Raw genomic sequence first — 115,343 nt, 5'->3', positions numbered from 1 at the left:
CACCTCCGGCAGGAGCACCACCGAGGTGGCGTACCCGGCGGCCCGCGCGGCCTGCTCCACGCCCAGCAGCGCGCTCGTGGGGCCGAACTCGGCGCTGCTGGCGCTGACCAGGCCGATGGTGCGCGTGGAGCGGGTCACCAGGGCCCTGGCGGCGGTGTTGACGCGGTAGTCGAGGTCGGCGATGGCCCGCTCCACGCGGCGCCGGGTCGCCTCGCGCACGCTCGGGTGCCCGTTGACCACGCGCGAGACCGTCTGCAGCGACACCCCGGCGCGCGCGGCGACGTCGGCCATCACCGGGGCTCGACCGGCGGGCCCGCCACCGCCCGGCGCGTCGACCACCACGACCTCCACCCCGCCGGGGCGCTGCTGCCCGCGGCCGCGGCACGTCCGGCGGCCGCCACCGCACCGGGCGCTGCGCCGGGCGCTGCGATGGTAGGGCGTGGGGGCTGGCGCGCAGCAGCGGTGCAGAGCACAGTGACGGCCATGAGCAGCACGCACGCCGAGACGCGCCGCCCGGGCCCCCCGGGCCGCGGCGCGATCCGCAAGCCCCTCTTCTCCCCGGCCTCCGTGGCCCTGTTCCTGCTGTTCCTCGGCGGCACCGTGCTGGCCACCGTCGTGCCGGCGGGCATCGCCTCGCCCAGCGACCTGGAGGGCACCACCCTCGCGCAGGCCTGGCGCGCCTTCACCGTCTCCGTGGTCGGGCTGCTCGTCATGGCGGTCGCCTCGGGCTTCCTGTACGCCCGCACCCGCGAGATCGCCATGCTCGTCCTGGCGGTCGCGCCGACCACGGCGGGCTTCGTGGGCGCCGTCGTCCTGCTGGCCATGCACGGCTTCGCCTCCGCCTACCCGAACGCCTACTGACCCGCCGCTCCACCGGCGCGGCGTCCTCGCTGCTCACGTCGGGTGTCGCAGGCACCGCCTAGCGTCACCGGCGTGAGCACCCGCACCGCCCGCACCCCCCGCACCGAGCACCGCTGCGCGGAGTGCGGCTGGACCACGCCGCGCTGGGTCGGCCGGTGCGGGCAGTGCCAGGCGTGGGGCTCCCTGGTCGAGGCCTCGCCGCTGCTCGCCGCCGCGCCCCGGGGGGCCGGGGCGCCCGCCCCGGCCAGCCCCGTGCGCGCGGCGCGGCGCGCCAGCGAGGTGGTCACCGGCGGGCGCCTGGAGCGCCTGGCCACCGGCCTGGCCGAGGTCGACCGCGTGGTCGGCGGCGGGCTGGTGCCCGGGCAGGTGCTGCTGCTGGCCGGTGAGCCGGGGGCCGGCAAGAGCACGCTGCTGCTGGCGGTGGCCGACGCCGTCGCCGCGGCCGCCGGCCCCGGCGCGGTGGTGCTCTACGTCTCGGCCGAGGAGTCCGTGGAGCAGATCGCCGTCCGCGCGCGCCGCACCGGGGCCCGCTCCGAGCAGCTGCTGCTCGCCGACGACACCGACCTCGGGGCCGTGCTCGGGCACGTCGAGCAGCTGGCGGCCTCCTCCGAGCGGCTGGCCCTGCTCGTGGTCGACTCCGTGCAGACCGTCTCCTCCTCGGAGGTCGAGGGGCGCCCCGGCGGGGTGTCCCAGGTCATGGCGGTGGCCGGGGCGCTGACCCGGCTGGCCAAGGAGCGAGGTCTTCCGGTGTGCCTGGTCGGGCAGGTCACCAAGGAGACCACCGTCGCCGGGCCCCGGTCCCTGGAGCACCTGGTCGACACGACCCTCACGCTGGAGGGGGACCGCCACACCGCGCTGCGCCTGCTGCGCGCCGTCAAGAACCGCTACGGACCGGCCGACGAGGTCGCCTGCTTCGAGCAGACCGACACCGGCCTGCGCGAGGTGCCCGACCCCAGCGCCCTGTTCCGCGGCACCCGCGACGCCCCCGTCCCGGGCACCTGCACCACGGTCGTGGTGGAGGGCCGCCGCGCCCTGCTCGCGGAGGTCCAGGCGCTGGTGGCCACCACGCAGGCCCCCGTCCCGCGCCGTGCGGTCTCCGGCCTGGACACCGCGCGCACCGCGATGCTGACGGCGGTCACGGAGAAGCACACCGGCGTGCGGCTGCACGCCTCCGAGCTGTACGTGGCCTCCGCGGCGGGCATGCGCCTGTCGGACCCGGGCGCGGACCTGGCGGTGTGCCTGGCCATCGCCTCCGCCGCGCGCGACCGCGCCCTGCCCGCCGACGTCGCCGCCCTCGGGGAGGTGGCCCTGTCCGGTGACGTGCGGGCGGTCCCGCTCCTGCAGGCGCGCGCCGCCGAGGCGGTGCGGCTGGGCCACACACGCCTGCTGGTCCCCCCCGGGGCGGCCGACCTCGTGGACGGGCGCACGCGCCGCGCCGCCCGCCTGGAGGTGGTCGCCTCCCTGGGCGAGGCCGTGCGGGCCGTGCTGGACGGCTGAGCCGCGCTGCGGGCGCCCCGCCACCGGCTGCGGCGGCCGGGCGACCCCGTCGCCTCCGGGCCGAGCCGTCCGGGCGCCTCCCCCTAGACTCCCCGCGTGGACGAGCGCGAGGAGGAAGCCCTCCTGCGGGCCACGCTGGCCGTCGTGGCCCCCGGCACGGCGCTGCGCGACGGCCTGGAGCGCATCCTGCGCGGTCGCACGGGCGCGCTGGTCGTCCTCGGGCACGACGAGACGGTCGAGCAGCTGTGCACCGGCGGCTTCAACCTCGACGTCGACTTCTCCGCCACCCGCCTGCGCGAGCTGGCCAAGATGGACGGCGCCATCGTGTGCGACCGGGCCGTCACGCGGATCGTGCGCGCGGCCGTCCAGCTGGTGCCCGACCCCTCCATCGAGACCAGCGAGTCCGGCACGCGGCACCGCACCGCCGAGCGCACCGCCAAGCAGACCGGCCTGCCGGTGGTCTCCGTGAGCGCCTCGATGAACATCGTGGCGCTCTACGTCGGCTCGCGGCGGCACGTGGTGGAGGGCTCGGACTCCATCCTGGCCCGCGCCAACCAGGCGCTGGCCACCCTGGAGCGCTACAGGTCCCGCCTGGACGAGGTCACCGGCACCCTGTCGGCCCTGGAGATCGAAGACCTGGTCACCCTGCGCGACGTCGCCAGCGTGCTGCAGCGCCTGGAGATGGTGCGGCGCATCTCCGCGGAGATCTCCGGCTACGTGGTGGAGCTGGGCGCCGACGGCCGCCTGCTGTCCCTGCAGCTGGACGAGCTGGTCAGCGGCATCGGCGGCGACCGCGAGCTGGTGGTGCGCGACTACCTGACGGGTCCCGCGGGCAGCGTGACCGCCGTGCGCACCGGCCGCAGCGTCCAGGGCGTCCTGGAGGACCTCTCGGCCCTCACCGACACCCGCCTGGTCGACCTGGAGGCGCTCTCGCGGGTGCTCGGGCTCCTGGCCGACGGCGACACGCTGGACTCCCCCGCCTCCCCGCGCGGCTACCGCCTGCTCTCCAAGGTGCCGCGCCTGCCCGCCGTCGTCGTCGAGCGGCTGGTGACCCACTACGACGGGCTCCAGAAGCTGCTGGCCGCCAGCACCGACGACCTCATGGGCGTCGGCGGGGTCGGGGAGCACCGCGCCCGCGCCGTGCGCGAGGGCCTCTCGCGCCTGGCCGAGTCCAGCATCCTCGAGCGCTACGTCTAGGCCGGGTGCCCCGGCGCCGCGCGGGGCATGATCGTGGCGTGACTGCTGACGGTCGTGCTGGTGGCCCGAGCGGCGCAGGGGCTCCCGAGCTGGTGCTCGGGCCCCTGCTGCGCCACGTCGACGCGACGAGCGCCACCGTGTGGGTGGAGACCAGCGGGCCCGCCACCGTCTGCGTGGAGGTGGGTGGGGGCGCGCTCGCCGCGCCCGTGACCGCCGAGGGGCGCACCTGGGGCGTGCACGGCCACCACTACGCCATCCTCGTGGTGCGCGGGCTGCCCGAGGCCAGCGAGCTGCCCTACCGGGTGCACCTCGCCGAGCCCGCCGGCGAGGGAGCCCTCGCCGGAGCGGGCCGGCAGGTGTGGCCCCCGCCGGAGCCGAGCGCCGAGCTGGCGGCCTTCCCCCCCAGCACCATCCGCACGGCCCGCTCCGACGGGCGCCTGCGCCTGGCGTTCGGCTCCTGCCGCCGCTCGGAGCCGCTCGACGCCGCCGGCGTCGCCGCGGTGGGCCCCGACGCCCTGGTGGAGCTGGCGCACCGCACGGCGGCCGCCGCCCGCGGGCAGGACGGCTTCGAGCGCCCCGACGTGCTGCTCATGCTGGGGGACCAGCTCTACGCCGACGAGCCGTCGGCCCCGGTGCGCGAGCGCCTGGAGCGGGCGCGCCGCGACCCCGACGTCGCCGACCACCCCGAGGTCGCGCACGAGATCTGCACGTTCGAGGAGTACACGTGGCTGTACACCGAGAGCTGGAGCGTGCCCCCGGTGCGCTGGCTGCTCTCCACGCTGCCGACGTGCATGCTGCTGGACGACCACGACCTGCGCGACGACTGGAACACCTCCCAGGCGTGGCGGGAGCAGGTGCGGCGCCAGCCCTGGTTCGACGACAGGGTCCGCGGGGCGCTGGGCAGCTACTGGGTCTACCAGCACCTGGGCAACCTCAGCCCCGCCGAGCTCGAGGGCGAGCAGCTGCTGGCGGCCCTGGTGGCGGCCGAGGACGACGACGCGCGCAGCGCCCTGCTCGACGACTACGCCGAGCGCGCCGACGCCGACCCCGACACGGCGCGCTGGAGCTACGTGCGCGACTTCGGGCGCGCCGGCACCCGTGGCGCCGGGGGCGGTGCTGACGGGCAGGGCGGCGGCGTGCGCGTGGTGGCCGTGGACTGCCGGTGCTCGCGGCGCCTGGACCCCGCCGACCGCGCGATCCTGGACGACGCCGAGTGGGAGTGGGTGACCCGCCAGGCCCAGCCGGACGTCGCGGTGGACCACCTGCTGCTGGCCAGCACCCTGCCGGCCCTCATGGTCCCCGCCTTCTCCGACGTGGAGGCCTGGAACGAGGCGCTGGTGGCGGGGCGGTGGGGCCGCTGGCTGCAGCGCCCCGCGGAGGTCCTGCGGCAGGCCGTCGACCTGGAGCACTGGCCCGCGTTCGGCACGTCGCTGCACGACCTGCTGGGCCTGCTGGCGCGCGTGGCCGGCGGCCCGCGCCCGCCGGCGAGCATCCTGCTGCTCTCCGGCGACGTGCACTGCAGCTACACCGCCCGTGCGCAGCTGGACGGGGTGGTGGGCAGCCCCACCGCCGTCCACCAGCTGGTGATGTCCCCGTTCCGCAACCCCCTCAAGCCGGCGCTGCGGGTGGCCAACCGCCTGGCGGACCGGGCGCCCGTGCGCGCGGCGGCGGCGCTGCTGGCGCGCGCCGCGCGGGTGCGCCGGCCACCGGCCACGTGGGAGGTGGAGGAGGGTCCCTGGTTCGAGAACGGGGTGATGACCGTGGTGCTCGACGGGCGCAGCGCCCGCCTCGAGGTCGACCACGTGCGCGTGGACCGCTCCGGCGCCTGGCAGCGCCGCACGCACCACCGCGCGCTCACCTGAGGCGACCCGCTCCGGCCAGCGGCCCCCCGCTCCCGCCGGGAGCGGGGACGCAGCAGGGCCCCGGCGGTCGCCGGGGCCCTGCTGCGCGCGTCGCGGGTGTCAGCGGGTGCCGGAGCGCCGCTTGTTGTAGACGTCGAAGGCCACCGCCAGCAGCAGCACCAGGCCGCGGATGACCTGCTGGAGCGACTGCTCCAGGCCGAGCAGCTGCATGCCGTTGGAGATGACGCCGACGAGCAGGCCGCCGACCATCGCGCCGGCCACCGTGCCGATGCCGCCGGTCACGGCGGCCCCGCCGATGAACGACGCGGCGATGGCGTCGAGCTCGAAGGCGTTGCCGGCGCCGGGCTGCGCGGTGTTGGAGCGGGCCGAGAAGATGATGCCCGCGATGGCGGCGAGGAAGCCCATGTTGACGAAGATCCAGAAGTTGACCTTCCGGACGTTGACGCCGGAGAGCATCGCCGCGGACAGGTTGCCGCCGATGGCGTAGACCTGCCGGCCGAAGACCGTCGACTTGGTGATGACGGTGTAGGCGAGGATCAGCACCGCCAGGATGATCAGCACGATCGGCAGGCCGCGGGCGTGCGCCAGCTGCCAGGCGAACGCCATGACCACGAGGCCGACCAGGACGATCTTGCCGATGAACAGCGGCAGCGCCTCGACGACCTGCTGGTAGGCGATGCGCGCCCGCCGCGTCCGCCACTGCTGGAACGCGTAGCCCGCCACGGCCAGGGCGCCGATGAGGAGGGTGAAGGCGTCGTAGCCGTTGCCGCCGAGCAGGCCGTTGAGGAAGCCGCTGGCGATCTCGGTGTAGGGGGCGCCGTAGGGCGACAGGGAGACGTTGTCGAGCACGTAGAAGGTCAGGCCGCGGAACAGCAGCATGCCGGCGAGGGTGACGATGAAGGCCGGGATGCCGACGAAGGCGACCCAGAAGCCCTGCCAGACGCCCACCACGAGGCCCACGGCGATGCCGGCGAGGATGCCGACCCACCACGGCTGCCCGGCGGTGATGACCACCCGGGCGCTGACGGCGCCGACGAGGGCCACCACCGACCCCACGGACAGGTCGATGTGCCCGGCGATGATCACGATGACCATGCCGATCGCCAGGACCAGCACGTAGGAGTACTGCAGGACGATGTTGGTGATGTTGAGCGCGCTCAGCGAGCGGCCGTCCGTGGCCACGGCGAACAGGGCCACGACCACCACGAAGGCGATGTAGATGCCGCTCTGGCGCAGGTTGGCCGTCAGGGCGACCAGGGGGTTGGCGCTGCCGGTCTTCGGCTGGGGCGCGCTGGGGGCGGGCGCGGTGGCCTGCGTGCTCATGCGAGGTCCTCGGGGTTCTGGCTGGCCTGGGGTGAGCGGGACTGCTCGGACTGCTGCGGGGCACCGGGCGCGACCGGGGCCTCACCGGAGGTGGGTGCGGTGGCTCCCCCGGTGGCGGCGCCGGAGGCCCCGGCGCGCGCCGGGACGCGCTCCTGGGTCATCAGCTCCATGAGCCGCTCCTGGCTGGCCTCCCGGATCGGGACGTCACCGGTGATGCGCCCCTGCGACAGCGTGTAGATGCGGTCGCAGGTGCCGAGCAGCTCGGGCAGCTCGGAGGAGATGACGATCACGGCCTTGCCCGCCGCGACGAGCTTGTTGATGATCACGTAGATCTCGTACTTGGCGCCGACGTCGATGCCGCGGGTGGGCTCGTCCAGGATCAGCACGTCCGGGTCCGCGTAGATCCACTTGGACAGGACGACCTTCTGCTGGTTGCCGCCGGAGAGCTTCCCGGTCAGCGCCATGACGGTCGGCGCCTTGATGTTCATGCTCTTGCGGCTGGCCTCGGCGACCTTGATCTCCTCGTGGGCGTTCACGAGGCCGATGCCGGAGCTCAGCTTGTCCAGCGCCGCGGCGGAGACGTTGCGCTTGATGTCGTCGATGAGGTTGAGGCCGTACTTCTTGCGGTCCTCGGTGGCGTAGGCGATGCCGTGCTTGATCGCCTCACTGACGGTGCGCGCCTGGATCTCCTGGCCGCGCTTGTACAGCCGGCCCCCCAGGAAGCGGCCGTAGGAGCGCCCGAAGATGCTCATGGCCAGCTCGGTGCGGCCGGCGCCCATGAGCCCGGCGATGCCGATGACCTCACCGGCGCGCACGGACAGGCTGGCGCCGTCGACGACGAGCCGGTCCTGCACGGGGTGGCCGACGGTCCAGTCCTCCACGCGCAGCACCTCCTCGCCGGGGTGGCTCTCGCGCTCGGGGAAGCGGCTGTCGAGGTCGCGGCCCACCATCCCGCGGATGATGCGCTCCTGCGTCACCTCGCCGGCGGCGATGTCCAGCGTCTCGATCGAGCGGCCGTCGCGGATGATCGTCGTCGACTGGGCGATCGAGATGATCTCGTTGAGCTTGTGGCTGATGATGATGCAGGTGATGCCCTCGGCCTGCAGCTGGCGCAGCAGCCCGAGCAGGTGCTCGGAGTCGTTGTCGTTCAGCGCCGCGGTCGGCTCGTCGAGGATGAGCAGCTTGACGTCCTTGGTGAGCGCCTTGGCGATCTCCACGAGCTGCTGCTTGCCGACGCCCAGCTGGCCGACCGGGGTGGTGGGGTTCTCGCGCAGGCCGACGCGCGCGAGCAGCTTGGCCGCCTCGCCGTTGGCGCGGTTCCAGTCGATGAGGCCGCCGCGGCCCTTGACCTCGTTGCCCAGGAAGATGTTCTCGGCGATCGAGAGGTAGGGCACCAGGGCGAGCTCCTGGTGGATGATGACGATGCCCGCGTGCTCGGAGTCGGTGATGCCGCCGAAGCGCGCCGTCTGGCCCTCGAAGACGATGTCGCCCTCGTAGGTGCCGTGGGGGTAGACCCCGGAGAGCACCTTCATCAGCGTCGACTTGCCGGCGCCGTTCTCACCGCAGATGGCGTGCACCTCACCGCGGCGCACGGACAGCGACACCTCCGAGAGCGCCTTGACGCCCGGGAAGGTCTTGGTGATGGAGCGCATCTCGAGGATGGTGTCGGCGCCGCCGGCGCTCCCCCGGTGCGCAGGAGTGGTGGTCATGGTTCTCCCCGCTCGTTCTGCCTGCTCGTGGCCGGCGTGCCCGACCGCTGGACGCGCGAGCACCCCGCGGCCGGTGGGAGGGTCCCACCGGCCGCGGGGTGCCGCGAGGTGTCAGCTGGTCTGGCCCGCGTCGACCTCGGCCTGGGTGTAGTAGCCGGAGTCGACCAGTGCGGCGGTGATGTTGTCCTTGTAGACGATCGTGGAGTCGAGCAGGTAGGACGGGACCACCTTGACGCCGTTGTCGTACGTCTCGGTGTCGTTCGCCTCGGGCTCCTGGCCCTGCAGGAAGGACTGGGCCGCCGTGACGGCCTGCTCGGCCAGGAGGCGCGTGTCCTTGAAGATCGTCGCGTACTGCACGCCGTCGTTGATGAGCTTGACGGAGGCGATCTCGGCGTCCTGGCCGGAGATGATCGGGTAGGGCTTGCTGCCCGAGCCGTAGCCGTTGTTCTGCAGCGCGGTGATGATGCCGCGGCTGATGCCGTCGTACGGGCTCAGGACGGCGTTGACCGTGCTGCCGTCGTTGTAGGTGCCCGTGAGGAGGTTCTCCATGCGCCGCTGCGCCTCCTCCTGGGACCAGCGCAGCGTGGCGACCTGGGCGATCTCGGTCTGGCCGGACTTGACCACGAGCGTGCCGTTGTCGATGAACGGCTTGAGCGTGTCCACCGCGCCGTTGAAGAAGAACCCGGCGTTGTTGTCGTCCAGCGAGCCGGCGAACAGCTCGATGTTGAACGGCCCGGCGGGGGCGCTGGGGTTCTCCGAGCCGTCGGCGTTGAGCAGGCCCAGGCCCACCAGCACCGAGGTGGCCTGCTGCACGCCGACCTTGTAGTTGTCGAACGAGACGTAGAAGTTGACGTTCTCGCTGTCGCGGATCAGGCGGTCGTAGGAGATGACCGGGATGTTCTGGCTGGCGGCGCTCTCCAGCTGGGTGCCCAGCGCGGTGCCGTCGATCGCGGCGACGATGAGCACGTCGGCCCCGCCGCTGATCATCTGGTCGAGCTGCTGCTGCTGCGTGGGGATGTCGTCGTTCGCGAACTGGAGGTCGACCTGGTAGCCGGCCTCCTCGAGCTGCGACTTGACGTTGTCACCGTCGGCGATCCACCGCTCGGAGGTCTGCGTCGGCATGGCCACGCCGATCGTCAGGTCCTCCGGGGCCGCCGAGTTGGCCGACGGGGTGGCGGCGCCGCCGCCACCGGCTCCCTCGCCGCCGCAGGCCGACAGGCCCAGGGCCAGGGCTGCTCCCACGGCCACGAGTGCGAAACGCTTGTTCACGCGGTACCTCTCTGTGCCTCGAGACCCGGCCGTGCTCCAGCGCCCGGACGTGGCCTTCTCACCGCCTCCGACGGAGGCGGTGGGCGCTGGGCCGCCGGGCGGGGCGCCTGTGCGGCCCCGCGCCGGAGGAGCTCCGCGCAGAGTCGATTGTGAACGCTCACAGCCCCAGCCGGTCAAGGGCGCAGGGCCGCTCGTGTGGTCACGATCCGGTCACACGCGTCGCAGGCGACCCACGGCGTGCTGGCGCGGCCCGCGGCCGGGCCGGTGACGACGGCTGACGACGGCTGACGACGGCTGACGACGGGGGCTGCGGGGCCCGCGGCGGGCTGCCGGGGGCCCCGGCGGGCCCCGGGCGAGGATGGGGCGTGCCCTCCGCCCCGCTGCCCTCACCCGCCCCGCGCGGGCCCGGCGGCCCGGCGACGGACCCCGCGCCCGGCGGCCAGCGCCCCGAGCTGGTCGCGGCGGTGCTGCGCTGGTACGCCGAGAACGCCCGCGACCTGCCCTGGCGGCGGCCCGGTCCGCCCGAGGAGGTGGCCTGGCCGGTCCTCGTCAGCGAGGTGATGCTGCAGCAGACGCCCGTGGCGCGCGTGGAGCCCGTCTGGCGCGCCTGGGTGCAGCGCTGGCCGACGCCGGCGGCGCTGGCCGCCGACCCGGCCGGCGAGGCGGTGCGGGCGTGGGGCCGACTGGGCTACCCGCGCCGGGCCCTGCGGCTGCACGCCGCCGCCCGCGCCGTCGTCGAGGGCCACGGCGGGCGCGTGCCCTCCGACCCCGCCCAGCTGCGCGCGCTGCCCGGTGTCGGGGCGTACACCGCGGCGGCGGTGGGAGCGTTCGCCTTCGGGCAGCGGGTGGCCGTGGTGGACACCAACGTGCGGCGCGTCCTGGCCCGCGCGGTGAGCGGCAGCGCGCAGCCGGCGCCCGCCCTGACGGCCGCCGAGACGGCCCTGGCGGCCTCGGTGCTGCCGCAGGCCCCCGCCGGCGACCCGCGGCTGCCGGCGCGGTGGTCCGTGGCCGTGATGGAGCTCGGGGCCCTGGTGTGCACGGCGCGGGCGCCGCGCTGCGGCGCGTGCCCGGTGCTGGACCTGTGCGCCTGGCAGCGCGCGGGCGCGCCCGCGCACGACGGCTCCGCACGGCGCGGGCAGGCCTGGCACGGCACGGACCGGCAGGTCCGCGGGAGGCTGCTGGCGCTGCTGCGGGACGCCCCAGGCCCGCTGGACGGCCCGGCCCTGGCGGCCGCCTGGGAGGACGACGCCCAGCGCGAGCGCTGCCTGGCCTCCCTCGTGGCCGACGGCCTGGTGGTCCCCTCCGGCGGCGGCTGGTCGCTCCCCCTCTGAGGCCGCCCCCCTAGCCGCACGTGCCGCGGGATGTGCGGGAAGGACGGGCCCCCTAGCCGCACGTGCCGCGGAAAGTGCGGGAAGGACGGGCCCCCTCGCCGCACTCGCCGCGGAGGGTGCGGGGAGGGGCGGGGGGAGACGACGGGACGGGAGGACGACGACGCAGCCCGTCAGCGCAGGCGCAGGAGCATCCGCGTGTTGCCGAGGGTGTTCGGCTTGACCCGCGCCAGGTCGAGGAACTCCGCGACCCCGTCGTCGTGGGAGCGCAGCAGCTCGGCGTAGACCTCCGGGGCCACCGGGGTGCCCTCGATGACCTCGAAGCCGAGGCGGGCGAAGAACGGCACCTCGAAGGTCAGGCAGAAGACCCGGGTGACGCCGCTCTCGCGGGCGTCGGCCAGCAGGGCCTGGACGAGCGCGGACCCCACTCCCAGGCCGCGCGCGGAGGAGGCCACCGCCAGCGTGCGGACCTCGGCGAGGTCCTCCCACATGACGTGCAGCGCGCCGCAGCCGACCACGGCGCCGTCCAGCTCGGCCACGCGCGTCTCCGGCACGCTCTCGTAGCTGGCCACCGGGTGCTTGGCCACCAGGACGCCCTTCTCGGCGAGCGGCTCGGTGAGGGCGCGCACGGCCCGCACGTCGGTGGCCCGGGCCCGGCGCACGAGCACCCTCGAGGGCGCCGCCGCCTCGGCGCCGGGGTGGGGGGCTGGCACCGCCCCATCGTGCCCGATGGGTCCTCGGGCCCGGCAGCCACCGGTCCCGCACGACGAGCAGGAGCCCCCGGCCCTGTCGGGCCAGGGGCTCCTGCTCAGCAGCGGCGCTCCGTCAGGAGGCCTCCTCCGCCGAGGCGGTGCCGGTGGTCGGAGCGGAGCTCGCGCCGACGGCGGCCACCTCGGGGATGGGCGACTTGCGGGTGCCCTTGAAGGTGAAGCGCGCTCCCGCGCCCTCCCCCTCGACGTCGACCAGGACGATCTCGCCGGCGGTCAGCTCGCCGTAGAGGATCTTCTCGGACAGCGCGTCCTCGATCTCGCGCTGGATGGTGCGGCGCAGGGGGCGCGCACCGAGCACGGGGTCGTAGCCGCGGGTCGCGAGCAGGTCCTTGGCGGGCTGGGTCAGCTCCAGGCCCATGTCGCGGTCCTTCATGCGCTGGTCGACCTTGGCGATCATCAGGTCGACGATCTGGATGATCTCGTCCTGCGTGAGCTGCGGGAAGACCACCACGTCGTCGACGCGGTTGAGGAACTCCGGGCGGAAGTGGGTCTTGAGCTCCTCGTTGACCTTGATCTTCATGCGGTCGTAGGAGGTGCTCAGGTCACCGCCGGCCTGGAAGCCCATCTGCAGGCCCTTGGCGATGTCCCGGGTGCCCAGGTTCGTCGTCATGATGATCACGGTGTTCTTGAAGTCGACCGTGCGGCCCTGGGAGTCGGTGAGCCGGCCGTCCTCGAGGATCTGCAGCAGCGAGTTGAAGATGTCGGCGTGGGCCTTCTCCACCTCGTCGAACAGGACCACCGAGAACGGGCGCCGCCGCACCTTCTCCGTGAGCTGGCCGCCCTCCTCGTACCCGACGTAGCCGGGGGGCGAGCCGAACAGCCGCGAGACGGTGTGCTTCTCGGAGAACTCGCTCATGTCCAGCTGGATGAGCGCGTCCTCCTCGCCGAAGAGGAACTCCGCCAGGGCCTTGGCCAGCTCGGTCTTCCCGACGCCGGTGGGGCCGGCGAAGATGAACGAGCCGCCGGGGCGCTTGGGGTCCTTGAGCCCGGCGCGGGTGCGCCGGATGGCCTGGGACAGCGCCTTGATGGCGTCGTTCTGGCCGATGACGCGCTTGTGGAGCTCGGCCTCCATGTTGAGCAGGCGGCTGGACTCCTCCTCGGTCAGGCGGACCAGCGGGATGCCGGTGGCCGTGGCGAGGACCTCGGCGATCAGCTCCTCGTCGACCTCGGCGACCACGTCCATGTCGCCGGCCTTCCACTGCTTCTCGCGCTCGGCCTTGGCCGCCAGCAGCTTCTTCTCGGAGTCGCGCAGGGAGGCGGCCTTCTCGAAGTCCTGCGCGTCGATCGCGCTCTCCTTCTCGCGCCGCACCTCGGCGATCTTCTCGTCGAACTCGCGCAGGTCCGGCGGAGCCGTCATGCGGCGGATGCGCAGGCGCGCGCCCGCCTCGTCGATGAGGTCGATCGCCTTGTCCGGCAGGTACCTGTCGTTGACGTACCGGTCGGCCAGGGTGGCGGCGGCCACGAGGGCGCCGTCGGTGATGGAGACGCGGTGGTGCGCCTCGTAGCGGTCGCGCAGGCCCTTGAGGATCTCGATGGCGTGGGCCAGGTTCGGCTCGGCCACGAGGATCGGCTGGAAGCGGCGCTCGAGCGCCGGGTCCTTCTCGATGTGCTTGCGGTACTCGTCCAGCGTGGTCGCGCCGATGGTCTGCAGCTCACCGCGGGCGAGCATCGGCTTGAGGATGCTGGCGGCGTCGATCGCGCCCTCGGCGGCACCCGCACCCACGAGGGTGTGGATCTCGTCGATGAACAGGATGATGTCGCCGCGGGTGCGGATCTCCTTGAGCACCTTCTTGAGGCGCTCCTCGAAGTCGCCGCGGTAGCGGCTGCCGGCCACCAGGGCGCCGAGGTCGAGGGTGTAGAGCTGCTTGTCCTTCAGCGTCTCGGGCACCTCGCCGCGCACGACGGACTGCGCCAGGCCCTCGACGACGGCGGTCTTGCCGACGCCGGGCTCGCCGATGAGGACGGGGTTGTTCTTGGTGCGGCGGGAGAGCACCTGCATGACGCGCTCCACCTCCTTGCCGCGACCGATCACCGGGTCGAGCTTGCCCTCGCGGGCGGCCTGGGTGAGGTTGCGGCCGAACTGGTCGAGCACGAGGGAGCCCGACGGGGTGCCCTCCTGGGGACCGCCGGCGGTGGCGGGCTCCTTGCCCTGGTAGCCGCTCAGCAGCTGCAGCACCTGCTGGCGGACGCGGTTGAGGTCGGCGCCCAGCTTGACGAGGACCTGGGCTGCGACGCCCTCGCCCTCGCGGATGAGGCCGAGCAGGATGTGCTCGGTGCCGATGTAGTTGTGGCCGAGCTGCAGCGCTTCGCGCAGCGACAGCTCGAGCACCTTCTTGGCGCGCGGGGTGAAGGGGATGTGGCCCGAGGGCGCCTGCTGGCCCTGGCCGATGATCTCCTGGACCTGCTCGCGCACGGAGTCGAGGGAGATGCCCAGGGACTCCATCGCCTTGGCGGCGACGCCCTCACCCTCGTGGATCAGCCCGAGCAGGATGTGCTCGGTGCCGATGTAGTTGTGGTTGAGCATCCTGGCCTCTTCCTGAGCCAGGACGACGACGCGGCGGGCGCGGTCGGTGAACCTCTCGAACATGGTGCGCTCCTCGCGAGCGTGGGCGGTGCGGAGCCCCGTCCACCGGCTGCCACCGGATGGGCCGGACGACCTCACTGACCCTGACGATGCTATCCCCGGGGTGCGACGGCGGTGGGGGCTCGCGCCCACCACCGGGCCGCTCCGGGTGGGGAGGACCGGGTCGGCCTCCCGTCACCGTGGGCAACGCTGCCAGGTCAGGGCCCTGTTCCGGTGCAGGGCGCTCCGGCTGTTCGCTGGTGGCGGACGGCCTCAGCCGCCGGTGGCCGCCCGGTAGGCGTCGAGCACCGCGGCCGGCACGCGGCCGCGCTCGTTGACGGTGTGGCCGTTCTCACGCGCCCACGCGCGCACGGCCGCCAGGTCGGTCCCGGCCGCCGCGTCGCCCGCCCGGCCGCCGGAGGCGCGGGAGCGCCGCCCCGCCGGGGCGCGGCGGGCGTGCCCCACCCACACGGCGAGGTCGTCCCGCAGGCGCGCCGCGTTCTGGGCGGAGAGGTCGATCTCGTAGTCGACGCCGTCCAGGGAGAAGGAGACCGTCTGGTCGGCCGTGCCGCCGTCGAGGTCGTCGACCAGCACCACCTGCAGGGTCTGCGCCACCTCAGCGCACCTCGCCCTGCGCCGCGGACGACGACGGCGGCCGCTCCCCCGCGGCGCGCGCCCGCTCCGCCTCGGCCCTGTCCAGGGCCGCCATCGCCTCGCGCTCGCTGCGGTCGGCGCGCAGCACCGCGCGCATGACGAACCAGAACAGCAGCGCCACCCCGACGGGCGGCGTCAGCGCGGCGATCGCAGCCATCACGACGGGAACGGTACCCGCTGGTCAGGCCTCCGGCTTGACCAGCGGGAAGAGGATGGTCTCGCGGATCCCCAGGCCCGTGAGCGCCATGAGCAGCCTGTCGATCCCCATCCCCACCCCGCCGGCGGGCGGCATGCCGACCTCCATGGCCCGCAGGAAGTCCTCGTCGACGGGCATGGCCTCGTCGTCCCCGGCGGCCCCCAGGCGCGCCTGGGCCTCCAGGCGCTCGCGCTGGACCACCGGGTCGTTGAGCTCGGAGTAGCCGGTGGCCAGCTCGAAGCCGCGCACGTACAGGTCCCACTTCTCCACCACGCCGGCCACCGAGCGGTGGGACTTGGTGAGCGGGGAGGTCTCCAGGGGGAAGTCGCGCACGAAGGTCGGGGCCACGAGGTGGTCGCCCACGAGGTGCTCCCACAGCTCCTCCACCAGCTTGCCCGCGGAGGCGGTGGGCGCCACGCCGACGCCGAGGCGCTCGGCGCGCTCCACCAGCACGGCCCGCGGCGTCTCCGGGGTGACGGGCTCCCCGAGCGCCTCCGACAGGGACGGGTACATGGACAGCTGCGCCCAGGTGCCGCCGAGGTCGTACTCGGTGCCGTCGGCCAGCACCGCGGTGGTGGAGCCGAGCGCGTCGCGCGCGGCGGCCTGGACCAGCTCGCGGGTGCGCTCCGCCATGAGGTCGTAGTCGGCGTAGGCCTCGTAGAACTCCAGCATCGCGAACTCGGGGGAGTGCGAGGAGTCCGCGCCCTCGTTGCGGAAGTTGCGGTTGATCTCGAAGGCGCGGTCCAGGCCGCCGACCACGGCGCGCTTGAGGAACAGCTCGGGGGCGATGCGCAGGTACAGGTCGATGTCGAAGGCGTTGGAGTGCGTGACGAACGGCCGCGCGGCCGCGCCCCCGTGCAGCGTCTGCAGCATCGGGGTCTCGAGTTCGAGGTAGCCCAGGGCGTCGAAGGTGGACCGCAGGGACCTCACGACGGCGGCGCGCGTGCGCACCACCGCCCTGGCCTCCGGCCTGACGATGAGGTCGACGTAGCGCTGGCGCACCCGGACCTCCTCGCTGGTGTCCTTGTGGAGCACCGGCAGCGGCCGCAGCGCCTTGGTGGCCAGGGTCCACGAGGAGGCGAGCACGCTGAGCTCGTCGCGCCGGGACTGCACCACCCGTCCGGTGGCCGACACGACGTCGCCGAGGTCGACGTCGGCCTTCCACGCCGCGAGCGCCTCGGCGCCGACCTCGGCCAGGCTGAGCATCACCTGCAGGCGCGTGCCGTCGCCGTCCTGCAGGGTGGCGAAGGCGAGCTTGCCGGTGACCCGCTGGAAGACCACGCGCCCGGCGACGGAGACGACGGCGTCGGTCTCCTGCCCCGCGGCCAGGCCGGCGTGCGCGGCGCGGACCTGCGCCAGCGACGCGGTGCGCGGCACCGAGACCGGGTAGGGCTGCACCCCGGCGTCCAGCAGCCGCTGCCGCTTCTCCCGGCGCACGCGCAGCTGCTCGGGCAGCTGCGCGTCCTCGTCGGCGAGGGGGCTGGCGGGGGCGGGCGGGTCCTCGGACACGGTGGCCGAGCGTATCGGGAGGCGCCGGGGGCTCCCGCTGCGGCGGCGGGTCTGCTGGGATCGGCGGGTGGAACCCCCCGAGGACAGGCCCGAGGCCGACGACGAGGCGCGCCGCACCTCCTTCGGCACCCTGGTCGACGCCGAGCGCTACGACCGCCTGCGCCCCGACCACCCCGACGAGGCCGTCGACTGGCTCACCGGGGAGCCGGACGGGCCGCTCGACGTCCTCGACCTGGCCGCCGGCACCGGCAAGGTCTCCCGCGCCCTGGCCCGCCGGGGCCACCGCGTGGTGGCGGTCGACCCCAGCGACGGGATGCTCGCGGTGCTTCGGCACTGGCTGGTGGAGTCCCCCCGGGCGCAGGTGCGGGCGGTGGCGGGCACGGCCGAGCAGGTGCCCCTGCCGGACTCCTCCGTGGACGCCGTGGTGGTCGGCCAGGCCTGGCACTGGCTGCGGCCCGCCGCTGCCGCCGCGGAGGTCGCGCGGGTGCTGCGCCCCGGCGGGGTGCTGGGGCTGTCGTGGGTGGTGCGGGACCTGCGCGTGGGGTGGGCCGCGGAGCTGGAGGCGCTCTTCGGCGGGGAGGGCCTGGGCGGGGCCACCGGCGCCGACGAGGCGGCGCAGGGCGCCAGCGCCCGCGACCTGGCCGACGCGCAGTGGTGGCCGCGGGTGCCGCTGCGCGGGGCGGTGCGCGAGCGCGCCGCCTTCCCCGCGGCGCAGCGCCTGGCCTCGGTCGACGACGTCGTCGCCCTGGCCTCGACCTACTCGGGCCTGGCGGTCAGCCGGCGCCGGGAGGGCCTGCTGCAGCGGGTGCGGGAGCTGGCGGCCTCCGCGGCGCGCCCCGACGGCTCGGTGCTGCTGCCGCAGGTGTGCCACTGCTTCCGCTACCGCCTGCCCTGAGGCCCGGGGCCTCAGGGCAGGCGGCAGCGCGCTCAGCGGGCCGCGCCCACCACCAGCGGGACGTTGTCGATCAGGCGGGTCGGCCCGACCCGGGCGGCCACGGCCAGCAGCGCCGGGCCCCGGAAGTGCTCCGGGACGTCGGCCAGGGTGTCGGGGTCGACCAGCGCCAGGTAGTCCACCCGGGCCAGGGGCTCGCCCACCAGCACGTCGCGGGCGGCGCGGCGCACCGCGCTGGGCCCCTCGGGGGCCGCGCCCTGCCCGGCGCGCAGCGAGCGGCCCAGCACGAGGGCGACCTCGCGGTCCAGCGGGGACAGGTGGGCGTTGCGGCTGGACAGCGCCAGGCCGTCCTCGTCGCGCACCGTCGGCACGGCCACCACCTCCACGCCCAGGTCCAGGTCGCGGACCATGCGGCGGACCAGGAGCAGCTGCTGGGCGTCCTTCTGGCCGAACAGGGCGACGTCGGGGCGCACGAGGTGCAGCAGCTTGGCCACCACCGTGAGCACGCCGTCGAAGTGGCCCGGGCGCGAGGCGCCCTCCAGGACGGTGCCCAGCCGCCCCGAGGACACCCGCACCGCCGGGTCGCCGTCGGGGTAGACGACGTCGGGGGAGGGCGCGAAGACGACGTCGGCCCCCACCCGGCCCAGCAGCTCCAGGTCGGCGTCCAGGGTGCGGGGGTAGCGCGCCAGGTCGGCGCCCGCCTCGAACTGCAGCGGGTTGAGGAAGATCGTCACGACGACGCTGGTGGCGCGCTCGCGGGCCGCCGCCACGAGCGCCGCGTGGCCGGCGTGCAGGGCGCCCATCGTCATGACGACGGCGACCGGGCCCCGCAGGCCGGCCCGCGCCCGCGCCAGCTCCTCCCGCGTGCGGACCAGCACCGGCCCGCTCGCGGGCGCGCCGGTGGGGACCCCGCCGCCGGTGGGGGTGCTGGTGCTCACGAGGGGTCTCCGCTCTGGGCTTCGGGGGTGTCGTCCTGGAGGGCGGCCGCGACGTCGTCGCCCGCCCGGGCGCCCAGGCGGCCGCTGGCGCGCGCCCTGGCGGCGGTGGCGCGGGCCAGGGCCAGGTGGGTGTCGGGCAGGTCGGGCCCCACGGCGCCGGAGGCGGCCGCGGCGGCCAGCACGGCGCGGTGGCTGCGCAGGGTGCCGGCGTCGCCGCGGGCCACCGGGCCCGTCAGGGCGTCGTCGCCGGCGCGCAGGGCGCCGTCGAGGGCGGCGTGCAGCAGCGGGCCCAGCACGCGGTCGGTGCGCTCCAGCCCCGCGGCGCGCAGCGCCTCGGCGGCCTGGGCGACCAGGGTGACCAGGTGGTTGCTGCCGTGGGAGAGGGCCGCGTGGTACAGCGCCCGGTCGGCCTCCTCGACCACCACCGGCTCGGCGCCCACCTCGACCACCAGCGCCTGGGCCACCGGCAGCACCGGCGCCGCCGCCGTGACGCCGACGACGGCGTCGGTGAGGCGGACGAGGTCCAGGCTCGTGCCGGTGAAGGTCATCGCCGGGTGCAGCGCCAGCGGGATGGCGCCCGCGGCCCGGGCGGGCTCCAGCACGGCGGTGCCGTGGCGCCCGCTGGTGTGCACCACCAGCTGCCCGGCCTGCCAGCTGCCGGTGGCCGCGAGCCCGGCGACGAGGTCGGCCAGGGCGTCGTCGGGGACGGCGAGCAGCACCAGCTCGGCGCGCTCGACCACCTGTGGCACGGGCAGCACCGGCACACCGGGCAGGAGCGCCTCCACCCGCTCGCGGCTGGCCTCGGAGACCGCCGAGGCGCCCACGACGGCGTGCCCGGCGGCGCGCAGGGCGGCGCCCAGCACCGCCCCCACGCGCCCGGCGCCGACCACGCCCACCCCGAGGCGCCCGGGCGGGGGGCGGCGGCGGGCGCGGGGGTCCGCGGCGTCGTCGTCCTGGAGCACCCGCGGGAGCCTACGGGCGCAGCCGCGGGCGGGCGCCGCCACCTGCGGCCGTCCGGGTCCGGCACCCGCCGGCGGCTAGGGTCGCGGGGGTGGGACGGCACGAGCGGGTGGCCGAGCTGGCGCGCCTGGACGTCGAGGGCCTGGTGGTGGCCGACGTCGGCTGCGGCAGCGGGCGGACGGTGAGGGCGCTGCTGGACCCGCCGCCCGGTGCGTGCGCCCCGCGGCTGGTCCACGCCCTGGACCACGTCTCCGCCCTCGACGACGACCTGCTCGCCGACGCGCGGGTGCGCAGCCGGATCACCGACCTCGACGGCCGGCTGCCGTGGCGCGACGGTGAGCTGGACCGGGTGGTCTCCCTGAACACCGCCGAGCACCTGGGCGACCCGGTGGCCCACCTGGCGGAGGTGCACCGCGTGCTGCGCCCGGGCGGCCTGTGCGTGCTCGCGCACTCCGACTGGGACACGGCGCTGTTCACCAGCACCGACGACCAGCTCACCCGGACCCTGGTCGACAGGTTCACGGCGGCCGCGCACGGCCCGGGCCGCTCCGACGGGTTCATGGGCCGCAAGCTGCTGGCGCTCGCGGCCACCGCCAGCCGGCGCGGTGCGGGCTGGAGCGTGGAGGCCGCGACGTCGTGGGCGGACCCCCACCGCCGCTTCGACGACGGCTCGCTCGCGTGGAAGGTGGCCACCGGGGTGCTCGCCGCCGCCCAGGACGACCCCGTGCTGTCGGCGCGGGCGGCGGGGTGGATGGAGGAGCTGCGCGCCCTGGCGGCGGCCGGGCAGTTCCTCTTCGCGGTGACCGACGTGGCGGTGGTGCTGCGGCGCGGCTGAGCCGCCTCAGGGCTGGCCGGCGGGCTGCTCCATCCACCGCTCGGGCCCCGCGGAGGCGCGGGCCGTGCGCGCGCGGGCGGCCTGCTCGTCGAGCAGGGCGAGCGCCTGCGCGCCGGACAGGTGCTCCGCGCGCGGCCTGACCGGCCCGGGGGTGGAGTGCAGCGCCAGCGTGGCCAGGCCGAGGCGGCGCTGCAGCGGTCCCTGCTCCACCGCCAGGGACTGGGTGCGCTCGTGGGGGACGACGTCGAGCTCGCGGCGCAGGCGCCCGCGGCGCAGCAGCAGGGCGTGGTCGGCCACCAGCGCGCCCCGCCGGCGCCAGGACACCGGGTCCACCCAGCGCGCGGCGCGCGGGGCCACCAGCCAGCCGCCGGCGTCCGAGCTGCCGGCCAGGCCCTCGCGCAGCCCGGACGGCCCGAGGTCCTCGTGCAGGGCCGGCAGCACCAGGGAGAGCACGACGCCCACCTCCGCGGCGGTGGCCACCGGCAGCAGGGTGCTCGCGGCCTGGCTCTGCTCCCCCTCCCCCGCGAAGCCCGCGACGTTGACCTGCACCCGCCACCACCCCAGGGCCCGCCACAGCAGCGGCTGCGTGAGGCGCACCGCCTGCACCCGGCCCGGCGGCACGGTCTGGGTGCGGCTCTCGAGCAGCCCCGAGCGCAGCCTCAGCCCGTCCGGGGACGTGGCGATGCGCCAGTTGGCCCCCCTGGACAGCGCCGTCCACAGGCTGCCGGCCAGGCCCAGCAGCGGGGCGGCCGCGCCGAAGAGCACCCCCACCTCGCGCGTGGTCACCGCGCCGACGACGACCCCGGCGAGCACCACCAGCAGCGCCACGGCCGCACCGGACAGGGCCACCGAGGCGGCCACCCGGCCGAAGGGCACCTCCACCAGCTGCTGCTCGGGCGCCTCCGGCGCCGCGTCGCCCTCGAAGACCAGGCCCGCCGACCGGGCCAGCAGCAGGTTGCGCAGCCGCTGGGCGTCGGCCTCGCGCAGGTAGGCCAGCTTGACCTGCGACCCCGCGCCGCCGGCCACCTCCACCCGCAGCTCGGCGAAGCCGAGCAGCCGCGCCACGAGGGGCTGCACGACGTCGACGGCCTGCAGCCGGTCCAGGCGCGCCACCCGCTGGCGCTTGGCGATGACCCCGCTGTGCAGGCGGACGGCCTCGTCGTCCACCGTGAAGCGCGTCGCCCGCCACGACAGCGCCGAGGCGGCCACCGCCACGACCACGCAGCCCGCCAGCGCCGCCACGGCGATGAGCAGCTCGACGTGGCCGGGCAGCTCCTGGCCGCCCGCGGCGCTGCGGCCGCGCTCCTGGGCGTAGAGGAACAGCAGGACCACCAGCACCCGCCAGCTGCGCAGCACGGGGGTGACCGGGTGCAGGCGCTCCCAGCGCTGCTCGGCGCCCGGCGGTGGCGCCGGCGGCGCGGCGGGGGTGCTCACAGCCCCGCCAGCCGCGCCTCGCCGCGGCGGGAGAGCCTGTCGCGCAGCCGGGCGGCCTCCTGCGGGGGCAGGCCGGGGATGGTGGCGTCGCTGCTGGCCGAGGCGGTGTGGAGCTGGACCGTGGCGATCCCGAGCCAGCGCTCCAGCGGGCCGGCGGAGACGTCCACGTACTGCATCCGCCCGTAGGGCACCACCACCAGGGAGCGGAAGAGGATGCCGCGGCGCACCAGCAGGTCGTCCTCGCGCTCGGCGTAGCCGATGGCCCGCACCTGCCGGCCCGCCAGCCACCACTGCCACGCCCCCAGCGCCAGCCACGCACCCGCCGCGGCCAGCCACCAGGGGGACCACCACAGGCGGGCGAGCACCGCGAGCGCGGCCAGGCCGGCGGCGGTGCCGGCCGCGCTCACCAGGCGCCGGGCCAGCACCAGCCGGCCGGACACCGGCGTCCACTCCACGCCGGGGAGGTCGAAGGGGGTGCCCACGCCCACAGCGTCCCCCCGCTGCTGCGGCCGGCGCCAGGTGGGTGCCGCGCAGGTCCGGCGACCCGCTCAGGCCGCCGGGGCCGCGGCGCGCAGCGACCCGGTGTCCGGGCCGGTGCCCGCGGCCCACAGGCGCTTCAGCTGGGCGATCTCCAGGGCCCGCTGCTCGGGCGCCACCAGCGACGCCGGTGCCTCCACGTCGACGACCAGCTCGCCGGCCACCGCGCCCACGTGGACGACGACCTCGCCGCGGGCGGCCTCGGGCGCCGGGACCGGCGTCGCGCGGTCGGCGTCGCGCTCGAGGGCCGGCTCGGTGCGCTGGGAGGGGATGACCTGCGGCAGGAGGAGCACCACGGCCTCCGGCCGCTCGGCGGCGCGGGCCACCTCGACGACGTCGACGGCGTCCGCGCCGGCCTGCTCGGCGACGTCGCGCCCGTCCTCGAGGTGGAGGCCGGCGACGCCGCCGGCGGGCGCCACCGGGGCGAGGGCCAGGGCGCGGAAGGCGGCCGGGGAGGGGGCTGCCGCGTCCACGGCCGGGTCGAGGGGGTGCTGCTGGGCGCCGGCGACGTGGCGCCCGCGGACGCGCCCGCGGCGAGCGCGGTGGCGGGCGCGCAGGCCGGACAGGGTGAGCGGCACGCCGGCGGCGGCGAGGCCCGCGGCGCCGAGCGCGGGGTGGGCGGCGGTCGTGGCGACGGCGGCGACGAGGCAGCCGGCGAGGGCGCCCACGGGGACCGTGGTGGCGGTGACGAGGCTGCGCGCGGCCCAGGTCAGCGGGGCGGTGGTGGCGCGGTGGCGGGCGGTGGAGGCCATGTGAAGAACATAGGTCTCCTGCGCCCCTGAAGGCTCACGACACGCCACACGTCACGCAAGAAACATCAGTCACATCCGCCACGCGCCCGGGCGCGTCCCCTCCGGACGCGGCACGCCCCCTCCCGGCGCGCGGGCTGGCGCGGGAGGGGGCGTGCGCGGGGGCGGCGGGGCTCAGCCCTCGATGAGGCCCTTGTCCTGCAGGTAGGTGCGCGCGACGTCCTCGGGCAGCAGCCGCTCGCCGTCGACCTGGGCGTTGAGCGCTGCCAGGTCCTCGGTGGTGAGGACGGAGGCCAGGCCGTTCAGCGCGTCGGCCAGCTCGGCGTTCCCGGCGAGCTCGCTGTTGACCGCGGGCACGAGGTTGTCCGCCAGCTGCAGCTGCTTGTCGTCCTGGAGCACCACGAGGCCGAACTGGTCCAGCGTGCCGTCCGTGGTGGCGACCAGGCCCAGCTGGCTCTCACCGGACTGCACCGACTGCTTCACCGCGGGGGTGCCGAAGCCGAGGGGCAGCACCGAGGAGACCTGGATGCCGTAGGTGCTCTCCAGGCCCGGCTGGCAGAACGGGCGCTGGGGGCACTCCTCGGTGGCCGCCAGGACCACCGGCTGGCCCAGGGCGCCCAGGTCGGACAGCGTGGTCAGGTCGTTGTCCGTGGCGTACTGCTGGGTCACCGCGAAGGCGTTCTGGTCGGCCGCCTCCGCCGGCTCCAGCAGGGTGACGCCCTGCTCCTCGGCCAGCGGCTGGGCCGCGGCCACGGTGGCCGCCGCGTCGGAGGTGGCGATGAGGGCCGCGCCGGCGCCGTTGGCCTGCTGGTTGAGGTACTCGGCCAGGGTCGCGGCGTACTCGGGGACGACGTCGATCTCGCCCGAGGCGAGCTGGCCGAAGTAGACCTCGCGGTTGCTCGCGGTCACGGTCTCGGTCTGGAAGCCGGCGTCCTGCAGGAGCAGCACGTACATCTGCTGCATGACCTGCATCTCGGTGAAGTCCGCGCCGCCGACGACCACCGTCTCCCCCGAGCCGCCGCCGGCGGCCGAGGAGGCGTCGGAGCTGGCGCCCGAGCCTCCGGACTGGACGCTGTCGGCGGCGCACGAGCTGAGGGCGAGCACGGCGCCGGCGAGGCCGGCGACGAGCAGGGATGCGCGGGTGCGCCTGGGGAACGAGGTCACGCCTGACCGCCTTCTGTGTCCCGCGGCCCCGTCCGGACCGCGCGTGTCGGGCGGAAGCCTGTGTGCGACAGGGCGGGGCCGGTGGCGCCGGCCCGGGCACCGGTCGGCCCCCGCAGCCCGTGCAGCGCTGCGCGCACGGTCCGCTCGGCATGCAACCCCATGCCGGCGCGCTGCGCGCCGCCGGGGGCGGTCACGATGTCGTAACGGCTCCCCGTTCCACCCGTCCGGCCCGCTGCTGCGCGGCCCGGCGCGCCCTGTCGACCGGGTCGCTGCGGCGCGTGGCCCACGCGAGCCCGAACTCCACGGCCAGCGCGAAGGCGGCGATGAGCAGGGTGCCCGCCAGCGCCGCCGACAGGTCGATGCCGGCGCTGCCCGTGGCCCGGGTGATGATCCGCCCCAGGCCCCCGAAGGCGAACAGGGCGGCGATCGAGGTGGTGGCGACCACCTGCACGGCGGCCTGGCGCACGCCGTTCATCAGCAGGGGCGTGGCCAGGGGAAGCTCCACCCGGCGCAGCACCTCCCCCTCGGACATCCCCATGCCGCGGGCCGCCTCGACCACGCCCCGGTCCACCTCGCGCATCCCGGTGTAGGCGTTGGTGAGCACGGGCGGGACGGCGAACAGGGTGAAGCAGAGCACCAGCGTCCACCAGGTGCGCCCGAAGCCCGGCACCAGCAGCAGGATGCCCAGCAGCGCCAGCACCGGCACGGCGCGCCCGGCGTTGCCGACCTGCTGCGCGAGCACGCCGCCGCGGCCGGTGTGGCCCAGCCACACGCCCACCGGCAGCGCGACCAGGCACGCCAGGCCGAGGGCCGCCGCGGAGTAGCCCAGGTGCTGGACGAACAGCGTCGGGACGCCGGCCTCCCCGCGCCAGTTGGCGGGGTCGGCGAACCAGGCAGGGATCCCGGTGAGCCAGTCCATCAGCACCTCCCCCTCATCAGCGCACTCCCCGGCGCCAGGGCGTCACCGCGCGCTGGGCCGCGAGCAGCAGCAGGTCGAAGACCACGGCCAGCACGACGCACAGCAGGGAGGCGGTGAGCACCTGCGCGTTGAAGTTGGAGGAGTACCCGGTGGTGATGAGGTTGCCGAGCCCGCCGAAGCCGATCACGGCGCCCACGGTGGCCAGGGCGACGGTGGACACCGCCGCCACCCGCAGCCCGGCCATGGCCGACGGCAGCGCCAGCGGCGCCTCCACGCGCCACAGCGTGCGCCACGAGGACAGGCCCATCCCGGCGGCGGCGTCGCGCACCTCCGGGTCGACGCCGTCCAGGCCCACCAGGATGTTGCGCACGAGGATGGTCAGCGAGTACAGCGCCAGCGCCACCACCACGGTGGTCGAGGTCAGCCCCGTCATGGGCAGCAGGAGGATGAACAGCGCCAGCGAGGGGATCGTGTAGATCACCGTCGTCACGCCGAGGGTCAGGCCCCGCGCCCGCCGCACCCGGTGCGCCAGCACCGCCAGGGGCACCGCGAGGACCGCTCCGGCCACCAGCGAGACCAGCACCAGGTACAGGTGCTGCCCGAGGGCGTCGAGCAGCAGGCCCGAACGGGTCTGGACGTACAGCGGGCAGACCCAGTCGTTGCGCACGAGGCAGTTGTCGGGGAGGGTCGCGGAGTGGAGACCTCCCGCGACGGGTCCGGCACCGCCGGCGAGCACCTCCAGCGGCGCCGAGAGCAGGGGCGCGCTCAGGGACACGGCGGGGACGCTACCCCGGGCAGCACCATCCGGCTCGACGGCGTGGAGAAGCGCTACCCGGACGGCACCCTGGCCGTGGGGCACCTCGACCTGGACGTCCGGGCCGGGGAGATGGTGGCGCTCGTGGGCCCCAGCGGGTGCGGCAAGTCCACCACGCTGCGCATGGTCAACCGGCTCATCGAGCCGACCGCCGGCCGCATCGAGATCGGCGGCCGCGACGTCACCCGCGTCGACCCGGTCGGGCTGCGCCGCGAGATCGGCTACGTCATCCAGCGCGTCGGGCTCTTCCCCCACCTGACCGTGGCGGCCAACGTCGCCACCGTCCCGCAGCTGCTCGGGTGGGACCGGCGGCGCACCGCCGCGCGGGTGGAGGAGATGCTCGAGCTGGTCGGCCTGCCCGCCGGCCAGTACGCCGACCGCTACCCCCACGAGCTCTCCGGCGGCCAGCAGCAGCGCGTCGGGGTGGCCCGCGGCCTGGCCGCCGACCCGCCGGTGCTGCTCATGGACGAGCCGTTCGGCGCCGTCGACCCCATCGCCCGCGACCGCCTCCAGGGGGAGTTCCGGCGCATCCAGGCCGAGCTGCACAAGACGGTGCTCATCGTCACCCACGACATCGACGAGGCCGTCCGCCTCGCGGACCGGATCGCGGTGTTCAGCCAGGGCGGGAAGCTGGAGCAGATCGCCGACCCGGCGACCGTGCTCGGCGCGCCGGCCAACGACTTCGTGGCCGACTTCGCCGGCTCCGACCGGGGGCTGCGGCGCCTCGCGGTCACGCCCGTGGAGGCCCAGGACCTGTCCCACCCCGCCACGGTGCTCGTCGACGACGACCTGGCCTCCGCCCGCGCCGCCCTGGACGGCGCGCCCGGGCCCTACGCGGTGGTGCTGGACAGGTCCGGGGCGCTGCGCGGCTGGGTGTCGCTGCGCCACCTGGCCCACGACGCCCCCGGCGCCACCGTCGGGCAGGTCGCCCGCCGCTTCGACGAGACCATCAGCGTGGGCGACTCCCTGCGCAAGGGCCTGTCGGAGATCGTCCAGCACGACGCCGGGTGGCTGCCCGTGCTCGACGGCGACCGCTACGTGGGGGTGCTGACCCCCGACGGCGTCTACTCGGCGCTGCGCCGCACGTCGCCGTCGCGGGCCTCCGAGGACGGCGCCCTGCCGGTCTGACCGCGGCGCGGGCCGCTGGAGCGACCCGTGCCACCGGGGGCGCCCCGGCGCCCGGGGGTCCCGCCGCGCCCCGGACCGGCACCGCCGGGCGCGTCGTCGTCGGGGGGCAGGCGGCACCAGCGCTCCACCACCACGCCCGCCACCAGCAGCAGCAGCGAGGCCGCCAGGGCGGCGAGCGCGAGCAGCACCCGGTCGCGGCGGACCTCGATGTCGAGCATCGGCAGCAGCAGCGCCACGAAGCCGCCGTAGGCGCCGGCCAGGGCGGCGCCGGTCACGCCCGCGGCCTGCGCGACCACCACCGTGCGCGCGGCCCGCAGCGCGTCGAGGGGCCGGTCGCGGTGCCCCAGGTTCCACCGGCGCACCGGCCTGCCGACGGAGAGCACCGCCAGGGCCAGCACCACCAGCAGCACCGGGACGGTCCACGGCAGCGGCACCGAGGCCCCGGTGCCGTCGACGACGTCCAGGACGACCCAGGTCAGCACGCCCGCGACGACGGCGACCGACAGCAGCACCCGGGTGCGCAGCGGGCTCACGCGCCACCGCCCGCCGCCAGGGGGCCCGGCCGCAGCGCCGCGCCGAGCACGACCCCGGGGCGGCTGCGCACGTCGGCCACCGCGGCGGGGTCCGCCGCGGCGAGGTCCGCGAGGGCGTCCGCGACCCGGCCGGCGCCGGGCAGGAGGTCGTCGGGTGCCAGGCGCGCCCAGGGCACCAGCACGAAGGCCCGCTCCCGGGCGCGCGGGTGGGGCACCGCCAGCGCGGGCTCGGCGGCGTCGTCCGCGGCGACCAGGGCGCCGCAGGTGACCACGTCGACGTCGAGGGTCCGAGCGCCCCAGCGCTGCTCGGCGGCCCGCACCGCGGCGTCGCGGCCGTGGGCGGCCTCCACCGCCCGGCAGGCCCGCAGCAGGTCGCGCGGGGACAGCGCGCAGCGCAGCCTCACCACGGCGTTGAGGTAGTCCGGCTGCGGGTCGGCGCCGGGCAGGCCGACGGCGGTGGTCTCCACCACCCCCGAGGCGCCCAGCACCTCCAGCCCGTCGGTGGCCGCCAGGTCGCGCACCGCGGCGTCCAGCACGGCGGCGCGGTCGCCGAGGTTGGTCCCCAGCGCCACGACCGCGCCGAAGGGGCTGGCCGGCACCGCGTCGAGGAGGTCCCCGCGGCGGCGCACGACGGTGACCACGACGTCGTCGAAGGGCACCTGCACCGGGGCCTGCGGCTTGTGGACGGCGACGGCGACGGCGCGCACGCCCGGGTGCGCCAGGCAGGCGCTGGCCACCCGGCCCGCGAGCACCTCCACCAGGCGCACCGGCTCCCCCGCGAGCACCGCGACGACGTCCGCGGCGACCACGGAGTAGTCGACGGCGTCGGCCAGCTCGTCGGTGACCGACGCCGTGCGCGTGTCGACCTGCAGGTCGACGTCGGCGGTGAAGACCTGGCCGAGCTGGCGCTCGGCGTCCAGGACCCCGTGGCGCCCGCGGGCGCGCAGGCCGCGCAGGGAGACCACGTCGCCGGTCAGCTGCGGGCTCAGCAGGCCGGCCCCGCCGCTCACGCGGCGCCTCCCGCCCAGCGCGCGGCCACGCGCACCGCGTCGGCGCTGGCCCGCACGGCGTGCACGCGCACGCCCCAGGCGCCGGCCGCGGCGGCCAGCGCGCTGACGGCCGCGGTGGCGTCGTCGCGGCCGGCGGGCGGGCGGGCCTCGCCGCCCTCGGCCAGCAGCGCGCCGAGGAAGCGCTTGCGGGAGGCGCCGACCAGCACGCGTCCCCACGCCCCGACCAGCTCCGGCAGCGCGGCCAGCAGGGCCCAGTCGTGCTCGGCGCGCTTGGCGAAGCCCAGCCCGGGGTCGGCCACGAGCTGGTCGCGGCGGGCGCCGGCGGCCTCGAAGGCCGCCAGGCGGGCGCCCAGCTCGGCGCGGACCTCGGCGACGACGTCGTCGTAGACGGCGAGCTCGCCCATCCCCGCGGAGTGCCCGCGCCAGTGGCCGAGGACGCAGGTGGCTCCCGAGGAGGCGACCAGCGCGGGCATCGCCGGGTCGGCCAGGCCGCCGGAGACGTCGTTGACGATGCGCGCCCCGGCCTCCAGGGCGGCGCCGGCCACCCCGGCGCGCATGGTGTCGACGCTCACCACGACCCCCTCGGCGGCCAGCGCGCGGACCACCGGCAGCACCCGGGAGACCTCCTCGGCCTCGCTGACCCGGGCCGCGCCCGGGCGGGTCGACTCCCCCCCGACGTCGACGACGTCGGCGCCCTGCGCCACCAGCGCCAGGCCGTGCTGCACCGCGGCCGGCGCCTGCAGGTGCAGGCCGCCGTCGCTGAACGAGTCCGGGGTGGTGTTCACCACGCCCCAGACCAGGGTCCTGCCCGCGTCCACCGGCACCGCCCCGGGCCCGTCAGCGGCCCATGACCAGGGACAGCGCCTCGGCCCTCGTGGTGGCGTCGCGCATGCCGCCGCGCACCGCGGAGGTGGTGGTGCGCGCCCCGGGGGCCCGCACGCCGCGCACCGACATGCACAGGTGCTCGCAGTCGACGACGACGAGCACCCCGCGCGCGTGGAGGTGCTCCACCAGCGCGTCGGCGACCTGGGTGGTCAGGCGCTCCTGGACCTGCGGCCGGCGCGCGTAGACGTCGACCAGCCGCGCCAGCTTGGACAGGCCCGTGATCCGGCCGTCCGCGCTGGGCACGTAGGCCACGTGCGCCACGCCGGTGAAGGGCAGCAGGTGGTGCTCGCAGACCGAGGAGACCGGGATCCCGCGCACGGCCACGATCTCGTCGTGGCCGATGTCGAAGGAGGTCGCCAGCACCGACGCCGGGTCCTGGCGCAGGCCGGCGAAGAGCTCGACGCAGGCGCGCGCCACCCTGTCGGGGGTGGCGCGCAGGCCCTCGCGGTCGGGGTCCTCGCCGACGGCGAGCAGCAGCTCGCGCACCGCCGCGCGGGCGCGCTCGAGGTCCACCGGCCCGGCGGGCGAGCCGGCCGGACCGGGTCCCGCGACCGCGCCGGTGGCCGCGCTCGTGGGCCCCGCGGCGGCGCCGGGGTCGGGCGCCGCCACGCTCAGGCCTGGGGGCCGGGCTCGGAGCGGAAGCCCTCCGGGCCCCGCACGCCCCCGGCGAGGTGCTCCTCGCCGGCGGCCGCGGCCTCGTCCTGGGGCGCCATCGGGTGCGCGTGCCCGTTCTGGGCGGCCGCCACCTCCTTGGGCGACAGCACCGGCGGGCGCTGGTCGACGTGGCGGCGCTCGCTGGACAGCCACACCGGGCGCAGCGGGCGCTTCTGCACCGGGGCGAAGACCTCGGCCAGCTGCTCGGCGTTGAGGGTCTCCTCCTCGAGGAGGCGCACCACCAGGGTGTCGAGCACCTGGCGGTGCTCCATGAGGATCTCCCACGCCTCGTCGTGCGCGTTCTCGATGAGGCGGCGGACCTCCTCGTCGACCACGGAGGCGACGCCCTCGGAGTAGTCCCGCTCGTGGCCCATGTCGCGGCCGAGGAAGACCTCGCCGCTGCCGCTGCCGAGCTTGATGGCGCCCACGCGCTCGCTCATGCCGTACTGCGTGACCATCTTGCGGGCCATGTCGGTGGCCTTCTCGATGTCGTTGCTGGCCCCGGTGGTGGGGTCGTGGAAGACCAGCTCCTCGGCCACGCGCCCGCCCAGGGCGTACGCCAGCTGGTCGAGGATCTCGTTGCGGGTGGTGGAGTACTTGTCGTCCACCGGCAGCACCATCGTGTAGCCCAGCGCCCGGCCGCGCGGGAGGATCGTCACCTTGGTCACCGGGTCGGTGTGCCGCAGCGCCGCCGCCACCAGGGCGTGCCCGCCCTCGTGGTAGGCGGTAATCTTCTTCTCCTTCTCGTTCATCAGCCGGGTCCGCTTCTGCGGGCCGGCGATGACCCTGTCGATCGCCTCGTCGAGCTCGCGGTCGCCGATGACCTGGCCGTTGCTGCGCGCGGTGAGCAGGGCCGCCTCGTTGAGCACGTTGGCCAGGTCGGCGCCGGAGAACCCCGGGGTGCGCCGGGCCACGGCGAGCAGGTCGACGCCGGGGGCGACGGGCTTGCCCTTGGCGTGCACCTGGAGGATCTGGTGGCGCCCGTTCATGTCGGGCGCCTCGACGGCGATCTGCCGGTCGAAGCGGCCCGGGCGCAGCAGCGCCGGGTCGAGGATGTCGGGCCGGTTGGTGGCCGCGATGAGGATGACGTTGGTCTTGACGTCGAAGCCGTCCATCTCCACCAGGAGCTGGTTCAGCGTCTGCTCGCGCTCGTCGTGGCCGCCGCCCATGCCGGCGCCGCGGTGGCGGCCGACGGCGTCGATCTCGTCGACGAAGATGATCGCGGGGGCGTTGTTCTTGGCCTGCTCGAACAGGTCGCGCACCCGGCTCGCGCCCACGCCGACGAACATCTCCACGAAGTCCGAGCCGGAGATCGAGTAGAACGGCACGCCCGCCTCGCCCGCGACGGCGCGGGCCAGCAGGGTCTTGCCGGTGCCCGGCTGGCCGTACAGCAGCACGCCCTTGGGGATCTTGGCGCCGACGGCCTGGAACTTGGCGGGCTCGGCCAGGAACTCCTTGATCTCGTGGAGCTCCTCGACGGCCTCCTCGGCGCCGGCCACGTCGGCGAAGGTGACCTTGGGGGCCTCCTTGGAGACGAGCTTGGCGCGCGACTTGCCGAACTGCATGACCCGGCTGCCGCCGCCCTGCATGTTGGCGAAGAGGAACCAGAACAGCAGCAGGAAGAGCAGGATCGGCAGGATCGTGATGAGGATCGACCCCAGCACCGACCCCTGGGGCACCTCGTCGGTCCAGCTCGGCACGTCGTTCGCCACCGCCGTGGCGACCTCGCCGGCGCGGGCGCTGACGTAGTCGAACTGCACGTCGGTGGCGCCGCCGGCGGACTCCAGCGGCTCGCGCAGCGTGAGCTCGACCCGCTGGTCGCCGTCGATGACCTTGGCCTGGGTGACGTTGCCCTGGGCGAGCTGCTGGAGCCCGACCTGGGTGTCGATGGTGGCCGTCCGGTTGCCGGTGAAGAGCTGGCTGGCGAGGACGAGGAGCAGCAGGGCCCCGACGATCCAGACCGTCGGGCCGCGGAAGAAGCGCCTGGCGTTCATGCGTGGATGAGGGCCGTGGCCCGTCCTCTCTCCTCTGGCTGGACCGGCGCCCGACCGTACACCGGCGGCACCTGGGGCCCGGCACCGAGCGCGGGCACTCACCAGCCCAACGGACGAGGACGCCCGCGGTGTTCCACCCGTTCGCCCTCAGCGGACGCCGAGCGCGCCGCCCCGCGGGCGCGGGCGCCCGCCTCAGGAGCTGTACACGTGTTCCGCGAGCGTGCCGACCACGCGCAGGTTGCGGTAGCGCTCGGCGAAGTCGAGGCCGTAGCCGACGACGAAGGCGTTGGGGATGTCGAAGCCGACGTACTTGACGTCCACGGAGACCTTGGCGGCGTCGGGCTTGCGCAGCAGCGCCATGACCTCCACCGAGGCGGCGCCGCGCGAGCGCAGGTTGGCGACCAGCCAGGACAGCGTCAGCCCGGAGTCGATGATGTCCTCGACGATGAGCACGTGCCGGCCGGTGACGTCGCGGTCGAGGTCCTTGAGGATCCGCACCACGCCGGAGGACTTGGTGCCCGAGCCGTAGCTGGAGACGGCCATCCAGTCCATCTCCGCGGGGCCGTGCAGCGCGCGGGCGAAGTCGGCCATGACCATGACCGCGCCCTTGAGGACGCCCACGAGCAGCAGGTCCCTGCCGGCGTAGTCGGCGTCGACCTGCGCGGCGACCTCCCCCAGGCGGGCGCGGATGTCGTCCTCGCCGATGAGGACGTCCGCGAGGTCGCGGCCCATGTCCTGGGCGTCCATCAGTGTCCTCCTGGAGGGGGTGGTGCCGGGGCGAGGCGCAGCCTGCCACAGGTCCTGCGGGCCTCCACGAGGCCGGGCAGCTGCACCGGCCCCTGGCCGCGCCAGCCGACCACGAGCGCGTCGAGCGCCAGCACGTGCTCGCGGGTGAGGTCCGGGCGCGCCGCGCCGGCCTCGAGGGCGGCCGCGCGCAGGGCGCGGCGGCGCAGCGCGGCGGGCGCCGCCGCCAGCGCCGCCGCGTCGAGGCCGTCCGTCGGCCGCGCGCCGCGGCAGCGGGCCAGCAGGTCCGCGGCGAGCGCCTCGAGCACCTCCGCGTCCTCGCGCAGCTGGTCGGCGGTGCGGGCGAGGGCCTCGGCCACCCCCGGCCCGAGCTGGCCCTCCAGCACCGGCAGCGCCGCCGCGCGCACCCGGGAGCGCGCGAAGGCGGGGTCGGTGTTGGCCGGGTCCTCCCAGGGCCGCAGGCCGAGCGCCGCGCAGGCCGCGCGCGTCGTCGTCCGCGGCAGGCCCAGCAGGGGGCGGCGCAGCGCGCCGCGCCGCGCGGGCATGCCGGCCAGGGACCGGGCGCCGGAGCCGCGGGCCAGCCCCAGCAGCACCTGCTCGGCCTGGTCGTCGCGGGTGTGCCCGAGCAGCACGGCGGCGGCGCCGGTGCGCTGGGCGGCGCGCTCCAGGGCGTCCAGGCGGGCCCGGCGCGCCGAGGCCTCGGGGCCGCCCGGGCCGCCGGCCGCGTCGACGGCCTCGAGCAGCACGGGGTCCAGGCCGAGGTCGCGGCAGGCGGCGGCGGCCCGCTCCGCGGCCTGCGCCGACCCCGGCTGCAGCCCGTGGTCGACGACGACGGCGCCGGCGCGCCAGGCGGCCCTGCCGCGCCCGCCGGGCGCCGCGAGCCAGCCGGCGGCGGCGGCCAGCGCGAGGGAGTCGGCGCCGCCGCTGCAGGCGACGAGCACCAGCGCACCGGCCGGCAGGTCCGCGCAGGCCCCCCGCACGGCGCGGCGGACCGCGGCCACGGCGGGGGCGGGTCCCGTCACGGCGGGCCGGCGTCAGCCGTGGACGCGGCGCACCCAGGCGGCCGGGTCGGCCACCTCCTCCGGGCGCGGCAGCGCGGCCGGGGAGCTCCACACCGCGTTGAGGCCGCCGGTGCCGACCTCGCGCACCACGGCGCGCACGAAGCGGGCGCCGTCGGCGTACTGGCGCAGCTTGGCCTCCAGCCCCAGCCCGTGCCGCAGCAGGGCGTCCAGCAGGCCGCGGCTCGAGCTGCGGCGGGCGGTGAAGCGACGGCGGATGGTCGCCGCGGTGGGCACGACGGAGGGGCCCACCTCGTCCATGACGACGTCGGCGTGCCCCTCCAGCAGGGCCATCACGGCCGTCACCTCCGCCAGGGCGCGGCGCTGGTCGGCGGTGGTGGCCAGGTCGAGCAGGCCGAGCCCGGAGCCCGCCGGGCCGCCGGGGCCGCCGCGGGCGCCCTCCACGGCGCCGCGCAGGCCCCGCAGCGCCTGGGCGAGGCGGTCCGCACCGGCGCCCGGGCCGCGCAGCACGTCACCGGACAGCGCCCGGGCGCGCTCGCGCAGGTGGCCGGCCAGCCACGGGGCGGCGGCGAACTGCACCCGGTGGGTCTCCTCGTGCAGGCAGACCCACAGCGCGAAGTCGCGCAGGTCCAGGCCCAGCTCGCGCTGGACGGCGAGCACGTTGGGCGCCACCACGAGCAGGTCGCCGGTGCCGGGGCCCTCGCCGAGGGCGTCGTACTGGCCCAGGACCCTCGAGCTGAGCAGCGCGAGCAGCGAGCCCAGCTGCACCCCGGTGACGCGGCGGGCCACCCCGAGCCCGCGCAGCCGGCCCGCCGGGGTGCGGGCGCGGCGCTCGTCCAGGGCCTCGCCGACCACCGGTGACAGCAGCCCGGCGAAGGAGGCGACGTTGGCGCGCGCCCACGCGCCGCGCTCCACCACCCGGGCCGGCGGCCCGGCCGGCACGAGGAGCTGGCTGACGCGCGCGACGTGCGGGGGGCTGGCGGCGGCGGCGGCGCGCACCACCTCGACCACCCGGCGGGCCTCGGCCGCGCTGACCAGCGGGCCGGGGCGCACCAGGCGGGTGGCCGTCCTGGCGGCGAGGTCCCAGTCGACCAGCTGGTCGCCGGGCCGCTCGTCGTGCTGCTCCGGACCCGCCACCCCCACACCGTAGGCGCTCACCCGCCGGCGGCCCGCCGGAGCGCGCCCGCGGCGACGAGGGATGGCCGGCTCAGCCGCTGCGGCAGCCGCAGCCGGCGAGGGCGGCGACCACCGCGTCGAGGGCCCGCCGGGCCGGGACGGTGGGCCCGGTGGCGTCGGCCAGCACCGCGAAGACCAGCAGCCGGCCGTCGGCGTCGACCACCGCCCCCACCAGGCTGCTCGTTCCGGTGAGCGACCCGGTCTTGGCGCGCACCAGCCCGGCCGCGGCGGCGGCCTCGGGGGCGGCGAAGCGCTCGGAGAGGGTGCCGGACAGCCCGCCCACGGGCAGCACCTCCAGCAGCGGCTGCAGCGACGGCTCGCGCCCCGCCGCGCCCAGCAGGGAGGTGAACACCGCTGCCGGCACCAGCGACCCCGCGGCCAGGCCGCTGCCGTCGGCCAGCACGGCGCCGGTGGTGTCGACCCCGGCCGCGCGCACCTGCTCCAGCACCGCCTGCGCCGACGCGGCGAAGCCGGCCCCGCTGCCGGCCGAGGCGCCCACCAGGCGCGCCAGCGCCTCGGCGACCGTGTTGTCGCTCTCGGCCAGCGCCTCGGCCACGACGTCGGCCAGCGGCGCGGACCGCACCTCCCCCAGCACCGCGCCACCGGCGGGGGCGGGCGCGCCGCGCACGACGCCGGGGGCGACCTGCAGCCCGCGCTCGGCGAGCAGGGCCGCGAAGGCGGCGGCGGCGTCCAGCGCCGGGTCCGGGGAGCGCGCGGCGTAGCGCTCGGGGGTGCGGCGCCCGGCGTCCACGGCCAGCGAGGTCAGCGGCGCGACGTAGCCGGCGGCGACGTCGCCGGTGCCCCAGCCGGCGCTCACCTGCGGCGAGCCCCCGGTGAGGGAGTCGTCCAGGACCACCGAGACCGCCGTGGTGCCGCGCTGGCGCAGCGAGGCGGCCGCGGCGTCGGCGAGGTCGGCCAGGCCGGCCCTGCCGACCACGGCCGAGGGGTCCCCGGCGCCCGCCGACAGCAGCTGGTCACCACCCCCCACGAGGACCACCTGGCCGGGGTCGGGCCCGGCGACGGCGCGGGTGGGCAGCTGCGCGTCCGGGCCGAGGGCGCGCAGCACCGCGGCCGCGGTGAGCAGCTTGGCCACCGAGGCCGGCTCGGCGGGCTCCGCGGCGCCGGAGTCGAGCAGCACCTCGCCGCTAGCGGCGTCGACCACGCTGGCGGTGGCGCTGCCCGCGAGCGCCGGAGCGGCCAGCAGCGGCCCGACGGCGGCCGCCAGCACCGCGGGGTCCGGCCGCGGCGCCGCGGGGTCGAGGGGCTTCAGCGCCACCGGCGCCCGCGGGTCGGCGGCCGCCCCGGGGGCCGTGGGCGGGGCCGGGGCGACCGGGACGGGCGCCAGGGTCAGCACCCCGGGAGCCGCGTCGGCGGCGTCGGCGACGGCGTAGCCCGCGAGCAGCACCACCGCGGCGGCGGCGGCCCCCGCGGCCAGGGCGCCGCGGCGCAGGGCGCCCCGCCCGGGGGTGCGCTCGGGTGGACCTGCCACGGGCTCCTCGTCTCGCCTCGGCTGCGTGCGGGAGACTACGGGCCAGCGGGCCGCCCCGGGCGGCAGATCCGCGCGCGGCACCGGGCCGTGCCGGGGGGCAGGACTGACCTGGAGGTCGCCGTGGAGTTCGACGTCACGATCGAGATCCCGCGCGGGTCGCGCAACAAGTACGAGGTCGACCACACCACGGGGCGCATCAAGCTGGACCGGATGCTGTTCACCGCCACGCGCTACCCGGCCGACTACGGCTTCATCGAGGGGACGCTCGGGGAGGACGGCGACCCGCTCGACGCGCTCGTGCTCCTGGAGGAGCCCACCTTCCCGGGCTGCGTGGTGCGCTGCCGGGCCATCGGCATGTTCCACATGCGCGACGAGGCCGGCGGTGACGACAAGGTCATGTGCATCCCCGCGGGCGACCCGCGCATGGACCACCTGCAGGACCTGGACGACATCGGCGAGTTCCACCGCCTGGAGATCCAGCACTTCTTCGAGACGTACAAGGACCTGGAGCCCGGCAAGTCCGTCGAGGGCGCCCACTGGGTGGGCCGGGTGGAGGCGGAGGCGGAGATCCGCGCCTCGGTGCAGCGCCTGGCCGACCACGACGGCCACCTGACGTCCGGCTCGGACGCGGGCCAGCGCCCCGACGTGCGCACCCAGCTCGGCCACGGGCCCTGGGCGGACGCCCCGCAGCTCGTCCAGCCGCCCGCGCCCGGGACCAGGTGAGCGCCGCGCGCGCCGCCCGGCTCGCGGGCGGCGCGCGTCAGACCCTGCCGGCCCAGGTCATCGAGCTGGCGTAGCGCACGCCGGTCTCGCGCACGTCCAGGCCGGTGCGCGGCGCCTCGACCATCTGGCCGCCGCCGGCGTAGATCGCCACGTGGTAGACCGTGGACCAGTCGTCGGGGTCCGACCCGTAGAAGATCAGGTCGCCGGGGCGCAGGTCGTCGTAGGAGACCTTCTGCACGGCGCGGTACTGCTGCGCGGAGGTGCGGGGCAGCGAGACGCCCGCGGCGCGGTAGGCGCCGGAGGTGAGGCCGGAGCAGTCCCAGCTGTCGGGGCCGGTGGCCCCCCACTGGTAGGGGTCGCCGATCTGCGTGCGCGCCCACGCCAGCGCGGAGGCCGCCTGCGAGGAGCTCGCCGAGGAGCTGCCCGCGGGCACCGGTGAGGCGCTCCCCGAGGAGTCGCGGCCCGACGACCCCGACGACGACACCGCCGGCCCCGACGCCGTCCCCGAGCCGGAGGAGGGCCTCGAGGGGGGCGCGGCGCCGGAGGACGCCGCCTGGCGGCGGGCGCGGTCGGCGCGGGCGGCGGCGTCGGCGCGGGCCGCGGCCTCGGCGGCCAGCCCGGCCTGGCGCTGGGCGGCCAGGGCGGTGCTGGTCCCCTGCAGCTGGGCCAGCTGCGCCACCAGCTCGGTGCTGCGCTGCTCGGTGGTGGCCACCATCGCCGTGGCGGCGTCGGCGGCGGCTCGCGCCGCGTCGCGGGCGCTGGTGGCGGCGTCCGCAGCCTCCTGCTGCTGCTGCAGCGCCTGGTCGGCCTGGGCGTCCAGGAGGCCGGCGACGGCCTCGGCGGCGCGCAGCTGCTCGTAGGCCCTGTCGGTGCGGGCGCCGACGACGTCGAGCAGCGCGGCCCTGTCGAGCAGGTCCTGCGGGCCGTCGGCGGACATGAACGCCGAGACGCGGTCGAGGCCGCCGCCGCTGCGGTAGCTGCCGGCCGCCAGGCGGCCGACGGCCGCGCGGGCGGCGTCGGCGCGGCCGCGGGCCTGCTCGGCGGCCGCGGCGGCGCCCTGGGCGGCCGCGGTGCGGGCGGTGAGCTCGGCCTGGGCGGCGTCGTAGGTCTCGGCCGCCACGGCCGCCGCGACCTGGGCGGCGTCCAGCGCGGCGGCGGCCGCGGCCAGCTGGGCCTGGACCGCGGCGACCTGGGAGGCCTTGTCGCCGACGGCGGCGCGCGCGGCGTCGACCTCCGCCTGGCTGGGGGTGCGCGGCGCGGCGAGCGCGGCGCCGGCGGGCGCGGTGCCGGCCGGCCCGGCGGCGGGCGCCAGCACCAGGCCGGCGGTGAGCAGGGCGCCGGCGACCCCGGCGGCCAGGCGGCGGCCAGCGCCCGGCGAGGGCGGGCGTCCGCGGTCCCAGCTGCATCCGTGCACGCCAGGGCATCGGCGCGCGCGCCGCTGCCCTTGAGCGGGCGGGCCTCAGCGGGGAGCGGCCTCGCCGCCCCCTTCGCCCTCGGGGGCGCCGCCGGAGGTGGTCAGGTCGTTGAGGCGGCCCAGCAGGCCCGCGAGCAGCTCGACGTCGTCGTCGCTCCACCCCGCGAGGCGCTCGTGGAAGTGGGCGCGGCGGACCTCCTGGACCCGCTCGACCTGCTCGCGGCCGGAGTCGGTCAGGCGCACCACCTGGGCGCGCGCGTCCTCGGCGTCCCGGGTGCGCTCGATGAGGCCGAGCCGCTCGAGGGTGGCGAGCTGGCGCGAGACGGTGGGCTTGCCGATGCCGAGGTAGCTGGCCAGGTCGGTGGCGCGGGAGCCGCCCTCGGCCATGACGCGCAGCAGCAGGCCGTACGCCCCGGGCTCGAGGTCGGGGTGCAGGTCGCGCGCGAGCTGGCCCGAGAACCCGCGGGCGCGCCGCAGCAGCACGGCCAGCTCGCGCTCGAGGTGGTCAGCGGCTCCGGGACTCACCATGGGCAGATCATGGCAGGACGCGCTGGGAGGACGCTGCACCGGCGTCCCGCGCAGCCCCTGGCCGCCGGGCCGCCGGTGAGGTTAGCCTGCCCTTCATGGAAGCCCCGGCGTACCGGACCTTCGCGGTGGAGGTCAGCCGCGTGCAGCGGCTGTGCCCGAGCTTCGTGCGCATCACCTTCAGCGGTGACGACCTGGTCGGCTTCGGCGCCTGCGGGGCCGACCAGCGCATCAAGGTCGTGCTCCCGGCCCCCGGCACGACCGCCGGGCAGCTCCTCGAGACGTGCCGCAGCTGGGGGCAGGACTGGTACCCGCGGTGGCTGGCGGCCCCGGAGCCGGCCCGGCCGCTGCTGCGCACCTACACCGTGCGCGCCGCGCGCCCCTCGCGCGGGGAGGTCGACGTCGACTTCGTGCTCCACGGCACCTCCGGCTCCCACGCCGGCGCCAGCGGGCCCGCCTCGCGGTGGGCCGCCGCGGCCGTCGCCGGGGACCGGCTCGTGGTGGTCGGGCCGGACCGCCCCGGCCAGGGCCGCGCCTGGGGCCGCGAGTGGGCGCCGCCGCCCGGGGGGCGGCTGCTGCTCGTGGGCGACGAGACGGCGGTGCCCGCCGTGTGCGCCGTCCTGGAGGCGCTGGAGCCCGAGGCCGCCCAGCGCACGGTGGCGCTGCTGGAGGTGCCGTGCGAGCAGGACGCGCTCCAGCCGGTGGCCTCCGGCGGGGCGCAGCTGCGCTGGCTGCCCCGGCGCGGACCGCGCGGCGAGGCCCAGCACGGCGCGCTGCTGGTGGGCGCGGTGCGCTCGCTGCTGGCCGGGCAGCACCCCGCGCCGTCCCTCGACCCCGGCGCCGAGGACGACGTCGACCTGGACCTGCTGTGGGACGTCCCGGAGGCCGTGAGCAGCGGGGACCTGTACGCGTGGGTGGCCGGCGAGGCGGGCGTCGTGCGCGACGTGCGGCGCCTGGTGAAGGCGGCCGGGCTGCCGCGCGCGTCGCTGGCCGCCATGGGCTACTGGCGGGCGGGGCGCACCGAGGCCGCCTGAGCGCACCCAGCGCTCCGGCTCACCACATGGCCGGCTCGGCCGCGGGCCCGGACTCCTCCAGCGGGGCGACCGGGGCGCGGAAGGGCTCCCCGGCGTAGGTCAGGGTGCGCCAGCCCGCCCGCGGGTCGCCCTCGACCACCACCACCCCGGTGTTCAGCAGCGGGGTGGAGGCCGCGAAGGCGCCGCCCACCCCGGCCCGGGCGGCCACCCAGGCGCGGATGGCGCCGCCGTGGCTGACCACCACGGCAGCGCCGTCGGCCGGCACCGAGGCCGCCGCGGCGGCGGTGCCGGCGTCGAGGCGGGCCAGCACCTCCCGGCCCGTGGGGCCGCCCGGCACGTGGGCGCCCAGGTCGCCGTCGGCCCAGGCGAAGGCGACGCGCAGGTACTCGCGCACCGACGGCTCGTCGGTGCGGCCCTCGAGGTCCCCCGCGTCGAGCTCGCGCAGCCCGTCGTGGACCTGCACCGCGAGGCCGCGCTCCTGCGCCAGCGGCGTGGCGGTCAGCTGGGCCCGGGCGGCGCTGGAGGCCCACAGGGCGTCGACCCGCTCCGGGCGCAGGGTCTCCACCAGCGCGCGCGCCTGCTCCTCGCCCAGCGGGGTCAGGCCCGGACCCGGAACCTTGGTGTCCAGCCTGTGGACGAGGTTGGACGGGGTCTGGCCGTGGCGGACGAGGATCAGCCTCACGCGCCGACCCTCCCACGCGCGCCGTCGGGCGCACCCGCCCGGGCCCCGTGGGCGGCACGGGCCTCGAGAACCTCGGGGACGGCCTCCTCCAGCACCTCCACCAGGGCCCGCAGGCGCTCGGCGACGCGCTCGCCCAGCGGCGTCAGGGTGTACTCCACGCGCGGCGGGATGGTGGTCACCACCTCGCGCACCAGCAGGCCGTCGCGCTCGAGGGCCTGCAGCGTCTGGGAGAGCATCTTCTCGCTCACGCCGTCCACGCGGCGCCGCAGCGCGCCGAAGCGCGCGGTGCCGTCGGCCAGCGCGAGCACCGCGAGGGTGCCCCACCGGCCCGTGACGTCGGCGAGCAGCGAGCGCGAGGGGCAGGTCCTGGCGAAGACGTCGACCACGAGCCGCTGGTCGTCGTCCCCGGGGTCCTGGCTCACCCCCGGATGCTACCGCGCGGCGGTACCGCTAGCACTAACTCTTGGTTAGTGCTGCATGATGGGTCGCGTCGCGGCCGCACCGGCGGCCCCGGCCCCGCACCCGAGGAGGACCCGTGCCCACGTACGCCGTCACCGGAGCCACCGGACCGTTCGGACGCCACGCCGTCGAGGAGCTCCTGCGCCGCGGCACGGCACCGGGCGACGTCGTCGCCCTCGTCCGCGACCCCGCGCGGGCCGCCGACCTCGCAGCCCGCGGCGTGGTGGTCAGGGAGGCCGACTACGACCGCCCGGAGACCCTCGAGCCCGCCCTGGACGGCGTCGACGCCCTGCTGTTCGTCTCCGGCAGCGCCGTCGGCCAGCGCGAGCGCCAGCACGGCGCCGTCGTCGAGGCCGCACGGGCCGCCGGGGTCGCCCGCGTCGCCTACACCTCGGTGCTGCGCGCCGACAGCACCGACCTGCCGGTCGCCCCCGAGCACGTGGCCACCGAGCGCCTGCTGGCCGCCTCCGGCATCCCCGCCACCCTGCTGCGCAACGGCTGGTACACCGAGAACTACGCCGGCCTGCTCGGCCAGGCCGAGGCCACGGGCTCGGTCAGCAGCGCCACGCGCGGCGCCCGCGTGAGCCCGGCGACCCGCGCCGACCTCGCCGCGGCGGCCGTCTCGGCGCTGCTCGACGAGGGCACCACCGGGCGCACCTTCGAGCTGGGCGGGCCGGCCTTCACGATGGACGAGCTCGCCGCGGCCTTCTCGCAGGTGCTGGGCCGCGAGGTGGTCCACCACGACCTCACCCCGGCCGAGCTGGGCGCCGCGCTGACCGGCGCGGGCCTGGACGAGGGCACCGCCGGGTTCCTCGTGGCCGTCGACGTCGCCGCCGCCGGCGGGGCGCTCGAGGTCAGCACCGCCGACCTGGAGGAGCTGCTCGGCCGCCCGGCCACCCCGCTGGCCGACGCCCTGCGCGCCGCCCGCGCCTGACCGCCGCTGGTCCCCGGCGGCGCGCCGCCGGGCATCAGGCGCCGGTGGCCCTCAGGTAGGTCACCGCCGCCAGCACCCGGCGGTGGTCGGCCGTGGAGGGCGGCAGGCCCAGCTTGGTGAAGATGCTCGCCACGTGCTTCTCCACGGCGCCCTCGGAGACCACCAGGGCGTCGCGGATGGCGGCGTTGGAGCGCCCCTCGGCCACCAGCGCCAGCACCTCCCGCTCGCGCGGGGTGAGCGCCGCGAGGGGGTCGTCGGCGCGCCGTCGGGCCAGCAGCTGCGCGACCACTTCTGGGTCGAGGGCCGTCCCGCCTGCGGCGACGGCGTCCAGCGCCCCCGTCAGGGCGTCGAGGTCGGCCACCCGGTCCTTGAGCAGGTAGGCCACCCCGCCGCGGCCGTCGCCCAGCAGGTCGGCGGCGTACGCGGCCTCGACGTACTGGGAGAGCACCACCACCGCCAGGCCCGGCTGGCGGCGGCGGGCCTGCACCGCGGCGCGCAGGCCGTCGTCGGTGTGGTCCGGCGGCATCCGCACGTCGACCACCGCGGCGTCGGGGTGGTGGCGGGCGACGGCGTCCAGCAGGGAGGGGGCGTCCCCCACGGCCTCGACCACCTCGTGGCCCGCCTCGGCGAGCAGGCGCACCAGGCCCTCGCGCAGCAGCACCGAGTCCTCCGCGACGACCACCCTCACGCCGCCGATGCTCCCAGACCCCCGGAGCGCCAGACCCCCGGAGGCACCGGCGTGATCATGGGCGGTCGGCCACCGGGAAGTGGCCGACCGCCCGTGATCACGGGGGTGGGACGGGTCAGGGCAGGGGCAGGCGGGCCTCCACGACCGTCGGGCCGCCCGCCGGGCTGGCCACGACCAGCGCGCCGTCCACGGCCTGCGCCCGGGCGGCCAGGCCCCGCAGCCCGGTGCCCGTGGGGCTGGCCGGGTCGGCGCCGCCGGTGCCGTCGTCCTCCACGCGCACCACGAGCCAGCGTCCCTCGGCCTCGGCGCGCACCGCCAGGTCCACCACGGCGGCGCGGGCGCCGCTGTGCTTGGCGGCGTTGGTCAGCGCCTCGGCGACCACGAAGTAGGCGGCGCGCTCCACCCCGCCCGGCAGCGGGCCGAGCGCCCCGGCGCGCACCGTTGCCGGCACGGCGCTGCGCGAGGCCAGGGACTCCACCGCGGCGACCAGGCCCCGGTCGGCCAGCACCGGCGGCGCGATGCCGCGCGAGAGGGCCCGCAGCTCGGCCAGGGCCTCCTGCGCCTGCCCCCGGGCCTCGGCGAGGGCGGCGGCGGTCGCCTCGGCGTCACCGGCGGCCAGGCGGCGCTGCGTGGCCGCGAGGTCCATCTCCAGGCGCACCAGCCGCTGCTGGGGACCGTCGTGCAGGTCGCGCTCCAGGGAGCGCAGGGCGGCGGCCTCGGCGTCGGAGGCGGCGGCGCGGCTGGCGGTGAGCACCTCCACCCGCTGGGCCAGGGCCCGCACCGAGGAGTTGCCGATGGTGCCGCGGGCGACCGCGGCGTGCACGTAGCTCAGGCCGCGCGCCAGCGGGACCAGGGTGAGCAGCAGGCCCACGCCCACGACCACCTGCCACACCACGGGCAGACCCGTGATGCCGGCGACCTCCAGCTGCCCGCCGGCCGCGGCCTCGGCGCGCTCGCCCCAGGCCCAGTAGGTGACGCCGGCCAGGCCGGTGGCCAGCCACGCGACGGTGAGGCTCCAGGTGAACAGGGCCAGGAAGACGGCGATGGCGCCGTGCAGCAGGTCCAGCCACAGCTGGCCGTCGCGCAGCCAGTCCCACCAGCGCCACCAGCGGCCGGTGCGCTCGGGGGCCGGCGGCGTCAGCGGTGAGCCGGCGGGGGCTGGCGCGGGGATGCGCTCGCCCGTCCACGCGAGGCGGAACCGCTCCACGTGGGCGAAGCCGCGCGCGCAGGCCAGCAGGGCCAGCAGCCCCAGCAGGGCCACCGGCAGCAGGACCACCGTGCCGGCCACGCTGGTGACGAAGCTGGCCAGGGACCACAGGACCACCATCGAGGCGACGGCGACCGGCAGGCCGGTGAGCAGGTACAGGAGGTCGCCGGGAGTCCGCCGCAGCCACGAGGCGAGCGTGGCCGCGGCCGGGCGCGAGCCCTGTCCGGAGGCGGGGCGGGAGGCGGCCGGGGCGCTGGCCGGGAGCGGCGCCGTGGCGGCGCTGGTGCTGTTCGTCATGGGGAAGAGCCTGGTCGCGGGCGCGGTGGCGGACCATGGTGCGGCCCGGCGTCTGCGGGGTGGGGACAGCCCCACCCCGCCCCTGGGGCCGACCCCCCGGCCCTCGGGGCCGGCCTCCGGGCGGTCAGGGCCGTCCCGCCGCGGACGCGCCGACCGCGCGGTCGTCGCCCCGGTCGTCGCCCTCGTCGCCGCCCCGGTCGGGCGGCCGGTGCCCGAGCCGCTCGGCCGCGAGCCGGCGCACCAGCTCCATCGCCTGCGCCGCCGACAGGTCGCGCCCGGTGGCGGCGGCGGCCGCGTAGGCGTCGGGGGGCGTGCCGGCGACCAGCTCAGCGGCGTAGCGGTCCATGTCGGCGTCCATCGCCGCCGGGGAGTACCCGATCCGGCCCGCCTGCCACGCCACCGCCCCGGCGAGCCGGGCCGCCTGGTCGGTGCGCCCGTCCAGGTGCAGCAGGTGGCTCGCCGTCGCCAGGCCCACCAGCCACGACGTCTTCTCCCCGGCCGCCCACCCCCGCTCGAGGCTGTCCAGCAGCGCCCGCCAGGCCTCCTCCAGGCGGCCCCGCGCCGCCTCCACCTTGGTCTGGGTCCAGCGCGAGCTCAGGGCCACCCAGGAGTAGCCGCAGGCGTCGGCCTGGGCGACGGCGGCCTCCAAGCGCTCGACGGCGGCGTCGGGGTGGCCGTCGTGGCGCTCGACCTCCCCCAGGATCATCAGCGACTCGGCCCTCGTGGCGCCGTGGCCGAGGGCGTCGCTGGTGGCCAGGGCGGCCTCGGCGTGCTCGCGGGCCGCCTGCACCTGGCCGCTGCCGGCCTCGAAGTAGGCGAGCAGCGCCAGCGACTGCGCCTGCACGAGCGGGGCGTCGCAGCGCGCGGCGTGCTCGCCGACCTGGACCAGCGCGCGCCCGACCCCGGCGAGGTCACCGGCGAGGTAGCTCAGCAGCGTGACGCCGGTCCAGGCGCGGGCGCGGGTGGCGGCGTCGGGCTCGCCGTCCGGGTCCGCCGCGACGGCCTCCAGCGCGGGCAGCAGGTGGCCGAGCCCCTCGGCCACCAGGCCCTCCCGGTACCAGAACCAGAAGAAGCCGCTGGCGATGGTGAGGACGACGGCGGGGTCGCCGTCGGAGAGCGCGGCGCGGATGTTGCCCGCCTCGTCGTGCAGGCGCTCGGTCTCCAGGGCGGCCAGCCGTCCCCGCATCGAGGGGTCGGAGTGGGCCGCCAGGTCGGCGACCCACTGCACGCGCCGCGCGGCGAGCACCGCGCGGCGCGCCGGGTCGAGGTGCGCGGCGGCGTGCTGGCGCAGCGGCTCGAGCAGGTGGAAGCGGCGCTGGGCGCCGGGGCGGGAGGCCACCACGAGGCTGCGCCCGACCAGGTCGGCGACCACGGGCACGACGTCGGGGCGGTCCAGCACCCGCCGCGCCGCGTCGAGGGTGAAGCCGCCGGAGAAGACCGACAGGTCGCAGAAGACCTCGCGCTCCGCCGGCGTCAGCCTGTCGAAGGACCACGCCACGGCGGCCTGCATGGTGGCGTGGCGGGAGGTGGTGCGCCGCCCCCCGCGCAGCAGCGTGCCCAGGCTGGACCCGTCGTCGGCGAGCGCCGCGACGTCGGCGAGGTCGAGCACCCGGATCTGCGCCGCGGCGAGCTCCACCGCCAGCGGCAGCCCGTCGAGGGCGGCGCAGACCTCCGCGACGCGCTCGAGGTCCTCGCGGGTCGGCTCCCACGCCGGCGCGGCCGCGCGGGCCCTGTCCACGAAGAGCGCGACGGCCTCGCCGTCGGGCCCGCCCGTCAGCACCGGGACCTCGTGGGTGCGCTCGCCGTCCACCAGCAGCGGCTCGCGGCTTGTCGCCAGCACCCGCACCCCCGGGCAGGAGGCCAGGAGCACCTCGACCAGGGCGGCGGCGTCCTCGACGACGTGCTCGCAGTTGTCCAGGACGAGCAGCAGCTCGCGCGTGCGCAGCACGCCGGCCAGGGCAGCGGCGGCGCTGGCGCCCACGGGCGGGACCAGGCCCAGCGCGGTGGCGACCACCTCGGGCAGCAGCCGGCCGTCGGCCACCGGCGCCAGCTCCACCAGCCACGGCCCGTCGGCGTCGTCGCGGCGGCGGGCCACCTCCAGCGAGAGCCGGGTCTTGCCGGCGCCTCCGGTGCCGGTGAGCGTGACCAGGCGGTGCTGCTGCAGCAGGTCCCTGACCGCGGCGACCTCCGCCTCACGGCCGACCAGGGCCGAGGTGGGCGCCGGCAGGTTGGAGGTGGCCGCGATGGGCCTGCGGCCGCCCGCGCCGTCGCGGCGCGGGGCGGGGTGGGCGGGGGCGCGCTGCAGGCGGGGGTCGTCGGCCTCGACCGCCGCGCGCAGCGCGGTGGCCGACGGGCCGGGGTCAGCCCCGAGCTCGTCGGCGAGGCGCTCGGCGAGCTCGTCCAGGGCCGCCAGGGCCTCGCCGCGGCGGCCCTGGCGGTGCAGCGCCAGGGCGAGCAGCTCCCAGCCCCGCTCGCGCAGCGGCTGGGCGGCCACCAGCGCGGCAGCCCCGGCCGAGGCGGCGGCGTCCTGCCCGCGCTCCAGGTCCGCGGCCACCCGGTCCTCGCGGGCGGCGGCCAGCAGGTGCTCCAGGCGCCGCACCTCCGGGGCCGCCCAGCCGCGGTCGGCGACCTCGGCGAGGGCCGGCCCGCGCCACAGCGCCAGCGCCTGCTCCAGCGCCTCCGCCGCCGCAGCGGGGTCGATGGCCAGCAGGGTGCGGCCGCGCGCGGCGAGGCGCTCGAAGTCCGCGGCGTCGGAGCCGGTGGTCACCAGCGCGTACCCGGGGCCGCGGCGCACCAGCACGGTCGCCTCGCGCGCGGCGCGACCCGGCTCCAGCGCGCGGCGCAGGCGGGCCACGTGGGCCTGCAGCGTGGTGGCCGCCGAGGCGGGCTGGTCCTCTCCCCACAGGTCGTCCTGCAGGGCGGCGTCGGTGACCATGGCGCCGTCGGCGAGCGCGAGGCGGTGGACCAGCGCGCGCGGCAGCGGCCCTCCGAGGGCGGCCTCCCGTCCGTCCACGAGGACCCTCAGCGGGCCGAGGACCTCCACCCGCGCTCCGGAGCCGACACCCTGCTCAGCCACCCGTCAGCTCCCCCGGTCACCGGCGCACCGCCGCCCTCGGCCCGGCCCTGGACCCTCGTGGAGGCACAGGTAGCACGGCAGTGGCCCCGGGCACCAGCCCCTGGGCGCACCGGCCTCCTCCCTCACCGGCCCCGCGCTCCCCCACCGGCTGGCGGCGCCGGGGGTCGCCCGGGACGTCAGCTGGGCTGCAGGACGCCGTCCTCGGCGGCCAGGGCCCGCACCAGGCCCAGGTGGTCCTCCGGGGGCAGGGAGGCGCCCCGCGCGGCGGCGGCCGCGGCGACCTCCGGGTCGAGCGCAGCGGCCACCTCCTGCGCGCACCGCACGACGTCGGGGTCGAACAGCCGCGGGGAGGCGCCCGTGCGGGCGCCCTGGGCCTCCGCGGCCGCCAGCACCACCGCGGCCTCCTCGGCCCGCCCGCGCCGCACCAGCACCGCCGCCACCTGGCACATCGCCGAGATCCACGCCAGCGCCTCCCCGAGCGCCCAGGCGCGCTCGCCGAAGTCGGCGGCGGCGCTCCAGGCCGGGCCGGTGCGGCCCAGCGCCAGCTCCGCCTTGGCCTGCATCTGCCGCGCCGCGAGCGCCACCGACGGGGTCCCGGACAGGTCGGCTGCCAGCACGCACCGCTCGAAGTGCTCCACGGCCTGGCCCACGGCGCCCCGGTGCAGGTCGGCGACGCCGAGGGAGAGCAGCGCGTCGGCCTCGACGACCCCCGAGCCGGCGCTCTCGGCGATGGCCAGGGCCGCCAGGGAGTCGCGCCGGGCGCCCTCGCCGTCGCCGTCGGCCACCGCCCGCCAGAAGGCGCGGTTGGTGAGCACCCGGGCGCGGGTGCGCGGGTCGTCGGTCTGCCGGGCGAGCGCCTCGGCGCGCGCCAGCGCCGCGGTGGAGCCGGCGGGGTCGCCCAGGAGGCGGGCGAAGAGGCTGACGCAGGTCCAGCCGTAGGAGCGCAGCGTGGGCCCGACCCCGGGGTCGAGCCCGGGGTCGGCGTCGAGGGCCTCCAGGCCCGCGCGCAGGAGGGCGGCGCTGGGTGCGGTGCGGGCCGGGTGGGCGTACAGCGACCAGTGGGCGCCGGTGCCGATGCGCACGGCGTCCCCGGGCGAGGCGGCCGCGAGCGCCGCGTCGACGTCGGCGGCGGCGGCCTCCAGGCGCGCCATCGCCTCGGTGCCCGCCAGGCCGCGCAGCTCCGGGGGGGCGGCCTCCGCCATGCGGACCACCCACGCGGTGCGGCGCGCGACCAGCTCGGCGCGCCGCTGCGGGTCGAGCTGGGCGGCCGCGAAGCTGCGGACCACCCCGAGCATCCAGAAGCGGCGCGGGGACCCCGGAGGGGAGACCGAGACCAGGCTGCGGGCCACCAGGTCGGAGACGGCGGTGACGACGTCGGGGCGGCCCAGCACCTCCCGCGCGGCCTCCAGGTCGAAGCCGCCGGCGAAGACCGACAGGGAGGCGAGCACCTCGGCCTCCTGGGGCGCCAGCCTGTCGTAGGACCAGGCGATGGTGCCCTGCATGGTGCGGTGGCGGGTGTCGCCGCGGCGGCCGCCGCGCAGCAGCGCCTCGTGGTCGTCCAGCAGGCCGAGCAGGTCCTCCAGGGTGAGGGCGCGCAGCTGGGCGGCGGACAGCTCCAGCGCGAGCGGGAGCCCGTCCAGGGCGGCGCACAGGCGGTCCACCCCGTGCAGCTCCTCGGGGGTGGGTCGCCACCCGGGCGCGGAGGCCTCCGCGCGCGCCAGGAAGAGGCGCACCGCGTCGCCCTCGACGCCGCCGGACAGCTGGGGCACCTCGTGGGTGCGCTCGCCCTCGGCGCGCAGCGCCTCCCGGCTGGTCACCAGCAGCCGGACGCCGGGGCAGCGGTGCAGGAGGTCCTCGGCCAGGGCCGCGACGTCGTCCAGGAGGTGCTCGCAGTCGTCCAGGACCACCAGCGCCTCCCGCTCGCGCAGCACGGAGACGACGGCGGCCGTGTCGGCGGCGCGGTCCCCGGTGAGCGGCACGGCCAGGCCGAGCGCCGCCGCCAGCGCCCGCAGCGCGGGGCTCCCGCCGTCCCCCGCGGCGGCGGGCACGGGTCCGAGGGCGACCAGCCAGGGGCCGTCGGCGTCCGCGCGGCGCCGGGCCACCTCCAGCGCGAGCCGGGTCTTGCCCGTCCCCCCCGGACCGGTCAGGGTCACCAGGCGGTGCTCGCGCACGAGCCGGCCGACCTCCTCCAGCTCCGCCGAGCGCCCCACCAGCCGGGTCGCGGGCAGCGGCAGGTTGCTGGAGCGCACCGGGGGTCCGGTGCGCGCCGCCGGGACCTGCGGCACCGCCGCCCTCGCCGCGGCGGGCGGGAGCGCGCCGGGGCCGGTGGCGCCGACGGCCGCGGCCGGAGAGGCGGGGGCCGCGGCCCGGGAGGCGGGGGCCGCAGGCCGGAAGGCGGGGGCCGCAGGCCGGGAGGCGGGGGCCGGGCCACCGCCGGTGGGGGGCAGGAGGGCGGGGTCGTGCTCCAGCAGGCGGCGGAACAGGTCCTGCGCCCGCGGGCCGGGCTCGGCGCCCAGCTCGGCCTGCAGGAGGGCGCGCAGCTCGGCCAGGCGCGCCAGGGCGTCGGCCTGGCGCCCCTGGCGGTACAGCGCGAGGGCCAGCAGCTCCCACCCCCGCTCGCGCAGCGGGTGCTCCGCGGTGAGGGAGGCGGCGGCCGCCGCCGCGGCGGCGGCGTCGCCGAGGGACAGCTGGGCCTGGACGGCGTCCTCGCGGACCTGCAGCAGCAGCTGCTGCAGGCGCTCGGCCTCGGGGGCCGCCCACGTGCGGTGGGCCACGTCGGCGAGCGCGGGGCCGCGCCACAGCCGCAGCGACTCCTCCAGCAGCGCCGCCGCGCGGGCGGGGTCGGCCTCCAGCGCGGTGCGCGCCTCGCCGGCGAGCGTCTCGAAGCGCTCGGCGTCCACGGCCCCGGCGGGCAGGACGAGGGCGTACCCCGGGCCGCGGCGGACCAGCGGCTGGGCCGGTGGCGCCTGCCCCGCCCGAGGCGCCGGGTCCGGCGGGTCCGCCGGCAGCAGTGCCCGGCGCAGGCGCGAGACGTGCGCCTGGGTGGTGCCCGCGGCACTGGGTGGCGGCGCGCCGTCCCAGAGGTCCTCGTGCAGGGCGGTGTCGAGGACCGCGGCCCCCCGGGCCAGCACCAGGCGCAGGAGCAGGGCGCGCGGCACGCTGCCGCCCACCGGCACCGGGCGGCCGTCGAGGGTCACCTCCAGGTCACCCAGGACGCCGATGCGGAGCCCCTGGTGCACCGGCCCAGGGAACACCACACGGCCTGGTCAGCGCCAGGGCCGGTGCGCGCCCCAGGAGGCGGGAGGGCCCGAGGGGGGCGCCGGCCGGTGCCCGCCGGGCCCCCGACGGCGGGGGCGGGGTGGAGCCGCCTGTGGGAATCGAACCCACGACCTATTCATTACGAGTGAATCGCTCTGCCGACTGAGCTAAGGCGGCGTGCACGGCGGTCGGGGCCGTGCAGCGGGCCCACCATACCCGGCGCGCCCGTGCGGACACGCCGGACCGCTCAAGCACGCGGCGCGGCGCGCCGTTGGTCCAGCATGCGCGACGACGACGGCACCACCCCCCGGCTGCGCGGGCTGCTGCCCGCCGGTCCCCGCTCCGCGGGCCTGGCCGTGGTGCTGCCGCCGCCGGCGGCTCCCGTGGTCGACCTCGGGGCGCGGCGCGCCCGGGCGGCCGTCGTCGACCTCGCCGCCGCCGAGCGCGGCGGGAGCGCCACCGCTCCCGCCCCGGCGGTGGCCGCCGTCGCAGCGGCGCGCGGGCCCGCGCAGGGCGTGGACGAGTCCTCGCTGAGCATCCAGGACCGGGTGCGCCTGCGCGCCCTCGAGGCCTCCCGCGCCTGAGCCGGCCCCGCCGGGCGGGCGGGCCCTGCCGCGCCCGGCGCGGTCAGCTCGTGCAGGTGGCGTCCTGTCCCGGCAGGACGCCGTCGAGCAGGTAGCCGTCCACGGCGCCGTCCACGCAGGACGAGCCGCGCCGGTAGGCGGTGTGCCCCTGCCCGTTCCACGTCAGCAGCCGCCCCGAGGACAGCTGCGCGGCCAGCGACTGGGCCCACACGTAGGGCGTGACGGGGTCGTTGGTGCCGCCGACCACGAGGACCGGGGCGGCGCCCTCCGCGCTCACCGGCGCGGGCGTCCGGGTGGGCGGCACCGGCCACACCCCGCACTGCAGCGCCCCGTAGCTCAGGGACCGCCCGAAGGTCGGTGAGCGCTGCTCGAGCTGCACCGCCTCCGCGGCCATGGCCTCCGGGCTGGCGTCGACCGGCCGGTCCAGGCAGGTGATGGCCGTGTACGCCTGCAGGATGTTGGAGCTGTAGGTGCCGTCCGGCTGGCGGCCGGCGTAGGCGTCGGCGAGCCGGAGCAGCCCGGAGCCGTCACCGGCCCGCGCGTCGCTGACCGCGCTGTCGAGCAGGGGCCAGGTCCGGGGGTCGTACAGGGTGGCCAGCACGCCCTGGTGGGCCAGCGGCGCGGTGAGGGGCCGCTCCGGGTCGGCGGTGGCCACCGGCCGGCGGCGCGCGCCCTCGACGACCTCGCGGACCTCCTCCACCACCGCGTCCGCGGTGTCGCCGAGCCGGCAGCCGGAGCGCTGCGGGCACGCCTGGGCGTAGGCGCGCAGCGACTGCTCCAGGCCCGCGGCCTGCACCAGCACGACGTCGCTGGCGCTGGAGGAGGGGTCGAGCGCCCCGTCCAGCACCATCCGCCCCACCCGCTGCGGGAAGCGGCCGGCGTACTCCGCCCCGAGCAGCGTGCCGTAGCTCTTGCCCAGGAAGTCGAGGGTGTCGGAACCGACGGCGGCGCGCAGCACGTCGAGGTCGCGCACGGCGTCCACGGTGCCCAGGTGGCCCAGCAGCAGCCCGGCGTCGACCTCGCAGCCCTGCGCGAACTCCTCCGCCTCGGCGGTCTCCTCCGCCAGGCCCGCGGGGGTGGTGGGGTCGGCGGGGTCGGCGCGGAAGGCGTCGAAGTCGCCCGCGGGCAGGCACTCCACGGGCTCGGAGCCGCCGGTGCCGCGCGGGTCGAAGGCCACCACGTCCCAGCGCTGCTCCACCGCCTCGCTGACCACGGCCTGGGTGCCGCCGCGCAGCCAGGCGACGCCGGAGGCGCCCGGCCCGCCGGGGTTGACCAGCAGGGACCCGGCGCGGCGGTCGGGGTCGGTCGCCTGGTGCCGGGCCACGGCCAGGCCCACCTCGTCGCGGTCCGGCTGGGACCAGTCGACCGGCACCTGCACGGTGGCGCACTGCAGCCCGCCGCCGCAGTCGGACCACTCGGGGCGCTGGGCGTAGTAGCGGGCGTAGGCGGGGTCGCTGGCCTGCTCCCCCGGCACGGACGTCGCCGGGGTGCTGGGCGGGAGGGTGGTGGGGTCACCCCCGGTGGGCTGCACCGGGCCGCTGCAGGCCGAGGCCACCAGGACGAGCGCGCCCAGCAGGGCCCCGGCGCCGGTCAGGCGGGCGAGGCGCGCGGCGCGGGGGCGGTGGGCGCTCACGGCCGCAGCGAGAGGGCCATCGCCTCGACGGCGAGCAGCGGGCTGACGCTGGCGGCGATGCGGCGGCGCGCGGTCGAGATGGCGTCCAGGCGGACCAGGGTCTGCTCCGGGCCGCCCCGGCGCGCCAGCGCGGCGACCTCGCGCGCCAGCTCGGCGTTCACCAGGTCCACGCCCGCCCCGAGCTGCACCACGAGGACGTCGCGGTACAGCGAGGCCAGGTCGACCAGGGCGCGGTCGAGCACGTCGCGGCGGGCGCGCGTGGCGCGCTTCTTCTGGTCCTCCTCCAGGGCGCGCACCTGCGAGCGCAGGGCCGGGGGCAGCGAGCCCGCGGCCTCCGCGCCCAGCGCGCGCAGCAGCTCGGCGCGCTCCGCGGCGTCGCGCTCCGCCGTCGAGGCAGCGGCCTCCTCGGAGGCGACGTCCACCAGCTCCCCAGCCCGCACCACGGCCTCCCCCACGCCGGTCACCTCGAAGGCGAGCTGCAGCACCTGCCGCCGCCGGGTCCGCGCCCCCTCGTCGCGCGCGAGGCGGCGGGCCAGGCCCACGTGGCTCTGCGCCGCGCGCGCGGCGTACGCCGCCATCGTCGGGTCGATCCCGTCGCGGCGCACCAGCAGGGCGGCGACGTCGGCGGCCGAGGGCACCCGCAGCCGCACCGGGCGGCAGCGGGACTGGACGGTGGTGACCATGTCCTCCGGGCTCGGGGCGCACAGCAGCCACACGGTGCGCGGCGGCGGCTCCTCGATCGCCTTGAGCAGCACGTTGGCGCTGGTCTCGGTGAACCTGTCGGCGTCCTCGACGAGGATGACCCGCCAGCGCCCGGTCGCCGGCGCCCGCGCCGCCGAGAGCACCAGCGGCCGCACGTCCTTGGCCTGCAGGCTCAGCGCCTCCGTGGCCACCACCTGCACGTCGGCGTGGGTGCCGGCGAGCACCGTGCGGCACGCGTGGCAGAGCCCGCAGCCCCGCTGGGCCGGGTCCTCCACCTCGCACTGCAGGGCCGCCGCGAAGGCGCGGGCGGCCGTGGAGCGGCCCGACCCGGGCGGGCCCGTGAAGAGCCACGCGTGGGTCATCGCCGCGGGGCTGCTCACGGCGGCGCGCAGCTGCGCCACGACGTCGGGCTGGCCCGCGACGTCCTCCCAGGCGCTCACCGCCCCGCGTCCCAGGCGTCCGCGGGGTCGACGTCGGAGGCCCGGGCGCCGCCGCCCGGGGCGGCACCGGCCGGGGCGGTGTCCCGCTCCGCCGGATGCGCGCCGGGCTGCACCGCCGTCGGCGGGGCGGTGTGCTGGACGGGCTGGGCCGTGGGCTGGGCGGGGTGCTGGGCGGTGGGCCGGCCGGACGGCTGCGCGCGGCGGTCGAGGTGGGGCGGGGGCGGCAGCTGGGGCTCCAGGCGCTCGCGGACGTGCGCGGCCACGACGTCGGCCGGGGCGTCGGCGTCGACCACCACGAAGCGGCGGCGGTTGCGGCGCGCCAGCTGCCGGAAGCGCTCGCGGACGGCGGCGTGGAACTCCTCCGGCTCGCGCTCCAGCCTGTCGAGCTGGTCGCCCAGACGGGCGCGCGCCGCTGGGGGGGCCAGGTCGAGCAGCACGGTGGCGTCGGGCAGGAGGTCCTCGGTGCCCCACAGCGACAGGGACGCCACCTCGTCGCCCTCCAGGGCCCGCCCGGCCCCCTGGTAGGCGACCGAGGAGTCGAGGTAGCGGTCGGTGACCACCACGGCGCCGCGCGCCAGCGCCGGGCGGACCACCTCGGCGACGTGGTGCGCGCGGTCGGCCGCGTACAGCAGGGCCTCCGCGCGGGGGGAGACGTGACCGCCGTGCAGGAGCAGGCGGCGGATGCCGGCGCCGAGGTCGGTGGCGCCGGGCTCGCGGGTGAGCACCACCTCGTGACCGCGCTCGCGCAGCCAGGCCGCGAGCAGGCGCGCCTGGGTGCTCTTGCCCGCGCCGTCCCCGCCCTCCAGGGAGATGAAGAAGCCCGGTCCGCGCCGGCGCCGCTCGGGGCGGGCCGTGGAGCGCAGCCGCCAGGCGCGCACCAGGTCCTCGCGCAGGGGCCCGGAGTGCCCGTCGTCGAGGGTGCGGTAGGCGGCCAGGCCGATGCCCGTGGCCAGCACCGCCGCCACCAGCAGGGTCAGCGCCGCCCCGTTGTAGGTGACGCCGGCGGTCTCGGTGAACTCGATGCGGTGGGTGCCGAAGACCGCCGCCAGCGCCGGGGCCAGCGCGAGCACCCCCACCAGCACGATCCGGGCCGAGGACTGGACGAAGGCGAAGGTGCGCCCGCGCACCTCGTCGGCCACCTCCAGGCCCAGCAGGGTGTACCCGGTGACCCACGCGACCCCGCCGCAGGCGCCCACGGCCACCGACAGCGCGGCGACGATGACGATGTTGGGCACCAGCGCCAGGGGGAAGAGCACCAGGCCGGCGCACACCAGGGCCAGCGCGAACAGGCGCCAGCGCGGGAGCGCGGCCAGCACCCGCGGCCCGGTCCACATGCCCAGCGCCAGCCCGGTGAAGACGGCGGCGAACAGGACCCCGTAGCCGGGGTCCCCGGCGTCGAGGTCCTCCACGAAGGTGCGGGCCACACCGATGACGAAGCCGCCGGCCGCGAAGGCGCCGAGCATGCCCACCACCAGGCCGCGCACCAGCGGGGTCGACCACACGTAGCGCCAGCCCTCGACGATGCTGCGCCCCACGCCCTCGGGCACCGGCGCGGTGCCGCCCTCGCCGGCGCGCCGCGGCGGCAGCGCCAGGCGGGCCACCACCAGCGCCGCCACCAGGTAGGTGGCCGCGTTGACGTACAGCGAGACCGCCACGCCGCCGAGGGCCGCCGGCAGCACCGGGTTGAGCAGCGACAGGCCGCTGAAGAGCAGGGCCGCGACGGGGGCGGTGCCGTAGGTCACCACGAGCGTCAGCTGGTTGGCCGTCTCCAGCGAGGCGCGCGGCACGATGTTGGGGACCGTCGCGTCCTTGGCCGGAGTCCAGAACAGGCCGACCACCTCGATGAGCACCGTGGCCACCAGCAGCCACCACAGCGTGCCGACGAGCGGGATGCTGGCGAAGAGCAGGCCGCGCAGGACGTCGCCGACCACCATGGTGGTCTTGCGGTCCCACCGGTCGGCGACGACGCCGGCGAGCGGCCCGAAGACGACGGCGGGGGCCAGGCGCAGGACGAGCACCCCGGCCACGGCGAGGTTGGCCGCGGCGTAGGCGTCGCGCGCACCCCCGGACAGGCTCACCGCGAGCGCGGTGGTGGCGAGCAGCCCCAACCAGTCGCCCAGGCTGGACAGGCCCAGGCACCACCACAGCTGGCGGAACGAGCGGATGCGCAGCACGCCGCGCACCCCGTGGTCCCCGGGGGCCGTCCCGCCCGTCGCGGCGGCGCCGCCCGGCACCGCAGCGCTCGTCACCGGGTCAATGTAGCCGCGGTCGCCGACGGCGCAGGGCGCGTCCACAGCCCGCGGGCGGCGCCGCGGGGGCTCAGGCGCCCAGCGGGTACACGGCCACCGGGTCGGTCGTCGGAGCCGCGCTGCCGCCGGCCGGCTCGAGGGTCACCGCGACGGCCGTGGCGCCGTCCGCACCGCCCTCGAGCACCTCCGGTGCGCCGGTGCCACCGGGCAGGAGCCCTGCCGGCCGGGGCGCCTCCTCGCCGCTGACCCACCACAGCTGCCAGGTCCGGCCCCGGGGGGCCTGCTCGACGCCGGTGGGCACGAGCACGGCCTCGCCGAGGGAGGCCGACGCGACCACGCGCGTCGAGGCCCAGCCCGGCCCGCCGTCGGCGACCACGCTGACGGCGTCCGGTGCCGCGGCGACCTCGGCCACGGCGCGGGCGGCGAGCCGCGCCTGCTCCGCCTCGCCGCGCCAGCGCAGCGCCGACCACCCCCCCAGGGCGGCCGCGGCCACGAGCACCGCCGCAGCGGCGGCCGCCACGGCGGGGAGCCACCTGCTGGAGCGCCCGCGGCGCCGCGAGCGGCGCACGGCCAGCTCGTCCGTCGCGCCGCCGCCGACCGCGTGCGCGGCGGGAGGGGCGCCGGACGCGACCTCGGCGCTGCCGGCGGGAGGCAGCTGCTCGACGCCGTCGAGCGCCGCCAGCACGCGCTGGCGCATCCCCGCGGAGGGCTCCGCCGGCTCCACGAGGTCGGCGAGCACCTCCCGCATCTCCGCGAGCTCCGCGCGGCAGGCCGCGCACCCGGACAGGTGCTGCTCGGCGCGCAGCGCCTCCTCGCCGGTGAGGGCGTCGACGGCGTAGGCGGCCGTGAGGTCGTGCTCGGTCGCGCCGTGGTCGGTCGCGCCGTGGTCGGTGGCGTCGCGCTCGCTCACGTCGTCCTCCTCCCGGCGGGCTGGTCGGCGTCCTGGCGGGCCATCTCCGCGCGCAGCCGCGCCAGGCCGTCGCGCAGCCGGGTCTTGACCGTCGGCACGGGCACCCCGAGGCGCTCGGAGATCTCCGCGGAGGTCCGCCCGCCCCAGTAGGCCAGCACCAGCGCCTCGCGCTGCAGCTCGGTCAGCCCGCCGAGCGCGGCGCGCACGCGGACCTCATCCTCGCGCTGCAGCACCTGCTCGGTGACCTCGTCGTAGGCGGTGCGGTTCTCCCCCGCGGCCACCCGGTCCTCCCGGTCCTCGCGCGAGCGCACCGACCGCACCCTGTCGACGGCGCGGCGGTGGGCGATGGTGGCCGCCCACGCGCCGGCGGAGCCCGCCGCGGGGTCGAAGCGCGCTGCCTGGCGCCACAGCTCCACCATGACCTCCTGCGCGACCTCCTCGGCCAGGGCGTGGTTGCGCAGGACGGCGCGCGTCACGCCGAGCACCTTGGGCGCCAGCGCCTCGTAGACCTCGGCGAAGGCGTCGCGGTCGCCGCCGGCCGTGCGCACCACGGCAGCGGCGAGCGGGTCGGCGGGACGGCTCGCGGTCGACCCCGCACGCGCCTCACCTCCCCTGTCCACGGGCCCTCCTCGGCGGTCCCACGAGCGGTTCGGTGCCGCGCGTCCCGCGGATGGGGGCCGAACGGGTGGTGCTCAGCGCCCGGCCGCCGTCGACCGCGAGCCACCGCGGGCGGTCCCGCCACCGGCGGCTCCCGCGGCCCTGGCGCCCCTGCCGCCCTTGGCCGCCCCGGCGCCCTTCGCGGGGGCCTTGGTCCCCTTGGCGCCCTTGCCGCCCTTGGCGGGGGCCTTGGCGCGCTTGTCCGCGAGCAGCTCGGCAGCGCGCTCGAGGGTGATCGCCTCGACGGTGTCGGCGGTGCGCAGCGTGGCGTTGGTGGTGCCGTCGGTGACGTAGGGCCCGAAGCGGCCCTCCTTGACCACCACCGGCGCGCCGCTGGCCGGGTCGGTGCCCAGCTCGCGCAGCGGAGCGGCGGCCGCGCGCCCGCCGCGGCCGCGCTTGGGCTCGGCGTACAGGGCCAGCGCCTCCTCCAGCGTCACCTCGAACAGCTGGTCCTCGGTGCTCAGCGAGCGGGAGTCGGTGCCCTTCTTGAGGTAGGGCCCGTAGCGGCCGTTCTGCGCGGTGATCTCCTCACCGGTGGCCGGGTCGGTGCCCACCAGGCGCGGCAGGGAGAGCAGCTTCAGCGCGTCGTCGAGCCCGACGGTCTGCAGCTGCATGCTCTTGAACAGGGAGGCGGTGCGGGGCTTGGCGCTCTTGGGCGCGCCGTCCTCGAGCACCTCGGTGACGTAGGGGCCGAACCGGCCCGCGCGGGCCACCACGGTGCGGCCGGTGGCCGGGTCGGTGCCCAGCTCGCGGTCGCCGTCGCCGGCGGTCTCCAGCAGCTCGCGGGCCTTGGCCGGCGTGAGCTCGTCGGGGGCCAGGTCGTCCGGGACCGAGGCGCGCTGGGGCTCGGCGCCCTCGGGCGCACCGTCGGCCGGCGGGATCTCCAGGTAGGGCCCGTAGCGCCCCACGCGCAGGGTGATGCCCTCACCCACGTCGAGGGAGTTCACGCCGCGGGCGTCGATGTCGCCCAGGTGCTCCACGAGCGGCTTCAGCCCGGTGCGACCCGCCGGTGACGGGTTCGGGCCCCCGGTCCCGGCGGAGGCCCCCTCGGCGCCACCGGCACCGCCGGCGCCGAAGTAGAACCGGCTCAGCCAGGCGCGCCGGTCCTCCGAGCCGGAGGCGATCCGGTCGAGGTCGTCCTCCATCTCCGCGGTGAAGTCGTAGTCGACGAGGTGGTCGAAGTGCTCCTCGAGCAGCCGCACCACCGCGAACGCCAGCCAGCTGGGCACCAGGGCGGTGCCGCGGCGCCAGACGTAGCCGCGGTCGGAGATGGTGGCGATGGTGGCCGCGTAGGTGGAGGGGCGGCCGATGCCGCGCTCCTCCAGCGCCTTGACCAGGCTGGCCTCGGTGTACCGCGGCGGCGGGGAGGTCTCGTGGCCGTCGGCGGAGGCGGCCAGCACGTCCACGCGCTGGCCCTCCTCCAGCTGGGGCAGCCGGCGCTCGGCGTCGCCTCCGGAGTGGCGCTCCTCGTCGCGGCCCTCCTCGTAGGCGGCCAGGAAGCCGCGGAAGGTGATGACGGTGCCCGAGGCCGACAGCTCCACCCGGTGGGACCCGGGCTCCAGGGTGCCGGTGGGCGAAGGGGCCTGCGGGGCGCCCGCCGGCGGGCGCACGTCGACGGCCCCGCCCAGGCGCACCGTCGCGGTGGAGCCGCGCGCGTCGGCCATCTGGCTGGCCACCGTGCGCTGCCAGATCATCTCGTAGAGGCGGAACTCCTCGCCGCGCAGCTGCCCGGCCACCTGCGCGGGCGTGCGGAACACGTCCCCGGAGGGGCGGATCGCCTCGTGGGCCTCCTGGGCGTTCTTGGCCTTGGAGGCGTAGGTGCGCGGCTGCGCCGGCACGTACTCGGCGCCGTACAGCTCGGCGGCCTGGGCGCGGGCGGCGCTGACCGCCTGCTGCGACAGGGCCGTGGAGTCGGTGCGCATGTAGGTGATCCAGCCGTTCTCGTACAGCGACTGGGCGGTGCGCATCGTCTGGCGGGCCGAGGAGCCGAGCTTGCGGCTGGCCTCCTGCTGCAGCGTGGAGGTGGTGAAGGGGGCCGCCGGCTTGCGGGAGTACGGCTTGGTCTCCACCGACGTCACGGACAGCCCCTGGGCGCCGGCCAGGCGCAGCCCCTCGGCCACCGCGGTCGCGGCGGCCTCGTCCAGGCGGACCAGGCCGGCGCCGAGCGCGGCGGCGCGATCGGTGAGCGCACCGGTGTCCGCGAAGTCCCGGCCGGTGGCCACGCGGGCGCCGTCGACGGCCACCAGGCGGGTGGTGAAGCGCTGGGCGGCAGCGGACGCCCGGTCCTGCGCTGACAGGTCGGCCTGCACGTCCCAGTAGGACGCCGAGCGGAACGCCATCCGCTCGCGCTCGCGCTCGACCACCATGCGGGTGGCCACCGACTGCACGCGCCCGGCGGACAGGCCCGCGCGGACCTTGCGCCACAGCACCGGGGAGACCTCGTAGCCGTACAGCCTGTCGAGGATCCGCCGGGTCTCCTGGGCGTCGACCATGTGCGCGTCGATGTCGCGCGTGGCCTCCAGGGCCCGCTGGATCGCCTCGCGGGTGATCTCGTGGAAGACCATCCGCTTGACCGGCACCGTCGGCTGCAGGGTCTGCAGGAGGTGCCACGCGATGGCCTCGCCCTCGCGGTCCTCGTCGGTGGCGAGGTACAGCTCGTCGGCCTCCTTGAGGGCGCGCTTGAGCTCGCTGACCTTCTTCTTCTTGTCGGCGTCGACGACGTAGTAGGGCTCGAAGCCGTTCTCCACGTCGACGGCGAACTTGCCGAAGGGACCCTTCTTCATCTCCGCGGGAAGCTCGGAGGGCTGCGGCAGGTCGCGGATGTGGCCGACGCTCGCCTCGACCTCGTACCCGTCGCCGAGGTAGCCGGCGATGGTGCGCGCCTTGGCGGGCGACTCGACGATGACGAGCCGGCGCACGGGCGCTGCGGAGGTGGAGCTTCGGGCCACGGACGGGCCTGCCTTCCTGGCGGTCGGGCTGGCGCTGGCCAGCGGGGGGGTCACGGGAGCGGGCCGCCGGCAGGGCGCGGGTCCGCGCAGGGCGTCCCGCGAGCAGATCACCCGGGAGGGCCCGGCCCCGCCGTCGGCTGCGGCGCGGTCACCGTACCCCCCGCCGCTGCGGGACCGCCCCCGGCGCGCGCGGCACCGGCCCCCCGGCCGCCCGCGGGCACCACCCGGTCGGCGGCCGCGTCCGCGGCCCGCTGCAGGAGCAGCAGCACCAGCAGCGCCGCGCACGCGGCACCCCCCACGCCCAGCGCACCCCCCGCCCCGGCCACCAGCTGCTCCAGGCGGCCCTGAGGCTCGGGCGGCACCCGGACCCAGGTCGCGGCCAGGCCGGCCAGGCCGCCCCCGACCCCCACCGCGGCCCCGCCCACCAGGACGACGACGGCGACGGCGCGCCCGGAGGACCCGGCCCCCGCCGTCGGCCGCCCCCCAGCCAGCGGCGCCAGCAGCGCCCCCCAGGCGAGCACCACGAGCATGGCGGCCACCGCGTCGCTGGGGCGGTGCCAGCCGGCGGCCAGGGTGCCGACGCCGATGGCGGAGGTGTAGGCGGCCCCGACCACGGCCACCAGCGGGCGCAGGCGCACCGGCGCCACCAGCAGCGCCGCCGCCGAGACCGCTCCCGCGAAGGTGGTGTGCCCGCTGGGCAGGGAGTTGGCCAGCGCGTACGTCACGTCGAGGTCCGGCCTGGTGAGCAGCAGGTGCTTGGCCACCTGGGTGGTGGCCAGCGACCCCGCGACCAGCACCACCGCGGCCAGTGCCAGGCGCAGCCGCCGCTGGGCCAGCGCCACCACGGCGACCACCGCCAGCGCCGCCAGCACCGCCACCGCCGAGACGGTGTCCAGGACGGCGTTGGCGCCGTCCTCCAGCCGCCACAGCCTCGTGCGCGCCCCGACCAGCGCCGCCTCGTCCACGGCCTGCCCGTGGGCGGTGAGCACGAACACCCGGTGCAGCGCCCACGCGCCCGCCCCCGACGCGACGGCGAGCAGGACCCCCGCGGCCACCAGCGCCGGGCTGGCGCCGCGCTCGCCGGGCACCGCGCTCACGGCCGCCTCACGCCCACAGCAGCAGCCCGTCCTCGAGCAGGCCGCGCACCTGCGGGAGGAGCTCGGCGCGCAGCGCGCCGGCGTCGACGTCCAGCAGCACCGCGAGCGCCTGGACCACCTGGCCCACCTGCAGCTCCCCGTCGCACGCCCCGACGAGCCCGGCCAGCGCGGTGCCCGCGGCCACCACCCGGCCCAGCCCTCCGCCGGCGCGCAGGAGCACCGCTCGCGGGCCCCCCTCGCCGGGGCGGGCGTGCCGCTCCTCGGTGACGTCGTCGGCCACCCGCAGGCGCGCGGCCAGCAGCGCCGCGTCGTCCGTCGCGGCCAGGCGCTCGCGGGCGGAGAGCACCGCGGCGACGTGCTCGCCCAGGGGGCGCTCCAGCGGGCCGGTCACCTCCTCCACGCGCGACCAGCGCGGGCGGGCCGCCGCCCCGGAGGGGCCGGCCGCGGGGGCGTGGAGCACGACGAAGCCGAGCCCGACGGCCTCCACGCCGCGGGCGGCGAAGTCGTCGAGCCAGGCGCCCAGCAGCGCGTCGGCCTGCGGGCCGGGGCGCTGGCCGCCGTCGCGGATCCACGTCTCGGCGTAGTGCGCCGGGTCCATGACCTCCCGCTGCACCACCCAGCCGTCCAGGCCGGAGTCGTCCAGCCAGCCCTGCACCCGGTCGCGCCAGCCCTCGCCGGCGCGGTGCTCCCAGTTGCCGAGCAGCTGGGCGCTGCCGCCGGGGGCCAGGACACCGCCCGCGCCGACCACGAGGCGGCGGACCACCTCGTCGCCGACGAGGCCGCCGTCCCGGTACTCCCAGCCCGGCACGCCGGCCGCGCGCGGGGTGACGACGAAGGGCGGGTTGGAGACGACCTGGTCGAACCGCTCACCGGCCACCGGTTCCAGCAGGCTCCCGCGGCGCAGGTCCAGCTCCACCCCCGCCAGGGCGGCGTTGAAGGCGGCGAAGCCCAGGGCGCGGGCGGAGGTGTCCGTGGCGGTCACCGAGCGGGCGTGGCGCGAGGCGTGCAGCGCCTGCACCCCGCTGCCCGTGCCCACGTCCAGCACCCGGTGCACGGGCGTGCGCACGGCCAGGCGGGCCAGGGACGCCGAGGCGCCGCCGATGCCGAGCACGTGCTCCGGCGGCAGCGGGGTGCCGTCCCCCAGGGCGTGCTCGCCCAGGTCGGAGGCCACCCACCAGGCGACCTCGCCCAGGGCGTCCTGCGCGGCGTGGGGGCGCAGGTCGACCACCGCGCGCACCGGGTCGTCCGGGGCCGCGCCGGCGGCCTCGACCAGGCCGTGCGCCGCGGCGCCCGCGGCCGCGGTGGCGGGCAGCGCCGCGTCGAGGGCGGCCCGCGGCACGGGCTCGGAGAGCAGGAACAGCCGGGTGAGCACCCCCACCGGGTCGCCGTCCCCGGCGGCAGCGGCGGCGCGCCGGGCGGGCAGGAGGGAGTCGCGCCGCAGGGCCGCCTCGGCCACGTCCCCCAGCAGCGCGGCCACGCCGTCCACGGTCCAGCCGGAGCGCTCCAGGTCCGAGCGCAGAGCGGCCGCCGAGCCCCCCGCGAGCTGCGGGGGCCTCGGCGGCCGGGCTGTCGTGGCCGGGGCCGGCTGCGCTGTCAGTGGCACGCCCCGACGGTACGTCAGCGGGTGGGCTCCCCTGCCGGCTCGCGCCCGGCCCCGGCGGGCGCCGGGGTGCTGGCCCCGTGCGCGCCGGAGGCCCGGGCGCCGTCCGCGGCGCCGAGCTCGTCGCGGACGTCGCCGGCGGGGCGCGGGCCGTCGGCGCCCGAGCCGTCGTCGTCGCCGTCGAGGTCGTCCTCGAGCTCGGTGTCGTCCTCGCCGGCGTCCAGGGCGCTGGTGCGCCGGGCCGACAGGTAGACCGCCACCACGAGCACCACGAGGGCGGCGGCCGCGATGGCCAGGCGCACGGGGGTGCTGGCGCTCTCGCCCACGGTCAGGGCCACCACGGCCGGCACGATGAGGATGGCCACGAGGTTCATGACCTTGAGCAGCGGGTTGATGGCCGGGCCCGCGGTGTCCTTGAAGGGGTCGCCCACGGTGTCGCCGATGACGGTGGCCGCGTGGGCGTCGGAGCCCTTGCCGCCGTAGCGCCCGTCCTCGACGAGCTTCTTGGCGTTGTCCCAGGCGCCGCCGGCGTTGGAGAGGAACACCGCCATGAGGGCGCCGGTGCCGATGGCGCCGGCGAGGAACCCGGCCAGCGCCGCGACGCCCAGGCCGAAGCCGACCACCACGGGCGCCAGCACCGCGAGCAGGCCGGGGGTGGCCAGCTCGCGCAGCGAGTCGCGGGTGCAGATGTCGACCACGCGGCCGTACTCGGGCTTCTCCGAGCCGTCCATGATCCCGGGCTTCTCGCGGAACTGGCGCCGCACCTCGAAGACGATCGCGCCGGCGGCGCGGGTCACGGCGTCGATGGCCAGGCCGGAGAACAGGAAGACGACGGCGGAGCCGGCCAGCAGGCCGACCAGCACCGACGGCACGGTGATCTGGCCGATGGCGATGACGAAGCCGCCCTGGTTCAGCTGCAGGCCCAGGGACTGCAGCACGAACTGGCTGGGCACCGACTGCACGCTGGCGAAGGCCGACTGGGCGGCGTTGAGGAAGGTGTCGGTCAGCGAGCCGAACAGCGCCGTCGCGGCGAGCACGGCCGTGGCGATGGCGATGCCCTTGGTGATGGCCTTGGTGGTGTTGCCGACGGCGTCGAGGTCGGTGAGGGTGCGCGCGGCCTCCTCGTCGACGTCGCCGGACATCTCCGCGATGCCCTGGGCGTTGTCGCTGACCGGGCCGAAGGTGTCCATGGCCACGATGACGCCCACCGTGGTGAGCAGCCCCGTGCCGGCCAGCGCCACGAGGAAGAGCGCCAGCGTGGTGTTGCCGGCCGCCAGCAGGAAGCACAGCAGCACCGCACCACCGATGATCAGCGTGGTGTACACCGCGGACGTCAGGCCCAGCCCGATGCCGGAGAGCACCACCGTGGCGGGGCCGGTCAGGGAGGTGCGGGCCACGCCCTGGGTCGGCTTCGACTCCGTGCCCGTGTAGTAGCCGGTGATCCACAGGATGACGACGGCGAGCAGGATGCCCACGATGACCGCGGCCGAGGCCAGGAAGCGCGGGTCGGACTCGACCTGGGCGATCACCGGGCTCGTGAGGCCGGTCAGCCCGCCGAAGCTGCTGGGCAGGTAGGCGAAGGCGACGGCGGTGCTGCCGACGGCGGAGACCACCGCGGACAGGTAGAAGCCGCGCTGGATGGCGCCCAGGCCGCTCTCCGAGCCGCGGGTGCGGATGAGCAGGATGCCGAGCACCGCGGTGAGCGCTCCGACGGCGGGCACGAGCAGCGGGAAGACCAGCCCGGAGTCGCCGAAGGCGGCGCGGCCCAGGATGAGGGCGGCCACGAGGGTCACCGCGTAGGACTCGAAGAGGTCGGCGGCCATGCCGGCGCAGTCGCCGACGTTGTCGCCGACGTTGTCGGCGATGGTGGCGGCGTTGCGCGGGTCGTCCTCGGGGATGCCCTGCTCCACCTTGCCGACCAGGTCGGCGCCGACGTCGGCGGCCTTGGTGAAGATGCCGCCGCCGACGCGCATGAACATGGCGACCAGGGCGGCGCCGAAGCCGAAGCCCTCGAGCATCGTCGGGGCGTCGGCCTTGAAGAACAGGACCACCAGGGAGGACCCGAGCAGGCCCAGGCCCACGGTGGCCATGCCCACGGTGCCGCCGGTGCGGATGGCCAGCCGGAAGCCCTCGGCGCGTCCCTCGGGCTCGCGCGAGGCCGCGGCCACCCGCACGTTGGCGCGCACGGCCAGGGACATGCCCAGGTAGCCGACGGCCGCGGAGAAGGCCGCGCCGACCAGGAAGAGGACGGCGCGGCCGACGCGGACCTCCCAGTCGCCGGGCAGCACGAAGAGCAGCGCCACGACCGGCAGCGCGAAGACGCCGAGGGTGCGCAGCTGGCGGCGCAGGTAGGCGCTGGCGCCCTCCTGGACGCCCGCGGCGATCTCCTGCATGCGCTCGGTGCCCTCACCGGCGGCCAGCACCTGGCGCCGGAACACGAAGGCCATCACCAGCCCGAGGGCGGCGACGGCCGCGATGGTGATGACGATGATCTGGTCTCGGCCGGTCACGGCCGTGCTGCCAGCGGCGGTCGTGCTGGCCGCGGTCTGCACCCCGGCCACCACGGCAGAGCTCGTCAGCCCGAGCATCCGTCCTCCTCGACGAGGCTGGGCGAACCCCCCTGGCGGCCTCGCGGCACCCGGTGGGGGGTGGAACAGGTCGCCGCGAGACTACAGACGCCCCCGGCCGGCGCGGCGCAGCGGGGCCGGGGCGTCGCCGGGTCGGCCCAGGGGCCCCCCGCGCCGGCACCGCCGCTCAGGCCGGTGGAGCGGACCAGCTGAGGCGGGTGGTGCCGCCCGGGCCCCCGGGGCCGGCCGTCACGGACACCTCGTCGGCCAGGCCCTCCATGAGCAGCACGGCCAGCTCCTCGGTCTCCACGCCGTCGTCCCCGGCGTGGTCGACGACCTCCACCACCATCCCGCCGCCGCCGGTGGTGGCGGTCAGCTCCACCATCTCGGCGGTGCCCGCGGACTCGCTGCGCTGCACCGCGCGCCCGCACGCCTCGCCCACGGCCAGGCGCACGCCCTCGACGTCGCTGCCGGCCAGGCCGGCGCGGCGCGCCAGCGACGTGGTCACCAGCCGGGCGATGCGCACGTGCTCGGGCAGTGCGGAGAAGCGCAGCACGACGGGTCCCAGCGGCGCGGGGGCGCTGCTGGGACCCGTCGGGGCGCCGGCTGCGGGCACCTGCTCGGGCACCGGGGCGGTCAGGGGTCCGTCGGCGGGGTCGGTCAGCGCGTCGGGCCGCCCGCTCAGGAGGCGGCGTCTCCGCTGGAGGCCGCGACCGCGTCGTCGACGGAGCTGTGGATCGGGAAGACCTTGGTCAGGCCGGTGATCCTGAAGACCTTGAGGATCTTCTCCTGCGTGCACACCAGGTGCAGCGACCCGTCGTGGGAGCGGACCCGCTTGAGGCCCCCCACGAGCACGCCCAGGCCGGTGGAGTCGAGGAAGTCGACCTTCTCCATGTCCACCACCAGGTGGTGGCGGCCCTCGCCCACGAGGTCGTTGAGGCGCTCGCGCAGCACGGGCGCGGTGTAGACGTCGATCTCACCGCCGACCTCGACGACGGTCCGGCCGCCCTGCTCGCGGCTCGTGACGGACAGGTCCACGGTGGCTCCTCGGGGTCGGGGCTGGTCAGTCGCTCGGTCAGTCGCTCGGCCAGTCGCTGGTCGGACGCTCGCTCGGGTGGCAGTCAACCACCCGCCCCCCTCCTCGGCCACGCGCGGCTGCTCCTCCGGCACGCGGTGCGACCATCGACGGGTGCACGCCGAGCCGGTCCAGACGCCGGGCACCGGCCTCCCGCCCGGCGCGGGCGCCGACCCCGGGGGTGCCGCCGAGCACCTCCTGCGCGCCCCGGGTCGCCGCGAGCGCGTGCTCCACGAGCACGTCGTGGCCGCGCGCGCCGGCACCACCGCCGCCTGGCCCGAGTGGGTGCACCCCGAGCTGCGGGCGGCGCTGGAGCGCTCCGGGGTGGCCTCGCTGTGGGCCCACCAGGTGGCGGCGGCCCAGGCGGCCCGGGACGGCCGCCACGTGGTGGTGTCCACCGGCACCGCCTCGGGCAAGTCGCTGGCCTACCTGCTGCCGGCGCTGACCGCCGTCGCCGAGGGCGCGGCCGATCCCGGCGGCCGCGGCGCCACGGCGCTGTACCTGTCCCCCACCAAGGCCCTCGCGGCCGACCAGCTGCAGGTGGTCCGCGGCCTCGCGGTGCCGGGGGTGCGGGCGGCCACCTTCGACGGCGACGTGCCGCCGGAGGAGCGCCGCTGGGTGCGCGACCACGCCAACCACGTGCTCACCAACCCCGACATGCTCCACCGCTCCCTGCTGCCCGGGCACGCGCGCTGGCACCGCTTCCTGCGCGCGCTGCGGGTGGTGGTGGTCGACGAGTGCCACCACTACCGGGGGCTGTTCGGCTCGCACGTGGCCGACGTGCTGCGCCGCCTGCGGCGCCTGGCCGCGGCGGCGGGCGCCGACCCGGTCTTCGTGCTGGCCTCCGCGACGGCCGCCGCCCCGGCGGTGACCGCCTCCCGGCTGGTCGGCGTGCCGGTCGAGGACGTGGTGGCCGTGACCGAGGACGCCGCGCGCCGCGGGGCCACGCGCTTCTGGATGTGGGAGCCGCCGCTGCTGCCGGGCACCGGGGAGAACGGCGCGCCCACGCGGCGCTCCGCGGCCGCCGAGTCCGCCGACCTCCTGACCGACCTCGTGGCCGGCGGGGTGCGCACGGTGGCCTTCGTCAGGTCGCGGCGCAGCGCCGAGGCGGTCGCCCTGTCAGCGCGCAGGTCGCTGGCGGAGGTCGACCCGTCCCTGCCGGCGCGGGTGGCCGCCTACCGCTCCGGGTTCCTGCCCGAGGAGCGGCGCGAGCTCGAGCGGCGCCTGCGCGAGGGCGACCTGCTCGGGGTGGCCTCCACCAGCGCCCTCGAGCTGGGTGTGGACGTCTCCGGGCTCGACGCGGTGGTGGTGGCCGGCTGGCCGGGGACCCGCTCGGCGCTGTGGCAGCGCGCGGGACGCGCCGGGCGCAGCGGCCAGGACGCCCTCGCGGTGCTCGTGGCCGAGGACGACCCGCTCGACACCTACGTGGTCCACCACCCCGAGGTGGTGCTGGGCGCGCCGGTGGAGAGCACCGTGCTGGACCCGGGCAACCCGCACGTGCTGGGACCGCACCTGTGCGCCGCGGCGGCCGAGCGGCCCCTGACGGAGCAGGACCTGCCGCTCTTCGGCCCCACCGCCGAGCCGGTGCTGCGCCACCTCGTGGCGGGCGGGCTGCTGCGGCGGCGGCCGGGCGGCTGGTTCTGGACCCGCCGCGAGCGGGCCACCGACCTCGCCGACCTGCGCGGCACGGGCGGTGAGCCGGTGCGGCTGGTCGAGGCCGCCACCGGGCGGGTGCTGGGCAGCGTGGACGCCGGGTCCGCCCACCACGCCGTGCACCCGGGCGCGGTCTACGTGCACCAGGGCGAGACGCACGTCGTGGAGGCCCTCGACGAGGAAGGGTCGGTGGCATTGGTGCGCCGCGAGGACGTCGAGCACACCACCTCGGCGCGCACCACCACCGACGTCCGCATCCTGGCCGAGGACCGGCGCCGCTCCTGGGGGCCCGTCGCGGTGTGCACCGGAGCGGTGGAGGTGACCACGCGGGTGACCTCCTACCTGCGGCGGCGCGCGTCGACCGGGGAGGTGCTCGGGGAGGAGCCGCTCGACCTGCCCGAGCGCACGCTGCGCACGGCGGCGGTCTGGTGGACGGTGCCGCCGGAGCTCCTGGAGCAGGCCGGTGTGGCGCCGGCGGACCTGTCGGGTGCGGCGCACGCCGCCGAGCACGCCGCGATCGGGCTGCTGCCGCTCGTGGCCACCTGCGACAGGTGGGACGTCGGCGGGGTCTCCACGGCGCTGCACCCCGACACCGGGCTGCCCACGGTGGTGGTGCACGACGCCGCAGCGGGCGGCGCGGGGTTCGCCGAGCGCGGGTTCACCGCGGCAGCGACCTGGCTGGGCGCGACCGCCGACCTGGTCGCGGAGTGCGAGTGCCCCGCGGGGTGCCCCTCCTGCGTCCAGTCGCCCAAGTGCGGCAACGGCAACTCCCCCCTCGACAAGGCCGGCGCGCTGCGGATGCTGCGCCTGGTGCTGGCCGAGGCCGACGACGACGCACCGGCGCCGGCGGGCCGGCCCGTGCCGGCGGAGGGGGCCGGCCCGCCCGGCGCTGGCGGGGTGGACCTGCCAGACCTGGACCTGCGGGACGGCGACCTGCGGGACGTCGACGTGCGGGACGGCGACCTGCGGGACGTCGACCTGCGGGACGGCGACGTGCGGGACGTCGACACGGGCGACGGCGACACAGGCGACGCGCCGGGCGCTGCTGCCGACGCGCAGCGCCCGGCGCGCTGACCGCGCCCGGCGGGTCTAGCGTCCGGGGGACCTGGTCGGCGGCGGGTGCCGGCCCGTCCAGCAGGGGGTCCCCGTGGTCGTCCTCGCCGTGCTGCTGCTGCTCGCCGTGGCCCTGGTCGTGCTGTTCGTCGTGGTCACCGGCATCACCCCGACGGTCACGCTCGAGTGGGCCCAGATCGGCACGTCCGTCACCCTCACCGCCCTCGCCGTCTTCCTCCTGGGCGCCGCGAGCCTCCTCGTGGCCGAGGCGGGCCTGGCCCTGCTCCTGCGCGGCAACCGCAAGAGCTGGGAGCGCCGCCGCGAGCTCAAGCGCCTGCGACGCGTGGAGGCCGAGCGCGTGCGCCACGAGGCGCCGCCGGCCGCCGCCCCCGCTGCGCCGCCGGCGCGCCAGGGGGCGCCGGCGGCGCAGCGGCCCGGGGAGGCACCTGCGGCGGACAGCACCTCCGCAGGGCGTGCGGACGCGCCGGCCGCTCCCCCTCGCGACGGCGCCCGAGGCGGCTCGTCCCGCACCTGACCCCCTGGCGCTCACGGCTGGGGACCCGCACGCGCCCGGGCGCTGGGACGGCCCACCGCACCGGCCAGCCCCGGCGGACGCACCGCCACCGCCACCTCGACGGCTCCCGCCCCTGCCGCCTGGCAGACCAGGAGCTCCGCACCCGCCTCCCGGGCCACCGCCCCGGCGCGCGCGCAGGCGCCGCGGGCACCCAGCGGCAGGTCGGCGGCGGCGGCCAGGGCCGCTGCGTCGGCAGCGCCCGCCGCGCGGACGGCGGCCGCGGCCACCTGCCCCGCAGCGGCTGACGCAGCGGCGAGCAGCAGCGCCCCCGCCACCACCGCGAGCACGAGCAGCGAGGCCGATCCCTTCTGCGCCCGCGCACGGGGTCCGGGCGGCGCACCGGCGCCCGCGCTCACGGGGCGTCCTGAGCGTCCGCCTCCAGCGGGGCGGCCGCGGAGCCGTGCAGGCTCCCCACGGCCCCCAGCAGCGGAGCGCTCACCGGGGCGGAGACGTCGACGCGCACCAGCCCGCCGTCCTGCCGGACGGTGAGGACAGCACCACCGACGACCTCGGTGACGCGCCCCGCGACGAGGCCGGGGTCCTCTCCGCGGGCCAGGGCCCGTGCCGCCGCCCCCGCCGCGAGCTGGACGCGCACCTGCGCCGTCCCCGCGGCCGCCAGCCAGGCGGCGAGCAGCAGGAGCACCGCCACCGGGACGAGCGCGACCGCCAGCTCGGCGGTCACCGACCCCCGCTGGCGGCCGGCCCCGCGGGCGCCCTGACCGCCGCGGCGGGAGCGGAGGTCCGGTCTCACACCAGGCTCAGCGCGCGCTGCACGAGCGCCACGAGCATGCCGCGGACCTCCCCGCTGGACAGCACGGCCAGCAGGAGGGCCGCGAAGCCGCAGGCCGCCAGGGTGGCGATGGCGTACTCGGCGGTGGCCATGCCGGCCTCCCCCGGGGCGGCGCGCAGCGCAGCCGCCGGGCCGGTCGGGGCGCAGCCGGCGGGTCGTGCCACGGGACTGCTCACGGGGCCGGCCGCGAGGACGGGCGACGGGCTGGTCGACGGGCTGGTCGACGGGCTGGTCGACGGGCTGGTCGACGGGCTGGTCGACGGGCTGGTCGACGGGCTGGTCGAAGGGCTGCTCACGGGGGGTCCTCCTGGTGTGCTGCGAGGCCCGGCGGTCACCGGTGCCACGCCCACGGTGCCGTCGTGGCGACCGGCCCGGCCGGGCTCCGCCACCCCCTGTGGACGCCGCCCCGGCGCAGGCCTCCTGTGGGCGGAGCACCCGCTCGCCCCTGTGCACCGCGCGCCGGGAGGGGGGTCCCGAGGTCGGGGTCGACCGGCTGTGCGCAGGCGCCCGTCAGCCGAGCAGGCCAGCGCCGAGGGAGAGCAGCACCGGGGCCACCGCGAGCAGGGCGAAGGCGGGCAGGGTGCACAGCCCCAGCGGGGCCACCACGCGCACGCCGAGCCGGGCGGCGGCCAGGGCGGCGGCCCGCTGCCGCCCTCGCCGCAGCTCTTCGGCGGAGGAGCGCAGCAGCGCCGACACGGGAGCACCGGTCTGCTCGGCGATCCACAGCGCCCGCCGGAGCGCGTCCACGGCCGGGGCGAGGTCAGGTGGCGCACCGGCGGGCCGGGCGGGCGAGGGGGCGAGGGCGAGCGCCTCGAGCACGTCCGCGTGGGCAGGCGCCCCCGCCTCCCGCACCACGTCGCACACCGCGCGGAGGGCAGCGGACGGCGGCGCCCCCGCCGCCACGACCGCGGCGACCAGGTCGAGCAGCAGGGCGGCGTCGACCGGGGCCGCGCCCCCGCGCCCGCGGGGGGCGCTCGTGGGTGGACGCGCCGCCGGGCGCGGGAGCCGCGGGCGCCCCGGGAGGGCGCTGACGGCCAGACCCACGAGGGCTGCGGCCACCGCCGCCAGCTCCCCGGGGCCGAGGACCCCCGCCGTCACCGGGCGCGCTCCGCGGAGCGGACCAGCGCCGACGTCCACACCCACCCGCCGGCGGCGCACAGGAGCCCGACGCCACCGCACCACCGGCCGGGCGCGGTGCCCACCAGCGCTCCGAGCGGGTCCGCGCCCACCGCCGTGGACGCCACCAGGCCGAGCAGCGGGAGCACCAGCAGCAGCCTGGCGGTGGCGCGGGGCCCCGCCAGGGCGGCGTCACGGGCGTCAGCCGCCACCGCCTCCGCCCGCAGCGACGCCGCCAGCTCCTCCAGCACCGCGGCGGCAGGGGCACCGGTGACCTCGCTGGTCCGCCAGGCGAGCGCGAGCGAGGCCAGCGCCGGGCCGGCAGCACCCCTGCCGCCACCGTGGTGCCGCAGCTCGGCCGCCGGGTCGCCGCCCTCACCGGCGGCGCGCGCGGCGGCGTCGAGCGCCGTCCTGACGGCGTCCGGCGCACGGGGGCTCCCGGCTGCCGCGGCCTCCTGGCCGCTCGCGCCGCCCGCTCCCCCGGCCACGGCCCGCTGCGGGGCCCAGGCGGCCGCAGGCACCGCTCCCGCCCGCACCAGCGCCGCGACCTCGGCGGCCGCGCGCGCGACGGCGACCGCCGCCGGCTCGTGGAGCTCCTGCCGGAGCGCCCGGACCCGCCAGCGCGACGGCCGCGGCCCGGGGCGGGGGTCACCGCCCGCGCGGGGCGGCACCGCCCGGGCCGTCGGCCGGGCCCGGAGACCCGCTGCAGCGCGCGGGCGCGGCAGCAGGAGCCAGGCCGCCGCACCCACCAGGACCGGTCCCAGCACCAGCGCCGGGGGAGCACCGGCCGGGCCCGCGGCGGCAGCGGCGGTCGCGGCGGCAGCGGCGGTCGCGGCAGCAGCGGCGGTCGCGGCAGCAGCGGCGACCAGCAGGCTCATGCGGGGAGCCCAGACGCCTGGACCGGCGCCGCCGGCAGGTGCAGCAGCTGCGCGAGCCTGCCCCACCCCTCCTCCCGGGTGCCGGGGTGCTCGGGCGCGGCGCCGGCCCGCAGCGCCGGCACCACGGCCAGGGCGCCGCTGGCCGAGGTCGTGACCACGCCGACCTCCACCACGCGGCGCAACGGGCCCTCGCGCCGCAGGTGCACCACCACCTGCAGCCCGGCGACCGCCTGCGCCGCCAGCACGTCGGGTCCCATGCCCGCCAGCGCGGCCAGCGCCGTGAGGCGGGCCGGCACGGACGTCGCGGAGTTGGCGTGCACGGTGCAGCACCCGCCCTCGTGGCCGGAGTTGAGGGCCATGAGCAGGTCGGCCACCTCCGCGCCGCGCACCTCGCCCACGACGAGCCGGTCCGGGCGCATGCGCAGCGCCTGGCGCACCAGGTCGCGCTGGCCCACGGCCCCGGCGCCCTCGACGTTGCCGTGCCGCGCCTGCAGGCGGACCACGTGGGGGTGCTCGGGCGCCAGCTCCCCGGAGTCCTCCACGACCACGATGCGCTCGCGCGCGTCGACCAGGCCCAGCAGGGCGGCGAGCAGCGTGGTCTTGCCGCTGCCGGTGCCCCCGGCGACGAGCAGCGAGCAGCGGTGGTGCACGACCGCCCGCAGCACCTCCGACCACCCTGGCGGCAGCGAGCCGGAGGCCTCCAGGTCCGCCAGCGCCAGGGGCGTGCGCCGCGGCACCCTCAGGGAGAGCAGCGTGCCGCTGCTGGAGACCGGGGGCAGCACGGCGTGCAGCCGCGTGCCGTCGGCCAGCACGGCGTCGACGCACGGGCTGGCGTCGTCGAGGCGGCGGCCGGCACCCGCGGCCAGGCGCACGGCCAGCGCCCGCACCTGCCGCTCCACCCCGACGTCGAGGTCGACCCTCACCAGACCGGCGCCCCGGTCGACCCACACCGACCCGGGGCCGTTGACCAGGACGTCGGTGGTGCCCGGCAGGTCGAGCAGCTCCTGCAGCGGCCCGGCGCTCACCGGTGCCGGGCCCCGGGGTCGGCGCCCTGCCCGAGCGCCTCCAGGACGGTCCGCGCGCAGCGCTCCAGGGACCCCCGCGGCCGCGGCAGGGGGTCTCCCCGGCGCAGGGCCGACCGCACGTCCCGGTCGGGCACGAGGCGGCCGAGCAGCGGCAGCGCCAGCGCGTCGCAGACGTCGGCCGCAGCCAGAGGCGAGCCCGCCGGTGCGCTGACGACAAGGCGCACGTCGCCGGCGTGACCCAGCAGCGAGGGCAGCTGCGCCGAGGCCGACGCCACGGCCCGCAGGTGGGCGGGCACCACGAGCACGAGCAGGTCGAGGCGCCACAGCAGCGACGGGCTCGCGCCGCGCGGCAGGTCGAGGACCACGAGGTCGCTGGCCCGCGCCGCGCTGTCGACGACCGCCTCGACCGCCGCGGCGGGCGCCGCCCGCGGCTCGGGCCACGGGGCCCACGACAGCACCGGGACCCCCGCCCGCCCGCGCGGCAGGCCGTCGGCCAGCGCGGCGGCGCGCAGGGGAGCCGCGGCGTCGAGCACGTCGTGCCAGCGCAGCCCCGGCTCCTCCTGGGCGCCCACGAGGGCGTCCAGGCCACCGCCGAGCGGGTCGGCGTCGAGCAGCAGCACACCGCGGGTGGGCTCGAGGGCGGCCGCCGTGCACGCCAGGGCCGCGGCGAGCACGGACGCCCCCGCCCCGCCGCAGCCCCCGACGACACCGGCCACGAGCCCGCCGGCCCCAGGCCCCTCGGCGGCGCAGGCCAGGGCCGCGGCGACCGCCGGGGCCTCCTCGGGCAGGACCGCCACGCCCTCGGCCCCCACCTCGACCGCGCTGCGCCACAGCGGGGAGGTGTCCTGGCCCGTGGGCGCCGCGGCGAGCAGGAGCACGCCGGGGCGCCGGCCGGGGACCCCCAGCGCGGCCGCGTCGTCCCCGAGCAGCACCACGGGCGCGGTGCGCCAGGCCGCCCCCGCGGCCCGCGCCTGGGGCACCACGGCCAGCCGGGCACCGCTGGCCGCCGCCAGGCGGCGCACCTGCTCGACCAGCACCGACCTGCCGGTCACCAGCAGCACCTCGTCGCCGCCCCGCGGGCCTCGCTCGTCCACGCGGCGACCCTGGCGGTCCGGTCCGGCCGCGCGCCGCGGCGCGCGGCCCCCTGTGGACGGCTCCCTCCGGACGGCGCCGTGCGCGGGACCTGTGGGCGGCCCGCGGGTGCGGCCCGTCCGGGCGCGCGCTCGGGCCCTTCGGCCCTGGTCCCCTCCCGCCTGGACAGGGTCGGATGACCCCGGTCGGCGCGACGGCGCACCGAACGAGCGGGAGGCGATGTGAACACCGAGCCCGAGAGCGTCCGCGGTGCGCGGACAGCAGCAGCACCAGAACAGCGGGGCGCCACCGGCGCCGGGGCGCAGGAGGCGCTGGAGCAGGTGCACTCCAGCGCCGAGTTCCAGGCGCTGAGGCGGTCCTTCCGCACGGTGGTCTTCCCGACCACCGCGGCGTTCCTGGCGTGGTACGCCCTGTACGTGCTGCTGGCGGCCTACGCGCCGTCCTTCATGGGCACCCGCATCGGCGGGAGCACCATCACGATCGGCCTGCTGCTCGGGCTCGGGCAGTTCGTCTCCACCTTCGCCATCACCATGGCCTACCGGCGCTGGGCCGACCGCAGCTTCGACTCGCGGGCCGAGGTCCTGCGCGGGCACCTCGCGAAGGGAGCGGTCCGGTGAACCTCGGCAACCCGCTGGTCAACATCGCGATCTTCGGCGCCTTCGTCGCGGTGACCATGGTCATCGTCCTGAGGGCCTCGCGGAACAACAAGACCGCCGCGGACTACTACGCGGCCGGCCGCTCGTTCTCCGGGCCCCAGAACGGCACCGCGATCGCCGGGGACTACCTGTCGGCCGCCAGCTTCCTGGGCATCGCCGGCGCGATCGCCGTGTACGGCTACGACGGCTTCCTGTACTCCATCGGCTTCCTCGTGGCCTGGCTGGTGGCGCTGCTGCTGGTGGCCGAGATGCTCCGCAACACGGGCAAGTTCACGATGGCCGACGTCCTGAGCTTCCGCCTGCGCCAGCGCCCGGTGCGCATGGCGGCGGCGCTGGCCACCCTGGCGGTCTGCTTCTTCTACCTGCTGGCGCAGATGGCCGGCGCCGGGGGCCTGGTGGCGCTGCTGCTGGGCATCACGGCGCCCGCCGGGCAGTACGCCGTGGTCGCCGTCGTCGGCGTCCTGATGATCGTCTACGTCCTCGTCGGCGGCATGAAGGGCACCACCTGGGTGCAGATCGTCAAGGCCGTCCTGCTCATCGCGGGTGCCGGGGCGATGACCGTGTGGGTGCTGGCCACCTACGGCTTCAACCTCTCGGGCCTGATGCAGGCAGCGATCGACACCGCGGCCGGCCAGGGCGTGGAGGACCCCGAGGGCCTCATCCAGCCGATGAACCAGTACGGCGCCTCGGCCACCACCAAGCTCAACTTCCTGTCCCTCGCCCTGGCGCTGGTGCTGGGGACGGCGGGCCTGCCGCACGTGCTCATGCGCTTCTACACCGTGCCGGACGCCAAGCAGGCGCGCCGCAGCGTGGTCTGGGCGATCTGGCTGATCGGCCTGTTCTACCTCTTCACGCTGGTGCTGGGCTACGGCGCCGGGGCCCTGGTGGGCCCGGAGGCCATCCGCTCCGCGCCCGGCGGGGTCAACAGCGCGGCGCCGCTGCTGGCCTACGAGCTCGGCGGCACGCTGCTGCTGGGCTTCATCTCGGCGGTGGCCTTCGCGACCATCCTCGCCGTCGTCGCGGGCCTGGCGATCACCGCTGCCGCCTCGTTCGCCCACGACGTCTACGCCAGCGTCGTCAAGCACGGCAGGCCCGACCCGGGCGCCGAGGTGAAGATCGCCCGCCGCACGGTCGTCGTCATCGGCGCGGTGGCCATCGTGGGCGGCATGTTCGCCGTCGGGCAGAACATCGCCTTCCTCGTCGCCCTGGCCTTCGCCGTCGCCGCGAGCGCCAACCTGCCGACGATCGTGTACTCGCTGTTCTGGCGGCGGTTCACCACGCGCGGTGCGCTGTGGTCGATCTACGGCGGCCTCGGCAGCTGCCTGGTGCTCATCGCCTTCTCCCCGGTGGTGTCGGGCAAGGTCGACCCGGTGACCGGGGCGAGCCTGTCGCTGATCAAGGACACCGGCGTGGACTTCTCCCTCTTCCCGCTGGAGAACCCCGGGATCGTCTCGATCCCGCTCGCCTTCCTGCTGGGCTGGCTGGGGACGGTCACGAGCCGGCCCGAGCCCGACCACGAGGCCAAGGCCACCGAGATGGAGGTGCGCGCCCTCACCGGCGCCGGCGCGGAGGGCGCCGTCCAGCACTGACGCCCGACGGCCACCACCACCAGCACCACCGACAGCACCACCACGACGCCGGCCGGTCGCCCGCCCTCCAGGGCGCGGTGGCCGGCCGGCCTCCGGTGGCGGACCGACCGGTGACCAACCGGCGGCCACCACCCTCGGCAGCACCAGACCCGCTGGCTAGGGTCGGCCCCGGCCGTTCCCTGCCGACCCTGAGCACGACGACGCGTGCACGACCCGGAGGACGCGATGACGCAGCCCGCCACCGGCACCCCCGCTGGGCAGACCGCCGACCAGCACCCCACCTACCCGCCGCCGCCCGAGCTGGCCGCTCACGCCGTGGCCACCGCGGCGCTCTACGAGGAGGCCGCTGCCGACAGGCTCGCCTTCTGGGGCCGCCAGGCCCGCGAGCTGCTGACGTGGGACACCGCACCGACCCAGGTGCTCGACTGGTCGGACGCGCCCCTCGCGCGGTGGTTCGCCGACGGCCGGCTCAACGCCGCCGCCAACTGCGTCGACCGGCACGTGGCGGCCGGGAACGGCGACCGGGTGGCGCTGCACTGGGTCGGCGAGCCCGGCGACACCCGCACCGTCACCTACGCCGACCTCCACGAGCAGGTCCAGCGGGCGGCCAACGCCCTGACGGACCTGGGCGTGCGCACCGGTGACCGGGTGGCGATCTACCTGCCCATGGTCCCCGAGGCCGTGGTCGCGATGCTGGCGTGCGCCCGCATCGGCGCCCCCCACAGCGTGGTCTTCTCCGGGTTCAGCGCGCAGGCGCTGCGCGACAGGGTCGACGACGCCAGCGCGGTGGCCGTCATCACCGCCGACGGCGGGTACCGCCGCGGCGAGGCCGCACCGCTGAAGCCGGCCGTCGACGCGGCGCTGGAGCCCCGCGACGGCGCGGACAGCACGGTGAGGGCCGTCCTGGTGGTGCGGCGCACCGGCGGGGACGTGGCGTGGGCCGAGGGCCGCGACCACTGGTGGCACGAGGCCCTCGCCGCGGCCGCCCCCACCCACGAGCCGGTCAGCGTCGAGGCCGAGCACCCGCTCTTCGTGCTCTACACCTCGGGCTCCACGGGCAAGCCGAAGGGCATCCTGCACACCACCGGCGGCTACCTCACCCAGGCCGCGTACACCCACCGCAACGTCTTCGACCTGCGCCCGGAGACCGACGTGTACTGGTGCGGCGCGGACATCGGCTGGGTGACCGGCCACACCTACATCGTCTACGGGCCGCTGCTCAACGGGACGACGTCGGTCATGTACGAGGGCACGCCCAACACGCCGACGCAGGACCGCTGGTGGCAGGTCGTGGAGACCTACGGCGTCACCAAGCTCTACACCGCTCCCACCACCATCCGGACCTTCATGAAGTGGGGCGAGGACCTGGTCACCGGGCACGACCTGTCCACGCTGCAGGTGCTCGGCAGCGTCGGGGAGCCCATCAACCCCGAGGCCTGGACCTGGTACCGCCGGGTCATCGGCTCCGACCGCACCCCGGTGGTCGACACGTGGTGGCAGACCGAGACCGGCGGCATCATGATCAGCGCCCTGCCCGGCGTGACGAGCCTCAAGCCGGGGTCGGCGCAGGTGCCCCTGCCCGGCATCAGCGCGGAGGTGGTCGACGACGAGGGCCGCGTGCTGCCCGCCGGCCACGAGGGCGCCGGGTACCTCGTGCTCACCGAGCCCTGGCCCGGGATGCTGCGCGGCATCTGGGGCGACGAGGAGCGCTACCGCGACACCTACTGGTCGCGCTTCCGCGAGCAGGGCTGGTACTTCGCCGGCGACGGCGCCCGGCGCGACGCCGACGGCGACATCTGGCTGCTGGGCCGCGTGGACGACGTCATGAACGTCTCGGGCCACCGCATCTCCACCACCGAGGTCGAGTCCGCCCTCGTGAGCCACCCCAGCGTGGCCGAGGCAGCGGTGGTCGGGGCCTCGGACCCGACCACCGGCCAGGGCATCGTCGCCTTCGTCATCCTGCGCGAGTCGGCCCAGCAGGAGGGGGCGGCCGACGCCGCCTCGGTCGGCAAGGAGCTGCGCGACCACGTGGCGCGGGAGATCAGCCCGATCGCCAAGCCGCGCCAGGTGCTGGTCGTCTCCGAGCTGCCCAAGACCCGCTCGGGCAAGATCATGCGCCGGCTGCTGCGCGACGTGGCCGAGGACCGCCAGGTCGGTGACGTCACCACGCTGGCCGACTCCAGCGTCATGGCCTCCATCCAGGCGGGCATGCGCACGGGGCGGGGCTCGGAGGACTGACCCGGCCGGTGGCCTCCCGCGCCTCCGCCGCGCGGGAGGCCACGGGCCCCCCTAGGCTCGCCGACCAGGACCAGACCACCAGCGCCCCGCCGCCCGGCGGGCGCTGCGGCCGAGCTTCAGGAGGCACCCGACGTGAGCCACAGCGTGAGCCAGGGCGCAGGCGCAGGCGCCAGCGAGCGCACGATCGGCCAGCTGGTGGCCGACGCCAGCCGCGACCTGTCAGCGCTGGTGCGCGCCGAGATCGCCCTGGCCAAGTCGGAGATCACCGCTGAGGTCAAGCAGGGGGCGATCGGCGCCGGCCTCTTCGTGGGCGCCGCCGTCTTCGGCGCCGCGGGCGGGCTGTTCGTGCTGCTCGCCATCGCCTGGCTGCTGTCCGAGTGGCTGCCGTACTGGGCCGGCTTCGGCATCGTGGCCGTCGTGCTGCTCCTGGTGGCCGGCGTGCTCGCCGTCATCGGCCGGGGCCGCATCAAGAAGGTCGGGGCGCCCGAGCGCACCATCGCCACCTCCAAGCAGTCGGTCGAGGCCCTGAAGGGCCACCGCTGACCCCTCCCGGCCGCCGTCGCCCCACGGGCGGGCGGCCGGGGCCGGGGCCGGGTGCGGGGGAGGGTCCGTGAGGGCCCTCCCCCGCGGCCTGCGCGCCGGGCCCCCCGTCGACGCCGCCGAGCTGCTCGACCCCGGTCCCTGGCGCCACCGCTTCGTGACGGCCAACGGCTGCCGCTTCCACGTCGCCGAGTCGGGTCCCGACGACGGCTCGGCGCCCCTGGTCCTCCTGCTCCACGGGTTCCCCCAGTCCTGGCGCGCCTGGAAGCACCAGCTGGCCGCTCTGCCCGCGGCCGGGTACCGGGCCGCCGCGCTGGACCTGCGCGGCAGCGGCGCCTCGGACAAGCCCCCGCGCGGCTACGACACCGCCACCCTGGCCGCCGACGCCGCCGGCGTGGTCCGCGCGCTGGGCGCCCAGCGCGCGGTGCTCGTGGGCAGCGGCTGGGGCGCGTGGGCCGCGTGGGCCTCCGCCTCGCTGCAGCCCGCCACCACCGCCGCCGTCGCCAGCCTGGGCGAGCCCCACCCCCTGCAGGTGCTGCGCGAGCCGTGGCGGGTCCTCACCCCCTCCGCGGCGCGCCACCTCGCACGGGTGCAGGTGCCCGCCTTCCCGGAGTGGGCGGTGCGCGACGGCTCCACGGTCGAGCGGGTGCTGCGGGAGTGGGGAGCCCCGGGGTGGGCCGACGCCGACGTCGTCGCCGAGCACGCCGCGGCCCTGCGGGTCCCCTTCGCGGCGCACGCCGCGCTGGAGTGCTACCGCTGGGTCGCCCGCTCGCGCGTGAGGGCCGACGGGCACGCCTTCGCCCGGGCGGTCTCCCGGCCCGCCCGGGTGCCCGTGCTGAGCGCCCAGGGAGAGCTGGACGGCGCGGTGGTCCCGGGCTCGTGCCGGCGCAGCGCGGCGTGGGCCGCCGCGGGCCACCGGTGGGCCGAGGTCCCCGGCGCCGGCCACTTCCTCGGCGAGGAGGCGCCCGCGACCACCACCGAGCTGCTCCTCGACTGGCTCGACGGCCTCCCGACGGCCTGAGCGGCGGGCGCGGCTCAGCCGGTGGTGCAGCTGCCCGTGGAGACGGGCTCGGTGGCCTCCTGCGCCTGCTGCAGCACCGGCCTGGCCTCGTCCAGGGTCAGCGCGTAGCCGGTGCCCGGGTCGGTCAGGGACCGCGCGAAGACGACGCCGACCACGTTGCCGCCCGGGTCGAGCAGGGGCCCCCCGGAGTTCCCCGGCTCCACGTCCGCGGCCAGGGAGTAGACCTCCCGCACCACGGTGGCCGAGCCGTAGATGTCCTTGCCCTCCGCGCGCAGCACCTCGCGCACCCGGGCCGGCACGGCGGTGAAGGGCCCGTCCTGGGGGAACCCCGCGACCACGGCGTCGGCGGCCGTGCCCAGCTGGCGACCGGTCCCCAGCGGCTCGGCGCGCAGGCCGGGCACGGCGAGCACGGCGAGGTCCTCGGCGGGGTCGAAGAGCACCACGGAGGCCTCCAGCCGCTCGCCCTGCCCGCCGACCTGCACCCGCGGCGAGGTGACCCCGGCCACGACGTGGGCGTTGGTGACCACCCGCTGGGGCGCCACGACGAACCCGCTGCCCTCGCTGCCGCGGCGGCACGCCTCGGCGTTGCCGGTGATCTTGACGATGCCGCCCTGGGCGATCGAGGCCGCCCCGCCGACCACGGCGCCGTTGGGCGCGGCGACCTCGCGCACCGGCTCCTCGCCGACCCCGCTGAAGACGCGGGGGAAGTCGTTGGCCTCCACCACCGAGCGGAACCCGGCGAAGAGCGTCTCGGCCTGCGGCGGCACCAGCGCGCCGATCGTGGAGATGACCGAGGAGGAGGCCACCGCCCGCGCCAGGGAGGGCATCGGGCCGGCGCGCACCGCTCCCGCCACGAACCAGGAGACCAGGGCGACGGCGACGACGGCGGCCACCGCGCCGAGCGCGGAGTCGACCACCTGCGCGGGCTGCCAGGTGATGACGTCGCGCAGCCGCCGGCCCACCAGCGACCCCAGCAGCTGGCAGCCCCAGGCGACGAGCAGGACGCCCACCACCACGACCACCGTCCGCGTGCGGCCGGGCTCCATGGAGGTGACCAGCAGCGGCAGCAGCCACATGCCCAGGCCGGCCCCGGCGATGAAGGCGCCCACCGACAGCAGGCCCACCACCAGGCCCTGCCGCAGCCCCGACAGGCCGTAGACGATGAGCAGCAGCAGCAGGACGACGTCGAGGGTGCTCACCGGCCGGCCTCCGGCAGGCCACCGGTCACGGCCGACAGGGGCAGCGCGCGCGAGGCGTCCCAGGGGCGCTCCAGGCCGGCCACCCGCAGCAGGGCGTCCAGGACGGCGGCGGTGAAGCCCCAGGCGACGAGCCCGCCCCCGCTGGCGCCCTCCAGGGCGAAGGTCGGTCCGGTCCAGCCCGAGCGGGTGCGGACCACCGCGCGCGAGGCCGGGTCGGTGAGCACCGGCAGCGGCACCCGCAGCACGCGGGCCACCTCGGCGGGGTCCCCCACGGACAGCGGTGCGGGCGAGCCCTGCCAGGCCAGGACGGGCACCACCGACGCGCCGGTGGGCGGGACGGTCAGCGCCGGCGCCACCCCGAGCACCTCCACCCCCGCCGGGTCCAGGCGCACCTCCTCGTGCGCCTCGCGCAGGGCGGCGCGCACGGGGTCGCCGTCGTCGCCGTCCTCGAAGCCGCCGCCGGGGAAGGCGATCTGCCCCGAGTGCGAGCGCAGGCCCGGCGACCTCTCGATGAGGACGACGTCACCGGTCCCCTCCCGGCCGGGGCCGAACAGCACGAGCACCGCGGCGCGGCGGCCGCTGCGGGCGCCGAGGTCGACGCCCTCGGCGCGCGCGGCTCGGGTGCGCTCCCCGAGGTGCCGCGCGACGGCGTCGCCCACCTCCGGCAGCGCCCCGGCCAGCCGCTCCAGCCAGTCGGGGCGCCTCACTCCAGCCCCGCCTCGGCGTTCCCCTTCACCAGCGCCGCGGCACGCTCGGGGTCGACCTCCCCCACGCCGTAGGAGGGGCAGTCCCGGGCCACCGGGCAGGCGCCGCACGCGGGGCGGCGCGCGTGGCAGGTCCGCCGCCCGTGGAAGATCACGCGGTGGCTCAGCGGCGTCCAGTCGCGCGTGGGGAAGAGCGCGGCGAGGTCGTCCTCGACGGCGACCGGGTCCTCCTGGGTGGTCCAGCCGAAGCGGCGCGACAGGCGCCCCACGTGGGTGTCGACCGTGATGCCGGGCAGCCCGAAGGCGTCGCCGCGGACCACGTTGGCGGTCTTGCGGCCGACCCCGGGCAGGGTCACGAGGTCCTCCAGGCGGCGGGGCACCTGCCCGCGGTAGACCTCCACCAGCCGGGCGGCCAGGCCCTGCACGGACGCCGCCTTGGCGCGGTAGAAGCCCACCGGCCGCAGCACCTCCTCCAGGGCGGCGCGGTCGGCGCCGGCGAGGTCGGCCGGGGTGGGCCACGTGGCGAACAGGGCCGGCGTGACGCTGTTGACGCGCACGTCGGTGGTCTGGGCCGAGAGCACCGTGGCCACGAGCAGCTGGAACGGGGTGGTGAACTCCAGCTCGCACTTCGCGCCCGGGTAGCGCTCGGCCAGCGCGCGGTGCATGCGGCGGGCCCGGCGCACCCGCCCCAGGGGCGTCTCGCGCTCAGCGTCGGCAGGCCTCACCCACGAAGGGTACGGGCGCCGGCTGACGGCCCCGGGGAGGTCAGCGCGCGCGGCGGCGCAGGCGCTCGACGTCGAGCAGGTTGACCGAGCGGGCCTCCAGGCGCACCCAGCCGCGCGCGGCGAAGTCGGCGAGGGCCTTGTTGACCGTCTCGCGGGAGGCGCCGACCAGCTGGGCCAGCTCCTCCTGGGTCAGGTCGTGCTGGACCAGCAGGCCGGCCTCGGTGGTGCGCCCGAAGCGCAGCGCCAGGTCGAGCAGCGTCCCCGCCACGCGACCGGGCACGTCGGTGAAGACGAGGTCGGCCAGCGTGCTGTTGGCCCGGCGCAGGCGGCGCGCCAGGGCCCGCAGCAGGTGCTGGGCGACCTCCGGGCGCGGGGCCATCCACGCGTACAGCTCCTCGTAGTCGAGGGCGATGAGGCGCGCGGGGCCCACGGCGGTCGCGCTGGAGGTGCGCGGACCGGGGTCGAACCAGCTGAGCTCGCCGAACATCTCCCCCGGGCCGAGCACCGCGAGCAGGTTCTCGCGGCCGTCGGAGGAGGTGCGGCCGAGCTTGATCTTGCCGGTCTGGATGACGAAGAGGTCGGCCGGCTCGTCGCCCTGGGCGAACAGCACCTGGCCGCGCCTCAGCTCCACCACCCGCGCCAGGGACAGCAGGACCTCTGAGGCCTCCTCGTCCACCCCCACGAAGAGGGGTGCGCGTCGCAGCACGTCCTGGTCCACGCCCGGCAGTCTGCCGCACGCACCCCCCGGCGGTCCCGGCCGCACCACCCGTGCGGCCGAGGATCACGCCACCTCGGCGACGACCTCCACCTCGACGGGCGCACCGAGGGGCAGCTGGGCGACCCCGACGGCGGACCTGGCGTGGCGCCCCGCCTCGCCGAAGACCTCCGCCAGCAGCTCGCTGGCGCCGTTGGCGACCCCCGGCTGGCCGGTGAACCCCGGGGCGCTGGCCACGAAGACGACCACCTTGACGATGCGGGCCACGCGCTCCAGGCCCACCTCGGCGTCGAGCGCGGCCACGGCGTTCAGCGCGGCCGTGCGCGCCTGCTCGGCCGCGAGCGACGGGGCGACCCAGTCCTCCCCCTCGCCGACGAGACCGGTCACCGGCAGCGCGCCGCCCACGAGGGGCAGCTGGCCGGAGGTGAACACCAGCGAGCCGGTGCGCGCCGTCGGCAGGTAGGAGGCGACCGGCGCGGCGACCGGCGGCAGCTCCAGGCCGAGGCGCGCGAGCTCCTCCCGGGCGCCCACCGCTCAGCCCTGCCGGGGGCGCTTGAGGTAGGCCACGAGCCCGTTGCCGCCGGGCCCGGGCACCACCTGCACCAGCTCCCAGCCCTCCTCGCCGAAGTTGTCGAGGATCGCCTTGGTGCTGTGCACGATGAGCGGCGCTGTCAGGTACTCCCACTGGGTCACGCCTGGCGAGCCTAGTCCGGGGGCGGGCGCGGGGGCTCCTCCGTACTGTCGTCGCGTGACTGCTGCGACCGCCGCCCCGAGGCTGCACGTGGTGACGGGCAAGGGCGGCACCGGCAAGACCACCGTGGCCGTGGCGCTGGCGCTGTCGCTGGCCGACGAGGGCCGCCGGGTGCTGGTCTGCGAGGTCGAGGGCCGCCAGGGCGTCTCGCGCCTGCTGGGCACCGAGGCGCTGCCCTACGAGGAGGTCGAGCTGGCCGAGGGCGCCGGCGGCGGCCAGGTGGTGGGCCTGGCCGTGGAGCCGCGCGCGGCCCTCGTCGACTACCTGGACACCTTCCACGGCGGGGCCCTGGGCGGGCTGGGCGGTCGTGGCGCGCGGGTCTCCGCGGTGCTGGACCGCGCGGGTGCGGTGGAGTTCATCGCCGACGTCGCTCCCGGCCTGCGCGACGTCCTGCTCGTGGGGAAGGTCTACGAGGCCGTGCGCCGCACCGCGACGGGCAGGTCGGACGGCGGGCGGCCGGTGTACGACGCCGTGGTGCTCGACGCCCCGCCCACCGGGCGCATCTCCCGGTTCCTGGGCATCGGCGACGAGCTCGCGCAGCTGGCCGCCGGCGGGCCGATCGCCGCGCGCGCCGCGTCCGTCGCGGCGCTGCTGCGCTCGGAGCAGACGGCCGTGCACCTGGTCTGCCTGCCCGAGGAGCTGCCCGTGACCGAGACCCTGGAGGCCGCGGCGGAGCTGCGCTCCGCCGGGCTGCCGCTGGGCGCGGTGGTCGCCAACCGGGTGCTGGCGCCGCCGGCGGAGGGCGGGGGTCCCCGGGCCCGCGTGCGCACGGCGCTGCGCCGCGCGCTGGCCCCCGACCGCGACGACGACGCGGGAGGGGGCGTCGGCCCCAGCGGGGGCCGGGACGCCCTCGACGACGTGGTCGAGGCGCTGCTGGCGCAGGACCGGGTGCGGGCGGCGCGGGTGGCGGAGCAGCGCCGCTGGCTCGGGGCGGCCGCCGGCGCGGGGCGCCCGCTGCGGGAGCTGCCCGACCTGCCCGGGGGGATCGACCTGGAGGGCCTGTACCGCCTGGCCGACGACCTGGCCGCCTCCCCCCTGCCCGCCCCGCAGCCCTCGCCGGCGGGAGGTGCGGCGTGAGCGCGGCGAGCGGCTGGGACGTTGACGCCCTGCTGGACGACCCCGGCGTGGAGGTGGTCGTCTGCGCGGGCTCCGGCGGCGTCGGCAAGACCACCACGGCGGCGGCGCTCGCGCTGCGCGCCGCCGAGCGCGGTCGGCGGGTGGCGGTGCTCACCGTCGACCCGGCGCGCCGCCTGGCGCAGGCCCTGGGCACGCAGCCCGTCCCCGAGGCGGACGGCGAGGACGGGCCGGCCCCCGACGAGCCGCGCCGCGTGCCGGGCGTGGACGGCTCGCGCGGCGGGAGCCTGGACGCGCTGGTGCTCGACGCCCGGCGCACGCTGGACGGGCTGGTCGACGCCGCCCTGCCGCCCGCCGGCGCGGCGTCGGTGAAGGCCAACCCCGTCTACGCCTCCCTCGCGACGTCCTTCTCCGGCACGCAGGAGTACATGGCCATGGAGCGGCTCGGGCAGCTGCGCGCCGGCCGCGGGACGCCCGCGGGGTGGGACCTCGTGGTCGTCGACACCCCGCCGAGCCGGTCCGCGCTGGACTTCCTCGACGCGCCCACCCGCCTGGCCTCGTTCCTGGACGGCAGGTTCGCCCGCCTGCTCATGGCCCCGGTGCGCTTCGCCGGCTCGGCCCGCTCGGGCACCGGGCTGCGGGCGGCGGGCGGTCGCGTGGTGGGCGCGCTGGCCGGCGGCGCGGCCGCGGCGATGGACCGGGTGCTGGGCGGCCGGCTGCTGCGCGACGTCCAGGCGCTCGTGACGGGCCTGGACGAGGTCTTCGGCGGCTTCCGCGCGCGGGCCGAGGCGACGTCGGCGGCGCTGCGCGACAGCCGGACGGCCTTCGTGGTGGTCACGGCCCCCGAGACCGAGCCCCTGGCGGAGGCGGTCTTCCTGGTGGGTCGGCTGCGCTCGGCCGGGCTGCGCCCCGCGGCGGTGGTGGTCAACCGGGCCGCCAGCGCGGCGCCCGGGCTCGACGCCGGGACGGCGCGGGCGGCCCTGGCCCGGCTGCGCGGTGGAGCGCGCGGCGGGTCGGTGGCCGAGCGCGAGGCCGCGCAGGTGCTGGGGCTGCAGGTGGAGCTGCTCGAGCGGGTCGAGCGGGAGCGCCGGCTCGTCGGGGAGCACCTGGGGGAGGCGGGGGCGGCCACCGCGCTGGTGCCGGCCCTGGACGGCGACGTCGCCGACCTGGGGGGGCTGCGTGCGGTGGGGGCCGCGCTGGCCGGGACCGTCCCGTCGTCGGGGGCTCCGGCCTGAGGTCCCCGGGTCAGGCGGTGCGGGCGGCGGCGGCCTCGGCGCGGGCGTGCTCGGCCTTGGCGGCCTGCAGCAGGCGGCTCCAGGACTGCACGTTGGGGCGGCGCTTGAGGATGGCGCGGCGCTCGCGCTCGGTCATGCCGCCCCACACGCCGAACTCGATGCGGTTGTCCAGGGCGTCGGCGAGGCACTCGGTCCGCACCGGGCAGGCCTGGCAGACGACCTTGGCGCGGTTCTGCTCGGCACCCTGCACGAAGAGCGCGTCCGGGTCGCTCGTGCGGCAAGCGGCCTGGGTGGTCCACTCGGCGGGCTCGAGGTAGACGGTCTCGCTCATGGTGGTGCCTTCCGGTCGGTGGAGCGGCGGGGAAGCGCCGATCGGTGGGGCTCGAGCGGGGGGAGGAACCGGACCTTCCGGTCCGGACCACCCGCCACGACGAGTGACACGGATGAAGTTACGAACTGGTCACGCCCGCGCCCACCCCTCGTGCGGGCCATTTCGAGGACCACCGGTGACTAGTCACCGTGGCCCCCCGCCCGCCGCATCACGGTCTGGTAGTGGGCGCTCGTCCTGGCCGGGGCGGCGCTGGTGGCCACGTACGCTGGAGGCATGCCGGCCCGCATCCCCCGCTCCCGTCCCGACGACGGCGCCGCGGGCGGCCGGGGACGCCGGGGAGGCACCTCCTTCGGCCGGGCGACCACGCTGCTCGCGGGCTTCCTGGCCGCCAGCGTGGGCGCCGGGGTGCTGGTGGCCGGGCTGGCCGCCCCCGCCGTCATCGCCGCGGGCCAGGCCAGCAACGGCACCGTCGAGGCCTTCAACAGCCTGCCCGCCTCGCTGGAGCAGCCGCCGCTGAGCCAGCAGTCGCGGATCCTGTACTCCGACGGCACGCCGATGGCGACCTTCTACTACGAGAACCGCATCCTCGTGCCGCTCGACGGGGTGGCCCCGGTGATGCGGCAGGCCATCGTGGACATCGAGGACAACCGGTTCTTCGAGCACGGCGGGGTCGACCCGCGCGGCCTGGCCCGCGCCTTCGTGCAGAACAGCCAGGGCGGCGACGTGCAGGGCGCGTCCACCCTCACGCAGCAGTGGATCAAGAACGTGCAGGTGGAGGAGGCGCTGTCGGCGCTGCCCACCAACGCCACCGCCGAGGAGCGCCAGGCGGCCTTCAACGAGGTCACCGTGCGCTCCGGCGTCGACGGCTACGTCCGCAAGCTGCGGGAGATGAAGCTGGCGATCGCCTCGGAGAAGAAGTTCTCCAAGGAGGAGATCCTCGAGAACTACCTCAACATCGCCAACTTCGGCGGCGGCCAGTACGGCGTCGAGGCCGCCAGCCGCCACTGGTTCAACCGCTCCGCGGCCGAGCTCGACCTGCCGCAGGCGGCCCTGCTGGCGGGCATCGTGCAGAATCCCGTGGGGTACGACCCCGTCAACAACCCCCAGGACGCGCAGCGGCGCCGCGACACCGTGCTGGCCCGCATGCTGCAGCTGGGCAGCGTCTCCCAGGCCGACCACGACGCCGCCGTCGCCGTCCCGATCGAGCAGATGCTCGACGTGCAGAAGACCCCCAACGGCTGCGAGCAGGCCGGCCAGGCCGGGTTCTTCTGCGACTACGTGGTCAAGCAGTTCCGCGACGACGACGCCTTCGGCGGCACCAAGGAGGAGCGGCTGCGCCAGCTCTACCGCGGCGGGCTGAGCATCACCACCACCCTCGACAGCGGCAAGCAGCTGGCCGCCTTCGAGGAGGTGGCCAACCGGGTGCCCGCCGAGGACTCCACCGTGCCGAACAACCGCATCAACGGCGAGGGCCGCGTGGTGCGCGAGGACGGCACCTCCAACCTGGGCGCCTCGATCGTCTCGGTCGAGCCGGGCACCGGCAACATCATCGCGATGGCGCAGAACCGGACCTACAGCACGTCCCCGGACGCGCCCGTGGGGGCCACGGCCATCAACTACAACACCGACTACCTCCAGGGCGGCTCGGGCGGCTTCCAGCCCGGCTCGAACTTCAAGCCCTTCGTGCTCGCGACCTGGCTGGCCGCCGGCAAGACCCTCAACGCCACGGTCGACGGCACCGAGCGCAAGTACCCCAACAGCAGCTGGAAGTACGGGAGCTGCTACTCGGGGTCGGGGTACGTGGGGGAGCCGTACGGGCCCAAGAACGCCGGCGACGGCGAGGAGAGCGGCACGATGCCGGTCATCGAGGCCACCTACAAGTCCATCAACACCGGCTACGCCGCCATCGAGAACCAGCTGCCGCTGTGCGACGTGGCCGCCACGGCCCAGGCGCTCGGGGTGCACAAGGCCAAGGCCGACACCCGCAACGTCACGCGCCAGGAGAGCACCGACCTGAACGTGACCCCGTCGATGATGCTGGGCGTCGACGAGGTGGCGCCGCTGTCCATCGCCACCGCGTACGCGGCCTTCGCCGCCGAGGGCAACTACTGCGCCCCCCGCGCCATCCAGAAGATCACGGACGCCGACGGCCAGGACGTCCCCGTCCCGGGTCCCCAGTGCAACCAGGCCATCTCCAAGGAGGTGGCCAACGGGGTCAACTACGCGCTGCAGCGCACGATCACCGACGGCACCGCCCGCGGCAACAGCCTGGCGGGCGGCCGCGAGGCGGCCGGCAAGACCGGCACCACCAACAACTCCGTCGCCACGTGGTTCACCGGCTACACCCCGCAGCTGGCCACCTCGGTGTGGATCGGCGTGCCGGAGCGCAGCATGTCCATCAACGGGGCCACCATCGGCGGGCGCCGCTACGGCACCCTGTACGGCGGCACGGTCTCGGCCCCGCTGTGGCGGGCGTACATGGACCGCGCCCTGGAGGGCGCCGAGCAGCAGGACTTCGTCGACCCGCCGCAGAGCATCATCGGGCGCCCGCCGGCCCCGCCGCGGCCGACGTACACGCCGCGCCCGCGCAGCAGCGGTGGCGGCCAGAGCGCCGCGCCCGCACCCAGCGGTGAGCAGGGCGGCCAGCCGGCCGACGGCGGCGGCCAGGGCGGCCAGCCCGCTGACGGCGGCGGCCAGGGCGGTGGCGGTGGCGGCCAGCCCGCTGACGGCGGCGGCCAGGGCGGCGGCGGCCAGGGCGGTGGCGGCCAGGGCGGTGGCGGCCAGGGCGGTGGCGGCCAGGGCGGTGGCGGCAACCAGGGCACCACCGTCGAGCCCGTCCCCGACGGCGGGGGCGGCGGCGACCAGGGCGGTGGCGGCGACCAGGGCGGTGGCGGCGACCAGGGCTGACCCCCTCCCCCGCGACGATCACGGAGGCCCGCGCCACCACCGGGTGGCGCGGGCCTCGTCGTCCGTCCTGCGGCCCGGGCGCGGGCGCTCCTGATCTTCCGAGTGGCAGGTGCGGTCGGGTGGCTGGAGGGTGTGGCCCGTGCGCGGACTGCTGGGCCTCGCGGTGCTCGTCGGCGTCGGTGTGCTGTTCTCCGCCCACCGGCGCCGCATCCCGTGGCGCACGGTCGGCGCGGCCGTCGCGCTGCAGGTGGCGTTCGCCTTCCTCGTGCTCCGCTGGGGCCCGGGGCGCGCTGCTCTGGACGCCGTCGCCTCAGCCGTCGAGAGCCTCATCGGCTACGCCGACGAGGGCACCACCTTCCTGTTCGGCCCGCTGACCGAGGTCGGCCCCTCCCTCGGCTCGGTCTTCGCCTTCGGCGTCCTCCCGGTGATCATATTCCTCGGGGCGATCATCCAGCTGCTCTTCTACCTGCGGGTGGTGCAGCACGTGGCGTGGGCGCTGGGAGGCGCCCTCGGCTGGCTGCTGCGCGTGTCCCGGCTGGAGAGCTTCTTCGCCTCCGTGGTCATCTTCCTGGGGCAGAGCGAGGCGCCCCTGATGATCGCCCCCTACCTGCGGCGGCTCACCCGCTCGCAGCTGTTCGCCGTCATCACCGGGGGCTTCGCCGCGGCGGCCGGCTCCACGCTGCTGGGGTACGCCCAGCTGGGTGCGCCGCTGCCGTACCTGCTCGCCGCCACCGCCATGAACGCCCCGGCGTCCCTGCTCATGGCCAAGCTGCTGCTGCCGGAGACCGAGCCGGTGCAGGAGAGCGCCGGCGAGGACGACGTGCGGAAGGTCCGCGACACCGAGTCCGAGAACGCCATCGACGCCCTCGGCCGGGGCGCGATGGCCGGCGGGCGCATCGCCGTCGTCGTGGGAGCCCTGCTCATCGCCTTCATCGCCGTGCTGGCGCTGGTCAACGGCGTCGTCGGGGCCGTCGCCGGGCTCTTCGGGGCCCAGGGGGTCACCGTGCAGGGGATCCTGGGGTGGCTGCTGGCGCCCCTGGCGTGGCTGCTGGGCGTGCCGTGGTCGGAGGCGGGCCTGGCCGGCTCCTGGATCGGCCAGAAGACCTTCCTCAACGAGTTCGTCGCCTACTCCGACTTCGGCCCGCAGGTCGGCTCGCTCGACCCGCTGACGGTGGCGGTGGTGACCATCGCGCTGGCGGGCTTCGCCAACCTCGGCTCCATCGCCATCGTCATCGGCGTCATCGGGTCGCTGTGCCCGCCGCGGCGCGGCGAGGTGGCCCAGCTCGCCCCCCGGGCGCTGCTGGGCGGGGCCATGGCCAACCTCGCCAACGCGGCGGTGGCCGGCATCGTCCTGTCGCTCTGACCCCGGCGGCGGCTGCGGCCCGCGGCCCGCGGCTAGCGGCCCCCGGCGCCCCGGCGGGGCTCAAGGCACCGGCGCCGGGTTCCGATGATCACCGGGTGACCCCGCCCCGCGACACCGCCTCCCGCGCGGGCGCACCCCGCCCTCCGGGCGGGAGGGCCCCGCGCCCCGGGCTCCCCCGCTGGCTGCGCGGGCACCGGCTGGGCCAGCTGGCGGTCGCGGCGCTGCTCGCAGGGGCCGTGCTGGTCCTGCGGGAGCGCCTCGCCGACCACCCCTGGCACCGGCTCGGGGACGACCTCACCGCCCTGGGCGCCCGCCCCGTGCTGCTGGCGCTCGCGGCCACCGCGGCCTCCTACGCGATCATGGTCGCCTACGACGCGCTCGCCCTCGCCTACGTCCAGCACCGGATGCCGCTGCGCCGGTACGCCGCGGCCTCCTTCGTGGCCACCGCGCTCGGCAACTCCCTGGGTGCCTCAGCGCTGGTCGGGGCGGCGCTGCGCGCCCGTGCCTACTCCGCCTGGGGCCTGCCGGCGTTCGCGATCACCCGGCTCACCGCCTTCAACCTCGTCACGCTGAGCCTGGGCAGCGCCCTGCTCGTGGGCGCCGGCCTGCTCTGGGCGCCCGCGGCGGTCGTGGGCGCGCTCCCGCTGGGCGGCCCGGCCCGCGTGGGGGTCGCCGCCCTCCTGCTGGGCTCGGTGGCCGCCTACCTGCTGTGGTGCGGGCGGGGCGCCCCGGTGGTGGTGCGGGACTGGCGCATCGACAGGCCGTCACGGCGCACCGCCCTCACCCAGCTCGCCGTGTCGGTCACCGAGTGGCTGGTGATGGCCGCCGCCCTCTACGTGCTGCTCCCGGCGGGCCACGGGCTCGGGTTCTGGGCGTTCGCCGCGGTCTTCGTCCTGGCCACCACGCTCGGGCTGCTCAGCAACGTCCCCGGCGGGCTGGGGGTCGTCGAGGCGGTGCTCGTGCTGGCCCTGGCCGGATCGGTGCCAGCGGAGGGCCTGGTCACCGCGGTGGTGGCCTACCGGCTGGTCTACTTCCTCGCGCCGCTGGCGCTGGCGACGGTGGTGCTGGCCGGCCTGGAGGCCAGGCGCCGGCCAGACCGCGGCGCCGGGCTCGTCCGCGTGGCGGGGGTCCTGGTCCCCTCGGCGCTGGCGCTGGTGGTCGCGGCGCTCGGGGGCGTGCTCGTGGCCACCGGGCAGGCTCCCGTCGGCGACGCGGCCCACGGCCTCTTCGGGGGCCTGGGCGCGCTCGGGCCCTTCGCCACCAGCCTCGCGGGCGTCGGGCTGCTGGTCCTCGCCCGCGGTCTGCACCGGCGGCTGCGGGGCGCCTGGGCCCTGGCGCTGGCCGTGCTGGTCGTCACCGCCGCGACCCACCCGACGCTGCTCGGCGCCGCCGCGGGCGCGCTGGTGCTCCTGCTCGTCATGAGCCGTCGCACCTTCCACCGCCGGACGGGTCGCCGGGCCTGGTCGCTGCCGCTGGCGGTCGCGGTCACCGCGGTGCTCCTGTGGTGGCACGCGACGCGACTGGTGCCCGTCTGGGGGGACCGCACCCTGCTCGCGGTGGCCGGCGGCCCGCACTGGCCGACCGGCGCCCTGGTGGTGGCGGCGGTCGCCGTCCTCGTGGGCGCCGGCCTGCTGCTGCAGCAGCCCGTGGCCCACCGCTCGACGGCCTCCCACGACGACCTCAGGCGCGCCGAGCCGATCCTGGCCCGCACGACGCCCGGCAACGCGTCGCTGCTGTGGACCGGCGACAAGCAGGTCCACTTCTCCCGCGGTGGCGGCGCCTTCCTCATGTACCGGGTGGAGGGGCGCAGCTGGGTGGTGATGGGCGACCCGCTCGGTGACGCCCGCGAGTTCGACGAGCTGCTCCGCAGCTTCCTGGAGCTGGTCGCCAGCCGGTGCGGGCGCGCCGCCCTGTACTGCGTGCGCGAGGACCTCCTGGAGCTGTACCGCGAGCACGGGCTGTCAGCGGTCAAGCTCGGCGAGGAGGCCGTCGTCCCGCTGCCGGGCTTCTCCCTCGAGGGCCGCCGGCGGGCCAAGCTGCGCTCGGAGCGCCGCGCCAGCGAGCGCGCGGGGGTCGAGGTCGAGGTCGTCACCGGTGAGCGCCTGCAGGCGGTGATGCCGCAGCTGCGCGAGGTCAGCGACGCGTGGCTGCTGGACCGCGGGACGCAGGAGAAGGCGTTCTCCCTGGGGCGCTTCGAGGAGGCCTACGTCTCCCGGTTCCCCGTGGTGGTCGCCCGCGCCGGGGGCCGGGTGGTCGCCTTCGCCTCGCTGTGGGTGGGCGGCTCCGGTCACGAGGTCCACGTCGACCTCATGCGCCGCCGCTCCGACGCCCCCCGGACGGTCATGACGCACCTGTTCGTGGAGGCCGTGCTGTGGGCCCGGGACCGGGGGCACAGCACCTTCAGCCTGGGCATGGCCCCCCTGTCCGGCCTGCAGCCCGACAGGAACGGCACCTTCTGGCACCGGCTCGGCCACCTGGTCTGGACCCACGGGGAGCACTTCTACGGCTTCCGCGGGCTGCGCCTGTTCAAGGAGCGCTTCGACCCGCGCTGGGAGCCGCGCTACGTCGCCTCGGCGAGCGGGCTGGCGCTCCCGGTGGTGATGTTCGACGTCGCCCGCCTCGTGGGGGGTGGCGTGCGCGGGATGGTCCCGCAGCTGCACGCGGCCCCCTGGCCCTCGCGGCGCACGCCGCCGCCCGCCGGCCCTCCGGGCGTGCCGGCACCCCGCCGGGAGGACTCCCGGACCGCACCCGCCGACCTGGCGGGGTGAGACCCCCACCGGCGGGATCAGCCGGCCAGGGCGCTCCTGACGGCGGCGGCCAACCGGCCGCCGTCCACGGTGGAGCCCACCTGAGGGCGCAGCACCCCCATGACGGCGCCCATCGCCGACGGCCCCGTCTTCCCGGCCGCGGCCACCTGGGCGACGGCGGCCCGGACAGCAGCTGACAGCGCCTCGTCGTCGAGCTGGGCGGGCAGGTAGGCGGCCAGCACGGCCTCCTCGGCCCGCTCGCGCTCGGCGGACTCGGCGCGTCCTGCCCCGGCGAAGGCCTCCGCGGCCTCCCGGCGCTTCTTGACCTCGGTGCGGATGACGGCCAGCACCTCCTCGTCGGAGAGCTCGCGGGCCTCGGTGCCGGCGACCGAGGCGGTCTTCACGGCCGTCAGCGCCATCCGCAGCGTGGCGGTGCGCACCTCGTCGCGGGCGCGCATGGACGCGTTGAGGTCGGTGCGCAGGCGCTCGGCCAGGGTGGTGCCGCCGGAGGTGCTGGACGTGCTCACCCGCCCGAGTCTGGCAGGGTGCCCAGGCGTGAGTCGCCTCGGTCTGTCCCGCACCGCCGCGCTGGGCGCGGGCCTGGTGACCGCCGCGGGTGCGGGTGCCCTCGCCTGGGGCGCCGGGTACGAGGTGCGCGCGTTCCGGCTGCGACGCCTCCGGGTGCCGGTGCTTCCGCCCGGTCAGGCGCCGCTGAGGCTCCTGCACGTCTCCGACCTCCACATGGTCGCCGGGCAGCGCGCCAAGCAGGACTGGGTCCGCTCGCTGGCGCGCCTGGAGCCCGACCTGGTCATCGACACCGGCGACAACATCACCTCCGCGCGGGCCGTGCCGGAGGTGCTGTCGGCGCTGGCGCCGCTGCTGGAGCTGCCTGGGGCCTACGTGCTCGGCTCCAACGACTACTACGCCCCCAGGCCCAAGAACCCCGCCGCCTACCTGTGGCGCCCCTCCCGCGCGCACGAGCGGCCCACCGCGCTGCCCACCGGGCAGCTCACGGACGCCTTCGACGCGGCCGGCTGGGTGGACCTCACCAACGCGCGCGGCCGCCTGCAGGTGGACGGACGCCGCCTGGACCTCGTGGGCGTGGACGACCCCCACCTGCAGCGCGACAGGTACCTGGACGTGGCGGGTCCCGCGGACCCGGCCGCTGACCTCTCGATCGGGGTCAGCCACGCCCCGTACCGCCGCGTGCTCGACGCCATGACCACCGACGGCCACCAGCTGCTCGTCGCCGGCCACACGCACGGCGGCCAGCTGTGCGTGCCCTTCGCGGGGGCGCTCACCACCAACTGCGACCTCCCGCGCTCCATGGCCAGGGGGCTGCACCGCTGGGAGCGGGGCCGGCGGTCCAGCTGGCTGCACGTCAGCGCCGGGCTCGGCACCAGCCCGTACGCGCCGGTGAGGTTCGCGTGCCCCCCCGAGGCGACCCTGCTCGAGCTGGTCGCGGCCTGACCGCCGGGCCGCGGGGCCCGCACGGCGGAACCGCGTCGAGGAAGGGTCCGGACCTCGGCTAGAGTGGTCCGCGCTGCTCCGGGGTGTGGCGCAGCTTGGTAGCGCGCTTCGTTCGGGACGAAGAGGCCGCAGGTTCAAATCCTGTCACCCCGACCACCACGACGAGGGCCCCCGCTGAGCGGGGGCCCTCGTCGTGCGAGCCCCGCCCACCGGCCCTCGGGCGATCGTGCAGAAGACCCGCACCCAGGACGCCCGGGTGCGGGTCTTCTGCATGATCGGCCCCGCCGGGGCCCGCGCGTCAGCGGCCGGCGAGCTCCGCGGCCACCAGCTCGGCGATCTGCGCGGTGTTCAGCGCGGCGCCCTTGCGCAGGTTGTCGCCGCAGACGAAGAGGTCCAGCGTGTGCGGGAAGTCCAGGGCCTGCCGGATGCGCCCCACCCACGTCGGGTCGGAGCCGACCACGTCGGCGGGCGTGGGGAAGTCGCCGCTGGCGGGGTCGTCGAGGACGACGATGCTGGGCGCCTCCACGAGCGCCTGGCGGGCGGCCTCCACCTTGATGGGCTTCTGGAAGGTGGCGTGCACCGCCAGGGAGTGCGTAGTGACCACGGGCACCCGCACGCAGGTCGCGGAGACCTTGAGGTCGGGGATGCCGAGGATCTTGCGGCTCTCCGCGCGGACCTTCAGCTCCTCGCTGGACCAGCCGTCGTCCTTGAGCGAGCCCGCCCACGGCACCACGTTGAGCGCCAGCGGGGCCGGGAACGGCGAGGGCTCGTCGCCCAGGCGCTCGGCGATCGCGGCGCGCACGTCACCGGAGCGCGTGCCCAGGGAGGGGTCGCCGGCCACCGCCTGCAGCTCCGCGTGGAGCCTGTCGATGCCGGGCTGGCCCGCCCCGGAGGCGGCCTGGTAGGAGGCCACGACCAGCTCGGTGAGCCCCCACTGCCGGTGCAGCGCCCCCAGGGCGTCCATCATCGTCAGCGTCGTGCAGTTGGGGTTGGCGATGATGCCGCGGGGCCTGCTGCGCAGCGCCGCGGGGTTCACCTCGGGGACCACCAGCGGCACGTCGGGGTCCATGCGGAACGCCCCGGAGTTGTCCACGACCACGGCGCCGCGGGCGGCGGCCACGGGCGCCCACTGCGCGCTGACCTCGTCGGGCACGTCGAACATCGCCACGTCGACGCCGTCGAAGACCTCCGGCGCCAGGGCCTGCACCTCGACGTCCTCCCCGCGCACCCGCAGGCGCTTGCCCGCGGAGCGGGCCGAGGCGACCAGGCGGATCTCGCCCCAGACGTCCTCGCGGGTGGACAGGATGCCCAGCATCACCGTGCCGACGGCGCCGGTGGCGCCGACTACGGCGAGGACGGGCCTGCGGCCCAGCGGCTGGCCCGTCGAGGGCGTGCCCACGGCGCTCACCGCCCCGTCCCGGCGTAGACGGTGGCGGGTCCCTCGGCGTCGCTGGCGTCCAGGCCGAAGGCGGTGTGCACCGCGCGCACGGCGTCGTCCAGGGCGCTGTCGCGGGTCACCACCGAGATGCGGATCTCCGAGGTGGAGATCATCTCGATGTTGATGCCGCTGTCGGCGAGCGCCTTGAAGAACCTCGCCGAGACGCCGGGGTTGCTGCGCATGCCGGCGCCGATGAGCGAGAGCTTGCCGACCTGGTCGTCGAAGCGCAGGGAGCCGAAGCGCACCGACGCCTGCACCTGGGACAGCGCCGTCATCGCCGCCTGCCCGTCGGCCTTGGGCAGCGTGAAGGAGACGTCGGTCAGCCCCGTCGCGGCCGTCGAGACGTTCTGGACGATCATGTCGATGTTGATGCCGGCGGCCGCGACGTGCTCGAACAGCTCGGCGGCGGTGCCCGGCTTGTCGGGCACCCCCACCACGGTGATCTTCGCCTCGCTGCGGTCGTGCGCGACGCCGGTGATGATCGCGTGCTCCACGGGAAGGTCCTCCATCGATCCGGCCACGAGCGTCCCGGGCCTGGGGCTGAACGAGCTGCGCACGTGCACCGGCACGCTGTAGCGGCGCGCGTACTCCACGCACCGGAGCACGAGCACCTTGGCGCCGCTGGCGGCCAGCTCGAGCATCTCCTCGTAGGTCACCGCCTCCAGGCGGCGGGCGCTGGGCACGATGCGCGGGTCGGCGGTGAAGACGCCGTCGACGTCGGTGTAGATCTCGCAGACGTCCGCGCCGAGCGCGGCGGCCAGGGCCACCGCGGTGGTGTCCGAGCCGCCGCGGCCCAGGGTGGTGATGTCCTTGGTCTCCACCGAGACGCCCTGGAACCCCGCGACGACGGCGACGTCGCCGGCGTCCAGGGCGTCGCGGATGCGGCCCGGGGTGACGTCGATGATGCGCGCCCGCCCGTGGGCGGAGTCCGTGATGACGCCGGCCTGGCTGCCGGTGAAGGAGCGCGCCTGGATGCCGAGGTTGGCCGTGGCCATCGCCAGCAGCGCCATCGAGATCCGCTCACCGGAGGTGAGCAGCATGTCCAGCTCGCGCGCCGGCGGCAGCGGGCTGACCTGCTCGGCGAGGTCGAGCAGCTCGTCGGTGGTGTCCCCCATGGCCGAGACCACCACGACGACGTCGTGGCCGGCCCGGCGGGTCTCGGCGATCCGCGCGGCCACCCGCTTGATGCCCGCGGCGTCGGCGACGGACGACCCGCCGTACTTCTGGACGACCAGGCCCACCGGGGGCACCTCCTGCGCAGCTCTGACCGCGCGGGGCGCGGGCACGGACCGGCACACGACTCTACCGGCGGCGGCGGTGCTGCCCGACCGGCCGCCCGTGCGCGAGGATCGGGGGATGGCGCCGCTGCAGATCACCGCCCTCACCGCCGAGCGGTCGGCGCTCGCCCTGCCGGACCTGCCCTGGGACGCCCCGCTGAGCCGCTGGCCCGCCGAGAACCTCGCCGCGCTGCCCCGCGGCATCTCCCGGCACGTGGTCCGCTTCGTGCGCCTGGCCGAGGCGGTGGTCGCCGTCAAGGAGAACACCGAGGAGCTGGTGCGCCGCGAGTACGGGCTGCTGCGCGTCCTGCGGCGCCTGGACGTGCCGTGCGTCGTCCCCGTCGCGGTGGTCACCGGGCGCACCGCTCCCGACGGCGCGGCGCTCGACCCGGCGCTGGTGACCCAGCACCTGCAGTTCTCCCTGCCCTACCGGGCGCTGTTCAGCCAGTCGCTGCGCCCCGACACCGCCACCCGGCTGGTCGACGCCCTCGCGGTGCTGCTGGTCCGCCTGCACCTGGCCGGCTTCTACTGGGGCGACGTGTCGCTGTCCAACACCCTCTTCCGCCGCGACGCGGGGGAGTTCGCCGCCTACCTCGTCGACGCCGAGACCGGGGAGCTGCACAACGAGCTGTCCGACGGCCAGCGGGAGAACGACGTCGAGGTCGCCCGCATCAACATCGCCGGTGAGCTCATGGACCTCGAGGCCGCGGAGTACCTCGACGAGGGCGTGGACCCGGTGGAGGTGGCCAACAGCATCGTCGAGCGCTACCACTCCCTGTGGGAGGAGCTGACGGGCCTGGAGTCCTTCGAGCAGGGCGAGCGCTGGCGCGTGCAGGCGCGCATCGAGCGGCTCAACGAGCTGGGCTTCGACGTCGGTGAGCTGTCCATCTCCACCGACGTCGGCGGCTCGGTGGTGCAGATCCAGCCCAAGGTCGTCGACGCCGGCCACCACTCCCGGCGGCTGCTGCGCCTGACCGGCATCGACGCCGAGAACAACCAGGCGCGGCGCCTGCTCAACGACCTGGACTCCTACGTGGCCGCCACCGACCGCCAGAACGACGACGAGGAGATCGCCGCCCACGACTGGCTGGCCCAGGTCTTCGACCCGGTGGTGCGGGCGGTGCCGCGCCGGATGCGGCGCAAGCTGGAGCCGGCGGAGGTCTTCCACGAGGTGCTCGAGCACCGCTGGTACCGCTCGGAGCAGGCCGGGCGCGACATCCCCCTGCTGGAGGCGGCCCGCTCCTACGTCGAGGAGGTGCTCTCCCAGCGCCCCGACGAGCAGGCGGTCATCCTGCAGACCGGGCTGATGGACACCGGTCAGATGGCGGCGGTGGGCATGGACCGCGACGAGGCGCCGCTGCTGGGCGCCTCCGGGCCCGACGACCCGGACGACCCCGAGTCCGACCGCATCGACGGCTGGCTGTCCAGCCACGGCTGAGCCGCACGGCCCCCGGGGCGCCGCGGGTGGTCCCGGCGCGCCGCGGGGGGCCGCGGCGCGACGGGCTCAGGCGCCGAGCTGCACGCGCGAGCCGCACCGCAGCCGGTCGGCGAAGGCGCCGCTCGCCAGGGCCGGAGCCCACAACCAGCCCTGGCCCTCCTCGCAGCCCTGCTCGGCCAGCCACGCGGCCTGGTGCTCGGTCTCCACGCCCTCGGCCACGATCGCCAGGTCGAGGGCGTGCGCCAGGGCGATGACGCCCGCGCACACGGGGGCCTCGCGGCCGGGCTCGACGGCGCTCACGAAGCTGCGGTCCACCTTGAGCAGGTCCAGCGGCAGCAGGCTGAGCCGGGCCAGGCTGGACCACCCCGTCCCGAAGTCGTCCACGGCCACCCGCACCCCGGCCGCGCGCAGCGCGTGCAGGTTGGCGACCACCACGTCGGAGTGCTCGTCGAGCAGGCCCTCGACGACCTCCACGACGAGGCGCTCACCGGGCAGGCCGGCGCGGTGCAGCGCGGCCACCACCCAGGCCGCGTAGTCGGGCTCGGCCAGCTCGGGCCCGGAGGCGTTGACGGCCACCGTGAGGGGCTCGCCGCCGTCGGGCACCGGCCACGAGGCGGCGTCCAGGCAGGCCCGCTCGACCACGTGGCGGCCCAGCGGCACGACCGCGCCGCTGGCCTCGGCCTGCGGGAGGAAGTCCCCGGGCGGCACGAAGCCGTCACCGCGGCGCCAGCGCACCAGGGCCTCGGCCCCCGTGGTGACCCCGTCGGACAGCCTCACCACCGGCTGGTAGTGGACCTCCACCGAGCCGTCGGCGAGCGCGTCGTACAGGCCCCGGACGGTGGGCAGCCCCGGCGTCCACAGGTGGCTCGAGCCGCGGCGGCTGCGCTTGGCGGCGGCCAGCGCGCCCTCCGCGCGGTCCACCACGTCCTGCACCTCGTCGCCGTGCTCGGCCAGCACGACCCCCGCGCTGACGGTGCGGCCCGGGGGCACGGCGGCGTGCAGCCCCTCGACCACCTCCCAGGCGGCGTCGACATCGCCTCGCAGCACCAGGGCGAACTGGTCGCCGCCCCAGCGGCCCAGCACGCCGGTGCGTCCCAGGCGCGCGCGCCACGCGGCGGCGGTCTCGCGCAGCACCTCGTCCCCGGCGGCGTGCCCCTCGCGCTGGTTGGTCACCTGCAGGTGGTCCATGCCCAGCAGCACCAGCACCACGGGCTCCCCGGTGTGCGACTCCGGCGCCAGCGCCCGGTGCAGGTGGTCCGTGGTGGTCGTGCGGTCGGGCAGGTGCGTCAGCGGGTCGATGCCGGAGGTCTCGGTGGCCCGGGCCAGGCTGCGCACCACCCCGGCGAGGGCCACCAGCACGCAGGCGACGACGACGAGGTCGCCCACCGCCAGCTCGCCGGAGGCGCCCAGCGCCGCGGACAGGCCGGCGAGGACGACGGCGAGGTGCACGCAGGCGACGGGGGCGGGGAAGAAGAACACGGCCGTGGCGGCCAGGACGGCGAACAGCCAGGCGTCGGCCCAGCCGTGGTCGGCGCCGATGAGCGCGACGCCCGCGGTGATCATGGTGGCGGCCGCGCCCTGCCACAGGTGGAAGTGCCACACCCGCGAGCGCAGCCTCAGCGAGCGCACGGCGCCGGCGGCGCCCGCGCCCGCGGCGGCGATCAGCAGCAGCAGGCCGCGGTGCTGCAGGTCGGGGCGCGCCAGGACCCCGACGACCACCACGAGCGCGCCCACCAGGTACAGCACGGCGGAGGTGCGGCTCATGACCTCGGCGGTCACCCCCGGCCTGCCGGTGGTGAAGACGTCGAGGGCGGCGCGCGCGGCAGCGCGCGCCGCGGGGGGTGGAACTCGTCGCACCCGACCGTCATCGGTGCCGGTGGCCACCGCCTTGAGCGGTGCCGCCGGCCCGGTCGGCGAGCGGGTGTGTCAGAGGCGGGCGCGCGCCCCGGCGGCCTCGCGGGCGCGGGCGACCTCGTACAGCGCGATGCTGCACGCCACGCCGGCGTTGAGGGACTCCACGGCGCCGGCCATGGGGATGGAGGCGACCAGGTCGCAGGTCTCGCGGACCAGCCGGGACAGGCCCCGGCCCTCCGAGCCGACCACCACGGCCACCGGTCCCTCGGCGATGCGGGCCACGTCGGGGGACCCGACCGGGGCGTCGGCGTCGGCGTCGAGCCCGATGACGAAGCAGCCGGCGGCCTTGGCCGCCTCCAGCGCGCGGGTGAGGTTGGTCTCGCGGGCCACGGGCAGGCGCGCCGCCGCGCCCGCGGAGGTCTTCCACGCGCTGGCGGTCATGCCCGCCGAGCGCCGCTCGGGCACCAGGACGCAGGAGGCGCCGAAGGCCGCGGCGGTGCGGACCACGGCCCCGAGGTTGCGGGGGTCGGTGACGCCGTCGAGGGCGACGACCAGGGGCGCCCGGCCCGCGGTGGTGTCGGCCTCGAGCACGTCGGCCAGGGAGGTGTAGCGGTAGGGCGGCACGGTGAGGACCAGGCCCTGGTGCACCGCGCCCCCGGCCATGCGGTCCAGCTCGGGCCGGGCGACCTCGAGCACGGGCAGGCCGCGGTCGGCGGCCGTGCGCAGCGCCTCGCGCACGCGGTCGTCGGTCTCGATGCGGGTGGCCACGTGCAGCGCGGTGGCGGGGACGCCGGTGCGCAGCGCCTCCACCACGGGGTTGCGCCCCGCGACGGCCTCGTTGCCGGCGCGGCTGGTGGTGGTGCGCCCGGTGGGGCGCTGCGCGCGCAGGCCGTCGTCGGTGGGACGGCTGGTGCCCTCCCCGGCGCGGCGGGCGGCGGCAGCGGCGCGGCGCGCGGCGGGGTGGCCGGTGCGCTCCTCGGCGGGCGGGGTGGGCCCGCGGCCCTCCAGCCCGCGGCGGTTCTTGCCGCCGGTGCCGGTGGTGGGGGTCTTCTTGGAGCCGGCCTTGCGCACGGCGCCGCGCCGGGACGAGTTGCCGGCCATGGGTGCTCCTGTCGGGGTCTGCTGCGGGTGCTGGAGGTGCTGGGGCTGCTGGAGGTGCTGGGGCTGCCGCGGGGTGCCGGGGCAGCGCGGTCAGCCGAGGGACCAGCGGGCCCCGTCGGGGGAGTCCTGGACGACCACGCCGGCGCGGGCGAGCAGGTCGCGGATGGCGTCGGCGGCCGCGAAGTCCTTCTCCGCCCGGGCGCGGGCACGGGCCTCGAGCTGGGCCTGGACGAGGACGTCGAGGGCGGAGGCCTGGGCGGTGGCCGCCGCGCCGCCCGCGCCGGTCCAGTGCGGGTCGAGCGGGTCGATGCCGAGCGTGCGCACGATGGCGGTGACGTCGTTGGCGGCGGCGACGGCGAACTGCTCGCGCCCGGCGTCCAGCGCCACGTTGCCGGCGCGCACGGTGTCGTGCAGCACCGCCAGGGCGCCGGGGACGTTGAGGTCGTCGTCCATGGCGGCGGCGAAGGCCGGGGGGATCCGCAGCGCGGGGGCGGCTGCGGAGCGCGACCGGTGCTGGTCGACGGCGGGCTGCACGCGGCGCAGGAAGGTCTCCACGCGGCCGACGGCGGCCTCGGCCTCGGCCAGGGAGGTCGGGGAGTGCTCCAGCGCCGACCGGTAGTGCGCCGAGCCGAGGTAGTAGCGCAGCGCCAGCGGCGTCGTGCGCTCCAGCACGGTGGAGACCTGCAGGGAGTTGCCGAGCGACTTGCTCATCTTCTCCCCGCCCTGGGTCACCCAGCCGTTGTGCAGCCAGTACGAGGCGAAGCCGAGCCCGGCGGCGCGGCTCTGCGCCTGCTCGTTCTCGTGGTGGGGGAAGCGCAGGTCCAGGCCGCCGGCGTGGATGTCGAAGGCGTCGCCGAGGTAGCGGCGCGCCATCGCCGAGCACTCCAGGTGCCAGCCGGGGCGCCCGCGCCCGAAGGGCGTCGGCCAGGAGGCGGTGGCGGGCTCGGTGGGCTTGGCGCCCTTCCACAGGGCGAAGTCGCGCGGGTCGCGCTTGCCGCGCGGGTCGGCGTCCTCGGCGGGGGCGACGTCGTCGAGGGAGACGTGCGTCAGCGCCCCGTACTCCGGGAAGGAGCGGACGTCGAAGTAGACGTCGCCGGAGCCGTCCGCGGCCGCGTACGCGTGGCCGCGCTCGACCAGGAGCTCCATGAGCTCGACCATCTCCGGCACGTGCCCGGTGGCGCGTGGCTCGTAGGTGGGGCGGCGCACGCCGACGGCGTCGTAGGCGGCGGTGAACGCCTGCTCGTGGGTGTACGCCCACGCCCACCACGGCCGGCCCGCCTCGGCGGCCTTGGTGAGGATCTTGTCGTCGACGTCGGTGACGTTGCGCACGAAGGTGACGTCGAGCCCGTGCCCGGCCTCCAGCCAGCGCGCGAGGACGTCGAAGGCGACGCCGGAGCGCAGGTGGCCGATGTGCGGCGGGGCCTGCACGGTGGCGCCGCACAGGTAGATGGAGGCCGCTCCGGGGGTCAGGGGCGCGAAGTCGCGCACGGCGGCGGCCTCGGTGTCGTACAGGCGGAGTGGCACCCCTCCAGGCTATCGGCGCTGGCGGGCGCGGCGTCCCGCGCGCCGCCCCGCCGGGGCGCTCGGCTGGTGCACCAGTCCTGCGCCGGGCGGCGGCCCGTGGTGACGCGGACCGCGCCTCGCTAGCGTCGGGCCATGCCGCACACCGTCAAGGGCGTCGTCGCCCTCAGCAAGGGAGCTCCCGTCGAGCTCGTCGACGTCGTCGTCCCCGACCCGGGCCCGTTCGAGGCGGTCGTGGACGTGCAGGCCTGCGGGGTGTGCCACACCGACCTGCACTACCGCGAGGGCGGCATCTCCGACGACTACCCCTTCCTGCTCGGCCACGAGGCCGCCGGCGTGGTCTCCGCGGTCGGCGAGGCCGTCACCGACGTCGCCGTCGGCGACCACGTGGTCCTCAACTGGCGCGCTGTGTGCGGCTCCTGCCGCGCCTGCCGCCGCGGGCGGCCCTGGTACTGCTTCGCCACCCACAACGCCGCGCAGAAGATGACCCTGGCCGACGGCACGCCCCTCTCGCCGGCGCTCGGCATCGGCGCCTTCGCGGAGAAGACCCTCGTGCACGCCGGGCAGTGCACCAGGGTCGACCCGGCCCTCCCGGCCGCCGCCGCGGGCCTGCTCGGCTGCGGGATCATGGCGGGCTTCGGCGCCGCGGTGAACACGGGCGCGGTGACCCGCGGTGACTCCGTGGCCGTCATCGGCTGCGGCGGCGTGGGCGACGCCGCCATCGCCGGCGCGGTGCTGGCGGGGGCCACCACCGTCATCGCCGTGGACGTCGACGACCGCAAGCTCGAGGTCGCGGAGCGCTTCGGGGCCACCCACACGATCAACAGCCGCCAGAGCGACCCGGTCGAGGGCGTGCGGGCCCTCACCGGCGGGAACGGCGCCGACGTCGTCGTCGAGGCGGTGGGGCGCCCCGAGACCTACCGCCAGGCCTTCTACGCCCGCGACCTCGCCGGCACGGTCGTCCTCGTCGGCGTCCCGACGCCCGAGATGGAGCTGACCCTGCCGCTGCTCGACGTCTTCGGCCGCGGCGGGGCGCTGAAGAGCAGCTGGTACGGCGACTGCCTGCCCGAGCGCGACTTCCCGGTGCTCGCCGCGCTGGCGCTGCAGGGCAGGTTCCCGCTGCAGGACTTCGTCTCCGAGACCGTCGGCCTGGGCGACGTCGAGGAGGCCTTCGCCGCCATGGGACGCGGCGACGTGCTGCGGTCGGTGGTGGTCCTGTGAGCGCCGGCGCTGGCGCGCTGCGCCTGGACCGGTCCACCGCCGAGGGCACGTTCAGCCTGGACGGGCAGACCTTCGACGTCGAGAACAACGTGCTCGTGCTGGGCGACGACGCCGAGTGCCTGGTCGTCGACGCCCCGCACGACCTCGGCGCCATCGCTGAGGTCGTGGGCGACCGCCGCGTGGTGGCCGTGGTGTGCACCCACGCCCACGACGACCACGTGCGCCTGGCCCCCGCAGCGGGCGAGCGGTTCGCGGCGCCGGTGCTCCTGCACCGCGCCGACCTCGGCCTGTGGACCCTCACCCACCCCGCGGCGGCGCCCACCGAGCTGCTCGAGGACGGCCAGGTGCTCACCGTGGCCGGCACCGAGGTGCACGTGCTGCACACCCCGGGGCACTCCCCCGGCTCGGTGTGCCTCTACGTGCCCGCGCTGGAGACGGTGCTCACCGGGGACACGCTCTTCGCCGGGGGCCCCGGCGCCACGGGGCGCTCCTTCAGCGACTTCCCCACGATCATCGACTCGATCCGCGAGCGGCTGCTGGCGCTGCCCCCGGCCACCACCGTGGTGCCGGGCCACGGCGGGACGACCACGGTCGGCGACGAGGCCCCGCACCTGCAGGAGTGGATCGACAGGGGTCACTGACGTGGAGGCCCGAGGCGGTGGCCGGGCGGCCCTGGAGGTGCACCTGGAGCGCAGCGCCGGGGCGCCCGCGCCGTGGCAGCAGGTGCACGACCAGGTGGTCGCCGCGGTCGACGAGGGCCGCCTGCTCCCCGGCGACCGGCTGCCCACGGTGCGGGCGCTGGCCGAGCAGCTGGGCGTGGCCGCCGGGACGGTGGCCCGCGCGTACCGGGCGCTGGAGGCCTCCGACGTCGTGAGCACCGCCAGCCGCGCGGGCACCGTGGTGCGCGACCGCTCCGCGCAGCGGGGCGACGCCGCGGCCCGCGCGGCGGCGGCGTCCCTGGCGCGGGAGGCGCTCGCCGCGGGCCTGGACGACGACGCCGCGCTGTCCCTGCTGCGCGGCGCCCTGGCGGCGGCCCGGGGGCGCTCACGGCGGCCCCGCGACCGTTGACGCCCGTCACCCATTGTGTCAAAGTATCGACACAATAACCCTCGACGGCGGGGTCCCTCGGGAAGCGGTGACGCGTGTCCGGCATCGGTCTGGCCCTGCCCGTGCTCGTGCTGGTGGCGGCGTGCGCCTACGCCCTCGTGCTGGCCCTCGCCCTGACGGCGGTGCGCAGCCGCGACCTGCCGCGCAGCCTCGCGGCAGCACGGCGCTACGGGACGACGACGGGCGTCCTGGCCGTCGTGTGCGGCGTGCTGGCCGCCACGGCCGTGGCCGCCCTGGGCCTCGCCGACCGGCTGGGCTCGGGCGTGACGGCCCTGCTGGTCCCCCTGGGCTACGCCGCCGCCCACACGCTGGTGCTGGTCGCCGGTGAGGCCGGGTGGCCGCGCCCGCGCGGCCCCGTGCGCAGCGCCGTCCTGCGCGCGCGCTCGGTCGCCCGGGTCTCCTCCGCCGGCTGGCGCCGGCTGCTGTGGTCCGCGGCGGCCGCGGTGCTCGCCGTGGGTGCGCTGGGCGCGGCCACGGCGGACCGCAGCGGCCGGAGCGTGACCGTCGGTCCCCGCCCTCCCCTGGCCGAGGGGGCCGTCTCCAGCTCCGCCGGCCCCTACCCGGGCACCGTCTTCGCCGTCCCTGCGGCGGTGGGGACCGCGCTGCTGCTCGTGCTGGTCCTGCTCGCCCTGCACCTGGTCGCCTCCCGCCCCGCCGTCCACGGCGCGGCCGCCGCCGACGACGCGGTGCTGCGCCGCGCGTCGGCGCACCGGGTCCTGCGGGGGGCGTGCACGGGGCTGCTGGCGACCGCGGGCGGGATGCTCGTCGTGGGCGGCCTGTCCCTGCGCAGCGCCGCGCAGCCCGTGCTCGTCGGCGTCGACGGCGCCGTCACCGCCGCCGGGGGCAGCGGGGCGCTGGCAGCAGCGGGTGCGGGCGCCGTGGTCGTGGGCGTGGTCGCCGTCGCCGGCGCCCTCGCGGTGGCGCACCTGCCGGCGCCCCGCCTGGCCGCAGCGGGCGACCTCCCGCAGCCGCGGGTCGCGCTCCGGGCGCCCGGGCGCGCGTGAGCGGCCCCGCGGGCCCCGGGGCGGGCGCCGGGGCGGGCCCCGGACCCGGCGACCTGGTCATCGTCGTCGACACCACCTCCGCGGTGCCTCCCTACGAGCAGGTCCGCTCCCAGGTCGCGGCGCACGTCGTCGCCGGTCGCCTGGCCCCCGGAGACCGCCTCCCGACCGTCAGGGCCCTGGCCGCCGACCTCGGCATCGCCGTGGGGACCGTGGCGCGGGCCTACCGGGAGCTCGAGGCCGGCGGGCACGTGCTCTCCCGCCGGCGCACCGGGACCGTCGTCGCCCCGGTCGCCGGGCGGGGCCCCGCCCGGGCCGCGCACGGGGCTCCGGTGGGACCCGGGAGCGCAGCGGCCGCCGCCGGCACCGAGCGGGTGCGGGCGGCGGCCGTCGAGGTGGCCCGCGTCGGCAGGGAGGCGGGCTGGGACGACGAGCAGGTGCTCGCCGCGGTGCGCGGCGCCCTGCTCGCCGACGGCGCCGCGGGTCGGCCCGCAGCGCCGCGTGCGGCAGGGACCGCCCGGGAGCCCGTCAGGTCGTCGTGAGGCGGGCGTCCTCGTTGTTCGTGCCCGCGGGGAAGAAGCCGCCGGAGCGCACGCCCTGCGCCGGGGTGAGGTAGGCGATGTTGTGCACCTGCTGCGGCGTGCGGCTGAAGGCGATGGCGCTCGCGTCGACGGGGGTGGTGTTGATCCGGCCGCCGGCCAAGGAGGCGCCCTGGTCGAGGTCGGTCTTCCCGTCGAGGGAGTCGCGGGCGTCGGAGATCTTGTTCGCGGCGCCGGCGAGGCCCTCGGTGTAGATGACGGTGCGCACGGCGCCGGCGTGGTACGCCTCCACGGCGAGGATGCCGGCGGCGGCGTCGAGGTAGGTCTTGCTGCTGATGAGCCGCGCGCCGCCCTTGTAGGCGGTCACGCCGACGTCCTCGAAGAGGAAGGCGCCCAGCAGGAAGCTCTGGTCGTCGGCGAAGGGGTCGAAGGTCTGGCCCTGCCCGATGAGCCCGGCCGCCCGGGCGGCTGCGGTGAAGGCCCCGGTGAAGTCGATCGCCGGGCGCGCGACGGCGGCGCCGCCCAGGGCCCCGCGCAGGAACTTCACGTGCGCGACCTCGTCGTTGGCGATCTCCTCGGCGAGGCCGCGCACCAGCTTGCTCCTGAAGTGGACCTTGCGGCCGCCGGTGACCTCCCCGCGAGCCAGCCTGCCCGTGGTCAGGCCGTCGTCGAGGCCGCGGCCGGAGACCGCGCGCGAGTAGAACTCCGCCTCGAGGTACTCGAGGTTGAGCGCGAAGTTGAGGATGGCCCCGTCGCTGATCGCGCCGCCCCCTCCGCCCCCGCCGCCGGTGGCCGAGGCCGGGGCCGCCACGGCGGTGGCCCCGAGCACGCCGAGGCCCGCCACGCCGGCCGTGCGCAGGAACGCCCGGCGGTCGGCGCCGCTCTCGGCGCTGCGCGAGATCATGTCCGTGACGAGCTGCTTGCCGAACATCCGCGTCTCCTCCTGAGGTGGCGGGGGCCCCCGTCGGCTCCCTCCCGCCACCCGTTCGGAGCAGCCCGGCCCGCGGATGGGCCCAGACCGGGACGAACCGCCCGGACCCCGCGGGCCGGGGGCCCGGCACGGGCGGAGCGGACCCGCTGTTGCCCCCTCGAGGGGGGCGCGGAATGCTCGGAGGGGACGGCGCGCCACCGCCGCTGGCAGGAGGGCGCGACGCACCTGACGGGCCGCCCGGCAGTCCCCGCTGCGGGCGGCGAGGAGCACGAGGAGGAGACCCGTGGCGGAGTACACCCTGCCCGACCTGCCCTACGACTACAGCGCCCTCGAGCCGCACATCAGCGGCACGATCATGCAGCTGCACCACGACAAGCACCACGCCACCTACGTCGCCGGTGCCAACACCGCCCTGGAGCAGATGGCCGAGGCCCGCGCCAAGGACTCCTTTGCCACCATCACCGGCCTGGAGAAGAACCTCGCCTTCAACCTCGGCGGGCACATCAACCACTCCATCTTCTGGCCCAACCTCTCCCCCGACGGCGGCGACAAGCCCGTCGGGGACCTCGCCGCCGCCATCGACGAGCACTTCGGCTCCTTCGACGCCTTCCGCGCCCACTTCAGCGCCAACGCCCTGGGCATCCAGGGCTCGGGCTGGTCGATCCTGGCCTGGGACTCCGTCGGCTCCCGCCTGGTCATCGTCCAGCTCTACGACCAGCAGGGCAACGTCCCGGTCTCCCTGGTGCCCGTGCTCATGCTGGACATGTGGGAGCACGCCTTCTACCTGGACTACAAGAACGTCAAGCCCGACTACGTCAAGGCGTGGTGGAACATCGTCAACTGGGCCGACGTCGCCGCCCGCTTCGAGGCCGCCCGCACCCAGACCTCCGGCCTGGTCGTCCCGGTCTGACGCCCACCGCTGCCTGACCACGGGCGACCGGCCACCCGCGCGAGGGCGGCCGGTCGCCCGCGGTCACGCCGGGGGTGGTGCGGCCGCGACGACGAGCGCGGTGGCGATGGCGGCGACGCCCTCCCCGCGACCGGTCAGGCCGAGGGAGTCCGTCGTGGTCCCCGAGACCGACACCGGGGCGCCGCAGGCCGCCGAGAGCGCCGCCTCGGCCTCGGCGCGGCGGGTGCCGACCTTCGGGCGGTTGCCGACCACCTGCACGGCGACGTTGCCGATCTCGTAGCCGGCCTCCCGGACGCGGCGGGCGGCCTCGGCCAGCAGCACCACGCCCGCGGCGCCCGCCCAGCGCGGCTCGGCGGTGCCGAAGTGGGCGCCGAGGTCGCCGATGCCCGCCGCCGAGAAGAGCGCGTCGCAGGCGGCGTGGGCGGCCACGTCGGCGTCGGAGTGGCCCTCCAGGCCGCGCTCGCCCGGCCAGTCCAGGCCGGCCACGCGCAGCGGCCGGTCCGAGCCCTCGGGGGCGAGGGCGTGCACGTCGACGCCGACCCCCACCCTGGGGAGCCCGGGCGCGCTCACGGGAGCGCCCGCGCGGCGCTCTCCACCGCGAGCACCGCGGTGGCCAGCGCGAGGTCGAGGGGGCGCGTGACCTTGAAGGCCTCCTCATGGCCGGGCACGACGACCACGGGGGTGCCCAGCAGCTCCACCAGGGACGCGTCGTCGGTGGCCGCCAGGGCGGCGGGCAGGCCGTGCTCGTCGGCGGCCGCGTGCGCGCGGTCGAGGACCTCGCGCCGGAACCCCTGCGGGGTCTGCACCAGCCGCAGCGAGGTCCTGTCCAGAGGTCCCCCGCGCGGGACGCCCTCGACGTCGACGGCGCGGACCGTGTCGTGCACGGCGACCCCCGGGACCACCGCCGCGGCGCCGGCGCGGACCGCCGCGGCCACCTCGGCGACCTGCTCGGGAGGCGTCAGGCAGCGGGCGGCGTCGTGCACCAGCACCACATCGACGTCGTCCTGCAGGGCAGCGAGGCCAGCGGCCACGGAGGAGCGGCGGTCAGCGCCACCGGCGACGGCGCGCAGGGCGACGCCCTCGCCACCGGGGAGGCCGGAGACGAGGGCGAGCGACTCCTCCTCGCGCCCCTCGGGCACGACGAGCACCACCTGGTCGCACACCCCGGCGCGCAGGACGCGGTCAGCGGCGTGGGCGATCAGGGGACGCCCGTCGAGGACGACGAACGCCTTCGGTGACCCCGCCGCCAACCGGGTGCCGGACCCGGCGGCGACGAGGACGCAGGCCGTGCTCAGCTGGCGAGGACCTCGTCGAGCAGGGCCTCGGCGCGGGACTCCTCGGTCTTCTCCGCGAGCGCGAGCTCGGAGACGAGGATCTGGCGCGCCTTGGCCAGCATGCGCTTCTCCCCCGCGGACAGGCCGCGGTCCTGGTCGCGGCGGTAGAGGTCGCGGACGACCTCGGCCACCTTGATGACGTCACCGGACGCCAGCTTCTCCAGGTTGGCCTTGTAGCGGCGCGACCAGTTGGTCGGCTCCTCGGTGTACGGCTGGCGCAGCACCCCGAAGACCCTGTCGACGCCGGCGCGGTCGACGACGTCGCGCACGCCCACGAGGTCGCAGTTCTCCGCGGGGACCTCGATGGTCAGGTCGCCCTGGGCGACCTTGAGGCGGAGGTAGACCTTGTCCTCGCCGCGGATCGTGCGGTTCTTGATCTCTTCGATGAGGGCGGCCCCGTGGTGGGGGTAGACGACCGTCTCGCCGACCTTGAATGCCATCAGCAGCTCCCCTTTCGCGACCTCGAGCCTACCACGGCGCCGGGGTGGTCCGGCAGGCCGCGCGGCTCGTTCCCGCAGGTCAGGGCCGTGCGAGTGGTCTTGGTCCCCGGAGGCGCTCCCCGCCTGCGGGCTTGACAGGGCCGCCGTCGGCGTGCTGGGCCGGGCGCGGCCGCGGGTCGCCGGTAGGCTCCGCCGCGTGCACCTGACACGACGCGCCCTGGCCGCGAGCGCGCTGGCGCTGGCCTCCCTGACCGCCGCCACCGGCTGCACCGCCACCAACCGCCAGCAGACGCTGGACACCTACGCGCCCGGCGCGGTCGCGTCCACCTCGCTGGGCACCGTCCACGTGGGAGGGCTCTTCGTCGCCGCCGACGGGGAGGGCGCCGCCGCGCTGGTGGCCCGCATCGTCAACCAGGGCGACGACCCGGTGAGCGTCGAGATCTCGGACCAGGACGGCGGCTCCGGCCTGCAGGGCACCTTCGACGTCGAGCCGGGCACCACCTACGACGTCGGCCCCGGCGGCGACGACTCGGTCACCGCGTCCTCCTTCGACCAGCCGCCGGGCCAGGTCATCACCATGCGGGTCAGCGCCGGCGGGCAGGACCGCGACCTGGCCGTCCCGGTGCTCGACGGCACGCTGGAGCAGTTCGCCCAGTACGTGCCGACGCCCACGCCCACCGCCTCGCCCACCCCGCGCGACACCGGCGAGCCGTCGGCGACGGGCACCCGCACCGGGTCGCCGTCGGCGTCGGGCACCGACGCCCGCAGCGCCACGGGCGCCCCCGAGGGCGACTCCAGCGAGACCGCCAGCGGCTCGCCCTCGGACGGCTGAGCCGCCCGGCGGCGGACCGCCGGCGGGCAGGGGCCCCGGGAGCCGTCAGGCGCCCGGGGCCTCGACCTTGTAGCCCAGGCCGCGCACCGTCACCAGGAAGCGCGGGTCGGAGGGGTCCTCCTCCACCTTGGCGCGCAGCCGCTTGACGTGGACGTCGAGGGTCTTGGTGTCGCCGACGTAGTCCGAGCCCCAGACCCTGTCGATGAGCTGCCCGCGGGTGAGCACCCGCCCGGCGTTGCGCAGGAGCAGCTCGAGCAGTTCGAACTCCTTCAGCGGCAGCCGCACCGCCTCCCCGCGCACCGTGACGACGTGCCTGTCGACGTCCATGCGCACCGGCCCCACCTCCACCGCCGAGGGCAGGAGGTCCTCCGGCTCGCTGCGGCGGCGCAGCACGGCGCGCACGCGCGCCAGCAGCTCGCGCGCCGAGTACGGCTTGGTGACGTAGTCGTCGGCGCCCAGCTCCAGCCCGACCACGACGTCGACCTCGGAGTCCTTCGCCGTCAGCATGATCACCGGGACGGCGCTGCGGACCCTCAGCTGGCGGCACACCTCCGTGCCCGGCACGCCGGGCAGCATGAGGTCGAGCAGCACCAGGTCCGCGCCGCTCCTGTCGAAGGCGGCCAGCGCCGACGGACCGTCGGCGGCCACCTCCACCTCGTAGCCCTCCCGCCGCAGCAGGTAGGACAGCGGGTCGCTGAACGACTCCTCGTCCTCGACCAGCAGCACCCTCGTCATCCGAAGAACTCCTCCTGCTCGGTCTCGGCGCCCGCGCGAGCGGTCCGCCGCGGGGGCGCCTGCGGCACCCTCAGCGTGAAGGTGGAGCCCTGGCCCTCCTGGCTCCACAGCTGCACCTCGCCGCCGTGCCCGGCGGCGACGTGCTTGACGATGCTCAGCCCCAGCCCGGTGCCGCCGGTCTGGCGCGAGCGGGCGGGGTCGACGCGGTAGAACCGCTCGAAGATCCGCTCCCGGTCGGCCGGGGCGATGCCGATGCCCTGGTCGCTGACCGCCACCTCGACGGCGTCGGCGGCCTCGTCCACGCGCACCCCGACGGCCACGCGCGTGCCGGCGTCGGAGTAGCGGATGGCGTTGTCCACGAGGTTGCGCACCGCGGTGGTGAGCAGCTCGGCGTCCCCGACGACCTGCGCCCCGGTGTCCGGGCCGACCTCCAGGGCGATGCCCCGGGCGCCGGCCGTGGTGCTGCACCTGTCGACGGCCTCCACCACGACGGCGTCGACGTCCACCCGCTCGGCGGCGGCGAGCGGCTCGCCGTCCTGCAGGCGCGACAGCTCCACCACGTCGTGGACGAGGACGGCCAGGCGGCGGGCCTCCACCGCCATCCGCGCCGAGAAGCGCCGCACGGCCTCGGGGTCGTCGGCGGCGTCGGCCATGGCCTCGGCCAGCACCGACATCGCCCCCACGGGGGTCTTGAGCTCGTGGCCGACGTTGACCACGAAGTCGCGGCGCACCTGCTCCAGGCGGCGCGCCTCGGTCCTGTCGCTGCCGAGCACCACCACGTGCAGCAGCCCCAGCGGGGCCACGCGCACCGACAGCGCGCGCCGCGCGGTGCCGCCGGCCGGCACGC

The 115,343-nt window shown here is 77.1% G+C and carries 102 protein-coding genes, 2 tRNA genes and 2 pseudogenes (2 of these 106 cut by a window edge); 34 read left to right on the top strand and 72 right to left on the bottom strand.

Annotated elements, in window-relative coordinates; translation table 11 throughout:
* Positions 1–339: the beginning of a LacI family DNA-binding transcriptional regulator gene (locus ACUN9U_RS02525; protein WP_445483344.1), read on the bottom strand. The gene continues 726 nt to the left of window position 1, outside the view; only the first 339 of its 1,065 coding nucleotides appear in the window; it begins with the start codon at positions 337–339; its stop codon lies off the left edge, out of view.
* 144 nt (positions 340–483) lie between these two features.
* Between ACUN9U_RS02525 and ACUN9U_RS02520 the strand changes: the two genes are divergently transcribed.
* The 4 genes from ACUN9U_RS02520 to ACUN9U_RS02505 all read left to right on the top strand — a co-directional run bounded on the left by ACUN9U_RS02520 (position 484) and on the right by ACUN9U_RS02505 (position 5,417).
* Entirely contained in the window at positions 484–861 is a 378-nt protein-coding gene (locus ACUN9U_RS02520; protein WP_445483343.1) for a hypothetical protein, read from the top strand.
* 72 nt (positions 862–933) lie between these two features.
* On the top strand, positions 934–2,358 hold the full coding sequence (gene radA / locus ACUN9U_RS02515; RefSeq protein WP_445483342.1) for a DNA repair protein RadA: 1,425 nt from the start codon (positions 934–936) through the stop codon (positions 2,356–2,358).
* Positions 2,359–2,454: 96 nt separating this feature from the next.
* A complete protein-coding gene (gene disA / locus ACUN9U_RS02510; RefSeq protein ID WP_445483341.1) occupies positions 2,455–3,555 on the top strand; it encodes a DNA integrity scanning diadenylate cyclase DisA in 1,101 nt (366 codons plus the stop codon).
* A 38-nt stretch (positions 3,556–3,593) separates the two neighbouring features.
* Positions 3,594–5,417 carry a DUF7800 domain-containing protein gene (locus ACUN9U_RS02505; RefSeq protein ID WP_445483340.1) on the top strand — a complete coding sequence of 608 codons (1,824 nt, stop codon included), beginning with the start codon at positions 3,594–3,596 and terminating at the stop codon, positions 5,415–5,417.
* Positions 5,418–5,516: 99 nt separating this feature from the next.
* Here ACUN9U_RS02505 and mmsB read toward each other — a convergent pair whose 3' ends face one another.
* The 3 genes from mmsB to chvE form a co-directional block, all read right to left on the bottom strand.
* A complete protein-coding gene (mmsB, locus tag ACUN9U_RS02500; protein WP_445483339.1) occupies positions 5,517–6,740 on the bottom strand; it encodes a multiple monosaccharide ABC transporter permease in 1,224 nt (407 codons plus the stop codon).
* On the bottom strand, positions 6,737–8,449 hold the full coding sequence (mmsA, locus tag ACUN9U_RS02495; RefSeq protein ID WP_445483338.1) for a multiple monosaccharide ABC transporter ATP-binding protein: 1,713 nt from the start codon (positions 8,447–8,449) through the stop codon (positions 6,737–6,739). Before mmsA ends, mmsB begins: the two co-directional genes overlap by 4 nt.
* A 111-nt stretch (positions 8,450–8,560) precedes the next feature.
* The gene (gene chvE, locus ACUN9U_RS02490) at positions 8,561–9,718 is read right to left on the bottom strand and encodes a multiple monosaccharide ABC transporter substrate-binding protein (RefSeq protein WP_445483337.1); all 1,158 of its coding nucleotides are present in this window, start codon (positions 9,716–9,718) and stop codon (positions 8,561–8,563) included.
* Between the two features lie 452 nt (positions 9,719–10,170).
* Here chvE and ACUN9U_RS02485 point away from each other — a divergent pair, with 452 nt between their 5' ends.
* Positions 10,171–11,049: an A/G-specific adenine glycosylase gene (locus ACUN9U_RS02485; RefSeq protein WP_445483501.1), complete on the top strand. Its 879-nt coding sequence runs from the start codon at positions 10,171–10,173 to the stop codon at positions 11,047–11,049.
* A 170-nt stretch (positions 11,050–11,219) separates the two neighbouring features.
* On the opposite strand, the gene ACUN9U_RS02480 is transcribed toward ACUN9U_RS02485, so the two are convergent.
* The 5 genes from ACUN9U_RS02480 to lysS all read right to left on the bottom strand — a co-directional run bounded on the left by ACUN9U_RS02480 (position 11,220) and on the right by lysS (position 16,738).
* Positions 11,220–11,759, bottom strand: coding sequence for an amino-acid N-acetyltransferase (locus tag ACUN9U_RS02480; protein WP_445483336.1), 540 nt, complete (start codon positions 11,757–11,759; stop codon positions 11,220–11,222).
* 112 nt (positions 11,760–11,871) lie between these two features.
* A complete protein-coding gene (locus ACUN9U_RS02475) occupies positions 11,872–14,403 on the bottom strand; it encodes an ATP-dependent Clp protease ATP-binding subunit (protein WP_445483335.1) in 2,532 nt (843 codons plus the stop codon).
* A 249-nt stretch (positions 14,404–14,652) separates the two neighbouring features.
* Complete coding sequence (locus ACUN9U_RS02470; protein WP_445483334.1) at positions 14,653–14,994, bottom strand: histone-like nucleoid-structuring protein Lsr2; 342 nt, start codon at positions 14,992–14,994, stop codon at positions 14,653–14,655.
* A gap of 1 nt (position 14,995) precedes the next feature.
* Positions 14,996–15,190, bottom strand: coding sequence for a hypothetical protein (locus ACUN9U_RS02465; protein WP_445483500.1), 195 nt, complete (start codon positions 15,188–15,190; stop codon positions 14,996–14,998).
* Positions 15,191–15,214: 24 nt separating this feature from the next.
* On the bottom strand, positions 15,215–16,738 hold the full coding sequence (lysS, locus tag ACUN9U_RS02460) for a lysine--tRNA ligase (protein WP_445483333.1): 1,524 nt from the start codon (positions 16,736–16,738) through the stop codon (positions 15,215–15,217).
* 67 nt (positions 16,739–16,805) lie between these two features.
* Here lysS and ACUN9U_RS02455 point away from each other — a divergent pair, with 67 nt between their 5' ends.
* Positions 16,806–17,633 carry a class I SAM-dependent methyltransferase gene (locus tag ACUN9U_RS02455; protein WP_445483332.1) on the top strand — a complete coding sequence of 276 codons (828 nt, stop codon included), beginning with the start codon at positions 16,806–16,808 and terminating at the stop codon, positions 17,631–17,633.
* Positions 17,634–17,665: 32 nt separating this feature from the next.
* Here the strand turns inward: ACUN9U_RS02455 and panC are convergent, their stop codons facing one another.
* Positions 17,666–18,568 carry a pantoate--beta-alanine ligase gene (panC, locus tag ACUN9U_RS02450; RefSeq protein WP_445483331.1) on the bottom strand — a complete coding sequence of 301 codons (903 nt, stop codon included), beginning with the start codon at positions 18,566–18,568 and terminating at the stop codon, positions 17,666–17,668.
* Positions 18,565–19,530: a Rossmann-like and DUF2520 domain-containing protein gene (locus ACUN9U_RS02445; protein ID WP_445483330.1), complete on the bottom strand. Its 966-nt coding sequence runs from the start codon at positions 19,528–19,530 to the stop codon at positions 18,565–18,567. The genes panC and ACUN9U_RS02445 overlap by 4 nt, the downstream gene beginning before the upstream one ends.
* An 89-nt stretch (positions 19,531–19,619) precedes the next feature.
* Between ACUN9U_RS02445 and ACUN9U_RS02440 the strand changes: the two genes are divergently transcribed.
* On the top strand, positions 19,620–20,363 hold the full coding sequence (locus ACUN9U_RS02440) for a methyltransferase domain-containing protein (RefSeq protein WP_445483329.1): 744 nt from the start codon (positions 19,620–19,622) through the stop codon (positions 20,361–20,363).
* Between the two features lie 6 nt (positions 20,364–20,369).
* On the opposite strand, the gene ACUN9U_RS02435 is transcribed toward ACUN9U_RS02440, so the two are convergent.
* The 6 genes from ACUN9U_RS02435 to ACUN9U_RS02410 all read right to left on the bottom strand — a co-directional run bounded on the left by ACUN9U_RS02435 (position 20,370) and on the right by ACUN9U_RS02410 (position 25,902).
* Complete coding sequence (locus ACUN9U_RS02435; protein ID WP_445483328.1) at positions 20,370–21,797, bottom strand: PH domain-containing protein; 1,428 nt, start codon at positions 21,795–21,797, stop codon at positions 20,370–20,372.
* Positions 21,794–22,279: a PH domain-containing protein gene (locus ACUN9U_RS02430; RefSeq protein ID WP_445483327.1), complete on the bottom strand. Its 486-nt coding sequence runs from the start codon at positions 22,277–22,279 to the stop codon at positions 21,794–21,796. Before ACUN9U_RS02430 ends, ACUN9U_RS02435 begins: the two co-directional genes overlap by 4 nt.
* Before the next feature lie 66 nt (positions 22,280–22,345).
* On the bottom strand, positions 22,346–23,086 hold the full coding sequence (locus ACUN9U_RS02425) for a hypothetical protein (RefSeq protein ID WP_445483326.1): 741 nt from the start codon (positions 23,084–23,086) through the stop codon (positions 22,346–22,348).
* Between the two features lie 171 nt (positions 23,087–23,257).
* Entirely contained in the window at positions 23,258–24,247 is a 990-nt protein-coding gene (locus tag ACUN9U_RS02420; RefSeq protein ID WP_445483325.1) for an ABC transporter substrate-binding protein, read from the bottom strand.
* A 190-nt stretch (positions 24,248–24,437) separates the two neighbouring features.
* Positions 24,438–25,166: an ABC transporter permease gene (locus ACUN9U_RS02415; RefSeq protein WP_445483324.1), complete on the bottom strand. Its 729-nt coding sequence runs from the start codon at positions 25,164–25,166 to the stop codon at positions 24,438–24,440.
* Between the two features lie 16 nt (positions 25,167–25,182).
* A complete protein-coding gene (locus ACUN9U_RS02410) occupies positions 25,183–25,902 on the bottom strand; it encodes an ABC transporter permease (protein ID WP_445483499.1) in 720 nt (239 codons plus the stop codon).
* 81 nt (positions 25,903–25,983) lie between these two features.
* On the opposite strand from ACUN9U_RS02410, the gene ACUN9U_RS02405 reads away from it, so the two are divergent.
* Positions 25,984–27,108, top strand: coding sequence for an ABC transporter ATP-binding protein (locus tag ACUN9U_RS02405; protein ID WP_445483323.1), 1,125 nt, complete (start codon positions 25,984–25,986; stop codon positions 27,106–27,108).
* Here ACUN9U_RS02405 and ACUN9U_RS02400 read toward each other — a convergent pair.
* From ACUN9U_RS02400 to dacB, 9 genes are all read right to left on the bottom strand, one after another.
* Entirely contained in the window at positions 27,045–27,641 is a 597-nt protein-coding gene (locus ACUN9U_RS02400) for a DUF3180 domain-containing protein (protein WP_445483322.1), read from the bottom strand. The two genes, ACUN9U_RS02405 and ACUN9U_RS02400, sit on opposite strands and share 64 nt — an antisense overlap.
* Entirely contained in the window at positions 27,638–28,651 is a 1,014-nt protein-coding gene (gene folK, locus ACUN9U_RS02395; protein ID WP_445483321.1) for a 2-amino-4-hydroxy-6-hydroxymethyldihydropteridine diphosphokinase, read from the bottom strand. The genes ACUN9U_RS02400 and folK overlap by 4 nt, the downstream gene beginning before the upstream one ends.
* Positions 28,648–29,469: a dihydropteroate synthase gene (folP, locus tag ACUN9U_RS02390; protein ID WP_445483320.1), complete on the bottom strand. Its 822-nt coding sequence runs from the start codon at positions 29,467–29,469 to the stop codon at positions 28,648–28,650. Before folP ends, folK begins: the two co-directional genes overlap by 4 nt.
* A gap of 19 nt (positions 29,470–29,488) precedes the next feature.
* Complete coding sequence (folE, locus tag ACUN9U_RS02385; RefSeq protein ID WP_445483498.1) at positions 29,489–30,049, bottom strand: GTP cyclohydrolase I FolE; 561 nt, start codon at positions 30,047–30,049, stop codon at positions 29,489–29,491.
* 98 nt (positions 30,050–30,147) lie between these two features.
* Positions 30,148–32,184 (bottom strand): ATP-dependent zinc metalloprotease FtsH, encoded by a 2,037-nt coding sequence (gene ftsH, locus ACUN9U_RS02380; protein WP_445483319.1) that lies wholly within the window; start codon positions 32,182–32,184, stop codon positions 30,148–30,150.
* Between the two features lie 192 nt (positions 32,185–32,376).
* Entirely contained in the window at positions 32,377–32,931 is a 555-nt protein-coding gene (hpt, locus tag ACUN9U_RS02375; RefSeq protein WP_445483318.1) for a hypoxanthine phosphoribosyltransferase, read from the bottom strand.
* Entirely contained in the window at positions 32,931–33,950 is a 1,020-nt protein-coding gene (gene tilS / locus ACUN9U_RS02370) for a tRNA lysidine(34) synthetase TilS (RefSeq protein WP_445483317.1), read from the bottom strand. Before tilS ends, hpt begins: the two co-directional genes overlap by 1 nt.
* A 12-nt stretch (positions 33,951–33,962) precedes the next feature.
* Positions 33,963–35,084: a zinc-dependent metalloprotease gene (locus tag ACUN9U_RS02365; RefSeq protein ID WP_445483316.1), complete on the bottom strand. Its 1,122-nt coding sequence runs from the start codon at positions 35,082–35,084 to the stop codon at positions 33,963–33,965.
* A gap of 70 nt (positions 35,085–35,154) precedes the next feature.
* Positions 35,155–36,612: a D-alanyl-D-alanine carboxypeptidase/D-alanyl-D-alanine endopeptidase gene (gene dacB, locus ACUN9U_RS02360; RefSeq protein WP_445483315.1), complete on the bottom strand. Its 1,458-nt coding sequence runs from the start codon at positions 36,610–36,612 to the stop codon at positions 35,155–35,157.
* Positions 36,613–36,732: 120 nt separating this feature from the next.
* Between dacB and ACUN9U_RS02355 the strand changes: the two are divergent.
* A pseudogene (locus ACUN9U_RS02355) lies at positions 36,733–37,221 on the top strand (inorganic diphosphatase); the annotation flags it as partial.
* 151 nt (positions 37,222–37,372) lie between these two features.
* Here ACUN9U_RS02355 and ACUN9U_RS02350 read toward each other — a convergent pair.
* Both ACUN9U_RS02350 and ACUN9U_RS02345 read right to left on the bottom strand, forming a co-directional pair.
* Positions 37,373–38,749, bottom strand: a complete 1,377-nt coding sequence (locus ACUN9U_RS02350; protein WP_445483314.1) for a C40 family peptidase — start codon at positions 38,747–38,749, stop codon at positions 37,373–37,375.
* 45 nt (positions 38,750–38,794) lie between these two features.
* Positions 38,795–39,277: a MarR family winged helix-turn-helix transcriptional regulator gene (locus ACUN9U_RS02345; RefSeq protein ID WP_445483313.1), complete on the bottom strand. Its 483-nt coding sequence runs from the start codon at positions 39,275–39,277 to the stop codon at positions 38,795–38,797.
* Between the two features lie 95 nt (positions 39,278–39,372).
* Between ACUN9U_RS02345 and ACUN9U_RS02340 the strand changes: the two genes are divergently transcribed.
* A complete protein-coding gene (locus tag ACUN9U_RS02340; protein WP_445483312.1) occupies positions 39,373–40,308 on the top strand; it encodes a siderophore-interacting protein in 936 nt (311 codons plus the stop codon).
* Positions 40,309–40,327: 19 nt separating this feature from the next.
* Here the strand turns inward: ACUN9U_RS02340 and ACUN9U_RS02335 are convergent, their stop codons facing one another.
* Positions 40,328–40,990, bottom strand: a complete 663-nt coding sequence (locus ACUN9U_RS02335; RefSeq protein ID WP_445483311.1) for a histidine phosphatase family protein — start codon at positions 40,988–40,990, stop codon at positions 40,328–40,330.
* Entirely contained in the window at positions 40,987–41,412 is a 426-nt protein-coding gene (locus tag ACUN9U_RS02330) for a winged helix-turn-helix transcriptional regulator (RefSeq protein ID WP_445483310.1), read from the bottom strand. The genes ACUN9U_RS02335 and ACUN9U_RS02330 overlap by 4 nt, the downstream gene beginning before the upstream one ends.
* Before the next feature lie 113 nt (positions 41,413–41,525).
* Here ACUN9U_RS02330 and ACUN9U_RS02325 point away from each other — a divergent pair, with 113 nt between their 5' ends.
* Complete coding sequence (locus ACUN9U_RS02325) at positions 41,526–42,383, top strand: NAD(P)H-binding protein (protein ID WP_445483309.1); 858 nt, start codon at positions 41,526–41,528, stop codon at positions 42,381–42,383.
* A 34-nt stretch (positions 42,384–42,417) separates the two neighbouring features.
* On the opposite strand, the gene ACUN9U_RS02320 is transcribed toward ACUN9U_RS02325, so the two are convergent.
* From ACUN9U_RS02320 to ACUN9U_RS02300, 5 genes are all read right to left on the bottom strand, one after another.
* Positions 42,418–43,071: a response regulator gene (locus ACUN9U_RS02320; RefSeq protein ID WP_445483308.1), complete on the bottom strand. Its 654-nt coding sequence runs from the start codon at positions 43,069–43,071 to the stop codon at positions 42,418–42,420.
* 115 nt (positions 43,072–43,186) lie between these two features.
* Positions 43,187–44,575, bottom strand: a complete 1,389-nt coding sequence (locus tag ACUN9U_RS02315; protein ID WP_445483307.1) for a sensor domain-containing protein — start codon at positions 44,573–44,575, stop codon at positions 43,187–43,189.
* Between the two features lie 124 nt (positions 44,576–44,699).
* A complete protein-coding gene (locus ACUN9U_RS02310; RefSeq protein ID WP_445483306.1) occupies positions 44,700–47,651 on the bottom strand; it encodes an AfsR/SARP family transcriptional regulator in 2,952 nt (983 codons plus the stop codon).
* A 176-nt stretch (positions 47,652–47,827) separates the two neighbouring features.
* A complete protein-coding gene (locus ACUN9U_RS02305; RefSeq protein ID WP_445483305.1) occupies positions 47,828–50,890 on the bottom strand; it encodes an AfsR/SARP family transcriptional regulator in 3,063 nt (1,020 codons plus the stop codon).
* A 120-nt stretch (positions 50,891–51,010) separates the two neighbouring features.
* A tRNA-Thr gene (locus ACUN9U_RS02300) sits at positions 51,011–51,086 on the bottom strand.
* 104 nt (positions 51,087–51,190) lie between these two features.
* Here ACUN9U_RS02300 and ACUN9U_RS02295 point away from each other — a divergent pair.
* Positions 51,191–51,493, top strand: a complete 303-nt coding sequence (locus ACUN9U_RS02295) for a hypothetical protein (RefSeq protein WP_445483304.1) — start codon at positions 51,191–51,193, stop codon at positions 51,491–51,493.
* A gap of 43 nt (positions 51,494–51,536) precedes the next feature.
* On the opposite strand, the gene ACUN9U_RS02290 is transcribed toward ACUN9U_RS02295, so the two are convergent.
* From ACUN9U_RS02290 to ACUN9U_RS02240, 11 genes are all read right to left on the bottom strand, one after another.
* Positions 51,537–53,126, bottom strand: a complete 1,590-nt coding sequence (locus ACUN9U_RS02290) for an alpha/beta fold hydrolase (RefSeq protein WP_445483303.1) — start codon at positions 53,124–53,126, stop codon at positions 51,537–51,539.
* Positions 53,123–54,268 carry a DNA polymerase III subunit delta' gene (locus ACUN9U_RS02285; protein ID WP_445483302.1) on the bottom strand — a complete coding sequence of 382 codons (1,146 nt, stop codon included), beginning with the start codon at positions 54,266–54,268 and terminating at the stop codon, positions 53,123–53,125. Before ACUN9U_RS02285 ends, ACUN9U_RS02290 begins: the two co-directional genes overlap by 4 nt.
* On the bottom strand, positions 54,265–56,517 hold the full coding sequence (tmk, locus tag ACUN9U_RS02280) for a dTMP kinase (RefSeq protein ID WP_445483301.1): 2,253 nt from the start codon (positions 56,515–56,517) through the stop codon (positions 54,265–54,267). The genes ACUN9U_RS02285 and tmk overlap by 4 nt, the downstream gene beginning before the upstream one ends.
* A gap of 70 nt (positions 56,518–56,587) precedes the next feature.
* Complete coding sequence (locus ACUN9U_RS02275; RefSeq protein WP_445483300.1) at positions 56,588–57,427, bottom strand: anti-sigma factor; 840 nt, start codon at positions 57,425–57,427, stop codon at positions 56,588–56,590.
* Complete coding sequence (locus ACUN9U_RS02270) at positions 57,424–58,047, bottom strand: sigma-70 family RNA polymerase sigma factor (protein ID WP_445483299.1); 624 nt, start codon at positions 58,045–58,047, stop codon at positions 57,424–57,426. The genes ACUN9U_RS02275 and ACUN9U_RS02270 overlap by 4 nt, the downstream gene beginning before the upstream one ends.
* 72 nt (positions 58,048–58,119) lie before the next feature.
* Positions 58,120–61,032, bottom strand: coding sequence for a type I DNA topoisomerase (topA, locus tag ACUN9U_RS02265; protein ID WP_445483298.1), 2,913 nt, complete (start codon positions 61,030–61,032; stop codon positions 58,120–58,122).
* A gap of 107 nt (positions 61,033–61,139) precedes the next feature.
* Positions 61,140–62,129, bottom strand: coding sequence for a phosphatase PAP2 family protein (locus ACUN9U_RS02260; RefSeq protein ID WP_445483297.1), 990 nt, complete (start codon positions 62,127–62,129; stop codon positions 61,140–61,142).
* A 7-nt stretch (positions 62,130–62,136) separates the two neighbouring features.
* A complete protein-coding gene (locus ACUN9U_RS02255; RefSeq protein WP_445483296.1) occupies positions 62,137–63,732 on the bottom strand; it encodes a DUF7059 domain-containing protein in 1,596 nt (531 codons plus the stop codon).
* A 14-nt stretch (positions 63,733–63,746) separates the two neighbouring features.
* Positions 63,747–66,317 carry a sodium-translocating pyrophosphatase gene (locus ACUN9U_RS02250; protein WP_445483295.1) on the bottom strand — a complete coding sequence of 857 codons (2,571 nt, stop codon included), beginning with the start codon at positions 66,315–66,317 and terminating at the stop codon, positions 63,747–63,749.
* Positions 66,318–66,483: 166 nt separating this feature from the next.
* A complete protein-coding gene (locus ACUN9U_RS02245) occupies positions 66,484–66,924 on the bottom strand; it encodes an ATP-binding protein (protein WP_445483294.1) in 441 nt (146 codons plus the stop codon).
* Positions 66,925–66,977: 53 nt separating this feature from the next.
* Positions 66,978–67,334: an STAS domain-containing protein gene (locus ACUN9U_RS02240; RefSeq protein ID WP_186715857.1), complete on the bottom strand. Its 357-nt coding sequence runs from the start codon at positions 67,332–67,334 to the stop codon at positions 66,978–66,980.
* 151 nt (positions 67,335–67,485) lie between these two features.
* Here ACUN9U_RS02240 and ACUN9U_RS02235 point away from each other — a divergent pair, with 151 nt between their 5' ends.
* Together ACUN9U_RS02235 and ACUN9U_RS02230 are read left to right on the top strand one after the other, a co-directional pair.
* A complete protein-coding gene (locus tag ACUN9U_RS02235; protein ID WP_445483293.1) occupies positions 67,486–70,098 on the top strand; it encodes a DEAD/DEAH box helicase in 2,613 nt (870 codons plus the stop codon).
* Between the two features lie 73 nt (positions 70,099–70,171).
* On the top strand, positions 70,172–70,612 hold the full coding sequence (locus tag ACUN9U_RS02230) for a hypothetical protein (RefSeq protein ID WP_445483292.1): 441 nt from the start codon (positions 70,172–70,174) through the stop codon (positions 70,610–70,612).
* A gap of 11 nt (positions 70,613–70,623) precedes the next feature.
* Here ACUN9U_RS02230 and ACUN9U_RS02225 read toward each other — a convergent pair whose 3' ends face one another.
* The 7 genes and pseudogenes from ACUN9U_RS02225 to ssd all read right to left on the bottom strand — a co-directional run.
* Positions 70,624–71,007 carry an Rv3654c family TadE-like protein gene (locus ACUN9U_RS02225; protein WP_445483291.1) on the bottom strand — a complete coding sequence of 128 codons (384 nt, stop codon included), beginning with the start codon at positions 71,005–71,007 and terminating at the stop codon, positions 70,624–70,626.
* Positions 71,004–71,333 carry a TadE family type IV pilus minor pilin gene (locus ACUN9U_RS02220; protein WP_445483290.1) on the bottom strand — a complete coding sequence of 110 codons (330 nt, stop codon included), beginning with the start codon at positions 71,331–71,333 and terminating at the stop codon, positions 71,004–71,006. Before ACUN9U_RS02220 ends, ACUN9U_RS02225 begins: the two co-directional genes overlap by 4 nt.
* A 65-nt stretch (positions 71,334–71,398) precedes the next feature.
* A complete protein-coding gene (locus ACUN9U_RS02215; RefSeq protein ID WP_445483289.1) occupies positions 71,399–71,605 on the bottom strand; it encodes a DUF4244 domain-containing protein in 207 nt (68 codons plus the stop codon).
* A gap of 346 nt (positions 71,606–71,951) precedes the next feature.
* A complete protein-coding gene (locus ACUN9U_RS02210) occupies positions 71,952–72,539 on the bottom strand; it encodes a type II secretion system F family protein (RefSeq protein WP_445483288.1) in 588 nt (195 codons plus the stop codon).
* Positions 72,536–73,435 (bottom strand): hypothetical protein, encoded by a 900-nt coding sequence (locus tag ACUN9U_RS02205; RefSeq protein WP_445483287.1) that lies wholly within the window; start codon positions 73,433–73,435, stop codon positions 72,536–72,538. The genes ACUN9U_RS02210 and ACUN9U_RS02205 overlap by 4 nt, the downstream gene beginning before the upstream one ends.
* On the bottom strand, positions 73,432–74,631 hold the full coding sequence (locus ACUN9U_RS02200; RefSeq protein ID WP_445483497.1) for a TadA family conjugal transfer-associated ATPase: 1,200 nt from the start codon (positions 74,629–74,631) through the stop codon (positions 73,432–73,434). Before ACUN9U_RS02200 ends, ACUN9U_RS02205 begins: the two co-directional genes overlap by 4 nt.
* Positions 74,553–75,482, bottom strand: a pseudogene (gene ssd / locus ACUN9U_RS02195) (septum site-determining protein Ssd); the annotation flags it as partial. The gene ACUN9U_RS02200 and the pseudogene ssd, both read right to left, overlap by 79 nt.
* A 381-nt stretch (positions 75,483–75,863) precedes the next feature.
* Between ssd and ACUN9U_RS02190 the strand changes: the two are divergent.
* The 5 genes from ACUN9U_RS02190 to ACUN9U_RS02170 all read left to right on the top strand — a co-directional run bounded on the left by ACUN9U_RS02190 (position 75,864) and on the right by ACUN9U_RS02170 (position 81,596).
* A complete protein-coding gene (locus ACUN9U_RS02190; protein ID WP_445483496.1) occupies positions 75,864–76,169 on the top strand; it encodes a DUF485 domain-containing protein in 306 nt (101 codons plus the stop codon).
* 56 nt (positions 76,170–76,225) lie between these two features.
* Positions 76,226–77,797, top strand: a complete 1,572-nt coding sequence (locus tag ACUN9U_RS02185) for a solute symporter family protein (protein ID WP_445483495.1) — start codon at positions 76,226–76,228, stop codon at positions 77,795–77,797.
* 225 nt (positions 77,798–78,022) lie between these two features.
* On the top strand, positions 78,023–80,035 hold the full coding sequence (gene acs, locus ACUN9U_RS02180; RefSeq protein ID WP_445483286.1) for an acetate--CoA ligase: 2,013 nt from the start codon (positions 78,023–78,025) through the stop codon (positions 80,033–80,035).
* A 132-nt stretch (positions 80,036–80,167) separates the two neighbouring features.
* Entirely contained in the window at positions 80,168–80,578 is a 411-nt protein-coding gene (locus ACUN9U_RS02175) for a phage holin family protein (protein ID WP_445483285.1), read from the top strand.
* A gap of 67 nt (positions 80,579–80,645) precedes the next feature.
* A complete protein-coding gene (locus ACUN9U_RS02170; RefSeq protein WP_445483284.1) occupies positions 80,646–81,596 on the top strand; it encodes an alpha/beta fold hydrolase in 951 nt (316 codons plus the stop codon).
* A gap of 14 nt (positions 81,597–81,610) precedes the next feature.
* Here the strand turns inward: ACUN9U_RS02170 and ACUN9U_RS02165 are convergent, their stop codons facing one another.
* The 6 genes from ACUN9U_RS02165 to ACUN9U_RS02140 form a co-directional block, all read right to left on the bottom strand.
* On the bottom strand, positions 81,611–82,795 hold the full coding sequence (locus ACUN9U_RS02165) for a MarP family serine protease (protein ID WP_445483283.1): 1,185 nt from the start codon (positions 82,793–82,795) through the stop codon (positions 81,611–81,613).
* Positions 82,792–83,502 carry an NUDIX hydrolase gene (locus ACUN9U_RS02160; RefSeq protein ID WP_445483282.1) on the bottom strand — a complete coding sequence of 237 codons (711 nt, stop codon included), beginning with the start codon at positions 83,500–83,502 and terminating at the stop codon, positions 82,792–82,794. Before ACUN9U_RS02160 ends, ACUN9U_RS02165 begins: the two co-directional genes overlap by 4 nt.
* On the bottom strand, positions 83,499–84,164 hold the full coding sequence (gene nth / locus ACUN9U_RS02155) for an endonuclease III (RefSeq protein WP_445483494.1): 666 nt from the start codon (positions 84,162–84,164) through the stop codon (positions 83,499–83,501). The genes ACUN9U_RS02160 and nth overlap by 4 nt, the downstream gene beginning before the upstream one ends.
* A 100-nt stretch (positions 84,165–84,264) precedes the next feature.
* Positions 84,265–84,942 (bottom strand): Crp/Fnr family transcriptional regulator, encoded by a 678-nt coding sequence (locus tag ACUN9U_RS02150; RefSeq protein ID WP_445483281.1) that lies wholly within the window; start codon positions 84,940–84,942, stop codon positions 84,265–84,267.
* Positions 84,943–85,005: 63 nt separating this feature from the next.
* Positions 85,006–85,470: a RidA family protein gene (locus tag ACUN9U_RS02145; protein ID WP_445483280.1), complete on the bottom strand. Its 465-nt coding sequence runs from the start codon at positions 85,468–85,470 to the stop codon at positions 85,006–85,008.
* 3 nt (positions 85,471–85,473) lie between these two features.
* Positions 85,474–85,632 carry a hypothetical protein gene (locus tag ACUN9U_RS02140; RefSeq protein ID WP_445483279.1) on the bottom strand — a complete coding sequence of 53 codons (159 nt, stop codon included), beginning with the start codon at positions 85,630–85,632 and terminating at the stop codon, positions 85,474–85,476.
* A gap of 55 nt (positions 85,633–85,687) precedes the next feature.
* Here ACUN9U_RS02140 and ACUN9U_RS02135 point away from each other — a divergent pair, with 55 nt between their 5' ends.
* A complete protein-coding gene (locus ACUN9U_RS02135) occupies positions 85,688–86,767 on the top strand; it encodes an ArsA-related P-loop ATPase (protein ID WP_445483278.1) in 1,080 nt (359 codons plus the stop codon).
* The gene (locus tag ACUN9U_RS02130; protein WP_445483277.1) at positions 86,764–87,999 is read left to right on the top strand and encodes an ArsA family ATPase; all 1,236 of its coding nucleotides are present in this window, start codon (positions 86,764–86,766) and stop codon (positions 87,997–87,999) included. The genes ACUN9U_RS02135 and ACUN9U_RS02130 overlap by 4 nt, the downstream gene beginning before the upstream one ends.
* Positions 88,000–88,009: 10 nt before the next feature.
* Here the strand turns inward: ACUN9U_RS02130 and ACUN9U_RS02125 are convergent, their stop codons facing one another.
* Positions 88,010–88,330 (bottom strand): WhiB family transcriptional regulator, encoded by a 321-nt coding sequence (locus ACUN9U_RS02125; protein ID WP_445483276.1) that lies wholly within the window; start codon positions 88,328–88,330, stop codon positions 88,010–88,012.
* Between the two features lie 273 nt (positions 88,331–88,603).
* Between ACUN9U_RS02125 and ACUN9U_RS02120 the strand changes: the two genes are divergently transcribed.
* The 3 genes from ACUN9U_RS02120 (at position 88,604) to mprF (ending at position 95,368) form a co-directional block, all read left to right on the top strand.
* Positions 88,604–91,237, top strand: a complete 2,634-nt coding sequence (locus ACUN9U_RS02120) for a transglycosylase domain-containing protein (RefSeq protein WP_445483275.1) — start codon at positions 88,604–88,606, stop codon at positions 91,235–91,237.
* A 139-nt stretch (positions 91,238–91,376) separates the two neighbouring features.
* Positions 91,377–92,600 carry a NupC/NupG family nucleoside CNT transporter gene (locus ACUN9U_RS02115; RefSeq protein WP_445483274.1) on the top strand — a complete coding sequence of 408 codons (1,224 nt, stop codon included), beginning with the start codon at positions 91,377–91,379 and terminating at the stop codon, positions 92,598–92,600.
* Between the two features lie 95 nt (positions 92,601–92,695).
* Positions 92,696–95,368 carry a bifunctional lysylphosphatidylglycerol flippase/synthetase MprF gene (gene mprF, locus ACUN9U_RS02110; protein WP_445483273.1) on the top strand — a complete coding sequence of 891 codons (2,673 nt, stop codon included), beginning with the start codon at positions 92,696–92,698 and terminating at the stop codon, positions 95,366–95,368.
* 17 nt (positions 95,369–95,385) lie between these two features.
* On the opposite strand, the gene ACUN9U_RS02105 is transcribed toward mprF, so the two are convergent.
* Entirely contained in the window at positions 95,386–95,805 is a 420-nt protein-coding gene (locus ACUN9U_RS02105; RefSeq protein ID WP_445483493.1) for a GatB/YqeY domain-containing protein, read from the bottom strand.
* A 97-nt stretch (positions 95,806–95,902) separates the two neighbouring features.
* Between ACUN9U_RS02105 and ACUN9U_RS02100 the strand changes: the two genes are divergently transcribed.
* Both ACUN9U_RS02100 and ACUN9U_RS02095 read left to right on the top strand, forming a co-directional pair.
* A complete protein-coding gene (locus ACUN9U_RS02100) occupies positions 95,903–96,817 on the top strand; it encodes a metallophosphoesterase (protein ID WP_445483272.1) in 915 nt (304 codons plus the stop codon).
* Positions 96,818–96,896: 79 nt separating this feature from the next.
* Positions 96,897–96,973 (top strand) — tRNA-Pro (locus ACUN9U_RS02095).
* Between the two features lie 142 nt (positions 96,974–97,115).
* Here the strand turns inward: ACUN9U_RS02095 and ACUN9U_RS02090 are convergent.
* On the bottom strand, positions 97,116–98,225 hold the full coding sequence (locus ACUN9U_RS02090) for an aspartate-semialdehyde dehydrogenase (protein ID WP_445483271.1): 1,110 nt from the start codon (positions 98,223–98,225) through the stop codon (positions 97,116–97,118).
* The gene (locus ACUN9U_RS02085) at positions 98,222–99,496 is read right to left on the bottom strand and encodes an aspartate kinase (RefSeq protein WP_445483492.1); all 1,275 of its coding nucleotides are present in this window, start codon (positions 99,494–99,496) and stop codon (positions 98,222–98,224) included. The genes ACUN9U_RS02090 and ACUN9U_RS02085 overlap by 4 nt, the downstream gene beginning before the upstream one ends.
* A gap of 115 nt (positions 99,497–99,611) precedes the next feature.
* Here ACUN9U_RS02085 and ACUN9U_RS02080 point away from each other — a divergent pair, with 115 nt between their 5' ends.
* Positions 99,612–100,970 (top strand): DUF4032 domain-containing protein, encoded by a 1,359-nt coding sequence (locus ACUN9U_RS02080; protein ID WP_445483270.1) that lies wholly within the window; start codon positions 99,612–99,614, stop codon positions 100,968–100,970.
* Between the two features lie 66 nt (positions 100,971–101,036).
* Here ACUN9U_RS02080 and ACUN9U_RS02075 read toward each other — a convergent pair whose 3' ends face one another.
* The 3 genes from ACUN9U_RS02075 to cysS all read right to left on the bottom strand — a co-directional run bounded on the left by ACUN9U_RS02075 (position 101,037) and on the right by cysS (position 105,449).
* On the bottom strand, positions 101,037–102,854 hold the full coding sequence (locus tag ACUN9U_RS02075) for a putative bifunctional diguanylate cyclase/phosphodiesterase (protein WP_445483269.1): 1,818 nt from the start codon (positions 102,852–102,854) through the stop codon (positions 101,037–101,039).
* A gap of 42 nt (positions 102,855–102,896) precedes the next feature.
* Positions 102,897–103,925 (bottom strand): 23S rRNA (guanosine(2251)-2'-O)-methyltransferase RlmB, encoded by a 1,029-nt coding sequence (gene rlmB, locus ACUN9U_RS02070; RefSeq protein ID WP_445483268.1) that lies wholly within the window; start codon positions 103,923–103,925, stop codon positions 102,897–102,899.
* Between the two features lie 90 nt (positions 103,926–104,015).
* Positions 104,016–105,449 (bottom strand): cysteine--tRNA ligase, encoded by a 1,434-nt coding sequence (cysS, locus tag ACUN9U_RS02065; protein ID WP_445483267.1) that lies wholly within the window; start codon positions 105,447–105,449, stop codon positions 104,016–104,018.
* 132 nt (positions 105,450–105,581) lie between these two features.
* On the opposite strand from cysS, the gene ACUN9U_RS02060 reads away from it, so the two are divergent.
* The 5 genes from ACUN9U_RS02060 (at position 105,582) to ACUN9U_RS02040 (ending at position 109,317) form a co-directional block, all read left to right on the top strand.
* The gene (locus ACUN9U_RS02060) at positions 105,582–106,667 is read left to right on the top strand and encodes an S-(hydroxymethyl)mycothiol dehydrogenase (protein ID WP_445483266.1); all 1,086 of its coding nucleotides are present in this window, start codon (positions 105,582–105,584) and stop codon (positions 106,665–106,667) included.
* Positions 106,664–107,308 (top strand): MBL fold metallo-hydrolase, encoded by a 645-nt coding sequence (locus ACUN9U_RS02055; RefSeq protein WP_445483265.1) that lies wholly within the window; start codon positions 106,664–106,666, stop codon positions 107,306–107,308. The genes ACUN9U_RS02060 and ACUN9U_RS02055 overlap by 4 nt, the downstream gene beginning before the upstream one ends.
* A gap of 1 nt (position 107,309) precedes the next feature.
* Positions 107,310–107,735 (top strand): GntR family transcriptional regulator, encoded by a 426-nt coding sequence (locus ACUN9U_RS02050; RefSeq protein WP_445483264.1) that lies wholly within the window; start codon positions 107,310–107,312, stop codon positions 107,733–107,735.
* A gap of 74 nt (positions 107,736–107,809) precedes the next feature.
* Positions 107,810–108,778: a hypothetical protein gene (locus ACUN9U_RS02045; RefSeq protein ID WP_445483263.1), complete on the top strand. Its 969-nt coding sequence runs from the start codon at positions 107,810–107,812 to the stop codon at positions 108,776–108,778.
* A complete protein-coding gene (locus tag ACUN9U_RS02040; RefSeq protein ID WP_445483262.1) occupies positions 108,775–109,317 on the top strand; it encodes a GntR family transcriptional regulator in 543 nt (180 codons plus the stop codon). Before ACUN9U_RS02045 ends, ACUN9U_RS02040 begins: the two co-directional genes overlap by 4 nt.
* Here ACUN9U_RS02040 and ACUN9U_RS02035 read toward each other — a convergent pair.
* Positions 109,304–110,245, bottom strand: a complete 942-nt coding sequence (locus ACUN9U_RS02035; RefSeq protein WP_445483261.1) for a ferritin-like domain-containing protein — start codon at positions 110,243–110,245, stop codon at positions 109,304–109,306. The genes ACUN9U_RS02040 and ACUN9U_RS02035 overlap by 14 nt on opposite strands.
* A 283-nt stretch (positions 110,246–110,528) precedes the next feature.
* Between ACUN9U_RS02035 and ACUN9U_RS02030 the strand changes: the two genes are divergently transcribed.
* A complete protein-coding gene (locus ACUN9U_RS02030; protein WP_445483260.1) occupies positions 110,529–111,155 on the top strand; it encodes a superoxide dismutase in 627 nt (208 codons plus the stop codon).
* A gap of 63 nt (positions 111,156–111,218) precedes the next feature.
* Here the strand turns inward: ACUN9U_RS02030 and ispF are convergent, their stop codons facing one another.
* Genes ispF through ACUN9U_RS02015 form a run of 3 tightly spaced genes read right to left on the bottom strand, consistent with a single transcriptional unit; the run spans position 111,219 to position 112,929 of the window.
* A complete protein-coding gene (gene ispF, locus ACUN9U_RS02025) occupies positions 111,219–111,725 on the bottom strand; it encodes a 2-C-methyl-D-erythritol 2,4-cyclodiphosphate synthase (protein ID WP_445483259.1) in 507 nt (168 codons plus the stop codon).
* Positions 111,722–112,405, bottom strand: a complete 684-nt coding sequence (gene ispD, locus ACUN9U_RS02020; RefSeq protein ID WP_445483258.1) for a 2-C-methyl-D-erythritol 4-phosphate cytidylyltransferase — start codon at positions 112,403–112,405, stop codon at positions 111,722–111,724. Before ispD ends, ispF begins: the two co-directional genes overlap by 4 nt.
* Before the next feature lie 41 nt (positions 112,406–112,446).
* The gene (locus ACUN9U_RS02015) at positions 112,447–112,929 is read right to left on the bottom strand and encodes a CarD family transcriptional regulator (protein ID WP_139714448.1); all 483 of its coding nucleotides are present in this window, start codon (positions 112,927–112,929) and stop codon (positions 112,447–112,449) included.
* 196 nt (positions 112,930–113,125) lie between these two features.
* On the opposite strand from ACUN9U_RS02015, the gene ACUN9U_RS02010 reads away from it, so the two are divergent.
* Entirely contained in the window at positions 113,126–113,761 is a 636-nt protein-coding gene (locus ACUN9U_RS02010; RefSeq protein WP_445483257.1) for a hypothetical protein, read from the top strand.
* Positions 113,762–113,806: 45 nt separating this feature from the next.
* On the opposite strand, the gene ACUN9U_RS02005 is transcribed toward ACUN9U_RS02010, so the two are convergent.
* Both ACUN9U_RS02005 and ACUN9U_RS02000 read right to left on the bottom strand, forming a co-directional pair.
* Positions 113,807–114,496 carry a response regulator transcription factor gene (locus tag ACUN9U_RS02005; protein WP_186715913.1) on the bottom strand — a complete coding sequence of 230 codons (690 nt, stop codon included), beginning with the start codon at positions 114,494–114,496 and terminating at the stop codon, positions 113,807–113,809.
* A protein-coding gene (locus tag ACUN9U_RS02000) for a sensor histidine kinase (RefSeq protein ID WP_445483256.1) crosses the window boundary here: on the bottom strand, positions 114,493–115,343 show its 3' portion. 325 nt of this gene lie beyond the right edge of the window; 851 of the gene's 1,176 nt are visible here — the last part of the coding sequence; its start codon lies off the right edge, out of view; it ends in the stop codon at positions 114,493–114,495. Before ACUN9U_RS02000 ends, ACUN9U_RS02005 begins: the two co-directional genes overlap by 4 nt.

It is taken from the genome of Quadrisphaera sp. KR29, assembly GCF_052644995.1.
This window is presented reverse-complemented; position numbering and strand designations above follow the sequence as displayed.

Excerpts from the sequence above, each read along its gene's own strand:
- ACUN9U_RS02520 (WP_445483343.1), top strand. The coding sequence starts at position 484 with ATGAGCAGCACGCACGCCGAGACGCGCCGCCCGGGCCCCCCGGGCCGC.
- mmsB (WP_445483339.1), bottom strand. The coding sequence starts at position 6,740 with ATGAGCACGCAGGCCACCGCGCCCGCCCCCAGCGCGCCCCAGCCGAAG.
- mmsA (WP_445483338.1), bottom strand. The coding sequence starts at position 8,449 with ATGACCACCACTCCTGCGCACCGGGGGAGCGCCGGCGGCGCCGACACC.
- ACUN9U_RS02475 (WP_445483335.1), bottom strand. The coding sequence starts at position 14,403 with ATGTTCGAGAGGTTCACCGACCGCGCCCGCCGCGTCGTCGTCCTGGCT.
- ACUN9U_RS02465 (WP_445483500.1), bottom strand. The coding sequence starts at position 15,190 with ATGGCTGCGATCGCCGCGCTGACGCCGCCCGTCGGGGTGGCGCTGCTG.
- ACUN9U_RS02425 (WP_445483326.1), bottom strand. The coding sequence starts at position 23,086 with ATGGCCTCCACCGCCCGCCACCGCGCCACCACCGCCCCGCTGACCTGG.
- ACUN9U_RS02415 (WP_445483324.1), bottom strand. The coding sequence starts at position 25,166 with ATGGACTGGCTCACCGGGATCCCTGCCTGGTTCGCCGACCCCGCCAAC.
- ftsH (WP_445483319.1), bottom strand. The coding sequence starts at position 32,184 with ATGAACGCCAGGCGCTTCTTCCGCGGCCCGACGGTCTGGATCGTCGGG.
- hpt (WP_445483318.1), bottom strand. The coding sequence starts at position 32,931 with ATGGACGCCCAGGACATGGGCCGCGACCTCGCGGACGTCCTCATCGGC.
- ACUN9U_RS02345 (WP_445483313.1), bottom strand. The coding sequence starts at position 39,277 with ATGGTGAGTCCCGGAGCCGCTGACCACCTCGAGCGCGAGCTGGCCGTG.
- ACUN9U_RS02340 (WP_445483312.1), top strand. The coding sequence starts at position 39,373 with ATGGAAGCCCCGGCGTACCGGACCTTCGCGGTGGAGGTCAGCCGCGTG.
- ACUN9U_RS02315 (WP_445483307.1), bottom strand. The coding sequence starts at position 44,575 with ATGACGAACAGCACCAGCGCCGCCACGGCGCCGCTCCCGGCCAGCGCC.
- ACUN9U_RS02295 (WP_445483304.1), top strand. The coding sequence starts at position 51,191 with ATGCGCGACGACGACGGCACCACCCCCCGGCTGCGCGGGCTGCTGCCC.
- ACUN9U_RS02250 (WP_445483295.1), bottom strand. The coding sequence starts at position 66,317 with ATGCTCGGGCTGACGAGCTCTGCCGTGGTGGCCGGGGTGCAGACCGCG.
- ACUN9U_RS02205 (WP_445483287.1), bottom strand. The coding sequence starts at position 73,435 with ATGAGCCTGCTGGTCGCCGCTGCTGCCGCGACCGCCGCTGCTGCCGCG.
- ACUN9U_RS02185 (WP_445483495.1), top strand. The coding sequence starts at position 76,226 with ATGGTCATCGTCCTGAGGGCCTCGCGGAACAACAAGACCGCCGCGGAC.
- acs (WP_445483286.1), top strand. The coding sequence starts at position 78,023 with ATGACGCAGCCCGCCACCGGCACCCCCGCTGGGCAGACCGCCGACCAG.
- nth (WP_445483494.1), bottom strand. The coding sequence starts at position 84,164 with ATGCACCGCGCGCTGGCCGAGCGCTACCCGGGCGCGAAGTGCGAGCTG.
- ACUN9U_RS02125 (WP_445483276.1), bottom strand. The coding sequence starts at position 88,330 with ATGAGCGAGACCGTCTACCTCGAGCCCGCCGAGTGGACCACCCAGGCC.
- ACUN9U_RS02120 (WP_445483275.1), top strand. The coding sequence starts at position 88,604 with ATGCCGGCCCGCATCCCCCGCTCCCGTCCCGACGACGGCGCCGCGGGC.
- ACUN9U_RS02105 (WP_445483493.1), bottom strand. The coding sequence starts at position 95,805 with ATGCGCGCCCGCGACGAGGTGCGCACCGCCACGCTGCGGATGGCGCTG.
- ACUN9U_RS02080 (WP_445483270.1), top strand. The coding sequence starts at position 99,612 with ATGGCGCCGCTGCAGATCACCGCCCTCACCGCCGAGCGGTCGGCGCTC.
- rlmB (WP_445483268.1), bottom strand. The coding sequence starts at position 103,925 with ATGGCCGGCAACTCGTCCCGGCGCGGCGCCGTGCGCAAGGCCGGCTCC.
- ACUN9U_RS02060 (WP_445483266.1), top strand. The coding sequence starts at position 105,582 with ATGCCGCACACCGTCAAGGGCGTCGTCGCCCTCAGCAAGGGAGCTCCC.
- ACUN9U_RS02035 (WP_445483261.1), bottom strand. The coding sequence starts at position 110,245 with ATGTTCGGCAAGCAGCTCGTCACGGACATGATCTCGCGCAGCGCCGAG.
- ACUN9U_RS02015 (WP_139714448.1), bottom strand. The coding sequence starts at position 112,929 with ATGGCATTCAAGGTCGGCGAGACGGTCGTCTACCCCCACCACGGGGCC.
- ACUN9U_RS02005 (WP_186715913.1), bottom strand. The coding sequence starts at position 114,496 with ATGACGAGGGTGCTGCTGGTCGAGGACGAGGAGTCGTTCAGCGACCCG.